The organism is Streptomyces sp. NEAU-174, assembly GCF_052665095.1.
The window spans coordinates 103,206-218,548 of the sequence record NZ_JBQTCE010000013.1; the positions used below are offsets into that span (position 1 = coordinate 103,206).

A 115,343-nucleotide genomic window follows, 5' to 3' on the forward strand; every position below is an offset into this window, starting at 1 on the left:
AAGGCGCTCCCCCCCCTTGCCCTCCCCCGGGCAGGGGGCTGGGCCGCTCCCATCACCAGGAGGTAGCTCCGATGACCGCTCCGCCCCCACGCATGCCGGCTCACTGGCACTGCTACCGCTGGACCGGAGAGCGCCGCACATACGACGACGAGTCTCCCCGGCGACCACCACACCTCGTCGTACAGGACGCCTCACCCCAGGAGTGGAAACAGATCGCGGCGGCCAGCCCCGCCTTCATGACGAGCGACGTGCCCCCGCTGGAGGTACCGCACTGGCTGCTCCGCCCGGCCAGAATGATCAAAGCGACGTTCGAGGCGCCAGCGGAAGCACTCGGCTGGTACATGGGCCAGGTGGATGAGTTAGCCCCTTCGTTCATGTCGGACTTCGACAGGGAACTCGAACGTCAGGCAGCGTGGTCCGCGGCAGCGGAAGGCCGCCTTTTCTGGGGTGGGGATGTCGTAGGCGGCTGGTACCTGCGCGGTACTCGATTCGCCTCGGTCCAGGTCGTCGCGTGCAGCGCGAACCGCATCCGCCCGACGATCCCGTGCCCCGATGCGTTGACCCCGTTCCTGCCCTTCCGCTCAGAGATCACCCCGAAGGGTCATCGAAACCCTCAAGTAGATGTCCTTTTTGTGGTGGGGCGCGTCGGGTGGGTACGTACGTTCATATGACGGCTGACCCCGGCACACCCACCGCCACCTATCGCCTCCAGCTCCAGCCCGCCTTCCCCTTCGCGGCGGCGGAGCGAGCGGTGCCGTATCTGGCCTCGCTCGGCGTCTCCCATCTGCATCTGTCCCCCGTGCTGGAGGCGGTGCCCGGCTCCAGCCACGGCTATGACGTGGTGGACCACTCCGCCGTCCGGGCCGAACTGGGCGGCGAGGAGGGGCTGCGCGCACTCGCCCGTACGGCGCGGGCGCACGGTCTCGGGCTGATCGTCGACATGGTGCCGAACCATATGGCCGCCCCCGCCCCCGAGTGGCTCAACGCCCCGCTGTGGGAGGTGCTGCGGGAGGGGCCGGAGTCGCCGTACGCGCGGTGGTTCGACATCGACTGGCGGGCCCACGGCGGCAAGGTGCTGCTGCCGGTGCTCGGCGGTCCGCTCGGCGAGGAGTGGAACCGGCTGCGGGTCGAGGACGGGACGCTGCGCTACTACGACCACGCCTTCCCGCTGCGCCCCGGCACCGAGGGGCTGCCGCTCGCCGAGCTGCTGGACGCCCAGTGGTACCGGCTCGGCTGGTGGCGGCTGGCCCGCACCGAGCTCAACTACCGGCGGTTCTTCACCATCTCCGAGCTGATCGCGGTGCGGGTGGAGGACCCGGAGGTCTTCGCCGCCACCCATGCCACGCTGCTGGAGCTGGTGCGGGACGGGGTCGTGGACGGGCTGCGGATCGACCACCCGGACGGGCTCGCCGATCCGGAGGGCTATCTGCGGCGGCTGGACGAAGCGGTGCGGGCGGCGGCGGGAGACGGGGAGCGCGGGGGCGGGGGCTGGCAGCGGGCCGCGTCAGAGGGCGAGGACGACCGGGGTGTCACACCAGAGGGCGGTGGCGGGCGGCGCATCACACCAGAAGGTGGCGGGCGGCGGACAGCGTCAGAAGACGGCGAGCAGCGGATCGCGCCAGGAGGCGGTGGCGGGCGGCGGATCGCGCCGGAAGGCGGCGGCCGCTGGACCGTCGTCGAGAAGATCCTCGCCCGGGACGAGCGGCTCCCCGCCACCTGGCCGGTCGCCGGGACCACCGGATATGACGCGCTGCACCACATCGACGGGCTCTTTGTCGACCCGGACGGTCTGGAGAAGCTGACCGCCCTCTACCGCGCCTTCGCCGCTCCCCCGGCCGACCTGGGCGGCGACTGGGCCGCCACGGTCCGCCGTGCCGCCCATGAGGTGGTCACGCATGAGCTGGCCGCCGAGGTGGAGCGGCTGACCCTCACCGCCACCCGCATCTGCGCGGCCGACCCCCGGCTGCGCGACCACGCGCCCTGGGCGCTGCGCACGGCGATCCGGGAGCTGCTGGTGCGGCTGCCGGTCTACCGTCCGTACGCCTCCGTGGGCGGCCCGCCCGCGACGGACGCCGACGCGGTGATGCTGCGCTCGGCGGCGGCGGACGCCCGGGAGGCGTTCACGGTGGCGCAGGAGGCCCAGGTGGTGCGGGTGGTGCGGGACGCGGCGCTGGGCGGGCTCGGGGACGGCCCGGATCACCGCGACTTCTGCGCCCGCTTCGCCCAGACGGCGGCCGCGCTGCGCGCCAAGTCGGTCGAGGACACCGCGTTCTACCGCTACGCCCCGCTGCTGTCGGCCGCCGAAGTGGGCGGCGATCCGGGGCGGCCGGCCGTGACCCCCGAGGAGTTCCACGCCTTCGCGGCCCGGCGCCTGCGGGACTGGCCCGCCACCGGCACGGTGCTCTCCACGCATGACACCAAGCGCAGCGCGGACGCCCGGGCCCGGCTCGCGGCGCTCAGCGAATGCCCGGGCTGGTGGGGCCGGACGGTCGAGGAGCTGACCCGCTCGGCCACCGCCCCCGCCCCCGATCCCCATCTGGCCTGGACGGCCTGGCAGACCGCGCTCGCACTGGGCCACGGGGACGCCGAACGGCTGGTCCCGGCCGTGCTCAAGGCGGTGCGCGAGGCGGGGTTGCGGACGACGTGGACGGAGCAGAACGCGGCGTACGAGGCGGAGGTGACCGCCTTCCTCGAGGCCGGGCCCTGCACGGCGGACCCGTCGGTGTGGGCCGCGATCGGCGCCGAACTGGACGGTCCGGCGCGGGCCAACGCGCTCGGCGCCGCCCTGCTCCACCTCACCATGCCGGGCGTCCCCGACCTCTATATGGGCACCGAGTGCGTCTATATGGCCCTCGTCGACCCGGACAACCGCCGCCCGCCCGAGCTGGGCGGCGGCGAACCGGCGGACGGCCCGTCGGCCGAGAAGCTGCTGCTCACCCGGGCGGCACTGAAGCTGCGCCGGGAGCATCCGGGGTGGTTCGGGCCCGGGAGTACGTATACGCCGCTGCCCGCCTCCGGTCCGTCCGCCGGGCACTGCGTGGCCTTCTTACGGACGGACGGCACGGGCGGCACGGACGGCACGGGCGGCACGGGCGGCACGGAGGACGGCGCCGTCACCGTGGTCACCCGGCTGTCGCGCCGGCTGGCGGAGGCGGGCGGCTGGGGCGCCACCCGGCTGCCGCTGCCGCCGGGCCGCTGGCGCGACCTACTGACCGGGCGGACCGCCGAGGGCTCGGCGGCGCTGGCAGAGCTGCTGTCCCGGCTTCCGGTGGCGCTGCTGGTCCGGATCTGACGGGCCCATCGCAACGGTCCGTTCGCCACCCTCCCTGACGGCCCACCAGAAAGCCTGCGGCCTTCATGACCTGAAGCATTTACAGCTGCCCGGGGGCGCGCTACGTTCACCAAGAAATTGGGAGCGCTCCCACGCCGACGGTTCCTGACCCGTTCACGTCGAAGGGAAAGCACGCGCAATGCCTCGACGATCACTGGCACTCGCCTCATCCGCACGCCCGCCGGGCGGCTCCCGCGCGCGCAGGTCCGTACTGCTGGTCCTGCTCTCGGTTCTGCCCGTCCTGGGCCTTGTCTTCTTCTCCGGCGGCAGCGCCTCCGCACACGGCGCACCGATGGCGCCGGGCAGCCGCACCTATCTCTGCTGGAAGTACAGCCTGTCCTCGACCGGTGAGGTCAAGCCGACCAACCCGGCGTGCAAGGCCGCGTACGACAAGAGCGGCGCGACGCCCTTCTACAACTGGTTCGCGGTGCTCCGCTCGGACGGCGCGGGCCGCACCAAGGGGTTCATCCCGGACGGCAAGCTGTGCAGCGGCGCGGCCACCGTCTATGACTTCTCCGGCTTCGACCTGGGCAGCAAGGACTGGCCGGTGACCCATCTGACGTCCGGCAAGTCCATGCAGTTCTCGTACAACGCCTGGGCCGCGCACCCGGGGTCGTTCCGCAGCTATGTCACCAAGAGCCCCATCGATCCGACCAAGCCGCTCACCTGGAACGACCTGGAGGACCAGCCGTTCAACACGGTGACGAACCCGCCGCTGTCCGGTCAGGTCGGCACGGTGGACGGCAAGTACACCTGGACGGCCAATCTGCCCTCCGGCAAGAGCGGACGCCACATCATCTACACCGTGTGGACGCGCTCGGACAGCCAGGAGACCTTCTACAGCTGCTCCGACGTGGTCTTCGACGGCGGCAACGGCGAGGTGACGGTCCCGGGTGCCACCAGCGGCGGCGGTGGCAGCGACCCCACGGACCCGCCGGGCAACCCGCCGACGGCCTCCTGCTCCGCCACCCAGAAGGTGACCAGCACCTGGAACGGCGGCTACCAGGCCGAGGTGACGGTCTCCAACTCCGGTGCCACGCCCATCTCCTCATGGATGGTCGACTGGCCGGTGCCGTCCGGGCAGCGGATCGACAGCGTCTGGAACGGCAAGCTGTCCGCCACCGGTTCCTCGGCCTCGGTCACCAACGCCGACTGGAACGGTTCACTGGCCACCGGGGCGTCGACGACCTTCGGCTATACGGCCGGCGGCGGCTCTCCTGACACAACGGCCGCGCCGATCTGCATGGTGCACTAGTCTGCGTCTCACACCGGTCCACGCAGGTGCTCCGACCCGCTCATTGATCTGTCAGGTGCACCTCATCCTGCGCGCCGGTCTGCCGCTCCTTCCCCCTCGCGGGCGGCAGACCGGCCCCGCACGGAAGCCGTTGGACCCGAAAAGCCTGTGGACACGGAGACATCGGCGCCCATAGAGTGCGGGCACGCCCTTGATCGAGGAAGGAGGCGAGAGCAATGGACATCACGACGTTTCCGCGCTCCCGCCCCCTGTCCACCGGGCGTACCCGCGTCTGATCACACCTCGTTCGATCAGGCATCTGCCGCTATGGCATCCGACCGGGAGCGCATCACTCTCCTGGAAGGAATTCCATGACCGATCTGGTCATCCGTCCCCTCACCGAGGGCGACGCCCAGCTGTTCCACGATCTGCATGTGCCCGCGCTCGTCGGCCGGGGCATCCTCGGCCACACCTACGCCACCGTCGGCCAGGGCGGTGAGTACCGCCCCGACTGGACCTGGGTGGCGCTGCGCGAGGGGCGGGTCGTGGCCCGCGCCGCGTGGTGGGCCGGGCCGGAGGACTCCGAGCCCGTCGCCCTTGACTGGTTCGACTTCGCCGAGGGCGAGGCCGACGCCGCCGCCGAACTGCTGCGCACCGCACCGCTGCGCACCGAGTACAGCCTGCTGGCCCCGCCCGGCTGGCGCGACCGGCCCGAGGTGCGGGCCGCCGCCCAGGCCCGTGTCGACGCCGCCATAGCGGGCGGGCTCAAGCCCCTGGTCGAGCGCTACCGCTATGAGTGGACGCCGGAGTGCGGACTGCCCGCCCGCCCGGGGCGTCTTGAGTTCCGGCCGGAGCCCGATGACGCGGTGATCGAGGACGTGCTGCGCCGCATCATGCCGGGCTCGCTCGACGCCCATGACCGGCGCGCCATCGAACGAGGAGGGGCCGACGCCGCGGTGCGGGAGCTCATGGACTTCTTCTCCTGGTGTCCGTCGCCGCGCGAGTGGCGGCGGCTGGCCTGGACGCCCGAGGGCGAGTTGGTCGGCATCCAGGTGCCCGCGCACAATCCGTCGGGCCCCTGCGTGAGCTTCATAGGGGTCGTCGCCGAGCAGCGCGGCCACGGCTACGCGTACGACCTGCTCGTGGAGTGCACCCACGATCTGGTGGAACGGGGGGCCACGAAGATCGCGGCGGCGACGGACCAGCCCAACCTGCCCATGGCCGCGCACTTCGCCAGGGCGGGGTATCCCATCACCCAGGAGCGCATCGACCTCGTCTGAGACTGGGTCTGGGTCTGGGTCTGGGTCTGGGTCTGCCTGATGTCGTCCTGCTGCGCCGCCGGCACCGCGTCCCGCAGCATGGTCGAGGACCGGAGTCAGGTCGAGGTGAGGAGACGCCAGTGCTGTTCGAGGTGTGGGCGCCGCACGCCGAGCGGGTCGGGCTCCATGTGGACGGGCGGGACCGCCCCATGGAGCCCGACCCGGGCCGCGCCGGATGGTGGCGGGCCGAGGCCGAGGCCGGGCCCGGTACGCGGTACGGCTTCGCGCTCGACGACGGCCCGCCGCTCCCCGATCCGCGCTCCCGCCGCCAGCCGGACGGCCCCGAGGGGCTGAGCGCGGTGGTCGACCACTCCCGCTTCCGCTGGGAGCGGGAGTGGTTCGGGCGGCCGCTGCCCGGCGCGGTCCTCTACGAGCTGCACATCGGCACCTTCACCCATGAGGGCACCTTCGACGCGGCGGCCGAACAGCTGCCGCACCTGGCCGAGTTGGGCATCACCCATGTGCAGCTGATGCCGGTCTGCCCGTTCCCCGGGACCCATGGCTGGGGGTACGACGGGGTGGCGCCCTGGGCGGTGCACGAGCCGTACGGCGGGCCGGAGGGGCTGGCGCGCTTCGTGGACGCCGCGCACGGGCACGGCCTCGGCGTGGTCCTCGATGTGGTCCACAACCATCTGGGCCCCTCCGGGAACCACCTCCCGGCCTTCGGCCCGTACTTCACCGACACCCACCACACGCCCTGGGGCGCGGCGGTCAACCTCGACGCGCCCGGCTCCGACGAGGTGCGCGCGTACTTCATCGGCAGCGCGCTCGCCTGGCTGCGCGACTTCCGCCTCGACGGGCTGCGGCTGGACGCGGTGCACGCCCTGCGCGACACCCGGGCCCGGCACTTCCTGGCCGAGCTGTCGGCCGCCGTGGACGCGCTGGCCGCCCGCACCGGCCGTCCGCTGTTCCTCATCGGCGAGTCCGATCTCAACGATCCGCGCACCACCGCCCCGCGCGAGGCGGGCGGCCACGGTCTGCACGCACAGTGGAACGACGACTTCCACCACGCCCTGCACACCTTCCTCACCGGTGAGCGGCAGGGCTACTACGCCGACTTCGCAGCCGAGGGGCCCGGGGCGCTGGTCAAGACGCTGATGGGCGGCTTCTTCCACGACGGCACCCATTCGGCGTTCCGGGGCCGCCGCCACGGCAGTCCGCTGAACACCCACACCACCCCCGCGCACCGGCTGCTCGGCTACGCCCAGACCCATGACCAGGTGGGCAACCGCGCGATCGGCGACCGGCTCTCGGCCCAGCTCTCGCCGGGGCTGCTGGCCTGTGCGGCGGCCGTGGTGCTGTGCGCGCCCTTCACCCCCATGCTCTTCATGGGCGAGGAGTGGGGCGCCCGTACGCCCTGGCAGTACTTCACCGACCACCAGGATCCGCAGCTGGCCGAGGCGGTGCGGTCCGGCCGCCGCCGGGAGTTCGCCGCCCACGGCTGGGCGGCGGGGGACGTGCCCGACCCCCAGGACCCGGCCACCCGGCTGCGGTCCTGCCTCGACTGGCGGGAGCCGGAGCGGGAGCCGCACCGGGCGCTGCTCGACTGGTACCGACGGCTGATCGCGCTGCGCCGCGCCGAACCGGCCCTGACCGACCCCACCTGGTCGTACACCGGCCTGTCCTCCGGCTCGGACGGCTGCTTCAGCTTTCAGCGCGGCCCGCTGCGGGTCCTGCTCAACCCGGGCGACCGGCCGGTCAAGACCTGGCTCGGCCCCCGGACCGGCGAGGTCACCGAGGTGGTGGCCGCCTGGCGGCGGATCGAGCTGCCGGGCCCGGACGGCATGCTGAGACTGCCGCCCGAGACCGCCGCCGTGCTGCGCTGCGGCTCATGACAGTGAGCCGGAGGCTCAGCTCTCCGCGGGGCTCAGCCGCAGCGAGATGGAGTTGATGCAGTACCGCTGGTCGGTCGGGGTGGGGTAGCCCTCGCCCGAGAAGACATGGCCCAGGTGGGAACCGCAGCGGGTGCACCGCACCTCGGTGCGGACCATGCCGTGCGAGCGGTCCTCGATCAGTTCGACGGCCGAGCTGTCCGCCGGGTCGTAGAACGACGGCCAGCCGCAGTGGCTCTCGAACTTCGTCTCCGAGCGGAAGAGCTCCGCCCCGCACGCCCGGCAGGCGTAGACGCCGACCGTCTTGGAATCGGTGTACTCACCGGTGAAGGCACGCTCGGTACCGGCCTCCCGCAGCACGTGGTACTCCTGCGGAGTCAGCTCCGCACGCCACTGCTCCTCCGGCTTGTCGATCTCGTACGCCATGGGGACGGACCTCCTCAGTTCTCCGGGCTCTGTAGACGGGCGAGGATTTCCGGACCGAGGTCCGTCACATCGCCGGCGCCCATGGTGAGAACAAGGTCACCGGGCTTCGCCATTCCGGCGATCAGCTCGGGCACCGCGTTCCGGTCGTGCTCGGCGGTCACATCGGCCCCGTGACGGGCCGCGGCGTCGATGATCAGGGCGCTGGTGACGCCGGGGACCGGGTCCTCGCGGGCGGGGTAGATGTCCAGGACCACGGAGGCGTCGGCGAGCGCGAGCGCCTGGCCCATCTCGGTGCCCAGCTCCTGGGTGCGGCTGAACAGATGCGGCTGGAAGACCACCAGCACCCGGCCCTCCCCGGCGCCGCCGCGGATCGCCTCGAGGTCCGCGGCGATCTCGGTGGGGTGGTGGGCGTAGGAGTCGATCACCTGCACCCCGGCCGCGACGCCCTTGAGCTGGAGCCGCCGCTTTACGCCCGTGTACGAGGCGAGGGCGGGGGCCAGCTCGGCGGCCGGGACGTCGAGGGCGGCGCCCGCGGTGAGGGCGGCCACGGCGTTGAGCGCGTAGTGGCGGCCGGGGACGGAGACGGTGAAGGTGAGCTCGGCGCCGCCCAGGGACTCCGCGAGCCGGCTGCCCGGCGACTCCGCGAGCCGTACGGTGACCTCGCTGGTCAGCCCGTGCGGCTCGATGGCCAGGACCCGCACGTCCGCGCCCGCGTCCTCGCCGTAGGTGAGCACCCGCAGCCCGTCGCGCCCGCCGACCCGGGCGGTCAGCTCACGGGCGCCGGGGTGGTCGGCGGAGATCACCAGCGCGCCGCCGGGCCGGACCCGGCCGACGAACGTCTGATACGACTCGTAGATCTCGTCCATCGAGGCGTAGTTGGCGTGGTGGTCGAGCTCCACATTGAGGATGATCGCCACCTCGGGCGCGTACTTGTGGAAGCTGCGGTCGCTCTCGTCGGCCTCGGCGACGAAGATCTCGCCCTCGCCGTGGAGGGCGCTGGAGCCGGGGGCGTCCAGATCGCCGCCGATGACGTAGGACGGGTCCAGGCCGAGGGTGCGCAGCGAGACGGCCAGCATCGAGGTCGTGGTCGTCTTGCCGTGGGTGCCCGCGACCGCGATCGGCCGGGAGCCGTCCATCAGCGCGGCGAGCGCGTCGGAGCGGTGCACCACCGGGATGCCGCGCTCCCGGGCCGTGACCAGCTCGAGGTTGTCGTCGCGGATGGCGCTGGAGACGACGACGCTGGTGGCGTCGGCGGCGAGGTTCTCGGCGGAGTGGCCGATGTGCACCGTGGCGCCGAGCTCACGCAGCGCCCCGACGATCGGCGAGTCCTTGGTGTCGCTGCCCGAGACCCGCGCGCCGCGCATGGCGAGGACCTTCGCCACGCCCGACATCCCGGCGCCGCCGATGCCGATGAAGTGCGGTCGATCCAGCGTGTCGGAGGCGGTGCCGGCCGGTGCCATGTACGGGTCTCCCCTGGTTCGCGGTGTGTGCTGTCGGCCCGATTCTCGCACCCCCGGCGGCCCGGCCCCGCCGATGGCCGCGGGGGCCGGGGCGGGGGTCGGTGCCGGGCTCAGCCGATGACCGGCGGTGCCTGCTCCGGGGCTCAGCCGCCGGCCGAGGGCTGGTCCTCGTCCACCGCGTGCGAGAAGAGCTTCAGCACCGGCACCCCCACCTTGTGGCGCGCCCGCGAGGCCCAGTCCCGGTGGAAGAACTCCTCCACGAAGTGCGGGGCGGTGAGCACGATCACCTCATCGGCCCGGGTCTCCTCCACCACCCCGCGCAGCACCTCCAGCGGATGGCGCTGGACGACATGGCCCCGGGCCCGGCTCCCGGCCGCCTCGAGCGCCGCCACCGAGTGGGCCAGCGCCCGCTCGGCGGGCTCCAGCGCCTCCTTGCCCTCCGGCTCCTCCCCCTCCTGGGCGGCCTGCTCCAGCTCGCCGAGGGCGATGTCGTCGATCGCGCGCAGCAGCCGGTCCTTGCTGCCCCGGGGCTGCATCAGGACGACGAAGGAGATCGGGTCATCGCCGTGCAGGGTGGTGACGAATTCCACGTCGGCGGGGGTCAGGGGCTTCTCAATCATCAATACGCTCGTGAACACGGCGGATGCCCTTCTCCTTCGCGATCCCATTCGCGGGTTTACAGACGTTTTTATGAGTTATTGGTAAATCCGACGGTAGCGGGTGAAAAGGAACCCGGCTTCCTCCAGAACGGAAGCGAGAGTGAAGCGTTCCGGTTCCCCCAGGACGGGTCCGTTCATGATCCGCTTCGCGTCCCCCGCGGTGACCAGGGGGGCCACCGCGAGACACAGCTCGTCCAGCACCCCGGCCGCCGCGAACTCCGCCAGCAGCGTGGGGCCGCCCTCGGTGAGCAGCCGGGTGTGGCCGAGCTCCGCGAGCGCGCTCACGATCGCCGCCGCGTCCACCCGCCCGGAGGGCCCCGCCCCGGCGAAGACCACCTCGGCCCCCGCCGCGCGGGCCGCTTCGAGCCGCGCCTCCGCGGCCGTCGCGCCCGTGATCACGATCGTCGGCACCAGCGGCTCGGTGAACAGCGGCCGCGAGAAGTCCAGGTCCAGGCTCGCGCTCACGACGGCGATCGCGGGCGCGGGCGACTGGCCGAGCGCCGCCCGCCGCTCGGCGAACGCCTCCCGGGCGCGCGCCGGGCGGTAGCCCTCGCGGCGTACGGTCTCCGCGCCCACGACCACGGCGTCGGCGAGCCCGCGCAGCACCCCGAAGATCCGCATGTCGGCGTCGGAGGACAGGGGCTTCGACCGGCCGTCGTGATGGGCCGCCCCGTCCAGCGAGGACACCATGTTGGCCCGCAGATAGGCGCCGGAGGGGCCGTGCGGCGGCTCCGGGTAGGCATAGGCGTCGGCCAGTTCGCCAAGGGTCCATTCGCGGTCCTCGGCGGGCGTCTCGGCGGAAATGCCAGCAGGCGTCGCGTCGGACGTTCCGAGAGGTGTTCCGGCAGGCGTTCCGGCAGCTGTTTCGGCAGGTGTTTCGGCAGGTGCGGGGACAGGCACGGGGAACAGGCGTCGCATAGGCCGCAGTGTGACATGCCTCCCTCTCGGACAGTGGTCGGGTGAAGAGCGACTACCCTGGACATCCGTGTCTGCACCAACCACCGCATCCGGCTCGGCAGGCCGCATAGCCGCCGAAGCTACCGAAGCCGCCGAAGCCACCGAGGCCCCAGCAGCCCTCACCGCCCGTGCGCCGCAGGTACCGGCGGAGCGCCTGGTCGCCGAGATGGTGCCGCCGCCCCGCTTCGCCACCGTGAGCTTCGACAACTACCTCACCGACCCCGGCCAGCCCAGCCAGGCCGAGGCGGTCGAGGCGCTGAGGGCCTTCGCCGCGCGGCTCGGCGGCGACGCGGACGCGAAGGGCGGGCGCCGTAGGCACTGGTTCCGCCGGGCGGCCAAGCCCGCCGCGAGCGGCGGCCCGCGTGGGATGTACCTCGACGGCGGCTACGGCGTCGGCAAGACCCATCTGCTGGCCTCCCTGTGGCACGCCACCCCGGCCGCCCCCGAGCTGAAGGCGTTCGGCACCTTCGTGGAGCTGACGAACCTGGTGGGCGCGCTCGGCTTCCAGCAGACCGTGAAGACCCTGAGCGGGCACCGGCTGCTGTGCATCGACGAGTTCGAGCTGGACGACCCGGGCGACACCGTCCTGGTCTCCACGCTGCTGGGCAAGCTGGTCGAGGCGGGCGTGGCGCTCGCCGCGACGTCCAACACGCTGCCCGGCAAGCTGGGCGAGGGCCGGTTCGCCGCGGCCGACTTCCTGCGCGAGATACAGGGGCTGTCCGCCCACTTCCGCACGCTGCGCATCGACGGCGAGGACTACCGCCACCGCGGTCTGCCCGCGGCCCCGCCCCCGCACTCCGACGAGACGGTCACCCGGGCCGCGCACCACGTCCCCGGCGCCTCCCTGGACGACTTCCCCGCCCTGCTGGACCACCTCTCCCAGGTGCACCCGAGCCGCTACGGCGCGATGTGCGACGGCATCCAAGCCGTCTGCCTCACCGGGGTCGCGCCGGTGCCCGACCAGTCCACCGCGCTGCGGCTGGTGGTGCTGGCGGACCGGCTCTACGACCGCGAGGTGCCGGTGCTGGCCTCCGGGGTGCCGTTCGACCAGCTCTTCAGCGAGGAGATGCTGAGCGGCGGCTACCGAAAGAAGTACTTCCGGGCGATATCCCGGCTCACCGCCCTGGCCCGCGACGCGAAGGGATTGGCTGACGCGTCGTACGAGCGCTGATCGGACGGTTCCCGCGCATCGCTGATCGAATGGTTCCCGCGCGCCCGCGCGCGTGATACACACGTCCGGTCATCTTCTCTGTCCGCCAGCAGGGAGTTACCGCATGTCAGCGACACGACGTCAGCTTCTCGGCCGCACCGGCGCGCTGGGGGCCACCATCGCCTCCATCGCCTTCACCGGCAGCGTCTCCGAGCTCTTCGCCGGGACGGCCGCGGCCGCCGAACCGGATTCCCCACCACTCGGCCGGGACGGCTACGGCCCCCTGGTCCCCGACCCCGACGGGCTGCTCGACCTCCCGGAGGGATTCCGCTACCGGGTGCTCTCGCGCGAGGGCGACGAACTCCGCTCCGGCGAGGGCAAGGTCCCCAGCCACTGCGACGGCATGGCCGCGTTCCCGGGCCGCGCCGGCGGCCACCGCGGCCGTACGCACCTGGTCCGCAACCACGAGAACCGTCCGGACGCCGCGATCCGCGTCCCGGCCGTGAACGGCCTCACCTACGACCCCATGGGCCTGGGCGGCTGTACCGCCCTGGAGCTCGACTCCGGCAACCACGTGCTGTCCGAGCGGGTGGCCATCGCGGGCACCGCGGTCAACTGCGCGGGCGGCCCCACCCCCTGGCACACCTGGCTGACCTGCGAGGAGACCGAGGACCGGGCCGGTACGAACGGCTACACCAAGGACCACGGCTTCATCTTCGAGGTCGACCCCTACGATCCGCGCCGCACCGGCGCCGTCCCGCTCACCGCCATGGGCCGCTTCCAGCACGAGGCCATCGCGGTCGATCCGCGCAGCGGCGTCGTCTACGAGACCGAGGACGCCTTCGAGAAGCCCTTCGGGCTCTTCTACCGCTTCCGGCCGGAGAAGCCGCTCGGCGGCATCGGCTCGCTGCGCGCGGGCGGGCGGCTTCAGGCGCTGCGGGTGCCGGGGGTGCCCGATCTGTCCACCATCCAGGAGCCGGGGACCGCCTTCGACCGCGTCGAGTGGGTGGACGTCCCCGACCCGCTCGCCCGCCAAACCCCCATCCGCTTCCAGGACTTCGGGCCCGGAGGCATCACCCACGCCCAGAAGCTGGAGGGGTGCTACTGGGGCGGTACGTCGGTCTACTTCGTCTCCAGCTTCGCCAAGAGCGCGGACGGCTCGGCGGCCGACCACTTCGGCCAGATCTGGCGCTACGACCCCGACCGGAGACGCCTCACGCTGGTGATCGTCTTCGGCCCGGAGACGGATGTCCAGCTCCCCGGCGAGTCCCCCGACAACATCACGCTCGCGCCCAGCGGCGGCCTGATGGTCTGCGAGGACGGCAACGGCGCTCAGCATGTCTTCGGGGTCACCCGGCGCGGCGAGGTCTACGCGATGGCCCGGGGGCGGCAGAACATTGGCACGCCGGAGGAGCCGGAGTGGGGTGAGTTCGCGGGCGTCACCTTCGCGCCGGACCGCCGCACGATGTACGTGAACTGCTACACCCCGGGCACGACGTTCGCCGTGACGGGGCCCTGGCGCCGCTGAGCGCTCCGCTGGAAGTGTCGCGATGCGTCACCAGTCGACTGCGGCGCCGTCGTGGCTGGTCGCCCACGCGGCGGAGCCGCATATCGACACAGCCCCGCGCCCCTTCGGGGCGCTGCCCGAACCGTAGCGGACTTCCTCCAACCTGCTTAGCCGGAGCAGGCGGTGCGCTGAGCCTCCTGCCATTCGCAGACGGGGCACAGCGTCGCACCGGGGCGCGCTGCGGGGTACTCGGTGGGCTCGCCGCACTGCACGCAGTCGGCGTACGGCGGGCCCTCGGGAAGGTCCGTACGGTCGTCCATGACCCGAACCCTACGACCGGCGGGAGCTCAGCGCGCAGGCCAGCGCGGTCGCCCCGGCGGCGGCCGCGCCGGTCAGGGCCAGGGGCAGCAGGGGCATCGGCACGGTGCCGCTGTGCGAGCCGTCGACCAGCCCCGACACGGCGGCGTTCGCGGGCGAGGCACCGGCCACCGACACCAGCAGCGCGGCGAGCAGCGTGGCCGGGATCGCCCAGCCGGGGCGGCGCAGCAGCGGCCGGTTGCACAGCGCGCCGACGGCCGTGCCGAGCAGGGCGCACGCGACCGCGGTGAGCAGCCCGGAGACGGTCGCCTCGGGTACGGGGATCTCGTGCAGGTGATCCGCGGTGTACGGATCGCTGACCGCCGCGACGAAGAGCGTCCCGGCGGTGCCGAGCACCAGCGCCGCGCCCAGCGCGGTCAGCACCGAGGCGAGGTGCACCCGGCCCGGCCCCACCGCCGCCGAGGCGCAGTCGCGGGCCGCGGCGGGCTCCTGGGTGACGCACACCCGCACCAGCCAGGCGGCGACGGGCAGCAGCGCGGCGGCGGCGTAGCCGAGCGAGTCGAGGATCGGCTGCCCCGTCTGCACCCCGATCCCCAGGAACGCGCCGTAGAGCAGCAACGGCGGTAGCCAGCGGTGCGAGCGGGCCAGCAGGGCCGCCTGATAGCGCAGCAGCGCGGTCATGGCTTCTCCTTCGCGCCTTGGGCGGGCTCCTGGGGGTCGTTGTCGTCGATGGCCGTCACCGCGCGGATGTGCCAGGGCGGGTCGGCGGTCAGGAGGGTGCGGAGCAGGCCGTCGGAGTCGGCCACGCCCACCTCGACCGTCAGCCGTACGCCCCGTCCCCGTCCCCGTCCCCGTCCCGCCGGACCGTCGTCCCCGCCCCCGTGCACGGGCGTGGGCGTGGGGCCGTACTCACGCACCACCGCGCCCGCCAGCTCACCGGGCGGCCCGGCCCCGGGCCGTCCCTCGGCCTCCACCCGCACCCGTGGCCCGGCACCGGTCCCGTCCCGCGTCACCGACGGCCGGATCGTGCCGTCCACCGGCTCCAGCCGGGTCTCGGTGACGCGCAGGACGCGGTCCGGGGCTCCGGCCAAGCGGCGTGGGTCGTGGTCGACGAAGACGACCGCGCCGCCGTCGGCGACGCGCTCGGCGACCGCCGTGTCCAGCACCCCGCGTGCGGCCTGGTCGAGGCCGGTCCACGCCTCGTCCAGGACCAGGAGGCCGGGGGCGGCCAGCAGCGCCTGTGCCACGGCGATCTTCTGGCTGGTGCCCTTGGACAGCTCGGCGAGCGGGGTGCCGGCGTAGCCGTCCGCGCCGAACCGCTCCAGCCACTCCCCCGCCCCGCGCGCCGCGGCGGCGCGGGACAGCCCGTGGATCCGGCCCAGGTGGGTGAGGTAGCCGAGGGCGGAGAAGGGCAGCTCGGCCGGGAACCGCTCGGGGACGTAGGCGGTGGACGGGCGGCCGGTGATCCGGCCCGCGCTGGGGGCGTCGATCCCGGCGAGCAGCCGCAGCAGCGTGGACTTGCCGCTGCCGTTGCGCCCCTGGACACGGGTCAGCGAACCCGGCGGCACTTCGAGATCGACACCCCGCAGCACCCACGGCCCGCCCAGGCCGTAGCGGCGGCCGACTCCTCGCAGTCTCATGCCGGTTGAGCATAGGCGCGCCGCTCGGCGAGGGGAGGCCCTCGGCGCGCGGAGGCCCTGGGCCTGTCCGGCGGAGATCTGGACCGGGCCTGGCGGCGGTCCTGGCACACTTGGCGCGTGACCAGCACCGACGCCGACACCCAGACCGGCCCCCAGACCGGCACCCAGACCACCGCTCACCAGGGCACCGGATCCGGCGCCCGCAGCAGCCCCTTCCGGCACGCCGAGACCGACCGGGACGCCGCGCCACAGTTCGTCCTGCCCCTGGTGGTCCGGATCGAGAAGGCCGCGCCCCCGGCGCGTACGGACGCCCTGGAGACGGCGGCGCGCGCGGTGCTCGTGCTGCTGTCGGACGAGCGGGCGACGGCCGCCGACGGCGAGTGGGCCCAGGCCGTCCGGGACTGGCAGGACGCCCGGATCCGCAAGGTCGTACGGCGGGCGCGCGGCGCGGAGTGGCGGCGCGCGTCCGAGCTGCCGGGCATCACGGTCACGGGCGGGGCGCCCGCCCCGGCCACGGCCGAGGACGTAACCGGGCACGAGGGCGGGGACGGGGACGTGGGCGGGGACGTGGCTTCGTCGGCGGCGGCCGCCGAGGTGCGGGTGTTCCCGCCGGTGCCGCTGGACGGCTGGCCCAAGGAGCTGGCCAAGCTCCAGGTCTCGGGCACCGACCTGGACGACCCCGAGCCGCCGGCCGCCCCCGACCCCACCGGTCCGGTGCTGTGGCTGAGCCCCCAGGTGGAGATGTCGGCGGGCAAGGCGATGGCCCAGGCCGGGCACGGCGCCCAGCTGGCCTGGTGGGAGCTGGACGACGCGGCGCGGGCGGCCTGGCGCGAGGCGGGGTTCCCGCTGGCGGTACGTACGGCGTCGGCCGAGCGGTGGGACGCGCTCACCGCGAGCGGGCTGCCGGTGGTGCGCGACGCGGGGTTCACCGAGATCGCGCCGGGGTCCTGCACGGTCGTGGCGGACCACCCGGCGCTGCGGCGACGCTAAGGCCGTCCGCGAACGCCGGGGTCCAGGGGCCCAAGGGACGCCGGGTCTGGCGAGCCCAAGGGACGCCGGGGTCTGAGGAGCTCAAGGGACGCGGGTCTGGGGAGCCCGGGCCCCCCGGGCTCCCCTCCAGGCCCGGGGGAGCTATCCCCTGCGGCGGCGGATCGCGCGGGTGACGACCGGCGGCAGCACATCGGCGGCGAACCGCCGGACCGCGGTGGGGCGGCGCGCCGCGGGCGCGGACGCCGGTGCGGTGGACGCGGAGCGCGGCTCGGGGGCCGGATCGCGCGGCTCATGGGCGAAGCGGGAGGTGGGCGGGGTCGGGTTCGCGGGCTTCCCCGAGAACCGCAGCACCCTGCGGCCCGCGATCTCCTGCACGCTGGTGTGCATCCCCTTGCGCCACTCCTCGTCCGCGAGCATCTCGTCCTGGATCGGCTCCGGGTCGTCCCAGGTGCCGTAGAGCTTCTGCGTGGTCAGGCAGATGGGCCGCAGGCCGCGGGTGAACACCGCCTCCCAGGTGGCGGCGGCCACGCCGGGGGTGTGTTCGGAGCGGAAGTCGTCGAGGACGACGATGCCGTCGGGCACCAGCGTGTTGTGCGCGGTGTCGATGTCGCCCGCCACGTGCTCGTACAGATGCGAGGCGTCCACGTGGATGAAGCGGCAGGTGTTCGCGCCGACGTGGTCGGGCACGACCGAGGTGGGGCCCTGGATGACGTCCGGCAGGTCGTCCCAGAAGGCCAGGTAGTTCTGCTCGAAAGCGGTGCGGGTCAGGGTGGAATACGACTTGCGCGCCTCCGCCGCGTTCTTCTCGTCCGGCGCCTCGGCGTCGAAGAGGTCACAGATCGTGAACCGCTCGTTCGCCCGCAGATAGGCGGCGGTGAAGATGGCGCTCTTGCCCATGTAGGCACCCATCTCCATCAGGTCCCCGAGCTGTCCGAGGCGCTCCTGACGGCTCAGGAAGCGGTCGAACAGCACTTGGTCAAGGCTGGGGAACCATCCCTTGACGTCATTGAGGCAGCGGGGACGCTGGGCCGCGGGGGCGGTGGTGACCGTCATGTGGCTCTCTGTTCGTCGATGGCGGCGGTCTTGAGAGACGTGTCCGGTTGAACTATCCGTTTGAAACGTGTCCGGGAACCCCAGGAGGACAGACCTCGGGGACGGGGCCCCAGGGGACGCGAGTGGGCGCCACGGTCGCAGTGAAAGGCAACGCGGGGCAGTCACCCTTGTGACCATTCTGTGACCGCGTCTCCTCCGGAAGGTCTTACGGAGCGGTGACGGAACGGCGCGGGGGCGGGCCCGGGCGCCCGCTCGGGCCTAGCGTCGCCCCCATGCGCGTACTGGTCACCGGAGGTGCGGGCTTCATCGGCTCGCACATCGTCACCGCCCTCGTCGAGCACGGCCATGAGCCGGTCGTCCTCGACGCCCTGCTTCCCGCGGCTCACCCGATCGCCGCCCATCCGGCTCCGCCATCCGTGGACGGGGAGTGGCTCCACGCCGATGTGCGGGACCGGGAGGCGGTCCTCGCGGCGCTGCGCGGGGTGGACGCCGTATGCCACCAGGCGGCGATGGTCGGTCTCGGCAAGGACTTCGCGGACGCCCCGGCCTATGTGGGCTGCAATGGCCTGGGCACGGCGGTGCTGCTGGCGGCGATGGCCGAGCGCGGGGTGCGCGCACTGGTCCTGGCCGGGTCGATGGTCGTCTACGGCGAGGGGCGCTACGACTGCCCCCGCCACGGTCGGGTCCGTCCCGGCCCGCGCGCCGAGACGGATCTCGCGGCGGGCCGCTTCGACCCCCGCTGCCCCGAGTGCGGCACCCCGCTGCGGCCCGGCCTGGTGGACGAGGACGCACCGGCCGATCCCCGCAATGTGTACGCGACGACGAAGCTGGCCCAGGAACACCTGGCGGCGGCCTGGGCCCGGTCGGTGGGCGGCCGCGCGGTGTCGCTGCGCTACCACAATGTCTACGGGCCGGGGATGCCGCGCGACACCCCCTACGCGGGCGTCGCCTCCTTCTTCCGCTCGGCCCTGGCACGCGGCGAGGCCCCCACGGTCTTCGAGGACGGGGGCCAGCGCCGGGACTTCATCCATGTCCGTGATGTGGCCGCCGCCAATGTCGCCGCTCTGGAGGCGGCGCCGGACGTGGTGGCCCCGTCCGCGCTGACCGCGTACAACACCGGCAGCGACGACCCTCACACGGTGGGCGAGATGGCCACGGCCCTGGCCACGGCGTTCGGCGGCCCCGCGCCCGTGGTGACGGGCGGCTACCGGCTGGAGGACGTACGCCACATCACCGCGTCGTCCCGCCGGATCCGTGACCAGCTGGGCTGGCGCCCGGCGGTCTCGTTCCACGAGGGCATGACCGAATTCGCCCACGCCCCGCAACGGGCCGGGGTGTGAGGGCGGCGGGGGTGTGAGGGGAGGGAGCGGGGTCGCTCAGGACGACGTGACGGCGGCGGGGAGGCGGACCTCGAAGCGGCAGCCGCCGTCGACGTTGCGGACCGCCGCCTGGCCGTCGTGGGCCTCGACAATGCCACGGACGATGGCCAGGCCCAGACCGGCGCCCGCCGGAGGTGTGCGGGCGTCGCTGCCGCGCCAGCCGGTGTCGAAGACGCGCGGGAGGTCCTCCTCGGGGATCCCGCCGCAGCCGTCGGTGACCGACAGCACGACCGTGTCCGCCTCGCGCTCGGCGGACACCGCGACCGTGCCGTCCGCCGGGGTGCGGCGCACCGCGTTGACGAGGAGGTTCCCGAGCACACGGGTCATCTCCTTGCCGTCGACCTCCACCGGGATGGGGTCCACCCGGTCGCCGATCAGCTGGACGCCCAGCTCGCGGGCGAGCGGATCGACCCCGGCGAGGGCGTCGCCGACCAGGTCGTAGACGGAGATCCGGGTGGGGGCGAGGGAGAGCGCCCCGGCGTGGATGCGGGAGAGCTCGAAGAGGTCGCCGACCATCGTGTTCAGCCGCTCCACCTCGGTGCGTATCCGGCGGAGATAGCGGTCCGGGTCGGGGGCCACCCCGTCCTCCAGCGCCTCGGACATCGCGCGCAGCCCCGCCAGCGGGGTGCGCAGATCGTGGGAGATCCAGGCGACCAGCTCCCGGCGGGAGGACTCCAGGGCGCGCTCACGCTCGCGGGAGGCGGCCAGCTTGGCGCTGGTGGCGGCCAGTTCCCGGCCGAGCGCGGCGAGTTCGGCGGTGGCCTGGCCGTCGGGGGCGGCGAAGCTCCCGCCGTCCCCGAAGGAGCGGGCGGCGAGGGCCAGCGCGTTGCTGCGCGCCACCACCCAGCGGCCCAGCAGCAGCGCGGTGGCCAGGGACACCACGGCGGCCATGGCGCAGACGGTCGTGACCACCGTCAGGTCGTGCGGGGACAGGAACATCGCCCAGGCGACGGCCAGCGTCCCGGTGAGCATCGCCGTGACCGCGACCGCGGCGACGACCGCGAGGGACACCGCGACCGAACGGCCGCGCACCAGCCGCAGCGCCAGCGCGCCCAGCAGACCGGCCGCCGCCGCGCCGAGGAAGGCGAACACCGCCATGAGGAACACATCACGCATCGGAGCCCGACCCCCGTCCCTCGTCCCGTCGCTCCTCGCCGTGGGCTTTGTCGTGGGCCTGGTCGTCGGTCTCGGGCGGGGCGTCGAAGCGGTAGCCGATGCCCCATACGGTCTGGATGAGCCGGGGCGCGGCGGGATCGTCCTCGACCTTTCCGCGCAGCCGCCGCACATGGACGGTGACGGTGGACAGATCGCCGAAGTCCCAGCCCCACACCTCGCGCATCAGCTCCTCGCGGGTGAAGGCCACCCCGGGGTGGCGCAGCAGAAAGGCCAGCAGGTCGAACTCGCGCACGGTCAGGGCGAGCTCCCGGCCGTCCCGGGCGGCCCGCCTGGCCAGGGGGTCGAGGGTGATCCCGGCCCGGTGCGTCACCTCGTCCGAGCCGAGACCCGACCCGGGGTGGCCGGGGCCGGGGCCGGAAGGGCCGGGGACCCGCGGACCGGTGCGGCCGCGCCGCAGCACCGACTCCACGCGCAGCACCAGCTCCCGCGGGCTGAACGGCTTGGTGACGTAGTCGTCCGCGCCGATCTCCAGGCCGAGGATCCGGTCCTCCTCGTCGCCGCGCGCGGTGAGCATGATGACCGGCACCGGGCCCTTGTCCCGCAGCGCGCGGCACACCTCCAGCCCGTCCATGCCGGGGAGCATCAGGTCGAGCACGACCAGGTCCGGCCGGCGGGCGGCGGCGCGGGCGAGCGCCCCGGGGCCGTCGGCGGCCCGGTCCACGGCGAAGCCCGCCCGGCCGAGGTACCCGGCGACGACCTCGGCCACGGTCGGGTCGTCGTCGACGACGAGCACGCGGGTGGGAGTGGGGTTCTGCTGCATGCCCCACAGCGTGACACCGGGGGCGGCACCAGGGGGCTCCGGGGAGCCCGCCGCCCGGCCGACGTCCGTGTTTCGTAAGAACCTGAAGCCCGAAATGTCGCTTTCTCCTTCGTAGTGTGGTGCGGGTGACGAACTCGACCACCCCCTGTGCGGATGTCGTCCTGCCGTGTCTGGACGAGGCCGCCGCCCTGCCCTGGGTGCTGGCCCGCATCCCCGACGGCTGGCGCGCCATCGTCGTGGACAACGGCTCCACGGACGGCTCGGCCACGATCGCCCGCGCCCACGGCGCCACCGTCGTCCATGAACCCCGCCGTGGCTTCGGCGCCGCCTGCCACGCCGGGCTCCTCGCTGCCGAGGCCGACATCGTGTGCTTCTGCGACTGCGACGCCTCGCTCGACCCCGGGCTGCTGACCGCCTTCGTGCGGACCGTGGCGGCGGGCGACGCCGACCTCGTGCTGGGTCGGCGGCGACCCCAGGAGCGTGGGGCCTGGCCGGTGCACGCCCGGCTCGGCAACCTCGCGCTGACCCGCATGCTGCGGCGGCGCACCGGCCTCACGCTGGGCGACCTGGGACCGCTGCGGGCCGCCCGGCGCGAACCGCTGCTCGCCCTCGGCCTCACCGACCGCCGCAGCGGCTACCCGCTCCAGATGGTCGTGCGAGCCGCCGACGCCGGATGGCGGATCGAGGAGCGCGAGGTGCCGTATCGGCCGCGCACCGGGAAGTCGAAGGTCACCGGCACCTGGCGGGGCACCTGGCACGCGGTGCGCGATATGCGCGCCGTGCTGCGCCAGCCGCCGGAGGCCCGCGCCCTGGCCACCCGCGCGGGGGCCGCGCGGTGAGCGGCGCGCCACACGAGGGTGCCCATGCGGCGGAGGCCCCCTCGGCTCCGGACCGCCTCGGCTCCGGCCCCGGCACCACCGACGGGCGTCCGGTCGGCGGTGCGGACGTCCGCACGGACACCGGCTTCCGGGCGGCCCACCGGGACGGGACGACGCTGCTCATCATCGCCAAGGAGCCCGTGCCCGGACGGGTGAAGACCAGGCTCACTCCCCCGTACACCCCCGCCGAGGCCGCCGCACTCGCCGAGGCGTCCCTCGCCGACACACTGCACGCCGCGCTCGCCATGCCCGCCCGTCGCCGGGTGCTGGTGCTCGACGGCCGGCCCGGGCCGTGGTTGCCGCCGGGATTCGAGGTGGTGGGGCAGTGCGAAGGCGGTCTGGACGAGCGGCTCGCCGCGGCCTTCGCCGCCTGCCGAGGCGCCACCCTGCTGATCGGCATGGACACTCCGCAGGTCACCCCCGCGCTCCTCGCCCCCGCGCTCAGCCCGGGGAGATGGCACGACTGCGACGCCTGGTTCGGCCCGGCCGTCGACGGTGGCTTCTGGGCCCTCGGCCTGGCCGAACCGGACCCCGAACTGCTGCGGGGCGTGCCGATGTCCACCGCCACCACCGGTGCCGCCCAGCGGCGTCGGCTGACGGACGCGGGGCTGCGGGTGCGCGACCTGCCGATGCTCCGCGACGTGGACACGGCCGAGGACGCCGTATTGGTGGCGTCCGACGCCCCGGGCGGGCGGTTCGCCCGGACCCTCGCCCGTCTGTCGTCCCGGGCCACCGCCCGATGAGCACGGCCGAGACGGTGCGCGACGGAGCGGTGCGCGAGGGATTCGCACATGACGGGCCCGTACACGACGGCGCGGTGCGCGAGGGATTCGTCCATGACGGGTCCGCGCACGACGGATCGGTGCGCGAGCGGACGCCCGCTCGTCGCGCGGCCGCACCCTGGCACGCCGACCCCTATGTCCGAGCGCTCCACGCGGGCCGGGGGCCGCTGTTCCTGCGCCGGGCCGACGGGTGGATGCTGCCCCTGGACGTCGAACGCTGGTGCGCGGACGCCGACGCGGCCGACCGGACCGTGCTGCGGCGCTGCCAGGGCCCGATACTCGACATCGGCTGCGGACCCGGCCGGCTGGTGGCCGCCCTGGCCCTGCACGGCCGCCCCTGTCTGGGCATCGACGTCAGCCAGGCGGCGGTCGCCCGTACGGTGAGCGCGGGTGGGCCCGCGCTGTGCCGCTCGGTCTTCGAACCGCTGCCCGGCGAAGGACGCTGGGGCACGGCGCTGCTGATCGACGGCAATATCGGCATCGGCGGCGATCCGCGCGCCCTGCTGGCGCGCGTCGCCCAACTCATGGCCCCCGACGGGCTGCTGATCGTGGAGGCCGCCGCGGCGGATGTGGACGAGCGGGTGCGGGTGCGCGTGGACGACGGCCGGGGCGATGTGGGAACGGCCTTCCCCTGGGCCCGCGTCGGCCTCCGGGCGCTGCTGCGTCACGCACACGCGGCGGGCTGGAGCCCGGTCGAGCAGTGGACCGCGCGGGACCGGGGCTTCGTATCGCTGCGCCGCACACCGCCCCTGCCCCGGTCCGCCACGGAGCGCTGAGCCGTGCCCGTATCGCCGCGCCGCCTGCCGCGGCCCGGGCGACTCGCCCGGTGGGCCGGCCGGGTGCCCGATCAGGCGCCCCCGCCACATTCCGTCCCGGCCCCTCGGCCACCGGCCCGCGACCGCCCCGCACCACCGCCCGACGGCGCGGACGAACCCCGTCCACCTGAGCGCCCTGCCGCTCCCGCGCGGGAGCGGACCGCCTCGCCCGCGCGGGAGCGGACGGCCCGCCGCTGGATCGCCCCGCTCGCTCTGGCCACACTGCTCGGCTCGCTGGTCGCCGTCCTCGCCCTCACCTTCCGCGGGGACGACTTCCACACCGCGCCCGGCGCCCTGTCCCGCTGGTACGCCATCGCCTGGGCGCTGTTCGCCGCGGCCGCCTGGACCGTCCGCCGCCTGGGCGCCCGCCAAGCCGCGGTGTTCGTACTCGCGGGCAGCGCGGCGGTCGCCGCCACGGGGCTGCTCGCACCCCCACGCACCAGCACCGACGCCTACCGCTACGCCTGGGACGGGCGCGTGCAGGCCGCGGGCATATCCCCCTATGACCACGCGCCCAAGGACCCCGCGCTCGCCCCGCTGCGCGACCGCTGGCTCTTCCCGCGGGGCTCCGCCTGCCATGGCCCCGACCGCGCCCCGGTCCGCCCCGCACCCGGACGTCCTACGCCCGAACGTCCCGCGCCAGAACGCCCTACGTCCGTCCACCCCACGCCCGAACGCCCCACGCCCGGCGCCGACTCGCGCGCCGACCCGGAGCCCGATCACCCGCCAAGTGGCCCCGCCGAGCCGCAGTGCACGCGCCTGAACCGCCCCTCGGTCCATACGATTTATCCTCCCGCCGCAGAGGGCTATTTCTTGCTTGTACACCGCTCGGCGCCGTCAGGTTCCACCCTCCTCCCCCTCCAGACCGGCGGCGCGCTGCTGTCCGTCGCCACCACCGCCGTGCTGCTCGCCGCCGCACGGCGCCGCCGCGACCCGCGCCTCGCGACCGCCCGCGCCGCGCTCTGGGCCTGGTGCCCGGCCGTGCCGGTGGAGGCGGTGAACAACGCCCATGTCGACGCGCTGGGCGTGCTGTTGACCGTCGCGGGCCTCGTCGCAGTCCCCCGCCGCCGCGTCCTGGGCGGTGCGCTGCTCGGCGCGGCGACCGCGGCCAAACTGCTGCCCGCCGTGACCCTGCCGGGCGCCCTCTCCGGCCTCCTCGCCACGGCCGCCCCCACCCCCCTCACCGCACTCAAGAGGTCCGCGCCCGCCGGATGCCCCGCCCCGCCGACCGGGCCGATCCGCCGCGCCGCGGCCATCGTGCTGCCCGCCACCGCCGTCGTCGCCCTCGGCTACCTCCCGTACGTCCTGCTCTCGCACTCCTCCGTCCTCGGCTATCTCACCGGCTATGTGGCCGAGGAGGGCTACGAGACGGGCTCCACCGCCGCCGACGACAAGAACCGCTACGCGCTGCTGCGCCTGCTCCACCCCGACCCGGAGACCTGGGCCCTCCCCGTGATCGCCGTCGTCCTGCTCGTGGTCGTGGCCCGGGTGCTGCTGCGCGGCGACCCCCAACGGCCCTGGCGCGGCGCGCTGGTGGTGACCGGCGCCGCGTTCCTGCTGATGACGCCCGGCTACCCCTGGTACGCGCTGCTGGTGGTGGCGCTGGTGGCCCTCGACGGGCGCTGGGAGTGGCTCGGCCTGCCGCTCGCCGGAGTCGCCCAGTATGTGACGGCCCGTGCGGTCGACGACGGCGCGTGGGTCGGGACGCTGGGCTACGCGGTCGCCGGCGCGGCGGTCATGGTTGGCTGGGCCCTGCGGGCCCGGAAGGCCCGGAAGGCCCCGTAGGCCCGGCAGGCCCCGTAGGCCCGGCGGGCCCCGTAGGCGGCTTCCGCTCCCCGTCCGAGATGCCCGAGGTGCCCGAGGCGTCCGAGGCGTCCGAAGCGGCCGACCCGTCAGACCCGTCCGCCCCGCCCTCCGCAGCCCCGCCCCGAGCCCCCGGGCGACGCCGCCATCCCCGGATCACCACCCGGATCACCAGCCACAGGGCCGAGGCACCGAAGAGCGCGGCGGTGATCAGCAGCCAGCGCGGCCAGAAGACATCGGCGCTCAGCCCGGTCGCGTTCTCGTAGCGGCGCTCCCGCCGGCCGAGGATCAGCGGATACCACACCAGCAGCAGCACACCGGAGACAAAGGCGGGCACCCGCACATGGTTGATCCACCGGGCCGGGGCCGGGGTCGGGAGCACGGCCGCCACGGCGCGGTCGGCGAGCGCGTACAGCGGCAGCAGCACCAGGTCATGGAGGACGGCGGCTCCGGCGAACCACAGCACGATCCCGAACCAGTCGCCGCTCAGCAGCCTCACCCCGGCATAGCCGGTCAGCGCGAAGGAGCACAGCAACAGCACCAGCCGCAGCGGCGACTCGCCGTCCAGCCGCCGCAGCCCGACACGGCTCCGCCCGAGAAACCCCACACCGTCCCCCCGGAGTCCGAGAAGCCTCACGCCGTCCCCCCGAACGTCAGCCGCCCGACCCACTTGGTGTTGTGCACACCCGGGGCCCCGGGCACGATCACCCGCGCCGGATAGCCGTGGTCCGGCGACAGATCCGCCCCGTTGACCCTCAGCGCCAGCAGCGAGCGCGGATCGCGGACCTGGTGCTCGCTCAGCACCACGCTGCGGAAGGAGCCGTGCCGCTGCACCGACTCCACCAGGACCCTCGGCGGCCGGTCGGCATGCCCCACCAGCGCGGCGAGGTCGGCCAGCCGCACCCCCTCCCACCGCTGGTCGGCCGTGGACCACCCCTCCACACAGGCGATGGGCAGCGCCGCGCCATGGTGCTCGAGCCGCAGCAGCCGCTCCCGGGTGAGGACGGTCTCGTGGCCCGCCGCGCCCCACACCACCAGCCGCCAGTCGGGCCCGATGTCGCGGGCGCGGATGCCGACGGCCGCCACGGTCTTGTTGATCTGGAAGCCGTTCGGCCCTCGGCCCGGCTCACGCCCGTGCGGGGCGAGCAGCGCGCTCGTGCGCAGCGGCCCGCCGATGCTCTGACCGGCCGTCACCACCAGCAGCGCGAAGGAGCCGGTGCCGACCATGGCGAGCGCGCCGCGCCGCGACATGGTCGGCGCGGCGGGCCGCGGACTGACCAGGCCGGTCTCGTCCGGCGGCTCCGGCCGGGTGTCGGAGGTACGGGTGCGCAGTTCGGCCCGCAGCTCGCGGCTGCGCAGCGTCCGCACCATGAGCGGGAGCCGCAGCGCCACATGGACCACGAGGGCGGCCATGAAGATCCACGCCCCGTAGAAGTGCAGCGGGTAGAAGGAGCCGGGGAAGATGTAGTCCAGCTGGACGTTGAGCACGCCGGTGGCGAACTCGAACAGCCCCCCGCCGACCAGCAGGAGCAGCGAGAGCCGCTCCAGCGCGTGCCCCAGGGACCGCACCGGCGGCCAGGCGAACAGCTTGGGGATGACCGACCACAGCTTGGCCAGCAGCACGGGGACGAGCACGACCCCGAGCGTGACATGCACCCCCTGGGTGACGCGGTAGAGCCAGGAGGGGTCTGTCGGCCAGGAGAACAGGTAGAAGCCCAGCAGCCCCTTGTCCGGTGTCTTGTCGTTGACCGGGGACAGATCGGGGTTGTAGGCGGCGTACGACAGCAGTCCGGTCACGAAGAGCACGGGGATGCCGAAGAGCAGGACCAGGCCGAAGACGGACGTCAGCCAGGGGCCGCGCAGCGGGCTGCGCCACAGGGCTCGGCGCTCACGGTCGCGGCGCTCACGGTCGGTACGGGGAGGGTGGCTCATGGCATGACCGTAGGACCGCCGCACCGCCTCCAGGCGTCTTGAGCCCATGACAAAACGGTGACGTCACGGGCCCTGACCGGGAAGATCTGACGGTCCGATGACAGCGCGCGGCGCGGCGGCCCGGCGGCGTGATCGGCGACGTAGCGTGACGTCGTGAAGCTCCCTCTCCGCACCGGTGCCGACATCCGGCCCGCCCAGGACGACAAGCGGACCGGCCGTCGCAGGGACGTGCTCGCCGCCGCTGCCGCCGCCCTGCTCTTCGCCGTCGCCGCCGTCGTCGGCACCCTGATCCAGCGGGCCGATCACTCCCTGTACGTCGACTGGGCGCCGCTGTACGCCGATTGGCTGCCCCATGTGGGCCCCGGTACGCCCCTCGCCCTGGCCGTCGCCGCGGCGGTCGTCCTCCACGGCCACCGGCTGGCGGCTCGGCTGCCGTGGCGGGGGCTGCTGGGGGCCGTCTGGGCGGCGGCCATGGCCTGGATCTGGTCGCTGGCGCTGGTCGACGGATGGCGGCGCGGGGTGGCGGAGCGGCTGACGGCGCGCCATGAGTATCTGCGCGGCATCGACCGGTTCCAGGACATCGGCGCGGCCCTGCGCGGCTTCACCGGCCATATCCTGCTCACCCAGCCCGACCACTGGCCCGCCCATATCGCGGGCCATCCGCCGGGTGCCGTGCTCACCTTCGTGGGCCTGGACCGGCTGGGTCTGGGCGGCGGTGGCTGGGCGGGGACCTTCTGCGTCACCGTGGGCGGCTCGGCGGCGGTCGCGGTCCTGGTCACGCTGCGCGCCCTGGGGCAGGAGCGGGCGGCGCGCACGGCCGCCCCGTTCCTGGTCCTGGCGCCCGGGGCGGTATGGGCGGGCGCCTCGGCCGACGGCTACTTCGCGGCCGTCGCGGCCTGGGGGCTCGCACTGCTGGCGCTCGCGGCGACGCGTACGGTACGGGCGCCCGGGGCGGTCGCGCTGGGCTCCGGGCTGCTGCTGGGGCTGACGGCGTATCTCTCGTACGGGCTGACGCTGCTGGCGCTGCCCGCCGTCGCCGTACTGCTGCTGGCCCGCACCGCGCGGCCGCTGCCCTTCGTTCTGACCGGGGTGGCGGTGGTGGCCGGGGCGTTCACGCTGGCCGGGTTCCGGTGGTGGGAGGGGTACTCCCTGCTGGTCGAGCGCTACTACCAGGGCGTGGCCTCCGATCGCCCGTACGCGTACTGGGTCTGGGCCAATCTGGCCGTCGCGTCGGTGGTCGCCGGTCCCGCGTGTGTCGCGGGCGCGCGGCGGATGCTGTCGGCGGTGCCCGACGCCGCCCGGCGGCTGCGCCCGGGCGGGCCTGGCGGGCTTGGCCGCCCTGCCGGGCTGGACCGCCCGGGCGGACCTGGCGCCCCGGACGGGCTCGTCGTGCTGACCTTCGCCGCGCTGCTCGCGCTCGTCGTGGCCGATCTGTCCGGGATGAGCAAGGCCGAGACGGAGCGGATCTGGCTTCCGTTCCTCGTCTGGCTGCTGCCGACCACCGCGCTGCTGCCCGCCCGTGATCGCCGCCGATGGCTCCTGGTCCAGTCCTGTCTCTCACTGCTCGTCAACCACCTGCTTCTGACCGGTTGGTGAGGTGACCGATGTGAAGGGCACGTGATACTTCTGTGATACTGAGGGGGACGTACATCTGTACTGTTGCCAGGGGGCGGGACCCGTGAAGGCGCTGAAGATCGTGCAAGCGTTGAAGGCTTTAAACGCCAGGAACGCCTATGGCGTGGCCGCGCCCATAGGCGCGCTGACGGCCGTGGCCGTCGTGGTGGCGCTGCTGATAGCCCTGACCTCGCCGGGGGACGCGGGGGGCGCGCAGGACGGGGACCTCCCCGCGGCCGCGGCGTCCCCCAAGTCGGACCGGGTCCCCAGGGAGCCCAAGAAGGAAGACAAGTACGCCCATTGGGACGGCAAGACCAAGGTGCTCGGGGACGGCTCCACGTCGTACACCGGACCGCAGCCGCACCAGCTCAAGCCCGAGAAGCTCAAACCGGGCGAGAAGCCGCCGCAGTTCGTGGTCTTCTCCTGGGACGGCGCGCTGGAGAACGACGACCATCTCTTCTCCCGCTTCCGCGAGGTGGCCAAGGAGACCAACGCCACCATGACGTTCTTCCTGAGCGGCATGTATCTGCTGCCCAAGTCGAAGAGCGACCTCTATCGGCCGCCCCAGCACAAGCCGGGCTCGGCCGCCATATCCTTCCCCACCGACGAGCACATCAGGGAGACCCTGGAGCAGCTGCGCGGGGCCTGGCTGGACGGCAATGAGATCGGCTCCCACTTCAACGGCCATTTCTGCGGCGCCAAGGGCGGGCAGGACTGGTCCACCCAGGAGTGGAAGAGCGAGACCGAGCAGGCGTATTCGTTTGTGAAGCAGTGGAAGACGAACACCGGCTTCACCGACATCAAGCCGCTGCCGTTCGACTACGACGTGGAGCTGGTGGGCGGGCGCGCGCCGTGCCTGGAGGGCCAGAAGACGCTGATTCCGGCGATCAAATCCCTCGGCTGGCGCTATGACGCGAGTTCCCCGGGCGACTTCCAGCTCTGGCCGTCCAAGATCGATGGAATATGGAACTTCCCGCTTCAGCTGGTGCCGTACCCGGAGAGCGAGAAGCAGGTCCTCTCGATGGACTTCAACTTCCTCTTCAACCAGTCCGGTGACAGCACCGAGGGCGACCCGGCGAAATACGCGGAGTGGGAGCGGCTGACCCGCCAGGGATATCTGAACGGATTCGAGCGGGTCTACAACGGCAGCCGGGCACCGCTGTTCATCGGCAATCACTTCGAGACCTGGAACGGCGGCATTTATATGCAGGCCATCGAGGACGTGATGCGGAGTGTCTGCCGCCGCGACGGAGTGCGGTGCGTGTCGTTCAAGCAGCTCGCCGACTGGCTGGACGCCCAGGACCCGAAGGTCCTGGCGAAGCTGCGGATGCTGGACCCGGCGGAATCGCCGGACTGGTCCACGTACACCAAGAGCAAGTAAGCGGTCCCGTTGCGGGGCCCCTTCCGCCGGTGCGGCTCATTCCGCCGCCCCGTCCGCCATATAGCTCTTCCAGATGTCCATGGGGTAGGTGTCGCCCGAGGTGCCGGCGCCTCCCCCGCCCATTCCCTTGAGCGGCATCAGCTCCTGCGACTTCGGGTCCACCCGGGACAGCGAGACCGCCGTCGAGAGCTTCTTGGTGTAGCCGACGAACCAGGCGGAGGTGCCGTCCTGCGCCGTGCCGCCCTTACCGGCCACCTCGCCACCGCCCACGGCGGCCTCGCGCGCCGAACCCTCCGGGCTCTGGACCGCGCCGCGCAGCGCGTCGTCCACCTGCGCCGCGACGGCCGTGCTGAAGGCCCGCTTGGCGGGGTCCTTGCGCAGCTCGAGCTTCTGCCCACCGTGGGTGAGCCCGCTCACCGAGTACGGCGCGTAGTGGGTGCCCTCGGCGGCGAACGTCCCGTAGGCGCTGGCCATACGGATGGAGCTGGGCGTCGCGGTGCCCAGCGAGAACGCGGGCACCCGTGCGCCGAAGCTGCTGGGCAGCAGCCCCGCGTCGATGGACGCCTGCCGGACCCGGTCCAGGCCGACGTCCATGCCCAGCTGGATCATCGGGGTGTTGATGGACCGCACGATCGCCTGGCGCAGCGAGACCTGCCCATAGGAGGCGCCGTCGTCATTGGTGGCCCGCACGATCTTGCCGGCGCGGTCCCAGTACGGACCCTCGGGCGTATGCACCGCGATCTTGTTGTCGCCGTCGTAGAGCGTCGAGGGCGTCACGGGCGTCCGCGCGCCGTTGCGCTCCAGCAGGACGCCGTCGCGCAGCGCCGCGGCGTAGACGAAGGGGGTGAAGGAGGTGCCGGCCGGGACGGTGGAGGCGTTCGCGTCGTTGAATCCCTGCTCCAGATAGCCGGGGCCGCCGTACAGCGCGCGTATGGCGCCTCCCGGGGCCACGGACGCGGCGCCTATGCGCACATGGCGGTCCTCGGGGCGCTTCTCGGGGTCGAGGTTGTCCCGGGTCTCCTTGACCGCCTTGGCGAGCGCCTGGACCTTCGGCTTCTCGAAGGTGGTGTGGATCTGATAGCCGCCCAGGTCGAAATCGGCGTCGGATATGTCGGTGTGGGAGCTGACATACGCCTTGGCCGTCTCCACCAGATAACCGACCTGACCGGTGAGCCCCACCGGCTTGGGCTGCGCCTTGGGCTCGGGGAATGTCGTATAGCGCGCCCGCTCGGACTTGGAGAGCTTTCCGATGTCGACCATCCGGTCCAGCACCCACTTCCAGCGGTCGACGGCCCGCTTGTGGTTCTTGGCGCTGAGCGTGGGATCGAAGGTTCCGGCGCCCTTGAGCAGCGAGGCGAGCAACGCGCCCTCGCTCGCGTTGAGTTCCGATACGTCCTTGCCGTAGTACGCGTACGCCGCCCGCTGAATGCCGTAACTACCGCGTCCGAACCAGCTGGTGTTCAGATAGCGCTGGAGGATCTCCCGCTTGGTCATCCGGTCGTCCAGCTTGATGGCCATGAACATCTCGGTGAGCTTGCGGGAGAAGGTCTGGCGCTGATTCAGATAGGCGTTCTTCACATATTGCTGGGTGATGGTGGAACCGCCCTGTGTCTCACCGCCCGTCACCATCCGCGTGACGGCGCGCATCAGTCCGCTCGGGGACACTCCACTGTCGGTGTAGAAACTGGCGTTCTCGGCGGCGAGGACCGCCCACTGGACATCTTCCGGCACCTTGTCCAGCGGCACTTCCTGCCGGTTGACCGGGCCGGTGCGGGCCATCTCGGTGCCGTCGGCCCAGTAGTAGACGTTGTCCTGCTGGGTGGCGAAGTCGTTGAGGTTCTTGGGAATGTCGGTCTGAAGGTACAGAAAGCTCAGCAGACCGGTCAGACTGCCGAGGGAGAACAGGAAGAGCAGGGCGATCTGACGCCACGACGGCAGCCATCGCGTCACACCACGCCGCCCCGCCCGGGGGTAGTCCAGCCGGATCCGCGCGGCCGCCCAGCGGCGCAGCCGCATCCCCCGGCTCCTCGAGGACGGCTTACGGCGGTGCTTGCGGTGCTTCCCCATGGCGTTGTCACTGCTGCCCAGCACGTGTTTCCCCCACGCTCGCTCCGCGCGCGGGCGCGGCACAAAGGTGTGATCTTCCATCCCCCCAGACAGACCGATCCTATTTTCCCCTCTGAACGTCTGTCGCCACAGGGCCCTAAATTTTTGTAACAGTGACCATATTCAGGGACTCCACCCACCCGGTGACCTTTCGCACCGGCCGACGGTCCGGCGCATGCCCCGGGGGCACGGCGCATGCCCCCGGGGGCATCCCCTCCGTGACATGGGGGCATCCCCTCCGTGACACCCCGAAGCTCAAATGAACCTCTGAACCATGCGGCCGGGGGATTCGTCCTCCCTGTATGGGGTCATCACCCCGGCACGCGAGAACACACCGCGGGGGACGCGGTACGGAACGAGGAGGGGGAGCAGGAGCCATGGTGCGCCTCGGTACCGGAATCGGCTGGCGACCGGAGATCGCCGACGACATCGCGCGGCTGCCCGGCATCGACTGGGTGGAGGTGGTGGCGGAGAACATCTGCCCCGACCATGTGCCGGACGCGCTCCGGCGGCTGCGCGAGCGCGGGACCACGGTGGTCCCGCATGGAGTGTCGCTCGGCCTCGGGGGAGCCGAGCGGCCCGACCCCGGCCGCCTCCGGGCGCTGGCCGAACGGGCCGAGGCGCTGGGCTCGCCGCTGGTCACCGAGCACATCGCGTTCGTCAGGGCCGGGGGGCCGCTGACCGCGTCACCGGCCATGGAGGCCGGGCATCTGCTGCCGGTGCCGCGGACCCGTGACGCGCTGGACGTGCTGTGCGAGAACGTGCGCATCGCGCAGGACGCGCTGCCGGTGCCGCTCGCGGTGGAGAACATCGCGGCGCTGATCTCCTGGCCCGGCGAGGAGATGACCGAGGGCCAGTTCCTGGCCGAGCTCGTGGAGCGCACGGGGGTGCGGCTGCTCATCGACGTGGCCAATCTGCACACCAACCACGTCAACCGGGGCGAGGACCCGGCCAAGGCGCTGGACGAGCTGCCCACGTCGGCGATCGCCTACGTCCATGTGGCGGGCGGGGTGGAGCGGGACGGGGTGTGGCACGACAGCCACGCCCATCCGGTGACCCAGCCGGTGCTGGACGTGCTCGCCGAGCTGTGCGCCCGTACGACGCCGCCCGGGGTGCTGTTGGAGCGCGACGAGGACTTTCCGGCGGTCGAGGAGCTCGCGGGCGAGCTGGACGCGATCCGGGCGGTGACGGCGGCGGGGGCCGGGGCCGGGGCCGGGGCCGGGGCCTCCGAGGCTTCGGTGAGCGCGTCCACCGCGTCCGCCACGCCCGACGCGCCCGTGCCGGACGCCGTACGGGAACGGCTGGCGCTCGCCCAGGCCGCGCTGCTGTCCGCGCTGGTCGGCGGCACCCCGCCGCCCGAGGGCTTCGACCGGCGGCGGCTGCGGGTGCAGAGCGCGGCGCTGACCGCCAAGCGGGCGTCCGTCGTCGCCAAGGTGGCGCCGGAGCTGCCCGAGATCCTGGGCACCGGCTACCGCCCGGCGTTCACGCGGTACGCCGACGGCCGCCCGATGACCGGCGGCTACCGCCGCGACGCGATGTCGTTCGCCGAGCATCTGCTGGCGGACGGCCGGCCCGACGACGCGGCCGCCCGGCGCCGGTTGACGCTGTGGTGGCAGGAGCGGTCCGGCCCCGCGCCCCTGCCGTCCCACCCGGCGGCACGGCTGGCCCGCCGGGTCCGGCTCGCGCTGAGCGGGGGGCGGTGAGCGCCATGGGCACGATCGTGACCCTGATCTACCTGCTGGTCGCCGTGTCATCGGTGGTGCTCATCTCCGGAACGGTCCGGGCCCGGCGCAGGGAGGTCTCCGGGCCGGTGTACGCCCAGACGCACGACCTGCTGGAGGCCGCGTTCCTGGCGGGCGGGCCGGGGCGGGTGGCGGACACCGTGATCAGCGCGATGTACGCGGACGGGCGGCTGGCGATCGGCGACCCGGGCGTGGTCTCGGTACGGCAGCCGGTCGCGCGCGGTCCGGTCGAGGAGGAGCTGCTGCGGCTGTGCGCCATCTCCCCGCACGGCGGCCTGAAGTGGCTGCGCCGGGAGCTGATGCGCAGTCCGGTGGTGCAGATGATCGGCGACCAGTTGGCGGGGCGCGGGCTGATGGTGCGGCCGGACGCGCTCCGGTTCTGGCGGGGTGTGGCACGGACACAGGTCGGGCTGTGCGCGATGGGGGTGTTTCTGGCCGGCCTGATCAGCATCGCCTCCGTCGCCGACGACGGGCCTCCGCTGATCCTGATGATCGCCCCCGCGCTGTTCACCGGCTTCCTCATCGGCGGAATCTGCGCCGGCGCGGGCAAGCGAAGGCTGACCGCCGCCGGGCAGCGGGCGCTGGCGACGTTCCGGAGGGAGTCCGGGGTCGGCGTACGGCGCGCCCGGTCCGTCGGCCAACCGGCGGTGATCCCCGTGGCGGTCGTCGTCGCCCTGACCGGTGCGGCCGCCCTGGCGGACGACCCACTGCTGCGCGCCCAACTACTGGACGCACAAAAGGTTCCCGCCACCGCAGGTTCGCCGGGATCCTCGGGGTCCTCGGACTCCGGCGGCGGATCGTGGTGCGGAGGTGGAAGCGGCGGTTCCGGCTGCGGAGGCTCCTCCTGCGGCGGCTCATCCTGCGGCGGAGGCGGAGGCGGTTCGGGCTGCGGCGGAGGCGGCGGCTGCGGTGGTGGTGGCGGGGGCGGCGGCTGCGGAGGCGGCGGCTGAGCCGCCACGAGAAAGGCCGCGCCGCGGCCGGAAGGCCCGGCGGAGCCGCCGGGCACGGGTGGCCCGCCGGGCACGGGTGGCCCGCCGGGCACGGGTGGGTAGCGGGGGGGGCACGGGTGGGCACCACCGGGCACCGCTAGGCATCGCCGGACACCGGTGGGCCCCCCGGGGGGACCGTCGGACACCAGGGGGCGTCGCCGGGCATCCGGGTGGACACCGGGGGACCGCCGGACACCGAGGGGTCGCCGAGCACGGATGGGCACCGCCGGGCATCCGGTGGGCAGCGGTGGACACCACTGCCCACCGGGGGGGCCGCCGGACAGCGGTGAGCACCGCCGGACAGCGGTGAGGCCCGCCGAGTGCGGGCAGCCGACCGCGGCCCGACCGAGCCGAGCAACGGCGGATCAAGCCACCGGGCCCCGGGGTCTGGAGCGGACCCCCTTCCAGGGCCTAAGCGCTCCGCGGAAAGTGCCACGAGATGCCGTCGTGCGTCTGCGGCCGCATCGTGGCTGGTCGCGCCCACGCGGCGGAGCCGCACATCGACACAGCCCCGCGCCCCTTCGGAGCGCTGCCCGAACCGTAGTGGACTTCCTCCGACCGGCTTAGGGCGAGCCCCGGTCCTGAGTCTGGGGCGAACCCCGGTCCGGGGTCTGGGGCGGAGCCCCGGCCGGAGCCTGGACCGGAGCCCCGATCCAGGGCCTGGAGCAGACCCCCGGTCCGGAGCCTGGGGCGAACCCCGTCCTGGAGCCTGGGGCGAACCCCGGTCCGGGGTCTGGGGCGGAGCCCCGGTCGGGGTCTGGGGCGGAGCCTCAGTTTCGGGGAGGGGCGGGGAGGGGAACGGGCCGCCGCAGGCGTCACAACCGCCCGACACCCCGTCGCGGGCTTGCGCGGAGCGATCCGCATTCGCGCGAGTCGTTCATATCGTGAAAACTGTGGCGCGGCGGTGGCCGAGTCGAGTAGAACTCGGCCATGTTGTGGGTCCTCTTCCTGCTCGTCGCGTGGGGCGCGGCAGTCGTCAGTTGCACTCGGCTGTGCCTGGCGGCGGTGGCCGCCGCTCAGCCGATGGAGCCCGATCCGGGGGCAGACGGGAAGGGGCTGAGCCTGTACGAGGCGGCGTTCCTGTCCGGCGGGCCGCGGCGGGTGGGGGATCTGGCACTCGTCACGATGTATCGGGAGCGGCGGCTGCTGCTCGCGCACACCGGCTGGGTCACCGTGGTGGATCCGGACGCGCGGGACGAGCTGGAGCGGGCGGTGATCGGCGCGATAGGGCCGGAGGGCCAGGCCCCCGTGCGGCCGGTGCGGGTCGCGCTCGCCACCGCCGCCCCGGTGCGGGCGCTGGGCGACCGGCTGGTGGTGGCGGGGCTCGCGGTGCCCGCCTCGGCCCGTACGAATGTGGCGGTCGCGGTGCGCCATGTGCGGGCGGCCTGCCTGCTGGTGCTGGCGACGGCCGCCGCCGCGCTGCTGCTGGTGCCGCCCGCGGACGGGCGCGGTCCGGTGGCCGCGTGGTTCGTGCTGCCGCTGCTGCTCACGGCGAGCTGTCTGCTGATCGCCCGGGTCGAGGCGCATCCGTACTCGCGGTGGGCCTCCCCCGCCGGTCAGCGGCTGCTGGGCCGGATCGACGTGCCCCCGCGGCGGACCCTCGCCCAGCGCTCCGGCGGCGACGCGGATGGCGGTGACGACGACGGCGACCTGCTCACCGCGCTCGCCGTGCACGGCACCGCCGCCCTTCCCGACCCGGCGCTGCGCGCGGCTCTGAAGACGCATTGGGGTCATTGACCCCGACACCGCGGCCCGGTGCTTTACATGGTCATCCGGCGCGCCAAATATCCCTTTCATCGCGCGATGCACGAAGGGATGGCCAGTGAGAGCAGCAGCGCTGTACGGCATCCTCGGGCCGCTGTCCCTGTCGCTGGCCATGAGCGCGCTGCTCGCGACGCCCGCCACCGGCCGCCCGCTCGCCGCGGCCACCGCCCCCGCTGCCGCCACGGATCCCGCGACGCCCACCGCGTTCACCAGGTCCACCAGGTCCGCCGCGGCCCCGGCCGGTACCGCGGGCGCGCCCTCTGCGACCCGTTCGGCCCCCGCCGCCCCCGTCGCCCCCGCCGCGCCCGCCTGGACCACCTGGTCCGCCCCACCCGCCTCGGTCGCCCCGGCCGCCGCCCCGCCCGGCGACGCGGCCGCGACCCGCGGCGTGGCGTTCGCCGCCCGGCGCGCGGCGCAGCGCGGTGTCGCCTTCCACCGCTGCCCCCGCGCCGAGGCGCTGGCCGCCCCCATCACCTGCGGAAAGGTCTCCGTACCGCTCGACTACGCCCGTCCCCACGGCAAGCACATCTCCCTCACCGTCAGCCGGATCCGGGCCACCGGCCCGAAGGCGCGGCGTCAGGGCGCACTGGTCTACAACCCCGGCGGACCGGGCGCCTCCAGCATGGCGTTCCCCGAGTACGCGGCCGAGGACGCCTTCCGCCGGGTGGCCGCCGCCTACGACTTCGTCGGCTACGCCCCACGGGGTGTGGGCCGCTCCGCCCCGCTGTCCTGCCAGCGGCCGTCGGCCTACGCCAAGGCGCCGACCAGTTCCCCGCCGCACCCCACGGCCGCCTTCAAACGGCGGCTGGTGGCGCGGGCGCGCGCCTACGCCCGGGGCTGTGTGCGCCGCTCGGGCCGCGCGCTCGCGCACTACACCACGCTGAACAACGCCCGTGACCTGGAGGTGCTGCGCGCCGCGCTGGGCCAGCGGCGGCTCACCTTCGTGGGCGCCTCGTACGGCACGTACTACGGGGCCGTGTACGCCACGCTCTTCCCGGGGCGGGTGCGCCGGATGGTCTTCGACAGCGTGGTCAACCCCGCCCCCGGGTGGATCTGGTACCGCGACAACCTCGACCAGTCGCTGGCCTTCGAGCGGCGCTGGCGGGACTGGCGCCGCTGGGTCGCCCGGCACCACACCGCCTACCACCTGGGCGCCACCGCGGACCGGGTGCTCGCCTCGTACGACACGGCGCGGCGGCGGCTGGCGCGTAAACCGGCGGGCGGGGTCGTCGGCACCGCCCAGCTCCAGAACGCGTTCCTGCGGACCGGCTACAACGATGCCTACTGGGACCCGGCCGCCCGGGCGCTGGCCGCGTATCTGCGTGGCGACCCCGAGCCGCTGATCGAGCTCGCGGCGCCCGATCCGGCGGAGGCGGCCGACGACGAGAACGGCAACGCCGTCTACACCGCCGTGGAGTGCAACGACGCGCCCTGGCCGCGCGCCTGGGCCACCTGGGACCGCGACAACACCGCCCTCGCCCGCCGCGCGCCCTTCGAGACCTGGGACAACGTGGCGATGAACCTGCCGTGCGCCTTCTGGCCGCTGAAGCCCGGCCGCCCCCTCGACGTGGGGAACCTGGAGGCCGTGGGCCCCCGGAGGGCGGACCGGGTCAGGGTGCCGCCGGTGCTGCTGCTGTCAGCGGAGCGGGACGCGGCCACGCCGTACGCGGGGGCGAAGGAGCTGTGGCACCGGCTGCCAGGCTCCTCGCTGGTGACCGAGCGGGAGGCGGGGACGCATGGGCTGTGGGGCGGTCCGAACGACTGCGTCAACCGCCATGTGGACGCCTATCTGCTGACCGGGAAGACCCCGGGGCGGTCCGCCTTCTGCGCTCCGCGCCCGGAGCCCACGCCGCTGCCGGAGCCGGCTCCGCTGCCTGAGTCGGGGAAGCAGCCTGCGGCGATCCCGGGCACGCCGTAGGAGGGCGCCAGTGACGCCTGCGGGCGGCTTTCCCCTCCCCGCCCCTTCCCGAAACTGGGGCTCCCGCCCCAGCCCCCGGCCGCGCACCGCCCGCCGCGAACAGCGCACGGCCACCGGCTCGCGGCGCGGCTGCCGTGGCGGGGTTGCTGGGGCCACCCGGCGGCCGCCATGGCCTGGATCCGGTCGCTGGCGCTGGTCGACGGCTGGCAGCGCGGGGTGCCGCACCGCTCATACCCAGGCCCCGCTGACCAGCCAGCCGCTCGACCACCGCGTCACCCAGGTGGCGCGGTCGGCGGCCCGGCCGGTGAGCTGATCTGGCGACCGCCGGTTCCTCGCCCCCGGGGTCTGGGGTGGAGCCCCCGCCACGCGGCGGAGCCGCATAGCGATGCTGTGGGAAGGGGCGGGGAGGGGAAGCACCCGCCGGACAACCCGTCAGCGCGTCAGGCCAGACCGGCGACGAGCTCGGAGAGCGCCTTGCGGCGGCCGGTGTAGAACGGGACCTCCTCGCGCACGTGCCGACGCGCCTCGGAGCCGCGCAGGTGGCGCATCAGGTCGACGATGCGGTGCAGTTCGTCCGCCTCGAAGGCCAGGATCCACTCGTAGTCGCCGAGCGAGAAGGACGCCACCGTGTTGGCGCGCACATCGGGGTAGCCGCGGGCCATCTTGCCGTGGTCCGCGAGCATCTTGCGGCGGTCCTCGTCGGGCAGCAGGTACCAGTCGTAGGAGCGGACGAAGGGGTACACGCTGACGTACTCGCGCGCGTTCTCGTCCGCGAGGAACGCCGGGATGTGGGACTTGTTGAACTCGGCCGGGCGGTGCAGCGCCATGTTGGACCACACCGGCTCCAGGTGGCGCCCGAGCCGGGTGCGGCGGAAGAGGTTGTACGCCTCCTGGAGGGCGTCGGAGGTCTCCGAGTGCCACCAGATCATGACGTCCGCGTCGGCGCGCAGCCCGGACACGTCGTAGGTGCCGCGCACGGTGACGTCCTTGGCGGCGAGCTGGGAGAAGAGCTCCTCGACCTCGTCGGCGAAGCCGGTCCGGTCCTCCGGCAGCACATCGCGCAGCCGGAACACCGACCACAGGGTGTAGCGGATGACCTCGTTGAGGTCCTTGGCCTTCTTACCGGCGTTGGGAGTCTTCTCAGGTGCAGCAGTCATGGCCCTATTCTCGCTCTCCGGCTCCGGCGCCCGGCTCCCGGGTGGCCGTCAGGGAGCCCAGCAGCTCATCGGCCGCCTTACGGGCGCTGCCGACGCACGCCGGGATGCCGACCCCGTCGTAGAGGGCGCCGCATACCGCCAGCCCGGGCACCTTGGCGGCCTCGGCGCGGATGCGGGCGACCCGGTCGAGATGGCCCACCGGGTACTGGGGCAGTCCGCCGTCCCAACGGTCCACCCGGCTCGCGACGGGCTTCGCCGCCAGGCCGACGGCCTCGCCGAGATCGGTGAGCGACATCCTTACCAGATCGGCGTCGTCCCGCTTCAGATCCGCCTCGTCGTCAAACCGCCCGATCGAGGTACGCAGCACGAAGAGCTCGGGACCGGCGTCGCGCAGCCAGCCCCACTTACGGCTGGAGAACGTCGCCGCCTTGATCGTCCGGCCGTCGACCGGCGGCACCAGGAAGCCGCTGCCCTCGGCGAGCGAGGCCACATCGGTTCGCCGGAAGGCCATGGTGACCAGCGCCATCGAGGCGTAGTCCACGGTGGCCAGCTCGGCGGAGGCGGCCGGGGCCGCGGCGGCCAGCAGCCGGGCGGCGGCGGGCGCGGGGACCGCCAGCACCACGGCGTCCGCCACCACCACCGGCGGGCTGTCCGTACTGCCCGTACCGTCCCCGCCGCCCGTGCCGTACCCGCCGCCCACGGCCCCCGTGCCGCTCGTACCGCCCGCGTCGTCCACCACGACGGTCCAGCCGTCCGCGGTGCGCCGCAGCTCCCGTACGGGCGCCCCGGTGCGGATCTCGCCGCCCGCGGCCCGTACGGCGTCGGCGACCGCGAGCGGCAGCCGCCCGATTCCGCCGTCGATGCCCATGAACACCGGGCCGTCCTGCCGTCGCGCCGAGCGCTCGGCCAGCTCCCGGACGCCCTCGGTCAGCGGGCGCCCGGACTGGGCCACCTCGAACAGGGTGGGGACCGACGCGCGCATCGAGGTGCGGTACACATCGCCCGCGTACACCCCGCCCAGCAGCGGTTCCACCAGCCGGTCCACGACCTCGCGGCCGAGCCGCTCCGCCAGATATCCGCCGAGCGCCACGTCCTCGCCGACCGGCGTCGGCGGCAGCTCGCGGTCGCGGGCGATCCGGGCCAGCCCCTCCTCCGAGATCACCCCGGACGCGGCCAGCGGCTCCAGATCGCCGGGGACGCCCATCACATGCCCCTTGGGCATCGGGCGCAGCCCCCCGCGCGTCCAGAGCGAGGCGGTCGCGGTCGCGGGCGGCTGAAGCCGGTCGCCGAGGCCCACGGCGCGCGCCAGCTCGACCGCCTCCGGGCGGCGGGCGAGCATCGACTCGGCGCCCAGGTCCACCGGTACGCCCTCGATCTCCCCCGAGCGCAGCTTGCCGCCGAGCCGCCCCGACGCCTCCAGGACCGTCACCCGCGCCCCGCCGTCCAGCAGCCGGTGGGCCGCCGCGAGGCCCGCGATTCCGCCGCCGATGACCACGACATGACCGGTTCGCCCCGCCCCCGGGGTGTTCGCCGCTCTCATGCCCCCACTCTCTCACCCGCCCCCAGGGCGTGATGCGCCGAGGCCGTGGCCAGATCGGCCTCGATACGGGCCGCGGTGGCGCGCAGCGCCGGGAGGAGTTCGCCGCGGGCGCTCTCGGCGGTGCCGCGGCCGGCGTGGGTGGCCACGTTGAGCGCGGCCACCACGCGTCCGCGCGCGTCCCTCACGGGCACGGCGAGCGACCGCAGCCCCTCCTCCAGCTCCTGGTCGACCAGGGCGTACCCCTCCTCCGCCGCGCGCTCCACGACGCGCGCCAGCTCGGCCACGTCGGTCACGGTGTGCCGGGTCAGCGGCTCCGGCCGCACCCCGGCGAGGTGGGCGGCGCGGGCGTCGGCGTCCAAGCCCGCGAGCAGCACCCGGCCCATTGAGGTGGCGTAGGCGGGGAAGCGGGTGCCGATGGTGATGTTGACGCTCATGATGCGGACGGTGGGGACGCGCGCGATGTAGCGGATGTCGCCGTCGTCGAGTACGGCCAGGGACGCCGACTCATGGACGGTGCGGACCAGTTCGCGCATATGCGGCTGGGCGATGTCGGTGAAGCCGAGCTCCGCGAGGGGGGCGTAGCCGAGCTCCAGCACGCGTGGCAGCGGCCGGAAGGCGCGGCCGTCGGCCTCCGCGTACCCCAGCTCGACCAGGGTGAGCAGCGAGCGCCGGGCGGTGGCCCGGGCCAGCCCGGTGGCCTCCGCGACGGCGCTGAGCGTCATCCCCCCGCCCCGGCCGCCGCCCGGCCCCGCGCCGACGAGGCCGGGCGCCATGCCACCGCCCAGGGCCCGCAGCACGGCCAGTCCGCGCGCGAGGGACTGGAGGAACCCCGCTCCCAGCTCCCGCTTGGCCATCCGCGCGGGATCCTCGCCCACGGCCGTACCGGAGTCCCCGGCAACCGAAGCAACCGAAGCAACCGAAGCAACCGAGACGCCCGAAGCGACCGAAACACCCGAGACACCTGAGGCAGCCGAGACACCCGAGGCAGCCGAAGCGCCCCAAGCAGCCGGCCTGGGCCGCCGCGCCGTCAAAGCCGCCTCCATCGCCGGGAGTTCCGCCCCCAACGGCCCCAGCACCGCCGCCCGCAGCGAGTCCACGTCATGGCGGCTGGTGTGGCTGACCACGTTGACCGCGCAGACGATACGGCCCGAGGCGTCCCGCACCGGAACGGACACCGCCACCAGGCCCGGTTCGATCAGTTGGTCGTCGACGGCCCAGCCGTCGCGGGCGGCCTCCTTGACGCGGGCCTCGAAGTCCTCGCCGAAGGCGGGCCGATGGCGGGGCGGGACGGCCGGGAACGCGGTGTCCAGGGGGTCTTCGGCGCGGCGGGCGCGCCAGGCGGCCCAGTCGGCCCCGGACCACTCGGCGGCGAAGAGCGCACCGGGCGAGCAGCGCTCGGCGGGGAGCAGATCGCCGATCCGGAAGGCGAGGGACATGGTGCGGCGGCGGGTGACCTGGACGACGAAGCGCACCCCGCCGCCGTCGGGGACGGCGACCGAGACCGACTCGTCGAGCCCGTCCGCGAGCCGCTCGGCGAACGGACCGAGCGCGGCGGGCAGTCCGCTCGCGGCCAGATAGGCGTTGCCCAGCTCCATCAGGCGGACGGCCAGGCCGATGTCGCGGCCGTCGAGCGTGACGTAACCGAGCTGTTCGAGCGTGGCCACGACGCGGTCGACCACGGACCGGGCGAGCCCCGTGCCGCGCACGAGATCGCCGGGCCGGACCGTCGTCCGCCCCTCGTGCGCGGCCAGCCGGGTCAGCTCGCGCAGCACGGCGAGGCCGCGCTCGAGAGGCCCGACGGGGCCATTGACAGGTGGTGGCACCGGGCTGAAACTCATCACCAGCCGATTATGAACGAAGTTTCACTCAGCGAACAAGTGGCGAAGGCGAAGCGGGCCGCATGGATCACCACAGCGACATGGACCACCACACCAGGGGGACGATGTGATGCGCACGACCGTCGGCATCATCGGCGGCGGGCCCGCCGGGCTGCTGCTCGCCCGGCTGCTGCACCGCGCCGGGATCGACTGCGTGGTGCTGGAGAGCCGGGACCGGGCCTATGTCGAGCGGCGCCAGCGGGCCGGGATCCTGGAGCAGGGCACCGTGGATGTGCTGCGGGAGTGCGGCGCCGGCGGGCGGCTGGACCGCGAGGGGCTGCCGCACCAGGGCATCGAGCTGCGCTTCGAGGGCCGCGGCCACCGCGTGGACTTCCCCTCCGCCACCGGCGGCAAGTCGGTGATGGTCTACGCCCAGACCGAGATCGTCAAGGATCTGATCGCGCTTCAGCTCGAGGAGCCGGGCGGTCCCCCGCTGCTGTTCGAGGCCGAGGCACTGGCCATCGAGAAGCCGGACTCCGCCGCGCCCGTCGTCCGCTTCCGCCACGAGGGCCGCGAACAGACCCTGAGCTGCGACTACGTGGCGGGCTGCGACGGCTTCCACGGCATCGCACGGCGCACGATCCCCGCCGACCGGGTGCGCGCCTTCGAACACGCCTACCCCTACTCCTGGCTCGGAGTGCTGGCCGATGTGGCGCCGTCCTGCGAGGAGCTGATCTACGCCCGCCATCGGCGCGGCTTCGCCCTGCACAGCATGCGCTCCCCCCATGTCTCCCGGCTCTATCTCCAAGTGCCCAACGGCACCGACCCGGACGGCTGGTCCCATGAGCGGATCTGGGACGAGCTGTCGGCCCGGTTCGCGCTCGACGGGGGCCGGACGCTGGAGCGCGGCCCGATCACCGCCACCTCCGTCACCCCGATGCGCAGCTTCGTCCAGGAGCCGATGCGCCACGGCCGGCTCTTCCTGGCGGGCGACGCGGCGCACATCGTGCCGCCCACCGGCGCCAAGGGGCTCAATCTGGCCGTCACCGATGTGATCACGCTGGCCAAGGCGCTGATCCAGCACCAGGAGACCGGTTCGCCCGAGCTGCTGGACGGCTATTCGCGGACCTGTCTGCGCCGGGTGTGGCAGGCCGAGCGGTTCTCGTACTTCATGACGGACACGCTCCACCGGCGCCCGGACGAGACCCCGTTCGAGGACCGGGAGCGGATCGCGCGGCTGGAGCGGATCGCCTCCTCCCCCACCGCCTCCGCCGAGCTCGCCGAGAACTACGTCGGCCTCCCGCTGTCATGACCGCCTCCGGCCCCCTCATCCCCGTCAGCCCACCGGGCACCCGCGCCACCGGCGGCCGGGAGGACGGCGGCCGCTCGGTCGCGGGCCGGGTGCTGGCGGTCCTCGACGCGTTCGACGCCTCGCACCGCTCGCTGTCCCTCACCTCCCTCGCCCGGCGCGCCGGGCTGCCGCTGGCCACCGCGCACCGGCTGGTCGCCTCGCTCACCCGCTGGGGCGCCCTGGAGCGCGACGCCACCGGGGCGTACCACATCGGGCTGCGGCTGTGGGAGGTGGCGACGCTCTCCCCGCGCGGGGTCGGGGTGCGCGAGGCGGCCCTGCCGTTCATGGAGGACCTGTACGAGGCCACCCACGAGAACGTCCAGCTCGCCGTGCGGGACGGCCTGGAGGTGGTCTATGTCGAGCTGATCTCGGGACACTCGGCGGTCCAGGTGCGCACCCGGGTCGGCAGCCGCTGGCCGCTGCACGCGACCGGCGTCGGTCTTGTGCTGCTCGCGTACGGGCCGCCACGGCTGTACGAGCGGGTGTGCGCCCGCCCGCTGCGCCGCTACACCGAGCTGACGATCCAGGACCCGCACCGGCTGCGGGCCGCCCTGGCCGAGGTGCGGCGGACCGGGATCGCGGTCAGCGACCGGCAGATCACCATGGACGGCCTTTCCATCGCCGCCCCGGTGCGCGGACCGGGCGGGGAGGTGGTGGCCTCGCTGTCGGTGGTGGTGCCGGCCGCCGAGGGGCGGGCCCCGGGGCTGATCCCGGCCGTACGGGTCGCCGCGCACGGCATCTCCCGTACCCTCGCCGCCGCCCTGGGGCAAGACCCCGTGGCGGAGGCTTCCGGTCGATGAAAGACCCGGGAACGCGCCTTGCCGCGCCCGGTGCCCGGCCACATTCTGTGTGGCACCAACCGAGCCGCCGAGCCGACACGCCCAGGCCCGAGAGGGGACATGGAGACATGCCCGAAGTGACCGCAGAGCCCGCCGCGCAGGGCCGGGAGGCGCCCCGCGGCGGCTGGCAGCCGTATCACACCCTGTGGGCCATGCTGCTGGGCGGCTGGCTCTTCAGCTACGCCGACCGCACCATCACCGGCCCCGTCGTCACCTGGCTGATCGAACACGACCACGGCATGCTGGGCTCCGCCAGCCATCCGCACGCGCTCGGCGGTCTGATCGGCAGTCTCTTCTTCGCGGGCTACATGCTCACCCAGTTCCCCGGCGGCTATCTCGGCGACCGCTTCGGACACCGCACCATGCTCGCGGTCTCGCTGCTGTGGGCGGGGGTCGCGACGCTGGCCAGCGGCCTGATGAGCGGGCTGATCGCCTTCGTGGTGCTGCGGGTGCTGACCGGGCTCGGCGAGGGCGTCTTCTACTCCAACGACCGCTCGCTGATCGCCCAGCGCACCCCGCCCGCCAAGGCCGGTCTCGGCATGGGCGTCGCCATCACCGGACTGTCCATCGGGCTGACGATCGCGACCATCAGCGCGCCGTACCTGATCGACTGGGGCGGGGAGGTGTTCGGCGAGGAGGACGCCTGGCGGATGCCGTTCCTGGTGCTGGGCGCCGCGACGCTCGCGTTCGGCTGGGCCACGGCGGTCTATATGCGCCGCATCGGCGGGCCGCTCAAGGCCACCGGCTCCACGCTGCGGCTGCTGGGGATCTCGGCGGTGCTGTGCGCCGCGGTCATGGCGGTCTATCTGATCGCCGACGGGGCCGGGATGCCGAGCTGGGGTGTGGCGGTCCTCGAGTGTGTGCTGGCGTTCGTGCTCATCGGGGCGATCTTCGCCCGGCGCAGCGGCCGGCTGGGCGCGGTCTCGCGGAACCGCAATGTGCTGCTGCTCAGCTTCGCCTTCATCGCGGTCATGTGGAATCTGTGGTTCTTCAGCTTCTGGTCGGTGTCGATCGTCGCGGACGCCGCCCACAGCTCGTTCCAGAACGCCGCGCTGGTGGCCACCTTCAACGCGGGCGCGGGCATCCTCGGCTTCCCGGCCGGGGGCATGCTCTCGGACCGGGCGAAGGCCCGGGGGTGGGGGCGGCGGCCGCTGCTGATCGCGTTCACCGTGGTGCAGGGGGTGCTGGTGCTGGTGTTCGCCGCGTATCTACAGACCCATGAGAAGCCCTCCCTCTGGGTGATGTCCGTGCTGCTCTTCGTCTCCAGCCTGTTCTTCAACGCGCTCCAGCCGATGGCGCACGCGCTGCTGAACGACGTGGTGGACGCGGCCGAACGCGGCGCGGCCTTCGGGCTGTTCAACCTGGTCGGGGAGATCGGCGCGGTGGTCAGCCCGGCGCTCAGCGGCACCCTCTTCGACCACTACGGCAGCTGGACGAACGCGGTCTACATCGACGGCGCGCTGATGCTCGTCAGCGCGCTGCTCTACACCCTGATCCGGGAGCAGACCTCGCACGCTTAACTTGGTGGCCTAAAGCCGGACATCAATGGCGGAGGGGCATACATGACGGCGGCACGGCGCATGGTGGTCATCGGAGGCGACGCGGCGGGCATGTCCGCCGCGTCGCGGGCGCGCAGGCTCAAGAGCCGGAGCGAGCTGGAGATCCTCGCCTTCGAGCGCTCCCCGTTCACCTCGTACTCGGCCTGCGGCATCCCGTACTGGGTCGGCGGGCTGGTGAACGGCCCCGACGAGCTGGTCGCGCGGACGCCCGAGACCCACCGGGGCCGCGGGATCGACGTACGGACCCACACCGAGGTCGTCGAGATCGACCTCGCCGGGCAGCGGGTCCTGGCGCGGGACCTCGATCCGCGCGGCGAGGGCGAGCAGTGGTACGGCTTCGACGACCTGGTCATCGCGACCGGCGCCCGGCCGCGCCGCCCCGGGATGCCCGGGATCGACGCCCCCGGCGTGCACGGGGTGCAGACCCTGGAGGACGGGCGGGCGCTGCTGGAGTCCCTGGAGGCCACCCCGGTCGAGCGGGCGGTGGTGATCGGCGCCGGGTACATCGGGGTGGAGATGGCCGAGGCGCTCATGCGGCGCGGCTCCCGGGTGACCGTCCTGGAACGCGGTGAGCAGCCGATGTCCACGCTCGACCCCGACATGGGACGGCTGGTGCGCGACGCGATGTCGGGGCTCGGCATCGACACCGTGACCGGCGCGGAGGTCACCGAGGTGGTCACGGGCGAGGACGGCCGGGTGCGGGCGGTGGCCACCAAGGTGAGCGAATACCCCGCCGACCTGGTGGTCCTGGGCCTGGGAGTGGCCCCGGAGACCGGGCTCGCCCAGGAGGCGGGGCTTCCGGTGGGCGAGTACGGCGGGCTGCTGACCGATCAGGCCATGCGGGTGCGCGGTTACGACAACATCTGGGCGGGCGGTGACTGTGTCGAGGTCCTCGACCTGGTGTCCGGCCGCACCCGGCACATTCCGCTGGGCACCCACGCCAATAAGCACGGGCAGGTCATCGGCTCCAATGTGGGCGGCGACTACGCGACCTTCCCCGGTGTCGTCGGCACGGCCGTCAGCAAGGTCTGCGACCTGGAGATCGCCCGCACCGGGCTGCTGGAGGCCGAAGCGGCCGCCGTGGGGCTCCAGTTCGAGGCGGTCACGATCGAGGCGACCAGCCGCGCCGGGTACTACCCGGAGACCCGGCCGATGACGGTGAAGATGCTCGCCGAGCGGCGCACGGGACGGCTGCTCGGCACGCAGATCGTCGGCCGCGAGGGGGCGGGCAAGCGGGTGGACGTCGCGGCGGTCGCGCTGACCGCCGGGATGACGGTGGAGCAGATGACGGCGCTCGACCTGGGCTATGCCCCGCCGTTCTCGCCGGTGTGGGATCCGGTACTGGTGGCGGCGCGCAAGGCGGCGACGACGGTGAGGGCGACGGAGCGCCGCTGAGCGGCGCCGTGCGCTCTTTCCGGGGTGTCCGGCGGATCGTGACGCCTGCGGCGGGCCTTTCCCCTACCCGCCCCTTCCCACAACCGGGGCTCCGCCCCGGACCCCGCTCCTCAATCGCCGGAGGGGCTGAAATCAGCCCGTCCGGGGTCCAGGGGGCGGAGCCCCATGGTTCGGGAAGGGGCGGGTAGGGGAAAGCCCGCCGCAGGCGCGCCCGCGGCGCGGATCAGCGCGCGCCGTCGATGATCCGCAGCGCCTCCCGGACCCGCCCGGCCACATGCCGGGGACAGCCCCACACCTCGGCGCCAAAGGACGGCTCAGGCGCGTCGTACTCCCCCGGCGCGTACAGATGGTTGAGATGGGCACCGTAAGGGTCCTCGTGGAAGCCGAAGTGACGGCGGCCCGCCAGCTCGGCCAGCACCTCCCACGGATGCGCGTCCCCATGCGCGCAGGCCCCGACCGCCAGGTCGGCCCGCACCGCGCCGAGGATCGCCCGCAGATCCCGGTGGACGGCCTCGGGCGGGGCCTCCTCGCCCGAGGTCACCGACCAGCAGGCCACCAGCAGCAGCACCAGCCGCTCGCGCGAATCAGCCGGGCCCGCCGCGAACCGCCGGGCGGCCCACAGCCCGGCGTCCTCCGCGGCCTGCCCGTCCCGGCAGCGGAAGCGCACGGCGTGGGTGAGCCGTTCGACGTCGAGCCGGCCGTCGGGGCGCAGCAGCGCCTCGTCCAGGTGGGCGGTGTCCCGGAGGCCGAAGAGCCGCTCACGGCCGGTGCGCAGATGGTCAAGCGCCTCGCGGGCGATCGCGGCGAGGAAGGCGGGGCACAGCCACGCCTCCAGGGGCGCCGTCTCCAGCTCCTCGCGGTGCCAGTGGCGGTAGACGCCCCGGCCGCCGGGGCTGAGCAGGTGGATGCCCACGGTGGCCTGCTCCGCGGTGTCCCGGCCGACCTCGGGGTGCTCGCCCTCGCCGTGCGCGCAGGAGGCGCCGCCGAGGCCGGGCAGCACCGCCTCCAGGGCGTCCACCATGGTGTCCAGGACCCGCCGGTCGCGGATCCGGCCGCTGGCGGCGTACCAGCAGGCGGAGTGCAGCACGACCACGAGCCCGGCGCGGTGGTAGCCCAGGGGGTTGGCGACCAGGTTCCTGGCGTAGGCGGACAGCTCCTGGGCGGGGTCCACCGCGGCGCTCGGGTAGTCCCAGACGATCGAGCGCAGATCCTCGGCGCGGCGCGCGTCGCGGACCGGGAGCCGGGGCGGGATGCCGCCCACGCTGCCGGGGGCGATGATGTCGATGGCGACCCGCGCGTACCCGGCGATGTCGCGCGGGCACAGCCACTGCTCCTTGGTGGCGTCGTCCTCCCAGTCGGGGTCCCGGTCCTCGGCCAACCCGTTGGTGAGCAGCGGCAGATCGTCCACGAAGTGGTCGATCCGGTCGTCCAGGTCGCCCTCGTACGGATGCGTCCGGTGGGCGCAGGGGGCCTCGCGCAGCCGCCGGTCGGTGGCGTGGAGCGCCTCCAGGGCCGCCGCCGCGACGTCCTTACGGGAGAACCGGCCGATGTGCGCGGCCATCATGACCAGCCCGAGCGTCCAGGCGTACGCCCCCTCGCCCGCGGGATCGGCCGCCAGCCGCCTGGCACAGTCCAGGACGACCCGGTCCGAGTCGCCGCCATAGGTCTCGTGGAGGATGCCGTGCCAGTCGTCGACGAAGTGGACACACTCCGGCGACTCCTGCGGGTCTGACAGCGCGGTGGCGGGCATGTCGGTCATGCCCCTCACGACGCCACGGGAGGCACGCGGGTTCCCGCTTGGTTCAGACCTTCACAGAAGGTGCGCGCTATGCGCTCTGGGTGTGCACATACTCGACGAGCCGGGTGAGCGCGTCCGGATCGGTGCTGGGCAGCACGCCGTGGCCGAGGTTGAAGACATGCCCCTCCAGCCCCCGGGCCGCCTCCAGCACCTCGTCCGCCTTGGCCTCGACGGCCGTACGCGGGGCGAAGAGCACCGCGGGGTCGAGATTGCCCTGGAGCGCCTTGCCGGGGCCGACCCGCCGGGCGGCCTCGTCCAGCGGCACCCGCCAGTCGACGCCCACGACGTCCGCGCCCGCCTCGCCGAGCAGCCCGAGCAACTCACCGGTGCCCACGCCGAAGTGGATGCGCGGCACACCGTATCCGGCGACGGCGGCGAAGACCTTCGAGGAGGCGGGCAGCACGCTGCGGCGGTAGTCGGCGGGGCCCAGGGCGCCCACCCAGGAGTCGAAGAGCTGGACGGCCGAGGCGCCCGCCTCGATCTGCACCTGGAGGAAGGCGGTGGTGATGTCGGCGAGCCGGTCCAGCAGCGCGGCCCAGAGCGCCGGGTCGCCGTACATGAGCGCCTTGGTGTGCTCGTGGTTGCGCGAGGGGCCGCCCTCCACCAGATAGCTGGCGAGCGTGAAGGGGGCGCCCGCGAAGCCGATGAGCGGGGTCGCGCCGAGCTCGCCGACGAGCGCCCCGATGGCCTCGGTGACGTACTTCACATCGTCCGGGTCGAGCGGACGCAGCCGCTCCAGATCGGCGCGGGTGCGGATCGGCCGCTCGATGACCGGCCCGACTCCGGGCTTGATGTCGAGGTCGATGCCGATGGCCATGAGCGGCACGACGATGTCGCTGTAGTAGACGGCCGCGTCCACCCGGTGGCGGCGCACCGGCTGGAGCGTGATCTCGGTGACCAGGTCGGGCCGCATGCAGGACTCCAGCATCGCGATGCCCTCGCGCAACTTGCGGTACTCCGGAAGCGAGCGCCCCGCCTGCCGCATGAACCACACAGGTGTATGGGGCACCGGCTCCCGGCGGCAGGCCCGCATAAAGGCCGAATCGGCTGTGGCACTGGCCGCGGCACGGCCGGTCTGCTGCTGGCCCGAGGGCCGCTCGTTGGCGCTCATGCCCCAGATTTTCGCACGGGCCGAACGAGTGACCCGCCAACCCGGGTGTTCCTCCCCGGTTAGGGCCCTCAGTGCGCCTAGTCTTCCGGGCATGGCAGCGGTTCAAGGACACCTCTCGAACGGTGCTGACGGCCCTGACGGCACGGACGCGGGCGGTGAGGACACTCCTCCCGCCTTCCGGCATGCCGTCACCGCGCTGCGCGGTGTGCGGGTGCGGCCGGAGGTGGAGCTCGATCCGACCCCACCCCCGCGTCGGCTCGCACCCTACTCGTACGCGCTGGAGGCGGTGGTCACCGGCGCGGCGGGCGATGACGAGGAGCTGGCCGAGGGGCGGCTGATCCTGCTGCACGACCCGGCCGGGCACGACTCCTGGCGCGGCACCTTCCGCCTGGTGACGCTGGTCCACGCGGACCTGGAGCCGGAGATCGCGGCGGATCCGTTGCTGCCCGAGGTGTGCTGGTCGTGGCTCACCGGCGCACTGGAGGCACGCGGGCTGCCCTACGGGGAGCCCAGCGGCACGGTCACCCGGGCGAGCTCGCACTACTTCGGCGCGATGGGCGAGCGGGAGCCGTCCACCCGGATCGAGATCCGGGCCTCCTGGACCCCGTCCGAGCACCCGCCCCCCGAACCGGCCCACCCCGGCCCGCGTCGCCCGGAGCCGACGGGAGAGGGCGGCGCCGAACGGCTGGGCGTGCCGGACACCGCGGGACACCTGGCCGCGTGGTGCGACCTCCTGTGCCAGATCGCAGGCCTGCCCCCGGCCGGCGCCACGGAGGCGGGGGTCGTCTCGCTGCCACAGCGGAGGGGACCCCAGGCGCGCTGAGCTTCGGGATGTCCTGAAAAAGATGCCGAACCCTCGGATGTCCCGAAAAAGACCAGCTGCGATCGATCAGTCGTCCTAATTGCCCGAATTGTTACTCACCAAATCGTGATCATTCTCTAAAGCCCGGCCGTATCGGTGCCGAAGGACGTGGTGACCCGTCCCACCACTTCCCCAGGAGGACCTGGTGTCTGTTCTCCTCGAGCAACCGTCCAGCCTGGTCGCCTACCGCCCGAACAAGCCGACGGCCATGGTGGTCGTTGCCGACCCCCGCGTTCGTTCCACCGTCACCCGCCACCTCTGGGCCCTCGGGGTGCGCGACGTCATCGAGGCGTCGTCCATCGCGGAGGCTCGTCCCCGCATCGGGAATCCGCGCGACATCTGCGTGGCCGATGTCCACCTCCCCGACGGCTCCGGCCTCACCCTGCTGTCCGAGACCCGCGCCGCGGGCTGGCCCAACGGGCTGGCCCTGTCCGCCGCCGATGACATCGGCGCCGTACGGAACGCACTGGCCGGCGGCGTCAAGGGCTATGTCGTCACCGGCACCCGCACCAACCTCGGCATCCCGGGCCGCCCCGGCGCCGCCCCGCTCGGCGCCGCCGCCCGGATGCACCGCCGCCCGCCGGGCGCCCCCGGCCACCCGGGCGGCTACCGGGAGCTGTCGGGCCGCGAGGTCGAGGTGCTGAGGCTGGTTGCGGAGGGCCAGTCCAACAAGGCCATCGGCGTCTCGATGGGCCTGTCCGCGCTCACCGTCAAGAGTCACCTCGCCCGGATCGCCCGCAAGCTGGGTACCGGGGACCGGGCGGGAATGGTCGCGGTCGCGCTGCGGACCGGAATCATCCACTGAGCCGTACCGCCCGCGCGGCCGCCACGCCGCCGCCCACCACCCCCCGCGCCCGTCGACGGAACGTTCCGTCGACGGGCGCCCTGTGTACTCCCCGCACACAGCTACCCTTGACAGGTGACCGACGCCCAAGAGACCGCAGCAGAGACGACACTGCGAACCACCGGGGGCGCTCCTCCGGACGACCTCCCCCCGGCGCCGGTCCCCTTGCTGGAGCCGCGCGAGGGCATCCCGCCCGTCACCGCGGACGCGGACACGCTGGCCGAGGTCATCGCGACCTTCGCCGCCGGCCACGGCCCGGTGGCCGTCGATGCCGAGCGCGCCTCCGGCTACCGCTACGGACAGCGGGCCTATCTGGTCCAGCTGCGCCGGGCCGGAGCGGGGACCGCACTGATCGACCCCGTCGGCTGCCCCGACCTCTCGGGTCTGGGCGCCGCGATCGCCGACGCCGAATGGGTCCTGCACGCCGCGACCCAGGATCTGCCCTGCCTGCGGGACATAGGCATGGTCCCGGCCCGGATCTTCGACACCGAACTCGCCGGTCGGCTGGCCGGGTTCGCCCGGGTGGGGCTCGGCGCCATGGTCGAGAACATCCTCGGATACGCCCTGGAGAAGGGCCACTCCGCCGTGGACTGGTCCACCCGCCCGCTGCCCGAGCCCTGGCTGCACTACGCCGCGCTCGACGTCGAGCTGCTGGTGGACCTGCGCGACGCGCTGGAGGAGGAGCTGGAGCGGCAGGACAAGCTGGAGTGGGCGCACCAGGAGTTCGCGGCGATCGCCGCGGCCCCGCCCGCCCCGCCGCGCAAGGACCCCTGGCGGCGGACGTCGGGGATGCACAAGGTCCGGCGGCGCCGGCAGATGGCCGTGGTGCGCGAGCTGTGGACGGCCCGGGACCGGATCGCCCAGCGCCGCGATGTCTCACCGGGCAAGGTGCTGGGCGACGCGGCCATCGTGGAGGCCGCGCTGGCCCTGCCGGCAGACGTCCGGGCACTGGCCGCGCTGAACGGTTTCGGCCATCGGATGAACCGGCGCCAGCTGGAGCAGTGGCAGGCCGCGGTGGACCGGGCGCGGGCGCTGCCGGAGGCGGACCTGCCCCAGCCGGGCCAGCCGGTGGCCGGTCCGCCCCCGCCCCGGGCGTGGGCCGACAAGGACCCGGTGGCCGCGGCGCGGCTCTCCGCGGCGCGTGCGGCCGTCACCCAACTGGCCGAACAGCTGAATCTTCCGCAGGAGAACCTGATCGCCCCGGACACCGTCCGGCGGCTGTGCTGGGAGCCGCCCGCCGAGCCGACCACGGATGCGATCGCCTCCGTTCTCGCAGGTCACGGCGCCCGCCCCTGGCAGATCGACCAGGTGACCCCGGTCCTGACGGCCGCCTTGCTGACGCCCCCGGCGTGATGTGACGCGCGTGGACCGGCGGCCCCGCCGCCGGTCCGCGGCTGTGACCTTCAACCCTCCGGTGGTGGGGACTGGGCAGCCTGGTTACTCATAAGTAGCATGAGGGTGTGACGGCGCGCCCCCGGCGTGCCCGCAGCAGTGCCATCCCGCACCTGGAGGAGAGCCAACGTGCCTCGTACCGCTAGGGACGTCGTCTTCGTCGACGGCGTCCGGACCCCATTCGGCAAGGCGGGCCCGAAGGGCATCTACCACGAGACCCGCGCCGACGACCTGGTCGTCAAGTGCATCCGGGAGCTGCTGCGCCGCAACCCGGATCTGCCGCCGGAGCGCATCGACGAGGTGGCCATCGCCGCGACGACGCAGATCGGCGACCAGGGCCTGACCATCGGCCGCACCGCGGGCATCCTGGCCGGGCTGCCCCAGTCGGTCCCCGGCTACGCCATCGACCGGATGTGTGCCGGTGCGATGACGGCCGTGACCACCACCGCCGGATCCATCTCCTTCGGTGCCTACGACGCCGTGGTCGCGGGCGGTGTCGAGCACATGGGCCGCCACCCCATGGGCGAGTCCGTCGACCCCAACCCGCGCTTCGTCTCGGAGAAGCTGGTCGACGAGTCGGCCCTGTTCATGGGCATGACGGCGGAGAACCTCCACGACCGGCTGCCGCACATCTCCAAGCAGCGCGCCGACGAGTTCGCGGTGCGCAGCCAGGAGAAGGCCGCCAAGGCGTACGCCAACGGCAAGATCCAGCAGGACCTGGTGCCGATCTCGGTGCGCCGCACCTCGCCCGAGGGCGGCGAGACCGGCTGGGGCCTGGCGACCGCCGACGAGCCGATGCGCCCGGGCACCACGCTGGAGGGCCTGGCGGCGCTGAAGACCCCGTTCCGCCCGCACGGCCGGGTCACGGCCGGTAACTCCGCGGGGCTCAACGACGGCGCCACCGCCTCGCTGATCGCCTCCGAGGACTTCGCCCGGGAGCTGGGCCTGCCGGTCAGGATGCGCCTGGTCTCGTTCGCCTTCGCGGGCGTCGAGCCCGAGGTGATGGGCTACGGCCCGGTCCCGGCCACCAAGAAGGCCCTGGCGAAGGCCGGTCTGTCCATCGAGGACATCGGCCTGTTCGAGATCAACGAGGCGTTCGCCGTCCAGGTCCTGTCGTTCCTGGACCACTACGGCATCGCGGACGACGACGAGCGCGTCAACCAGTACGGCGGCGCGATCGCCTTCGGCCATCCGCTGGCCTCCTCCGGTGTCCGCCTGATGACGCAGCTCGCACGGCAGTTCGAGGAGCGCCCCGAGGTCCGCTACGGCATCACGACGATGTGCATCGGCTTCGGCATGGGTGGCACCGTGATCTGGGAGAACCCGCACTTCGAGGGGAACAAGTGACCAACACCGCAGAGCTTCTCAAGGGAGCGGCAGAGCTCTTCCCGGGCGAGGTCGTGACGCAGGCGCATGTCCGCCACCTCGATCTCCCCCAGGGCGCGGGCCGCTTCGCGCTCATCACGCTGGACAACGGCCTGGACCACACCAAGCCCACCACCTTCGGCCCGGCCTCGCTCGCCAACCTCAACACGGCGATCGACCAGGTCGAGAAGGAGGCCGCGGACGGCGAGATCACCGGTGTCGGCATCACCGGCAAGCCGTTCATCTTCGCCGTGGGCGCCGACCTCAAGGGCGTGGAGCTGCTGAAGCGCCATGAGGACGCGCTGGCCATCGGCAAGGGCGGCCATGACGTCTTCAAGCGGCTGTCGGCGCTCGCCGTGCCCACCTTCGCGTACTACAACGGCGCGGCCATGGGCGGCGGGGTCGAGGTCGGGCTGCACTGCTCCTACCGCACCGTCTCCGCGGCGCTGCCCGCTTTCTCGCTGCCCGAGGTGTTCCTCGGCCTGGTGCCCGGCTGGGGCGGCTGCACCCTGCTGCCGAACCTGATCGGCGCCGACCGCGCGGTCTCGGTCATCATCGAGAACTCGCTCAACCAGAACAAGCAGCTCAAGGGCGAGCAGGTCTACGAGCTCGGGATCGCCGACGCGATCTTCGAGGGCGCGGACTTCCTGGAGCAGTCGCTGATCTGGACCGCCGCCGTCCTCAAGGGCGAGATCGAGGTCGTACGGCCCGAGATCGACCGCGGCGACGCCTGGCACGAGGCCGTGGTGCGCGGCCGCGCCATCGCCGACGGCAAGGTGCACGGGGCGGCCCCGGCCGCCTACCGCGCGCTGGAGATCATCGACGCGGCGCGCAACGGCGACCTCGCCCGCGGCTACGAGGCCGAGGAGAAGGCGCTCGCCGACCTGATCATGGGCAGCGAGCTGCGCAGCGGCATCTACGCCTTCAACCTGGTGCAGAAGCGCGGCAAGCGCCCCGCCGGCGCCCCGGACAAGTCGCTGGCGCGCCCGGTCTCCAAGGTGGGCGTCGTGGGCGCCGGTCTGATGGCCTCGCAGCTGGCGCTGCTGTTCGCGCGGCGTCTCGAGGTGCCGGTCGTACTGACCGACATCGACCAGGAGCGGGTCGACAAGGGCGTGGGCTATGTCCACGGCGAGATCGACAAGCTGCTACTCAAGGGCCGGATCAACCAGGACAAGGCCAACCGCCTCAAGGCCGCGGTGACCGGTTCGCTGGACAAGGCCGCCGCGTTCTCCGACGCCGACTTCGTCATCGAGGCCGTCTTCGAGGAGATGGGCGTCAAGCAGAAGGTGTTCGCCGAGGTCGAGGCGGTCGTGCCGGAGCACGCCATCCTCGCCACCAACACCTCCTCGCTGTCGGTCTCCGAGATGGCGTCCCAGCTCAAGCACCCCGAGCGGGTCGTGGGCTTCCACTTCTTCAACCCGGTCGCGATCCTGCCGCTGCTGGAGATCGTCCGCGGTGAGAAGACCGATGACGCGTCGCTGGCCACGGCCTTCGGCGTGGCCAAGAAGCTGAAGAAGACCGCCGTCCTGGTCAAGGACGCCCCGGCGTTCGTGGTCAACCGGATCCTGACCCGCTTCATGGGCGAGATCCAGAACGTGATCGACGAGGGCACCCCGGTGGACGTCGCCGAGCGCGCCATCGAGCCGCTGGGCCTGCCGATGTCCCCGCTGGTGCTGCTGGAGCTGGTCGGCCCGGCGATCGGCCTGCACGTCTCGGAGACCCTGCACGGCGCGTTCCCGGACCGCTTCACGGTCTCGGAGAACCTCAGGCGCGTGGTCGAGGCGGGCAAGCGCGGCTTCTACGTCCACGACTCCGGGGAGCCGAAGCTGGACCCGGAGGTCGCCGAGCTGCTCCAGCAGGGCGACACCGTCCTCACCGAGGAGCAGGTGCGCGCCCGGGTGCTGGACGCGGTCGCGCAGGAGATCGGGCTGATGCTCGAGGAGGGCGTCGTCGCCGAGGCGCAGGACATCGACCTGTGCCTGATCACCGGCGCGGGCTGGCCCTTCCACCTGGGCGGCATCACGCCGTACCTGGACCGCGAGGGCGTCTCGGAGCGGGTGAACGGGAAGACGTTCCTGGCGCAGGGCGTGGCGAGCGTTCCCGCGTAGCGTCGGCGGCGCGTGACATACCCGGGTGCCGGGGGGGGGAAAGCCCCCCCCCGGCACTTGGGCGTTCGGGGTCCTGCCCGCCCGTTCGGGGGCCTGCCCATCCGTTCTGGGGCTTGCCCGCCCGTTCCGGGGCCCCACCGGCGGCGCCTTCCCCGGGCGTGGGGCCGCGACGTCGAACGGGCCCTCAGCCGGGCTGTGGCGCCGCTCAGCCGCTTCCCACGCGGGTCCAGGCCCCAAGTGCCAGCCCGCGCTCGTCGGTCTTCTGACGGGCCACCAGGAGCTTTCCGTCCAGCGCCAGCGCGGCCAGTACGACTCGGCCCTGGCCGTCCAGCGCCAGGGCCGGGGTGTGGGCGCCCTGCTCGCCCGAGGGCGTCCACCACACCCCCGCCGCCTCGTCCTCGCAGGGGTGGGCGGCGACGGCCAGCCCGCCGGCCGCGCGGTCCTGGTGGGCCAGGACGGTGCAGTCGTGACCGTCCACCGTGGCGCGCACCACGGCGACCGGGCCGGTGCCCGTGGCCCCGCCCAGCGGCGCGGGGGCCGGGGAGTCCGGCCGCCAGGCCATGACCTCACCGCTGCCGGCGTCCCGCCAGTAGTGGGTGAGGGTGCCGGGGCTGCTCTCCACCATGGACGCCGAATCCGGCCGGGCGTCGGCGGGGACGTCCTCGCCCCGCTTGGGGGCGGCGCCCGGCTTGGGCTGGTACCAGCGCAGCGCGGTGCCCTTCCCGGCCGGGGCCAGCAGTTCGAGACGGCCGTCGGCGGTCGCGGCCGCCGACATGCCGCCCAGTACGTGCGTGCCCTTCCAGTCGGTCCAGCGCTCCCAGGTGCCCTTGGGGTCCTGTCGCCGCGCGCTCACCCCGCCCCCGGCGTTGCGCACGAAGACGCGGAGCGCGCCGGTGGAGTCCACCGCCGCGGCCGGCGGGCCGGTCCGCTCGGCCTTGCGGGCGTCCTTGGGATGCGGGGTGCCCAGCGAGTGCCACGCCGTCAGCGGGCGGCCGGACTGGAACTGGGTGGCGTGGACGATGTCCACGCGCGCCGGTTCCCCGGCGCCGCCCGGCCGGTGCCGAAGTCCCACCAGATGGGCATAGCCCTCGGGACTCTGAACGACGGTCAGCCCGGCCAGGCGGCCGGACACCTCGATCAACCACGGCCCCGACCACTCCGCCCCTCCGGGGCGGTCCTCGGTCCAGCGGGCGACACCGCCCGTCACCGGTGCGTAGGCCGTGAGCCTGCCGTCCTTGCCGCGGAGCAACCGCAACGCCATGGCCCGCTGCCAACCCTTCCCCGAGCCGGTCCACCTAATCGAACGATGTCCATAGTAATTTGCCTTGACTATGGATGGGGTTGTGGTCGTGGACGCCGCCAATGTGGTCGGCTCGGTTCCGGACGGCTGGTGGCGCGACCGGCGCGGCGCCGCCGAGCGACTCCGCGACCGGCTGGCCGTCCTCGCCGGGACCGGGCTCCCCGACCGGCCGGGCGTGCCCGGCTGGGCCACCGTCCCTCCGGTGGACATCGTGATGGTGGTCGAGGGCCCGGCGCGGGGCGTCGAGCCGGTGGCGGGCGTACGGGTGGAGTCCGCGCCGGGCAGCGGCGACGACCACATCGTGGCGGTGGTGGCGGCGGCCCGCGAGGAGGGCCGCCCCTGCCTGGTGGTGACGGCGGACCAGGAACTGCGGGCCCGGGTCACGGCGCTGGGCGCGCAGACGACGGGCCCCCGCTCGGTCCGCCCGAACGGCTCGCCCTGAGCAGGTCGGAGGAAGTCCACTACGGTTCGGGCAGCGCCCCGAAGGGGCGCGGGGCTGTGTCGATATGCGGCTCCGCCGCGTGGGGGACCAGCCACGGCGGCGCCGCAGTCGGCCGACGACGTATCGCGGCACTTCCCGCGGAGCGCTTGGAGCCGGTCAGGCGGTGGCCAGGCATCCGCCGGACCGTGCCGCCTGCGGCGAGCCATTCCCCTCCCCGCCCCTTCCCACAACTGGAGCTCCACCCCAGCCCCGGCCCCACCCCAGGTGGCCCGGCCGACGAGCTGACCCCGGCGACCATCGGCTCGTCGTCGCCTCCCGGGGGCCAGGGGCGGAGCGAACCCGGGGCTCCGCCCCGCACTTCAGCCGGGCGACTCGGATGTGCGCGGGGGTCCACCCGGTCATCCGCCGCCCCGGCGCTGACCGCCGGGGTCCAGGGGCGGAGCCCCTGGTAGCGGGAACAATCCGCGGGCACCTACCCCGTGCGCGTTCCCGCCTCGCTCACCCGGCTGTGGCGGCGCCCGTAGAGGAAGTAGACGAGGAAGCCGATGACCATCCACACCCCGAACCGCACCCAGGTCTCCGCGGGCAGGTTGAGCATCAGCCACAGCGACGCGGCCACCGACAGGATCGGCAGCACCGGCACCCAGGGGGTGCGGAAGGCGCGGGGCAGGTCGGGGCGGGTGCGGCGGAGGATGATGACGCCCAGCGCGACCACGACGAAGGCGAAGAGCGTGCCGATGTTCACCAGAGCCGCCAGCTCGGAGATGGAGGTGAACCCGGCCACCACGGCGATGACCACGCCCAGCAGGATCGTCGAGCGGTACGGCGTGCCGAAGCGCGGATGCACCCGGGAGAAGACCCTGGGCAGCAGCCCGTCGCGGCTCATCGCGAAGAACACCCGGCTCTGGCCGAGCAGCAGGATCATGGACACGGTGGTGAGCCCGACGGCGGCGCCGAAGCTGATGAGGCCCGCGTAGAACGGATGGCCGGTCGCCTTGAAGGCGTCGGCGAGCGGGGCATCCACCGACAGCTTGGTGTACTTCTGCATGCCGGTGACCACGATGGACACCGCGACGTACAGCACCGTGCAGATGAACAGCGAGCCCAGGATGCCGCGGGGCATGTCCCGCTGCGGATTCCGGGTCTCCTCCGCCGCGGTCGCCACGATGTCGAAGCCGATGAAGGCGAAGAAGACCACGGCGGCGCCGGTGAAGATGCCCTGGACGCCGAAGGTCGTCGGTTCGTAACCGAACATCAGCTGGATCAGCGGCGCCTTCAGCCCCGAGCCGGAGACCGTGCCCTGGGCCTCGGGGACGAAGGGGTGGTAGTTCTCCGGGTGGATGAAGAAGGCGCCCGCGATGATGACGAGCAGCACCACGGCCACCTTGATCGCGACCACCGCGGCGGTGACCCGCGCGGAGAGCTTCATGCCGAAGACCAGGATCGCGGTGATCACCAGGACCAGCAGGAAGGCCAGCAGGTCGAAGGAGAAGCCGTGCGCCGCCTCGGGCCCGGACAGGGCGTCGGGCAGATGCCATCCGGCGTTGTCCAGCAGTGAGCGGATGTACCCCGACCAGCCCACCGAGACCACGGCACAGGCCAGCGCGAACTCCAGCACCAGGTCCCAGCCGATGATCCAGGCGGGCAGCTCGCCGAGCGAGGCGTACGAGAAGGTGTACGCGGACCCCGCGACCGGGACCGTCGAGGCGAACTCGGCGTAGCACAGCGCGGCCAGGGCGCAGGCCACCCCGGCGGCCACGAAGGACAGCGCGGTGGCGGGCCCCGCCTGCTCCTTGGCGACCGAGCCGGTGAGCACGAAGATGCCGGTGCCGATGATGACACCGACGCCGAAGACCGTGAGGTCCAGGACGGACAGGGACCGGGTGAGGGTGTGCTCGGGCTCCTCGGTGTCCTGGATGGACTGCTCGATGCTCTTCGTCCGCAGGTAGCGCGGCCGGACTCTGCCTCCGGTGCCTCCGCCTGGTTCGTCAACGCTCACCGGTGCCACCTCCACGCCTGCCGTGCGGTTCATGGTTCTGGTTACCGATCGGCGGCGAGGTATGCACGCTCAGGGCCGTCCCCGATTCACCCGATGGGGGCGGGCGGTGCGACGCACGCTGGGCCGGTCGGAGCAGGAAGCGCTCCGGCCGACCCAGACGGAAAGGGGCGGTGGCTCAGCCGCGGTCGCTCAGCCGCAGTGACTCAGTCGCGCACCGGCTCGGCCGTCGTCGGCCGGGTCACATCGGCGCCCTGGGAGTCCGCGGCCGCGGACTCGTGTCCGTAGCGGCCGCCGATCCTGGCGACCAGCCCGGTGACCTGCCGGGCGATGTCCGGCGCGGTCAGCCCGATCTCGGCCATGACCTCCTTACGGGAGGCATGGTCGAGGAAGCGGGGCGGGATGCCGAAGTCGCGCACCGGCATGTCGACGCCCGAGTCGCGCAGCGCCTGGGCGACGGCGGAGCCCACACCGCCGACCCGGCTGTTGTCCTCGACGGTGACGACGACGCGGTGGCGCTCGGCGAGGGCGGGCAGCTCCTCGTCCACCGGCTTGACCCAGCGGGGGTCCACGACCGTTGTGGAAATGCCCTGTTTGTCGAGAAGGTCGGCGACCTCCAGGCACATCGGGGCCAGCGCGCCCACCGAGACCAGCAGCACATCGGGCCGCTCGCGGTCGGCGGCCGCGGGCTCCCGCAGTACGTCCATGCCGCCGATCCTGCCGACGGCCGCGACCGCCGGGCCCACCGCGCCCTTGGAGTAGCGCACCACGGTCGGCGCGTCCTCCACCGCCACGGCCTCGCGCAGCTGGGCGCGGACCTGGTCGGCGTCGCGCGGGGCGGCGATCCGCAGGCCGGGGACGACCTGGAGCAGCGACATGTCCCACATGCCGTTGTGCGAGGCCCCGTCGGTCCCGGTGATACCGGCGCGGTCCAGGACGAAGGTGACCCCGCACTTGTGCAGGGCCACGTCCATCAGGACCTGGTCGAAGGCGCGGTTGAGGAAGGTGGCGTAGACCGCGAAGACCGGGTGCACACCGCCGGTGGCCAGGCCCGCCGCCGAGACGGCCGCGTGCTGCTCGGCGATGCCCACGTCGTAGACCCGGTCCGGGAAGCGCTTGGCGAACTCGGTGAGCCCCACCGGGTGCAGCATGGCCGCCGTGATCGCGACGATGTCCTCGCGCTCCTCGCCGAGCTTGACCATCTCCTCGCCGAAGACCGAGGTCCAGTCGGCGCCGGAGGCCGAGATCGGCAGCCCGGTGTCCGGGTGGATCTTGCCGACGGCGTGGAAGCGGTCCGCCTCGTCCTGGAGGGCGGGCTGGTAGCCGCGGCCCTTCTCGGTGAGGCAGTGCACGATGACCGGGCCGCCGAAACGCTTCGCCCGCTGAAGCGCCGACTCCAGCGCCTCGATGTCATGGCCGTCGATCGGGCCGACGTACTTGAGCCCCAGGTCCTCGAACATGCCCTGCGGGGTGATGAAGTCCTTCAGCCCCTTCTTGGCCCCGTGCAGCGTCTCGTACAGCGGCCTGCCGACGACCGGGGTGCGCTCCAGCAGGTCCTTGCCGCGGGCCAGGAAGCGCTCGTAGCCGTCGGTGGTGCGCAGGGTGGCGAGGTGGTTGGCCAGGCCGCCGATGGTCGGGCCGTAGGAGCGCTCGTTGTCGTTGACGACGATGACCAGCGGGCGGTTCTTGGCGGCGGCGATGTTGTTGAGCGCCTCCCAGGCCATACCGCCGGTGAGCGCCCCGTCGCCGATCACGGCGACCACATGGTCCTGCTTGCCGAGCAGCTCATTGGCCTTGGCGAGGCCCTCGGCCCAGCCGAGGACGGTCGAGGCGTGGCTGTTCTCGATGACGTCGTGCTCGGACTCGGCGCGCGAGGGATAACCGGACAAACCACCCTTGCTCTTGAGCTTGGAGAAGTCCTGGCGGCCGGTGAGCAGCTTGTGCACATAGGACTGGTGGCCGGTGTCCAGCAGCACCTTGTCCCGGGGCGAGTCGAAGACCCGGTGCAGGGCGATGGTCAGCTCCACCACGCCGAGGTTGGGGCCGAGATGGCCACCGGTCTTGGAGACGGCGTCGACGAGGAAGGAGCGGATCTCCGCGGCCAGCTGGTCCAGCTCCTCCGGAGTGAGCCGGTCCAGATCGCGCGGTCCCGTGATGCGGGTCAGCAGCACCCGTGCCTCCTTGCTTCGAGCGTCTCCATGGAGCTTGCCGTCCGCCCGAGTCTAATGTTCCGCCCTCGGGCGCAGACCTCCCCCCATGCGATCTCCGTCACGCGTGTTCTTTTCGGACAGCTGCCCGGCGCCTTCCAGGAAGGCGCCGGGCAGCCGGGTGAGCGGATGGGGCGTCCGGGGTCAGCCGCGACCCGCGGACCGCTGAGTCCTGCGCGACACCGAGTCGATGACGACGGCGGCCAGCAGCACCCCACCGGTGATCATGTACTGGACGGAGTTCGCGACGCCCAGCAGGTTCATCCCGGACGAGATCGAGCCGATGACCAGCATGCCGAGCAGCGCCGACCAGACCGAGCCCCGGCCGCCGAAGAGGCTGGTGCCGCCGATGACGGCGGCCGCGATGGCCTCCATCAGCAGGTTGCCGGTGCCGGCCTGCTGGCTGGCGGAGCCGATCCGGGAGGCGATCATGATGCCGCCGCACGCGGCCATCAGCCCGGCCAGCGAGTAGACCGAGATCCGGATGGCGACGACGTTGATGCCCGCGCGGCGGGCGGCCTCGACGCTGCCGCCCAGGGCGATCACCTTGCGCCCGTAGGAGGTGCGGCGGACCACGAAGTCCAGGATCACCAGGACCGCCACGAAGATCACCAGGGCGAGCGGCAGACCCTTGTACTCGTTGAGCCGCCAGGCCGCGGCGTAGACGATCACCGCGAGCACGCCCGTACGGACCAGGATCTCGCTCAGCGGCCGCGAGGGTATGCCGACCGCCTTACGGCGCCTGCTGTCCAGGAACTGGGCGAGGAAGAAGCCCGCCGTCGCCACCGTGGCCGCCCCGTACGCGGCGATCAGCTGGCTGAAGTAGTGCGCGGTCAGATCGCGCACGAAGCTGTCGTCCGCGATGCTGATGGTGCCGGTGGTACCGAGCACCTGGAGCATCAGACCGTTCCAGGCCAGCAGACCGGCCAGGGTCACCACGAAGGCCGGTACGCCGATCTTGGCGAAGAAGAAGCCGTGCACCGCGCCGAGGACCGCGCCGCTGGCGAGCGCCGCGAGCACCGCGATCCCCTCGGGCACCCCGTGGTTGACGTTGAGCACCGCCAGGGTCGCCGCGGCCAGACCGCTGAGCGAGCCGACGGACAGGTCGATCTCGCCGAGCAGCAGCACGAAGACGATCCCGACCGAGATCATGCCGGTGCCGCCGAGCAGGATGGAGAGGTCGGAGAGGTTCTTGGGCGAGAGGAAGGCGCTGTCCTTCGCCTGGAAGACCGCCCAGATGATGGCGATGCCGACGATGACCGGGACCGCGCCCAGGTCACCGCTGCGCATCTTGCGGCCGAACTCCGTCAGATAGCCCTTGAAGCCCTCCTGACGGACCAGCAGCCGGGGGTCGACGACGGTGACCGCGTCCTTGGCGACGGGGTTGGCGTCGGCCGGGCCGCTCGCCTTGTTGGCGCCGTTCGACGGGCCGCCGTTGGTCTTGTCCACGTTCGTGGTCACTTCGCGACCTCCCCGCTACGCGCCTTGCGGCGGGTCACGGCGTTGTCCGTGGCGCCGGTGATGGCGGAAATGATCTCTTCCTGAGAGGTGGTCTTCACATCGAAGATGCCGTTGTTGCGGCCCAGCCGCAGCACCGCGACCCGGTCCGCGACGGCCTTCACGTCGGCCATGTTGTGGCTGATGAGGATGACGGCGAGGCCCCGGTCACGCAGCCGCTCGACCAGGTCCAGGACCTGTGCGGTCTGCTCGACGCCGAGGGCGGCGGTCGGCTCGTCCAGGATCACCAGCTTGGGCTCGCCGAGCATCGAACGGGCGATGGCGACGGTCTGCCGCTGGCCACCCGAGAGCGAGGCGATCGGGATCCGCACACTGGGGATGCGGATCGACAGGGTCTGGAGCAACTCACGGGAGCGCCGCTCCATTTCGACCTCGTCCAGCACCCCGGCGCGCAGGATCTCGCGGCCGAGGAAGAGGTTGCCGACGACGTCGATGTTGTCGCAGAGGGCGAGGTCCTGGTAGACGGTCGCGATGCCCAGCTCCTGGGCGTCGTGCGGCCGGCTGACCTGGACGGGCTTGCCCTGCCACTCGACGACGCCCTCATCGGCGGGGCCGACTCCGGCAATGCTCTTGACGAGGGTCGACTTGCCGGCGCCGTTGTCGCCCACCAGGGCGACGACTTCACCGGCGTGGACCTCCAGATGGATGTCGGTGAGCGCCTGGACGGCGCCGAACCGCTTGGAGATCCCGCGCAACGCCAACACGGGTCCGTTCGGCACGATGGCCATCTCCGTTCCGGGCAGGGTGGTCCCTGCTGTGTGACGGAGGGGAGAGCGCGCTCTCCCCTCGGATGGGGGGTGAGTCAGGGGGCGGGCGGGCCGTCCGCGAGGTTCGGACGGCCCTGCTCCACCCTTTGCCGGAGACCGGCCGTTACTTCAGACCGATCTCCGCGCACGCCGCCTTGATCTTGGCGGTGCAGATCTGGTCGACCTTGTAGATGCCGTCCTTGATGACGGTGTCCTTGATGTTCTTCTTGGTCAGCGAGACCGGCGTGATCAGCGTCGCCGGGATGTCCTTGGTGGTCGGGCTGTCGACCGTGTTGGACTCGTTGACCTTCTCGCCGCGGCCGAGCGCGATGGCCATCTCGGCGGCGGCGGTGGCCTCGTCCAGGTAGGACTTGTAGACGCTCATGTACTGCTCACCGGTGACGACCCGGCGCACACCCTCGATCTCGGCGTCCTGTCCGGTGACCGGGGGCAGCGGGTTGAGGCCGCCGCTCTTGAGCGCGGTGATCGCGCCGCCGGCCATGCTGTCGTTGGCCGAGTAGACACCGACGATGTTGTCCTTGCCGAGCGAGGAGATGGCGCCCGTCATGGCCTCGTTGGCCTTGTCCGCCAGCCAGCGGTCGATGTCGTACGACTTGCCGACGTCCACCTTGCCCTTGAGGACGGACATCGCGCCCTTCTTGAACATGGCGGCGTTGGGGTCGGCCTCCCAGCCGTTGAGCATGACGATCTTGCCGCTCTTGGCCTTGTCGCCCAGCGCCTCGAGCAGGGCCTTGCCCTGGACCTTGCCGACCGTCTCGTTGTCGAACGAGGTGTACGCGGAGACCGGGCCCTCGGCGAGCCGGTCGTAGGCGATGACCGGGATGCCGTCCTCGTCGGCCTTCTTGACCGAGCTGGCGATGGACTTGGAGTCCACCGAGTCGAGGATGATCGCGTCGACCTTCTTGGTGATCATCGAGTCGACCTGCTGCTGCTGGACCGAGGGGTCCGACTTGGCGTTGACGTACAGAACCTTGCAGTCGGCGCAGAGTGCCTTGATCTTCTTGGTGACGAAGGGCCGGTCGAAGTTCTCGTATCTGGCCGTCTGATCCTCGGGCAGCAGTAGCCCGATCGTGAGCGGACCAGTCTTCTTCTTGTCGTCCTTCTTGTCGTTGTCGGCTTCCTTCGCCGAGCCACAGGCGGCGAGGGCTACCGTCATCGACATGACAGAAGCGGCAAGAGCGACGCGACGCATCGTTGCGTTCATTTAGGGGTGACCTCCCTGACGAGGCCGCGTCATTGCGGCCGAGGTGGCTGGAAGTCAACTCGGCCGCCCGCATGGCGTCAAGAAGTAAATCCTTAACGAGATGGCAACGGTGCCATTCGTTATCTGAGTGAACGCAGTCGGACAGGCCGGATAGACGGAGCGTGACCGGACAAAGCCTCTCAGGGAAGCCCACGGCCCAACAGCCCCCGGCCGGCCGGGGATACGGCACGGACTCTCAGGTGAGGGCCGGGGCCCCCGCCGAGAGCGCGCCGTCCAGCAGCGTCGAGTCGCCCATCTCGCTGAGCACCAGCGCGAGCGCGCCCAGCACCTCGGCCCGGCCGCCGAGCGCCCCCGGCATCACCGACAGCTGATGGGCCGCGCTCGGGATCGCGTACCGCGCGACCGACTCCCGGATCGGCCCCAGCACCAGCTCCCCCGCCTCGGCGAGCTGGCCGCCCAGCACCATCCGGCTCGGGTTGATCAGATTGCAGAGGTTGGCCACCCCGCTGCCGATGTGCCGGCCGACGTCCCCGATCACCCGTCGGCAGCCCGGATCGCCCTCGCGGGCGAGCTGCACCATGCGCTCCACGGTGAGGTCCGCCCCATGGCTGGAACGCAGCAGCGGCAGCACATAGCGGGCCGCGGTGAAGGTCTCCAGACAGCCGCGATTGCCGCAGCGGCACACCGGGCCCGACTCGTCCAGGGTGATGTGGCCGATTTCGCCCGCCGTACCGCCGGGGCCGCGGTAGATCTTCCCGCTGATCACCAGCCCCGCGCCGACACCGTCGGCCACCTTGATGTACGCGAGGTCGCCGACCCCGCGGCCGGAGCCCCAGACCAGCTCGCCGAGCGCGCCGAGGTTGGCGTCGTTGTCCACGTGCACCGGCACCCCGAGCCGCTGGGCCAGGTCGTCGCGCGGATTGGTGCCCGCCCAGCCCGGCAGGATCGCGGTCGAGCCCAGCGTGCCGGTCTCCACGTCGATCGGCGCGGGCACGCCGAGCCCGACGCCGACCACCTTGTCCTGGCTCAGCCCGCTGGCCGTGATCAGCCTGCTGACCAGCTGCTCGGCCCGGTCCAGGCCCTGGGAGGAGGAGGCGTCCACATCCAGCGGCTCGGCCTCCTCGGCCAGCACCTGATGGGCGAGGTTGCCGATGGCGACACGCAGATGGGTATGGCCGAAATCCACCCCTACGACAATGCCTGCGTCACCGCTGAGCGAGACGCTGCGCGCCCGGCGGCCGCCCGCCGAGGTGGGCGTGACCTCGACCGTTCCGCCGTCCTTGAGCTCGCGCACGATGTTGGAGACGGTGGCGGCGGACAGCCCGGTGGACCGGGCGATCTCCGCCTGGGTCAGCGAGCCCGCCATGCGCACCGCACGGACCACCCGCTCGAGATTGGCCCGGTGCAGCGACGACTGCGATCCCGGAGTCTCCACGCCCATCCACTCCCGCCTTCGCGGGCGGCACGACGGCCGCTCCGCCCGACCGGACCGCAGCAATGAGGCCCGGCTGTGTCTCCAACATGTGAACTCTAAGCTGAGCCGCCACGGTTGTCCCACGTCAAGCCCCCGACGGCGGTGGGACCGCTCGCGGTACCCTCCGCCGCCCACAGCGGCACGGCTCCGTCCTTTCCGGTGACCGGAAAGGACGGAGCCGTGAAAAGCCCTCTGTGATATGCCTCTGCGATGCGTCTCTGTGATGTGCCCCTATTTGAGCGCGCCCGCGGTCAGACCCGCCTGGACCTGCCGCTGGAAGAGGATATAGACGGCGAGTACGGGAAGCATCGCCAGCACCAGACCGGCGAAAAGCGCTGACCAGTCGCCCTTGTACTGCTGGCTGGCCGCGAGCTGCACAAGGCCCTGGGTGAGCACCCGCTTGTCCTCATCGGTGTTGAGCACCGTGGGCAGCATGTACTGATTCCACTGCCCGAGGAAGTTGAAGATCCCCACGCTGATCAGCCCGGGCTTCGCCATCGGCAGCATGACCTGGAAGAACGTCCTGGTATGGGACGCCCCGTCGATCAGGGCCGCCTCCGCGACCGAGGACGGCAGCGTCTTGAAGAACGAGGTGAGGAAGAAGACCGTGAACGGCAGCGAATAGGCGATATAGACCAGAATGAGTCCATGGAAGGTGTTGAGCAGGCTCATGTTCTTCATCACGAAGAACAGCGGCACCAGCGCCAGGATGATCGGAAAACTCATCCCGCCGACGAACATGAAATAGATGAACCGCTTTCCCGGGAATTCGAAGCGGGCCAGGATGTACGCCGCCATCGAGCCCAGCAGCATCGTCCCGATCAGGGAGCAGCCCACCACCAGGATCGTATTGAGGAAGAAGTCGCCGATGTTCGACTTGCTCCAGGCCCTGGTCCAGTTGTCGAAGTGCAGGGCGGAGGGCAGCCCCCAGGGCGAGGTGAAGATCTGCTTGTCGGTCTTGAGGGAGCTCATCACCGCCCACAGCAGCGGCAGCGTGACCAGGAGCCCCCAGACCGCCAGGATGCCGTGCGAGAAGACGTTGAGGACCTTGCCCTCGCTGCCGATCCGGCCCTCGGGGGTGAAGCCCGGCGGCGGCTGCTTGGCGACGGGCCCGGTGGCCGGTGCCTCGTCCTCCTTGGTGACGCCCGGGAGCTCCGAGGGCTCTGCGTGCGAGGTCACTGTGGTACCCCCAGATCGACGGTCGGGCGGCGGTGGCCGGGTGCGGTCGGTGGGATCGGCATCAGTACTCCAGCCGTTCGCGCCGGCCGAGCCTGGTCACGATGACCGCGAAGATCATGGTGACGATGAGCATCGCGACGCCGATCGTGGTGGCCCGTCCGGCCTGCCCGTCGTGGAAGGTCTTGGTGTAGACGTAGTAGCCCATGACCTGGGTGGAGTCGGCGGGGCCGCCCGGCCCCACGGTCATGATCTGCACCACGGCGAACGCGTCGAGAGCGATGATGCCCATGTAGATCCAGCCGGTCTGGACCGTGTCCCACAGCAGCGGCAGGGTGATCCTGAAGAAGGTCTTGATCCGGTTGGCCCCGTCGAGCAGCGCCGCCTCGTAGAAGTCCCTCGGGATGGAGCTCATCCCGGCGGAGAAGAGGACGACGTAGAAGCCGACGTTGCTCCAGACCATCACCGCCATCAGGCACCACAGCGCCAGCTTCGGATCGGCCAGCCACTGCTGCTGGAGCGAGTCCAGGCCGACTCCGTCGAGGAAGGAGTTGATCGCGCCGTTGCGCGGGTTGTAGGTGAACTGGAACAGCAGGGCGACGATCGCGATCGACAGCACCTGCGGGAAGAAATAGATCACCTTGTACAGGCCCGACCCGCGCACCCCGGAGACCGCCGCGTTCTTACGGCCCCGGCCGCCCACATTGAGCATGAAGGCGAAGAACAGCCCGAGGCCGAGCGTCACCAGCGGCACCACCAGCAGCAGCAGGACATTGTGCCCGACCGCTTTCCAGAAGAGGTCGTCGTGCAGCAGCCAGTCGTAGTTCTTGAACCCGACCATTTTGAAGTCGGAGCTCAGACCCGTCCAGTCCGTGAAGGAGTAGTAGATGGCCTGGACGAACGGCGAGATCACGAAGACCGCGTAAAGGATCACCGGCAGGGCCAGGAACCCCGCGATGAACCGGTACTTCCCATGCTGCATTTCTACCGACCTCGGTCTTCCCCTGCGGATAATGCCGCCGGCGACGCGTGGAGCCTCATCAGACGTGCTTGTACTTCTTGACGGCGTCGTCCTTCGCCGTGTCATCGGCGAACTTCTGGCACTTCTTGATCGCCTCGGCGGGGGTCATCCGGCCGGCCATCATCTCGCCGAGCGCGCCGACGCCGATCTGCTGCTTCTGGAGCGTCACGTACCAGTCCTGGAGCCGCGGGTTGACCACGTTCTTGCCCGCCTTGGTCAGCGCCTCCTGCGCCGACGCCAGACCCGGCGGCAGGCTGAGCCCCTCGGTGCCGCCGTTGAGGGAGGAGAGCGAGGAGACCTGCTTGATGAAGTTCTTGGTGGACTTCTCACCGAGCATGATCCGCAGCAGCTCCATGCCGCCCTCGGGGTTCTTCGCCGACTTCGGGACGATGAAGGGCTCACCGCCGGAGGCCCACAGGGTGCCGAACGGCAGCTTGTCGCTCTTGTCCAGGCTGGAGGGCGCGGACACCGCCATCTGGAAGTCCTTCGGGGTGGTCTTCTTCGCCTCGTTCTCCACCCAGGAGCCGTTCGGGATGAACAGCGCCTTGCCCTGGTTCCACGCGGTCTGGGACTCGATGTGGGTCAGGCCCGGGGTGCCCTTGAGGATGTAGCCCTTCTTGTAGAGCTCGTAGTACGCCTCGAAGGCGGCCTTGACGGCCGGGTGCTTCCAGGCGTTCGCCTCCAGGTTGTCGATCGAGTCCAGGACCTCCCGGCCGCCGATCTTGGCGATGAAGGGGTAGAGGCTGAACGGCAGGTAGTAGGGGTACTTGCCGGGGTAGGTCCAGCCCGCGATGCCCTTCTTCTTGGCCTTCTCGCAGACCTTGAGCATGTCGTCCCAGGTCTCGGGGTACTCCGCGTCGAGCTTGGCGAGGTTGGACTTGGAGTACCAGACGCCGTAGACGGTGTAGGCGTAGTAGAGGATCCACACCGGCTTGCCGTCGAACTGGCCCATCTCCACGACACCGGGGCGCAGTGTCTCGCGCACCGTCTTGTTCGGGTCGTCGAGGGAGGGCGCGTCCAGCAGCGGGGTGAGGTCGGTCAGCTGGTTCTTGGCGACCAGGGTGCCCATGTCCATCTGCTCGGCGCCGGAGTTGTCGACGAGGTCCGGCGGGGTGCCGCCGTTGAACCGCGGCTGGAGCACGGTCTGGATCTTCTGGGTGGCGGCGTGCTTGACCTTGCCCTTGGTCTTCGGGAACGCCTTGGCGTACTCCGCCTCGGCGTCCTTGGCGTACTGCTGGCCGAAGCCGCCGTCGAAGATGACGACGTCGAGCGCGGCGCTCTCATTGACCGCCAGCGGGTTCTTGGCGCTCTTCTTGCCCTTGTCGACCTTCTTGGAGTCGTCGTCACCGCCGCTGGCACAGGCGGACAGCGCGCTCATCGCCGGCACGGTGATCAATCCGAGCGCCGCCGAGCGCTTGATCAGATCGCGACGGCCGACATCTGAGGTGGATCCCATGCTCAAGTCCTCGCCTTCGTCAGGACTCAGGCGGTGTAACGGTCTCCCGTACATACTCGCCTCCGGCGAGGGGCCCGACACCGCGGGTCAGTTGAAGCGTCAAGCGGAGTATTGCTGGGTGTACGCCGGGGAGTGCGGATGACCCGCCGAGGCCCTCCGATATGGGCCGCGGTGCGGCCTTCCCCCTGGGGCGACAGGTATAGTCCACTGGGCCTCATATGGGCAAGATCGAGAGGTCATCGGGTACCAGTCTTTCCCGAGTTGAGACCTGTCCGACATACCGTAAGGGGAGACAAGCCGCGCGGCACGCCGCCGTGCGCGCTCCCCGAAAGGCGGTTCCCGTGTCCCGGAAGCAGCTCACCCTCGCCACCAGCATTGTCGTGACCGCGACACTCGCGGCCACCGCGGGGTGCGGCTCCGGCAGAGGGGGCTCGTCCGCCGGGGACAGCAAGGGCGGCGCGGCGATCGGCAAGGGCATGGCCCAGCTGCCGGTGGAGCCCACCCAGGCGCCGACCGAGGAGCCCACCGACGACCCGTACGACGATCCGTATGACGAGCCGTCGGACTCCCCCACCGGCGGCTCCGGCCTGGTCACCCCGGACGCAAAGATGGGCACCTGCGGCTGGGGTTCGAACGGCAAGCCCTACGCCAATGTGAAGATCAGCAACTCCGGCTCCGGCACGGCCTACTACTCGCTGCTGGTCGGCTTCGTCGACAGCTCCGAGGAGGTCGTGACCACCGGGGTGGAGTCCGACGCGGCCGTGGCGGGCGGCTCGGAGAAGACCATCAAGGTCACCGGGATCAAGGCGGACAGCTCCCACACCGCGAAGAAGTGCCGGCTGTCGCTGGCCACCAAGTCCGACAGCGCGGGCTGACGACACACCAGGAGCAACCCCGAGGGGCGCGCGGATTCGCCCCCATGGACCCGGACCGTACCACCGATGGCGGTACGGCCCGTGGCGTACCAGCCGCCGCACGGACGCCTATTGAGCGCTGTCCGCATCCTTGACACCACCCTCCCCCTGCCTCCCTACTTATCTCTGCCCGAACCAGTGGACAACGTTGTCAGACTCGTTGAGAGGCTGAGTATGCGACAGAGACGACCCCAGAGACGATGGCGTGGGATCGGACGGTCGGCCGCCCTGGTGGCGGCCGTCCTGCTGGCGGTGACGGCCCAGGGCGGTGCGGTCGCCGCCCCCGCCGGCCCGGACTCCGCGCACCACGCCGACCGCACCTTCGCCTCGTCCTTCGAGTCGGGCGATCCCCAGCCCGACTGGCGGAACACGGTCGAGACCGGCGCCGACGGTAAGAAGAAGGCGTCGGGAGTCGACGGAGGCTATTCCTCCGGCATCCCCGGCAATGTCACCGACAAGGTCACCGAGGTCCGTGCGAGCGACGAGAACACCGACGGCGGGGAGATCAAGGAGAACCTCGTCGACGGCGAGGTCACCAGCAAGTGGCTGTCCTTCGATACCACCGCCTGGCTCGAGTTCGACCTGAGCGAGCCGGTGGAGGCCGTCCGCTACGCCCTCACCTCCGCGAACGACGCCCCCGGCCGGGACCCGAAGGACTGGACCCTCAAGGGCTCGGCCAACGGCTCCGACTGGACGACGCTGGACACCCGTAAGGACGAGACGTTCTCCTCGCGCCAGCAGACGCGGGAGTTCTCTTATAGCAACTCCACGGCCTTCAAACACTTCCGGCTGGAGATCACCCGCAACGCCGGGGACGACATCGTCCAGCTCGCGGAGGTGCAGTTCGCAACGGCCGACACCACTCCGCCCGCGGCCTCCGACATGCAGACCCAGATCGACCGCGGCCCGACCGGCTCCCCCACCGCCAAGGCCAACGCGGGCTTCACCGGCACCCGCGCCCTGCGCTACGCGGGCACCCACAAGCCGGACGGCCGGGCGTACTCGTACAACAAGGTCTTCGACGTCGACACGGCCGTCACCCGGGACACCCAGCTGTCCTACCGGATCTTCCCGTCGATGACCGAGACGGACCTCAACTACCCGGCCACCCATGTCTCCGTCGACCTCGCCTTCACCGACGGCACCTACCTCAGCGAGCTGCCCGGCGCGGTCGACCAGCACGGCGCCCGGATGAGCCCGCAGGGCCAGGCCGCCTCCAAGACGCTCTACGTCAACCAGTGGAACCACAAGGAGTCGCGGATCGGCGCGGTCGCCGCGGGCAAGACGGTCGACCGGATCCTCGTGGCCTACGACTCCCCCAAGGGCCCCGCGCAGTTCCGCGGCTGGGTGGACGACATCTCCATCGCCCCCAAGGCGCCCGAGAAGCCGCTGGCGCACCTGTCGGACTACGCCCTGACCACCCGCGGCACCAACTCCAGCGGCAGCTTCTCGCGCGGCAACAACTTCCCCGCCACCGCCGTCCCCAACGGCTTCAACTTCTGGACGCCGGTGACCAACGCGGGCTCCACCGACTGGCTCTACCAGTACGCCCGCGCCAACAACGCCGACAACCTCCCCACCATCCAGGCGTTCAGCGCCAGCCATGAGCCCAGCCCCTGGATGGGCGACCGGCAGACCTTCCAGGTGATGCCGTCCGGCGCGGCCGGCACTCCGGACGCCGGGCGCACCGCCCGCGCGCTCCCCTTCCGCCATGAGAAGGAGACCGCCCGTCCCTACTACTACGGGGTGACCTTCGAGAACGGCCTCAGGGCCGAGATGGCGCCCACCGACCACGCCGCGGCCATGCGCTTCACCTATCCGGGCGAGGGCGCGAGCGTCATCTTCGACAACGTCAACAACAACGGCGGGCTGACCCTGGACGCCGAGCACGGCGTCGTCTCCGGCTACTCCGACGTCAAGAGCGGACTGTCCACCGGCGCCAGCCGGATGTTCGTCTACGGCGTCTTCGACTCCCCGGTGAGCGCGAGCGGCAAGCTGGACGGAGGCGGCGGCAAGGACGTCACGGGCTACTTCCGCTTCAAGCCGGGGAAGGACCGTACGGTCACCCTCCGGCTCGCCACCTCGCTGATCGGTGTCGACCAGGCGAAGGCCAACCTCGACCGGGAGCTGCCCGCGTCGCGGTCGTTCGATCAGGTCAAGCGGGCCGCCCAGGCGGAGTGGGACGACATCCTGGGCCGGGTCGAGGTCGAGGGCGCGGACCGCGGCCAGCTCACCTCGCTCTACTCCAGCCTCTACCGGCTGTACCTCTATCCCAATTCCGCTTTCGAGAACACGGGCACGGCGGCGAAACCCCGCAACCAGTACGCGAGCGCCTTCTCGCCGGCCACCGGGGAGAACACCCCGACCCACACCGGCGCGAAGATCGTCGACGGCGAGGTGTACGTCAACAACGGCTTCTGGGACACCTACCGCACCACCTGGCCCGCCTACTCCCTGCTCACCCCGAAGCGGGCGGGCACGATGGTCGACGGCTTCGTGCAGCAGTACAAGGACGGCGGCTGGATATCCCGCTGGTCCTCCCCGGGCTACGCCGATCTGATGACCGGCACCAGCTCGGACGTGGCCTTCGCGGACGCGTATCTGAAGGGCGTGCGGTTCGACGCCGAGGCCGCGTACGAGGCGGCGCTGAAGAACGCCACCGCCGTGCCGCCCACATCGGGGGTCGGCCGGAAGGGCATGTCCACCTCGCCCTTCCTGGGCTACACCAGCACCGAGACCCATGAGGGTCTTTCCTGGGCGCTGGAGGGCTACCTCAACGACTTCGGCCTCGCCAACATGGGCAAGGCGCTCTACGCGAAGACGAAGAAGGCCCGCTACAAGGAGGAGTCCGAGTACTTCCTGCACCGCGCGCAGGGCTATGTCTCGCTCTTCGACGACAAGGCGGGCTTCTTCCAGGGCAAGGACGCCAATGGAAAGTGGCGCGTGCCCTCCGACACGTACGACCCCCGGATCTGGGGCTACGACTACACCGAGACCAACGGCTGGGGCTACGCCTTCACCGCGCCCCAGGACAGCCGGGGCCTGGCCAACCTCTACGGCGGCCGGGCGGGCCTGGCGAAGAAGCTGGACACCTACTTCTCCACCCCGGAGACCGCCTCGCCGGAGTTCGCCGGTTCCTACGGCGGCGTCATCCACGAGATGACCGAGGCACGGGACGTCCGCATGGGCATGTACGGCCACAGCAACCAGGTCGCCCACCATGTGGCGTACATGTACGACGCGGCGGGCCGGCCGTGGAAGACCCAGGAGAAGGTGCGCGAGGTGCTCTCCCGCCTCTACACCGGCAGCGAGATCGGCCAGGGCTACCACGGCGACGAGGACAACGGCGAGCAGTCCGCCTGGTACCTCTTCAGCTCGCTGGGCTTCTATCCGCTGGTGATGGGCGGCTCGGAGTACGCGGTCGGCTCGCCGCAGTTCACCAAGGTCACGGTGCATCTGGAGAACGGCCGCGACCTGGTGGTCAAGGCCCCGCGCAACAGCCGGGCGAACGTGTACGTCCAGGGCCTGAAGGTCAACGGCAAGGCGTGGAACTCCACCGCGCTGCCGCACTCGCTGATCGCCAAGGGCGGCACCCTGGAGTTCGCGATGGGCCCCAAGCCGTCGGCCTGGGGCACGGGGAAGAACGCCGCGCCGTCCTCCATCACCGAGGACGCCAAGGTGCCCACCCCGCGCCACGACCTGACGGTGCCGAGCGGCGGTACGGCGCTGCTGGACAACACCTCGGGGACGGAGGCCACCTTCGAGTCGGTGAACCTGCCGGTCACGGAGCCGGGCCGCGCGGTGCAGTACACCCTGACCTCGTCGGACCGCGGCAAGGCCCCGACGGGCTGGGTGCTCCAGGGCTCGTCGGACGGCGAGAGCTGGAAGGACCTGGACCGGAGATCGGGAGAGTCCTTCGCCTGGGACAAGCAGACCCGCGTCTTCTCGGTGCGCACGCCCGGTAGTTACGCGCACTACCGGCTGGTCCCGGACGACAAGTCGACACTGGCGGAGGTGGAGCTGCTCGGCTGAACCGTTTCGGGTGGGCCGGGTCCGTACGCACGGGCCCGGCCCGCCCGCAAGACCGGCGCGGACAGCTTCCTCAGGACGGATCTCGACAGGCTCGGCGGGCGTGGGACGCGAGGCGATCGGCGAGCGCGATGACGAGGTCGCGCAGTTCATCGGGGCGCTCGATGACGAACGGCCGGTCGAGCGAGGCGAGCACCGGAGGCAGCCAATCGAGCCGCTCCGCCCGCAGCTCGACGCGCAGCCAGCGCTCGGTCGCCCGGTCCTGGCCCGCCGCGGGCTCGTGCTCCTCCAGGCTCGCGACGCTGACGGGAAGGTGGGCGCGGATCTGATCGACCGTCCCGTGAATCCGCAAGGTCACCTCATGCCGGTACTCGGCCGTGGCGAAGCCCGACAGCACGCGCTGTGCCGGATCGGGGTCCGCGGGTGCTTCGAATGAGCCGGGCAGGGTCCGCGCGTCCGCGATGCGATCGAGGCGGAAGGTTCGGTCCTCGCCGATCCGGGCGTCCTGGCCCGTGACGTACCAGCGGCCCGCATGGGCGACGATCCCGTACGCGTGCAGTGTGCGGTCGCTGCGCCGTCCGTCGCGGTCGGTGTAGCGGATCGAGACCGGCCGGCGGTGGCGCACCGCATCGGCGATGGTGAGCAGGACCCCGGCGTCCGGGGTGTCGAACGCGCCGGGCCGGTCCGTGACGGCGAGAGCCTCCAGAAGGGTGTCGAGCCGACGGGCGATGTGCTGGGGCAGCACCCGCCGGATCTTCGCCGACGCCGTCTCGCTCGCCGTGTGCTGCGCCGTCGTCAGCCCCGCTCGGCCGCCGGCGACCAGGCCGAGCAGCACGGCCAGCGCCTCGTCGTCGCTGAGCATGAGCGGCGGCAAGCGGTACCCGGGGGCGAGCCGGTACCCGCCGTAGCGGCCGCGCACCGATTCCACGGGCACGTCCAGGTCGATCAGCTGGTCCACATACCGCCGCACGGTGCGCCCTTCGACGCCGAGCCGGTCGGCCAGCTCGGCCACTGTCCGGGTGCCGCCCGACTGAAGCAGCTCCAGGAGTGTCAGCACGCGGGCAGTGGGTCGAGGCATGTGCGCAGCCTAAGGCGAATACAGGACCGATTCTGTCCACTATCTCTCCTAGCCTGCGCAGTGCACGCCTTCAGCACAGCCAAGGAGATCCCCATGGACTTCGTCTCGATCCGCATCATCACCAGCGACGTAGCGCGCCTCGTCGAGTTCTACGAGCGAGCCACGGGGGCGCGGGCGACGTGGGCCACCGAAGACTTCGCCGAACTCAGGACCGCGGGCGCCACCCTCGCGATCGCCGGCACCCGCACCGTCCCGCTGTTCGCCCCGGGCTCCGCCCGCCCGGCGGACAACCACAGCGTGATCACCGAGTTCCTCGTCGACGACGTGGACCGTGTGCACCAGAACCTGACCGGCTTCGTCACCGACTTCGTCACCGAGCCCACGACGATGCCCTGGGGCAACCGGTCGCTGCTGTTCCGTGACCCCGACGGCAACCTCGTCAACTTCTTCACCCCCGTCACCCCGGCGGCCATCGAGAAGTTCGCACGCTGACGCCATGCACAGCCGCGCACGCGGGAGCCCTGAGATCCCAGGGCTCCCGATGAACGCGACCGCCGAGCCCGGGAGCGCCACCAGCAGGGGACATCGGAACGCATCACTGGCCCCCGAAGGACGTCCGCGCTTCAGCATGGCCCCATCCCGCTCGGGCGGATCCGCCGTATCGCGGCCCTCGAATCCACGTCGATGCCAGGATGGGCGAATGGCTACCGTCCTGGCGTTTCACGCGCACCCCGACGACGAGGCCCTGCTGACCGGCGGCACGCTCGCCCGGCTGGCCGACGAAGGGCATCGGGTCGTGCTCGTGGTCGCCACGGACGGCCATATGGACGCGGCCCCGGCGCACGGCGAACCGCCCCGCCTGCGCGAACTGCGGACGAGCGCGGCCATCCTCGGCGTCGACCGCGTCGTCCACCTCGGCTACGCGGACAGCGGCCACGGCCCGCTCTTCTACCCCGACCCGCCGGACCGCACCCGCTTCGCGCGGGCGGACACGGAGGAGGCGGCGGAACGGCTGGCCGCGGTCCTGCGCGAGGAGGACGCGGCGATGCTGCTCACGTACGACGCCAACGGCGGCTACGGCCACCGCGACCACATCAAGGTCCACGAGGTCGGCCACCGAGCCGCCGAACTGGCCCGGACGCCAAGGGTCCTCGAGGCGACGATCCCCCGCGACACCGTCGAACGCCTGCTACGCCTCGTACGACTCCTGCGCATCCCCCTGCGCCACGACCCCGCCGAGCTGACCACCCGCTTCAGCCCCCGCTCGGCCATCACCCACCGCTACGACGTCCGCCGCTACGCCCGCCAGAAGCAGGCGGCCGCGGCCGCCCACCACTCCCAGGTGGACGGCGCGGGTCGCATGAACCCCGTCATGCGGAGAATGCTCCGGCTGCCCGCCCCGCTCTTCGGCCTGCTGCTGGGCCGGGAGTGGTACATCGACACCTCCCCCTCCCGGCCCCCGCGGCGCTGACTCTTCGGGGCCACCCCTTGGGAGGGCGGCCCGGCGAACCGTGCGGGATGGGTCCGGACTCAGCCGCGGGCGATCGCGAAGACGTGGAGGTCCGCGTTGTCGGGCAGGGTGACGGTCTTGACCGTCTTGCCCTCGGGGGCACGGAACGCCTTCGTGGCGAAGATGTAGGCGTCCACCACATCCTTGTCGCCGCCGCTGATGTTGCGGTACGGGGTCCTGGCGACGGTCACGTTGCCGTACTGGACCGTTCCGCCGCCGCCTCCCACCGTCCAGTCGGTGAAGGACAGGTCCGCCTCGTCCGAGCTGCCATCGGTGTAGGTGACCTTGGCGGTGGCCTTCTGGTTGCCGTTGACGGCGCTGCCGATGAAGGAGAGGCCGGTGGACGGGGGCAGGGCGATGGTCTGGCCGGTGGCGGAGGCGTTGTCGGGGCGGCCGGACGGGGAGGCGGGCCAGGTGTAGTCCAGGCCCTGGGTGGTCCCCTTGGCGCCCGGCTCGAGGCCGGCCGCGGCGAGGGCCTGGCGGGAGTAGCTCCAGCCGCCGCCGTCGTAGTCGCCCTCGTCGTGCTCACCGGCGTCCTCGGTCGCGCCGACGTTGTTGTACGCGGCGAGCAGGGAGCCGGGGGCGGCGACGGTGAGGGTGATCGGCTGGACGACCTCGGTGCCCTCGCTGGTCACCGTCACCTTCGCGTCGTAGAAGCCCTCGGCCGTGTCCTTGCCCGCGCGCAGGGAGATCTCCGCCGTGCCGTCCGGGCCCACCGTCCCGGAGGCCGGCGAGGCGGTGATCCCGTCGGGGGCGTCGGTGGTGAAGCGCACCTCGGGGCGGTCGCCCTCGCTGACCGGGACGGCGGCCACCTTCACGGTCAGGCCGTCGCCCGGGGCGAGCGTGCCCGTGGTGGGCCCGACCCCGATCTGGTACGGCTGCTCGCCCTCGCGGAAGGAGGGCGGGGCGTCGGACGGGGCCGAGCCCCAGGCGCGGTCGGGGGTGTCGGACAGGGTGTAGTCCAGCGTTCCGCCGTGCGTCACGAAGGACTCCGGCAGCCAGGGGCGGTCGCTCGCCCGCCCGTTCACCTTCAGCGCCTGGACGTACGGCGCGCCGGGCGCGGCCTGCGGGGCGCGGACGGAGATGTCCCGGCCGCCGCGGTCGATCTCGATCCGCGGGAAGAGGGGCGAGGCCAGGACCAGTTCGGCGCGGGAGGGCACCTGCGGATACATGCCGAGCGCCGAGAAGACGTACCACGACGACATCTCGCCGAGGTCGTCGTTGCCGGGGATGCCGTTGGACTTCGTGGTCCACAGCTGCCGCATCGCGGCGCGCACGGTCTCCTGTGTCTTGTACGGCTGTCCGGCGTAGGCGTACAGATAGGGGACGTTGATCGACGGCTCGTTGTCCAGCTCGGACTTCTCGCCGCCCTTGCCGGTGAGCGCCCAGCCCCCGTCCGCGTCGTGGAAGAAGGCGTCCAGACGCTTCACCGCGGCGTCCTTACCGCCCATGGCGGCGAAGAGACCGGCTGGGTTGTGCGGGACCATCCAGGTGTACTGGGCGCTGGTGCCCTCGACGAAGCCGTTGCCGGTGGCCGGGGTGAAGCCGGTGACCCAGCTGCCGTCGGCCTTACGGTTGGCGGCGTAGCCGCCGGTCTCCGGGTCGGCGGCGGCGTTGAAGTTGTTCTGCCACCACTGGGCGCGGCGCGCGAAGGTCTCGGCGGTGTCCTTACGGCCGGCGGCCCGCGCCAGCTGGGAGAGGGCGAAGTCCGCGCCGGACATCTCGAGGGTTTCGGCCGCGCCGCCCCAGGCGTTGGAGACGGACGGCATGTAGTGCAGCTTCAGGTACTTGTCGAGGGAGGGCCGCTGGCCGACCGACATGATGGGCTTGCCCGCCGGGCTGAGGTCCTTCCCGGTCGGCTCGGTGGCCGCCTTGACGAGCGAGTCGAGGGCGGCGTCGAGGTCGAAGTCGTCGCCGCCGAAGGCCCGGATCCCGGCGAGGGCGGCGGCCGACGGGTCGCCGTTCATCACATGCGTCCCCGAGGCGCCCTGGAGCCAGCGGTCCCAGACGCCGCCGTTCTGCTGGGCGAGGTTCAGCAGGGACTGGGCGATGTCGGAGCCCTTGTCCGGCTCCAGCAGGGTGAGCAGCTGGACTTGGGAGCGGTAGACGTCCCAGCCGGAGAAGGTGCCGTACTGGGCCCGGTGGCCCCGGCTCACTCGGTGCACCTCGCCGTCGCTGCCCCGGTAGCGGCCGTCGGTGTCGCTGACGACGTTGGGGTGCAGCAGCGAGTGGTAGAGCGCGGTGTAGAAGGTGGTGCGGTCCGCGTCCGCGCCGCCGCCGACCCGGATGGCCGACAACTGCCGCCGCCAGGCGTCGTACGCGGCGCTCCGCACCTGGTCGAAGCCGCGCCGCGGCGGGTTCTCGGCGGCGAGGTTGGCCCGGGCGCCCTGGTCGCCGACGTAGCTGATGCCGACCTTGACGCCCACCTTGCGGGTGCCCGGGGCGAATTGGAGATAGCCGCCGGAGCCCTTTCCGGCCACCGGGCGGCCGTCGCCGCCATAGCCGCCGGAGCCGCCCTCGGCGCTGGTGGTGCCGGGCCGCAGGGTGCCGTCCCGCCAGGTGCCCTGGGCGGCGAACGGGGTGTCGAAGGTGGCGGTGAAGTGCAGCGTGTAGTAGCTGCGGCGCCCCTCGGGGTCGAGATAGCCGCAGAAGTTGCCGCTGGTGACCGAGCCGGAGACAGTGCGGTGCGCCGGGTCGATGGTGAGGTCGGCGTCCGAGCTGCCGACCTCGGAGGAGGAGGTGCGGATCAGCAGGGAGGCGGTCTTGCCCTCGGGGTAGGTGAAGCGGGCCGAGCCGGTGCGGGCGGTGGCGGTCAGCTCCGCACCGGCGCCGGAAGCGAGGGAGACCTTGTAGCGGCCTGGCTCGGCGGTCTCGTCGGAGTGGCTGAAGTCGGAGGCGTAGACCTGGTCCTTGGTGTCGGCGGCGGGTGACGAGGTGACCTCGCCGACGTGGGGGAAGAAGGGGATGTCGCCCGCGCCGCCCGCACAGCCGGTGCCGGACATATGGGTGAGGCTGAAGCCGCGGACGCGGGTGGCGTCGTAGTGGTAGCCGCCGGGCGCGGCGGTCCGGGTGGCGTCGCCACGGGTGTTCTCCGGGCTCCACGACAGCATGCCGAAGGGCACGACGGCACCGGGGAAGGTGTTGCCGCCGGCCGAGCTGCCGATGAGCGGATCGACGTACGCCGCCGGGTCCTTGACCAGCGTCGGCGGCGGGGCGGCCGACGCGGGCGCGGTGGCCGCGGTGGCGAGGAGCCCCGCGGTCAGGGCCGCGGCCGCCAGGGCGGCCAGGGGTCTTGAGGGCATTGCGGTCCCACCTTGTCCGGAAGGGCCGCGATCGCCGGGTCGAGCAAGCCGTGGGGACCGTACCGCACGGGGGCCATCGGCCGTAAGGGTGCGGAGACGGTCTTGACAGGGACGCCTGGTTGGCGGCGTACTGATCGTTACAGTCAGCCTGACAACGTTGTCGCGTTCGCCGGTCGAGCAAGCCGCCACCGCGTACCGGCAATCGTTCACCGGACGCGCCATCATGGGCGCATGATCCTCCGCCAGCTACGTGACACCGACGAGGACGCAGAGGCGGCATGGGAGGTGGTGGCCGCCGCCTTCGGGGACCCCGCCGCCCTCCGGGGCTCGGCCGCCCACCGGGGCTCCGCCGCCCTCGCGGGCGAGGACGGATGGCCGCCGGGGTACGTGGCCGAGGTCCATGAGCGGCACCGCCATCTCGCCCGCACCGACCCGGGCGGCTGCTGGCTCGCCCTGGACGAGGACGGGATGCCGCTCGGCGTGGCGCTGTCGGCCCGCCGCGAGGGCACCTGGGGGCTGTCGATGTTCGCGGTGCTGCCACGGGCCCAGCGGCAGGGCGTCGGCCGGGAGTTGCTGGCCGCGGCGCTGCTGTACGGACGCGGGTGTCTGCGCGGCATCATCTGCGGATCGGAGGACGCGCGCGCGGCGAGCACCTACCGGCGCGCGGGGTTCGCGCTGCATCCGGCGATGCGGCTGCGCGGCACGGTCGGACCGGAGACCAAGGAGCGGCTGTCCCCGCCGGACGGCGCGGTGCACGAGGGCGTGGCCCGCCACCGGGACCTGCTGGACTCGGTGGACCGCCGCACCCGGGGCGGCGCGCACGGCGCCGACCACGAACTGCTGCTCACCCAACGGCGGTTGCTGGTGGTGGACGACCTCGCGGGCAGCGGCTACTGCTACGTCGGCGAGGACGGCAAGGTCGAAATGCTGGCCGCGACCTCGCGGCGGCTGGCGAAACGGCTGCTGACGGCGGCCCTGTTGTGCCTACCGGAGGGCGCCGACGCCCGGGTGCCGGCGCTGACGGCCGAGCAGCAGTGGGCGGTGGACGTGGGGATCGAGGCCGGGCTCGAGCTGTCCACCGGCGGCTATGTGTGTCTGCGGGGCATGCCGCCGCCGATGCCGTACATCCCTTCGGGGACCTTTCTCTGACCGCGAGGCATCGGGGACCGTACGCGGACGGGCCGCACCCCCGCCCGGGGGTGCGGCCCGCCATCGCTGCCGTGAGCCGCTGAGCCGTGCTTACTTGCGGATCAGCGAGCGCAGCACGTACTGCATGATGCCGCCGTTGCGGTAGTAGTCCGCCTCGCCGGGGGTGTCGATGCGCACCTTGGCGTCGAACTCGACCTCGCCGGCCTTGACCTTCACCGTCTCCGGGATGCCGCCCTCGTTGAGCGCGGTCACGCCGGTGATGTCGAAGGTCTCCTCGCCGGTCAGGCCCAGCGACTGCGCCGAGGCGCCCTCGGGGAACTGGAGCGGCAGGACGCCCATGCCGATGAGGTTCGAGCGGTGGATGCGCTCGTACGACTCGGCGATGACGGCCTTGACGCCCAGCAGCGCGGTGCCCTTGGCCGCCCAGTCGCGGGACGAGCCGGAGCCGTACTCCTTGCCCGCCAGGATGACCAGCGGGGTGCCGGCCGCCTGGTAGTTCTGCGAGGCGTCGTAGATGAAGGAGACCGGCCCGCCGTCCTGGGTGAAGTCGCGGGTGAAGCCGCCCTCGGTGCCGGGCGCGATCTGGTTGCGCAGCCGGATGTTGGCGAAGGTGCCGCGGATCATGACCTCGTGGTTGCCTCGGCGGGAGCCGTAGGAGTTGAAGTCACGCCGCTCGACACCGTGCTCGGTGAGGTACTTGCCCGCCGGGGTGTCGGCCTTGATCGCACCGGCCGGGGAGATGTGGTCGGTGGTGACCGAGTCGCCCAGCTTGGCCAGGACGCGGGCGCCGGTGACGTCCTCGACCGGGCTCGTCTCCATGGTCATGCCCTCGAAGTACGGGGGCTTGCGGACGTAGGTGGACTGCGGGTCCCACTCGAAGGTGTTGCCGGTCGGGATCGGCAGCGCCTGCCACTGGGCGTCACCGGCGAAGACGTCCTGGTAGGACTTGTTGAACATGTCCTCGCCGATGGCGTTGGCCACGACGTCGTTGACCTCGGCCTCGGTCGGCCAGATGTCCGCGAGGTAGACCGGCTTGCCCTCCTGGTCGGTGCCCAGCGCGTCCGTGGTGATGTTCACCTTCATCGAACCGGCGATGGCGTACGCGACGACCAGCGGCGGGGACGCCAGGTAGTTCATCTTGACGTCCGGGTTGATCCGGCCCTCGAAGTTCCGGTTGCCGGAGAGGACGGAGGTGACGGCGAGGTCGGCCTCGTTGACGGCCTTGGAGACCTCGTCCGGCAGCGGGCCGGAGTTGCCGATGCAGGTGGTGCAACCGTAGCCGACGAGGTTGAAGCCGACCTTGTCGAGGTAGGGGGTCAGGCCCGCCTTGTCGAAGTAGTCGGTGACGACCTTCGAGCCCGGGGCCAGGGTGGTCTTGACCCACGGCTTGCGGGTCAGGCCCTTCTCGACCGCCTTCTTGGCCACCAGGGCGGCGGCGACCATGACGTACGGGTTCGAGGTGTTGGTGCAGGAGGTGATCGCGGCGACGGTGACGGCGCCGTGGTCGATCTCGTAGGTCGAACCGTCGGGGGCGGTGACCTGAGTCGGCTTGCTCGGCACGCCGTTGGAGACGGCCGGGGCGTCGGAGGCCGGGAAGGACTCCTTGCCCGCCTCGTCCTCCTCCGCCTCGGCGACGTAGTTACGAACGTCCTGGGCGAACTGCTGCGCCGCCTCGGCGAGCACGATGCGGTCCTGGGGGCGCTTGGGGCCCGCGATCGACGGGACGACCGTGGAGAGGTCGAGCTCCAGCTTCTCGGAGAAGTCGGGCTCGGCGGCCGGGTCGAGCCAGAGGCCCTGCTCCTTGGCGTACGCCTCGACGAGCGCGAGCTGCTGCTCGCTGCGGCCGGTGAGCTTCAGGTACTTGATCGTCTCGTCGTCGATCGGGAAGATCGCGGCGGTGGAGCCGAACTCCGGCGACATGTTGCCGATGGTGGCGCGGTTGGCGAGGCTCGTGGCCGCCACACCCTCGCCGTAGAACTCGACGAACTTGCCGACGACACCGTGCTTGCGCAGCATCTCGGTGATGGTCAGCACGAGGTCGGTGGCGGTGGTGCCGGGCTTCAGCTCACCCGTCAGCTTGAAGCCGACGACGCGCGGGATGAGCATCGAGACCGGCTGGCCGAGCATCGCGGCCTCGGCCTCGATGCCGCCGACGCCCCAGCCGAGCACACCGAGGCCGTTGACCATGGTGGTGTGGGAGTCGGTGCCGACCAGGGTGTCCGGGTACGCCTGGCCGTTGCGGACCATGACGGTGCGGGCCAGGTGCTCGATGTTGACCTGGTGGACGATGCCGGTGCCGGGCGGGACGACCTTGAACTCGTCGAACGCGGTCTGGCCCCAGCGCAGGAACTGGTAGCGCTCCTTGTTGCGGCCGTACTCCAGCTCCACGTTCTGGGTGAAGGCGTCGTTGGTGCCGAACTTGTCGGCGATCACGGAGTGGTCGATGACCAGCTCGGCCGGGGCCAGCGGGTTGATCTTCGCCGGGTCGCCGCCGAGCTCCTTGACGGCCTCACGCATGGTGGCGAGGTCGACCACGCAGGGCACACCCGTGAAGTCCTGCATGATCACGCGGGCCGGCGTGAACTGGATCTCCTGGCTGGGCTGGGCCTGCGAGTCCCAGCCGCCCAGCGCGCGGATGTGGTCGGCGGTGATGTTCGCGCCGTCCTCGGTGCGGAGCAGGTTCTCCAGCAGCACCTTGAGGCTGTAAGGGAGCCGGGCCGACCCCTCGACCTTGTCCAGCCTGAAGATCTCGTACGATTCGTCGCCCACTTGCAGGGTGCTGCGGGCGTCGAAGCTGTTCGCCGACACGACAGTCTCCTTCATGCATGATTTCGCGCGTACCACCGCAATGCTGCCGTCACATGCCCGCGCCGATCCGCTAAGGTATGGCTAAGTTAGGTAAGCCTTACCGACGCGGGCGGCAGTGCGCCTTCCAGCAGATATCTCGATGTCGAGATAACTCTAGTACATCGCCCCCGCGCGGTCATGCCCTGCCCGGGTGACCGCTCTCGCCCAGGTGACCGTCCCCGCCTGGTCGGACAGGCGCGCAGCGATGGTGTACGTCCCGGGGGCCACGTCGGAGGGGAGCGGGAAGGAGAGGGTCAACGGGCCGCCGAAGGTCAGTTGCACCGCGGACGGGGTGAAGTCCCTCGGGGTGAGCGGACTGCAACAGCGCGATCACTCATCTGTTCGACTTCGCCCGGGTTCCCCGGCTTCACCGGTAAGGGGCGGCTTCACCGGTAAGGGTGATCGCCGACTGAGCGGCCCGCGCCACCGCGATACTGCTGCCATGGACCCGCATCTGCTCCGCACGTTCATCTCCGTGGCCCGCTGCGGATCCTTCTCCGACGCCGCCCATGAGCTGGGCTTCACCCCCGCGGCGGTCTCCGAGCACATCGCGTCCCTGGAAGCGGATCTGCGGACGTCGCTGCTGACCCGGCGGCCGGTCATGCTCACCAGCGCGGGCGCCCGGCTGCTGGAACACGCCGGTCCGCTGCTGCTCCGTCTGGACGCGGCGCGGGCCGACGTCGAGCGGCTGTCGGGGGCGGGCGCCGCCCGGCTGGTGGTGGGTGCCTCGCCGCTGGCGATGACCCCGAGAATCGCCGCGGCCCTGGACCGGGTGCGCCAGGCGCATCCGGCCACCAAAGCCTCCCTGCGGATCCTCGGCCGCCGGGAGATCCCGGCCGCGGTGGCGTCCGGGACCCTGGACCTGGGGCTGATCGACGGCCCGGCCACCCCCGCCGACGCACTGCCGCTGCCCGAGGTGGGCCCGCTCACCACGGTCACGGTCGCGGAGGCCCCGCTGGTGGTGGCCCTGCCCACCGGCCACCCCCTGGCCCGCCGCCTCGGCCTGCGGCTGGCCGACCTCGCCGACGCCCAGTGGCTGGACGCCCCGGACGCCGCCATGCCGCTTGAGCAACTGCGCGCGGTCAGCCGGACCGACGGCTTCCGTACCTCGCTGACGTACGAGGGCACCGATGTCCGCGGCCTCCTCACGCTCACCGCCGCCGGCCACGGCCTGGCCCTCCTCCCCCACCCCGCCACCAAGGGCACCCACGGCATCGTCACATCCCCCTTGATCGCCCCCCGCCTCCTCCACCGCACCGAACTCCTCCACGGCCCGGCGGTCGACGGCCCGGCGCGGACGCTGGCGGCGGTGGTGACGGGGGATCGTCACCGGTATGGGTGATCCCCGGGCCGGAACCCCGCACGCCGCGTACCGGCCGCGATAGACCTCGCGTTCCGACACCCGGTGGAGGACCGATGAGCACACGACCACCCGCATACCCGGCCGACGACCCCGAGACCGCCCTCAAGTACGCGGTCCAGCGCATCCGGGGCTTCGACCGCGTTCAGGTCATCGAGGGATTCATCGAACCGCTGTCGCCGGCTTGGGATCACGAGGGCACGATCGCGAAGCTCCGGGAGCGCATCGCGCCCAAGGTGAACGCCCTGGGCTGCATGTCGGGATCAGGCGACCTGGACCTCCCCGGCACCCCCAACTGGTTTGTGCCGGACCTCGCCGTCGTCCCCAGGGAGCTCGCCAAGGGCGCCGGAGCCCTGCTCCCCGACCAGACCCTCCTGGTCGGGGAGGTGACCTCCGACTCGAACGGAGACACCGACCGGTTCGTCAAGCGGCGCCGCTACGCCGAGTATGGCGCCCCGCTGTACCTCCTGGTCGACCGGCAGCAGCGCACCTGCACGCTCTATTCGGTGCCCGGGAACCTCGGCTACACCAAGGTGGACGGCCCTCACCCCTTCGGCACCCCGCTCCCGCTCCCGGAGCCGTTCGACCTGGAGTTGGACACCTCCAAATTCTGAATTCTGATGGGCCTCAGCCGCCCGCGAGGCGGGTTCTGACCAGGGTCAGGACCTCCTCGTCGGAGAGGCCCAGGGCGCGGGCCTGGTCCACCAGGCCCTGGACGCCCTCCAGGAGCCCGGCGCGGGCCCTGGGCTGGTCGCCGGTGACGACCGCGCCGCGGCCTCGGCGGAGTTCGATCAGGCCCTCCTCGCGGAGCCGCTGGTAGCCGCGCAGGACCGTGTGGACGTTGACGCCGAGGGATTCGCCGAGCGCGCGGGCGGCGGGGAGGCGTTCGCCGGGGCGTACGGTGCCGTCGGCGATCGCGCCGCGTACCGATGCGGCGATCTGGTCGGCCAGCGGGACCGCGGAGCCGGGGTCGACGCGGAAGAGCATCTCAGCCGCGCTCCCCCGCCGTCGGGCGGTCCCGCTCGATCAGGGTGTTGAGCAGGGCGGCGGCGGTGGCGGCGTCGTCCACCGTCACCGCGAACTCCCGGCCCGTGGTGAGCGTCAGGAACAGCGCGTCGCCGGAGCGGAACACCAGCGCGCTGCCGCCGCCGCGGACCCGGTAGCCCCAGCCGCCGAGGCTCAGCGCGGCGGCCTCGCGGCTGGTGGCGCGTTCGATCCGCTCCAGCGCTATCCGCATCCGGGGCCGCGGGGCGAACCATGAGGCGACGGCGAGGCCCCGGCGGTCGACGGTCACCCGGCAGCGGGCCAGTGCCGCGCAGACCAGCCCGACGAAGATCAGCAACGCCCCCGTCCCCGAGCCCACGGCGACCAGCACGGCGCCCGGCAGCGCGGTCCCCGCCCCCACGGTGACCAGCACGGGCGAGCCGACGGAGCGCGTCCAGGTGGCCACCTCCCCCTCGGCCAGCGGGAGCCGGGGCGCGGCGGGCCCCTTCCCGGGCCCGGTCGCGGACGCCGCGTCCCGGCTCGCGAGCAGCACGCCCAGCGCGCCCATCACGGCCGCGACCGCGAGGGCGATGCCCAGGTGCCACAGGGGCAGGGACACCCGGGAGACGCGGGTGGCGTCGGCGTCGGCATTGGCGTCGGCATTGGTGTCAGCGTTGGCGAAGAGCAGGGACGCGAAGGCGTAGCCCAGCAGGCCGGACAAGCCGTAGCCGAGGGCGACCGCGAACCGCTGGGCGCCGAGGCCCTTGGTCAGGCGGAGGGTGGGGACGAGGGTGAGGAGGCCGGAGCCGAGGAGGACGGCGGTGACCACCGAGAGGAACGCACCCGTATCGGTGAATCCGTCGGCCCTACCGTCCGCGCCGAAATGCGTGGCGAGCGGATCCGGCAGCCGGTCGCGCAGCCCGGCGAAAGTCGCCACGACCACGGCCCACGCCAGCACAAAGGGCAGAACGACGATGACCGCGCGCCGTCGGACAGGACGCATATCGACCCCTCGCTTCACCACACATTTCCCCGGTTGTTTGCATACTAATAGAACAATGCGGAGTGGTGAGATGTCACCCCTTCCACCTCCCGCGTCGCGTGCGCATCTCATATGTGAGATAGCCTCTTCTCCATGACTGACGACTACCTCTCGCGCATCGGCAAGCTCATCCGTGACGCCCGTCAACACCGGGGCTGGACCCAGTCCCAGCTCGCGGAGGCACTCGGCACAAGCCAGAGTGCGGTCAACCGCATTGAGCGGGGAAACCAGAACATCAGTCTTGAGATGATCGCCAGGATCGGCGAGGCCCTGGACAGCGAGATCGTCTCCCTCGGCTACGCGGGCCCGATGCACCTCCGGGTGGTCGGCGGCCGCCGGCTGTCCGGAGCCATCGACGTCAAGACGAGCAAGAACGCGTGTGTGGCGCTGCTGTGCGCCACGCTCCTCAACGCGGGCCGCACGACGCTGCGGAGGGTCGCCAGGATCGAGGAGGTCTACCGCATCCTCGAGGTCCTGGGCAGCATCGGCGTCCGCACCCGCTGGATCAACGACGGCGCCGATCTGGAGATCGTGCCGCCCGCCGAGCTGGACCTCGAGGCCATGGACACCGAGGCCGCGCGCCGGACGCGCAGCGTCATCATGTTCCTCGGCCCGCTGCTGCACCGGATGGACCGCTTCCGGATCCCCTACGCGGGCGGCTGCGACCTCGGCACCCGCACCGTGCAGCCGCATATGACCGCCCTGCGCCACTTCGGCCTCGAAGTGACCGCCACCGACGGGATGTACCACTCCCACGTCGACCGCTCGGTCGCCCCCACCCGCGCCATCGTGCTGACCGAACGCGGCGACACCGTCACCGAGAACGCGCTGCTGGCGGCCGCCCGGCACGACGGCGTCACGGTGATCCGCAACGCCTCGTCCAACTACATGGTCCAGGACCTCTGCTTCTTCCTGGAGGAGTTGGGCGTCAAGGTCGAGGGCGTGGGCACCACGACGCTGACCGTCCATGGCGTGGCCCACATCGACCGCGATGTCGACTACTCGCCCTCTGAGGACCCGGTCGAGGCGATGAGCCTGCTGGCCGCCGCCGTCATCACCGAGTCGGAGCTGACGATCCGCCGGGTGCCGGTGGAGTTCCTGGAGATCGAGCTGGCCGTCCTGGAGGAGATGGGGCTGGACCACGAGCGCGGCCGGGAGTACGCGGCGGACAACGGCCGCACCCGGCTGGTCGACCTCACGGTGCGCCCGTCCAAGTTGCAGGCGCCCATCGACAAGATCCACCCGATGCCGTTCCCCGGCGTCAACATCGACAACGTCCCCTTCTTCGCGGCGATCGCGGCCGTCGCCCAGGGCTCGACGCTGATCCACGACTGGGTCTACGACAACCGCGCGATCTACCTCACCGAGCTCAACCGCCTCGGCGCCCACGTCAAACTCCTCGACCCGCACCGCGTCCTGGTCGAGGGCCCCACCCGCTGGCGCTCCGCCGAGATGATGTGCCCGCCCGCCCTGCGCCCCGCCGTGGTCGTCCTGCTGGCGATGATGGCCGCGCCGGGCACCTCCGTACTGCGCAACGTGTACGTCATCAACCGCGGCTACGAGGACCTCGCGGAGCGGCTGAACTCGATCGGCGCCCAGATCGAGACCTTCCGCGACATCTGATCCGCGAAGGCCGCTGATATTCGGAGTGCCCCAGCCTCCCAGCGGACCAATGGACTCATCACCGAGAACCGCGACTACGGGTCCACTGACGGTGACGGCCACGGCCGTCACCGTCGTGTCGGCAAGTTTTGCTCGACATCGGCGGACGACGACGAGCCGCCCGCCAGCTCCTGCGCCCTCGCCGGGCAGGGCGCCGCACCCCCAGTGCGGCGGAGGGGTGTTTAAATAAATTAGGAATAATTCTTGACAGGGTTTCGGCCGCGGGCCACAGTCTTCGCCGTGACGCCGACGACGCCCTGTCCGAGGGCGGCCGCGTCATGTCTCCTTCCTGCTTCCCAACCCTCGGGAGAGGCACGTGACTTCACCCCCGCCCGCCGGCCCGCCCGCACGGAGACCCCGCCACCGCACCCTCACCCGCGGCGCCGTCGCGACCGCGATCGCCGTGGTCCTGGCGACGGCCGCGGGCCCCACCGCCACGGCCGCGCCCGCCGTGGACCAGAAAGCGCCCGCCGTGGACCAGAAGACCGCCGCGGCCCCGAAGTCACCCACCGTGGACCAGGGCGCGCCCGACTACTACGACAGCGGGCTCGCCCCGACGCCCTACATGGGCTGGAACACCTACTACGGCCTGGGAGCGCCCACCGAGAAGGAGGTGCGCGCGGTCGCCGACAGGCTCGTCAGCAGCGGGTTGCGCGACAGCGGGTACGACATCGTGTGGCTGGACGGCGGCTGGCAGGCCGACGACCCGCGGGACGCGCGGGGGCGGCTGGCGGCCCACCCGGACCGCTTCCCCTCCGGGATCCCGGCCCTCGTCTCCTATCTGCACCAGCGCGGTCTGCGGGCCGGTATCTACACCGACGCCGGCACCTACGACGGCGGCAAGAGCTGTGGCCTCGGCAGCCGTGGCCACTACACCGAGGACGCACGGCAGTTCGCGGACTGGAAGATCGACGCGATCAAGGTCGACTTCCTGTGCGGTATCGGCGAGAAGCTCGATCCGGGCCCGGCCTTCAAGGAGTTCGGCGACGCGGTCGCAAGGTCCGGACGCCCGATGCTGCTGAACCTGTGCAATCCGCTCACCGACGATTGGGGCCTGCCGCACACGCCCGAGCAGGACGCGCACAACGCCTATGCCTACGCCCCGACGATCGCGGACTCCTGGCGCACCGGCACCGACATCGCCTGGGGCACCCCGAGCCCCGGACAGTGGCCCAATGTGCTGCGCACCATGGACGCCAACGCCTGGCATCCCGAGGCGCAGGGGCCCGGTCACTACAACGACCCCGACTACCTCATCCCCATGCGCCGCATGGCCGACGGCTCGCTGGAGCTGACGGAGGAGGAGTCCACCACGCAGCTGGTGATGTGGGCCGAGATGGGCTCCCCGCTCGTCATCGGCTCCGACCCCCGCACCCTGTCCGACGCGATGCTCCGGACGCTGCGCAACCCGGAGATCATCGCCGTCGACCAGGACCCCCTGGCCGTCCAGGGCGTGCGGGTGGCCACCGACTCCGTCGGCGACGTCTACAGCAAGGTCCTCTCGGGCCACGGCCGGCGCGCCGTCGTCCTGCTCAACCGCTCGGACCGGCCCGCCGAGCGGACGGTGGACTTCTCCGACGTGGCGCTGGGCGGCCCGGTCGCGGTCCGCGACCTGCGCGCGCGGGCCGGCCGCGGGACGCACACCGGGTCGTACACCGTCGAGGTTCCCGCGCACGGCACCGCGTTCCTCACGCTCACCGGCGCGGACGCCCTCCCCGGCGCGGACCTGGGCGGGAAGACCTCGGCGAGCCCGGCCGTCGTACGCGACGGCGACACGCTGACCACCTTCTTCCGGGGGCAGGGCGGCGCCCTCGTCCAGCACACGGACGACGGCGGCGACGGCGGGCCGCGGACGAGGGACCTCGGCGGCCCGGCGCACGGAAAGATACTCGGCCAGCCCTCCGCCCACGCCTCGGCGGGCGGGCGGATCGACGTCTTCGTGCGGGGCGCCGACTCCCGGGCGTACCGGCGGGTCTTCGCGCACGGGCGCTGGGGCGGCTGGCAGGACCTCGGCGGGAGGCTGACCGACGCCCCCTCGGTGGCGTTCACCGACGCGACGCACTGGACGCTGACCGCGCGCGGCGCCGACGGGCGGATCGCCCAGCGGGGGCCGTCGTCCGGCTGGTCGTCGCTCGGCGCGCCGGGCGACCGGCCCACGTACGGCAGGCCGTCGGCGGTCGTGGACGCGCGGGGGCGGGTCCATGTGGCCGTCCGGACCTCCGCGGACGAGGTGTGGACGCGGTCGCGCGACACCTCCGGGCAGTGGTCGGAGTGGAGTTCGCTCGGCGGGACGGTGAGCGGCAGCCCGACGCTGGTCGCCGTGGGCGACGCGGTGGTGCTGTACGCGCGGGCCGGTGACTACACCCTCTGGCAGCGGCGGTACGAGACCGGCGGCTGGCAGGGATGGACCAAGCGGCAGGAGTTCCCCGGCGCCGCGTTCGACGGTGCGCTCGGGGCGGTCGCGGGTCCGGACGGCGCGGTCGACGCCGTGTACCGCGGGGTCGACGGCTCCGTACGCCGAACCCAGTTCAAATAAATTAGGAATTATTATTGACGTGGTGCGAGCGCCACGCGAACCTGGATCCGCCACGAGCGCGCCCCGGTCCCCGTCAGCGGGGCCGGGCCCCGCCGAGTGGATCCACAAGGAGCACTTCATGACGAACGCACTCCCCGGCCGACGGCTGTTCCTCGCCGGCCTCGGCGCCGCCGGGACCACCGCGCTGCTCAGCGGCTGTGTCACGTCCGCTTCCTCCGGCAAGAGCTCCTCCGGGGGCGGAGCGGTGACCTTCCAGTCCAATCTGTCCGCGCCGCAGGCGAAGGCGGCGATGGAGGACCTCGTCGCCGCCTACGCCAAGCGGGGCTCCGGGCGCGCCACCCTCAACACGGTCGCCGCCGAGACCTTCCGCACCCAGCTGCCCACCTATCTGACCTCGGCGAACCCGCCCGATGTGTACACCTGGTACCCGGGCTCGGTGGCGGACGCGTACGCGCGCAAGAACCTGCTGCTCGACCTCGGCGAGGTGTGGACCTCCTCGCCCGACCTCAAGCGCTACTCCAAGGCGCTGACCGCCCAGTGCACCTCGACCGCCGGGAGGAAGGTCTTCGTGCCCAGCACCTACTACTGGTGGGGCATGTTCTACCGGAAGTCCCACTTCGCCAAGTGGGGCGTCGAGGAGCCCAAGAGCTGGGACGACTTCCTCGACCTGTGCGACAAGCTGAAGGCCAAGGGCGTGACGCCGATCGGCCTCGGCGCGGGCAGCAACACCCCCTGGGTGGCGTCCGCCTGGTTCGACTACCTCAACATCCGCGTCAACGGCGCCGACTACCACCGCCGCCTCCTCGCCGGAAAGCAGCGCTTCGACGACCCCGAGGTGCGCAAGGTCTTCGACCGCTGGCAGGACGCGCTCCCCTACTTCGACCCCGACGGCACCGCCCTCGCCTTCCAGGACGCCACGACCGCCCTGCTCGCCGGCCGGACCGGGATGATGCTCATCGGCACCTTCTTCGCCGACGCCGCGCCCAAGGGCGCCCTCGACGACATCGACTTCTTCCGCTTCCCGGTCATCGACCCCAAGGTCCCGCTCGCCGAGGAAGCGCCCACGGACGGCTACTTCGCCAGCGCCCGCACCGGACGCCGCGACGGGGTGTTCGAGCTGCTGCGCTACCTCGCCACCGCCGAGGCCCAGGAGATCTACATCAAGGGCTCGTCGGGCACCGTCCTGCCCTGCCACCCGGACGCCGAGGACGCCGGGACCGCGCTCGTGAGGAAGGGCCGCAAGCATGTCGAGGAGGCCGCCGAGATAACCCAGTTCTTCAACCGCGACTCGAGCGACGCCCTCCAGCCCACCGCGGACACCGCGCTGACCAAGTTCCTCGCCAAGCCGAAGAGCATCGGTTCGATCCTCACCGACTGGCAGCGCGACGCCGAGAAGATCTGGAAGGCGTGACGTGGCCGTCCTCACCGCGCCCGAGCGCACCTCCCCGGCCCCGCCCCGGCCCCGCGGCAGGCGGGCCCGGGGCATCCGGCGCACGCCCCCGCTGGTGCTCGCCTTCCTCCTCCTCCCGCTGCTCGCCGAGTCGCTGTGGGTGTTCTGGCCCGCGCTCCAGGGCTTCTACCTCGCCCTGACCAACTGGGACGGCGTGTCGGCGCCCGAGTTCGTCGGCCTGGGCAACTTCGCGGAGATGGCCCACGACGAGGTCTTCCGCACCGCGGCCGTCGACACCGTGCTGTGGCTGGTGCTGTTCGGCGGCCTGTCCGCGCTCCTCGGCCTCGGCGCCGCGCTGCTCCTCCAGCAGGAGCGCCGGGGCGTGGGCTTCTACCGCGCCGCCCTCTTCCTGCCCGTGGTGTTCTCCCTGGTGGCCACCGCCCTCGTCTGGCAGGCCATCTACCAGCCCGACGGCGTCCTCAACCGGCTCCTGGAGTCGGCCGGCCTGGACAGTCTGCGCCACGCCTGGCTCGCCGACCAGGACACCGCCCTCTACGCGGTCATCGTGCCCGCGCTGTGGCGCCAGGTCGGCTATGTGATGGTGCTCTACCTGGCCGGGCTCAAGGGCATCGACCCGGCGCTGTACGAGGCGGCCAAGGGGGACGGCGCCGGGCGGTGGCAGCGCTTCCGGCATGTGACGCTGCCCCAGCTGCGCGGCGTCAACGCCGTCGTCCTGTCGGTGATCATCATCGACTCGCTGCGCTCCTTCGACGTCGTCTGGTCCCTGACCCGGGGCGGCCCCTACCACTCGTCCGAACTGCTGAGCACCTACATGTACTCCACCGCCTTCCAGTCCCTGCGGCTGGGATACGGCTCCGCCCTGGCCGTCGTGATCTTCGTACTGGCCTTCGGCGTCATCGCCTCCTACCTCGTCCGCGCCTTCCGGGAGGCCGACTGATGACGGCACTTGACAGCTCCGCGGCCCTGCGCCGGCGCCGCGCGGCCACCGCCGGCTTCCACCTCGGCGCCGGGGCGCTCGCCGCTCTGTGGCTGCTGCCCATCGCCCTGGTCGTGGTGACGAGCCTGCGCTCCTTCGACGACATCTCCGCCCATGGCCTGGGCAGTTGGCCCCGCTCCTTCACCCTCGGCAACTTCCAGCAGGCGTGGAGCGACGGCGGCCAGCAGCGCGCCCTGATCAACAGCCTGATCGTGACCGTGCCGTGCGTGCTGGTGACCCTGGCCCTGGCCGCCATGGCCGCGTTCGCCCTCAGCCGCTACGAGGTGCCCTTCCGCCGCTCCCTGCTGCTGCTGATGCTCGGCGGCAATCTGCTTCCGCCGCAGATCCTGCTCATCCCGGTGTCCAAGCTGAGCGAGCTGATGGGCGTCTACGACACGCTGCCCGCCCTCATCGGCGTGCAGATCGGCTTCGGCGTCGGCTTCTACGTCTTCGTCCTGTACGGCTTCATGCGGTCCATCCCGGTCGAGATCCAGCAGGCCGCCGTCGTGGACGGCGCCGGTCCCTGGCAGATCTTCTGGCGGATCATCCTGCCGCTCAGCCGCCCGGCGCTCGCCGCGCTCGGCGCCCTGTCCTTCACCTGGATCTTCAACGATCTGCTGTGGGCCATCACCGTGCTGCGCAGCGACACCAAGATGCCCATCACCGCCGCCCTCATCGGGCTCCAGGGCCAGTTCGTGTCGATGTGGAACGTGATCGCCGCCGGGTCCGTCATCGCGGCGGCGCCCACCGTGGCCGTCTTCCTCCGGTTCCAGCGCCACTTCGTGGCCGGTCTCAACCTGGGAGCGGTGAAGTGACGCCGGGCCGGCGCTGGACGCTGCGCACCGACCACACCGGCTATACGGTGCGGCTGTCCCCGGACGGCCCCTGGGCCGAGCTCGACGCCTGGGGTCCGCTCGGCGTCGAGACCGGCCCGTCCGCGCTGGACTGGTCGCACCGCACCCACTTCATCACCCCCGCCGACGCGGCGCCCGCCGAGTATCTGCCGTACGGGCTGCGGCCGTTCACCGGCGCCGACCTGGTGGCCGCGCGACCGGGCGCGGAGCGCGGCGTGTGGTGGGCCTTCGCGGGGGCCGCGGAGGAGCCGGGGAGCCTGCGGCTCACCTTCACCGACGATGTGCTCGGCCTGCGCACGGCCCTGTGCTACGCCACGGTGCCGGGCACCGATGTCATCCACCGCTGGACCGAGCTCACCTGCACGGGCGACGAGGAGCTGTGGCTCGAGCGCTTCGACTCGGCCGCCGTGAACGTCCCCGTCACCGCCGGAGCCCGGCTGACCTACCTGGCCGGCCAGTGGTCGCAGGAGTTCCAGCGCACCCAACTCACCCTGACCAGGGGCACGTTCACCATGGGCAGCCGCCAGGGCGTGCCCGGACACGCCTACGCGCCCTGGCTCGCGGTCCAGGACGCCGCCGACCCGGACGGCGCCCCCGCCTATGGCATGGCCCTGGAGTGGCCCGGCAACTGGCATCTCACCGCGGAGGCCGAACCCGGCGGCGCCGTGCGCATACGCGCCGGCCGCGTACCCCACGAGGGCCGGGTGCCCCTCGCGCCCGGCGACATCCTCACCACACCACGGCTCGCCTGCGCCTTCAGCGCCGAGGGTCTGGACGGGCTGTCCCGCGTCTGGCACCGCTACGAACGCCGGCTGACCGGCGAGCGGCTGCACCGCCCCCGCAAGGTCCTCTACAACTCCTGGGAGGCCACCTCCTTCGACGTCGACGCGGCGGGGCAGCTGGAGCTGGCGAAGGCGGCGGCGGACATCGGGGCCGAGCTCTTCGTCGTCGACGACGGATGGTTCACCGGCCGCGCCGACGACACCGGCGGGCTGGGCGACTGGTACCCCGACCCGGTGGCGTTTCCGGAGGGCTTCGGCCGGTTCGTGGCGGAAGTCCGCGCCCTGGGGCTCGACTTCGGCCTGTGGATCGAGCCGGAGGCCGTCAGCCCCGGCAGCGCGCTGTACGCCGAACACCCGGACTGGGTGTACCGGATCGAGGGCCGTCCGGCCCGGCTGGTGCGCCACCAGCTCCTGCTGGACCTGGGCCGGACCGATGTCCAGGACTTCGTCATCGCCACTCTGGACCGGCTGCTGACCGGCCATGACATCAGCTACCTCAAGTGGGACATGAACCGGCCGCCGACCGAGCGCGGCCGCCCCGGCGCCGGTCCCGCCGACCGCCTCGACCTGGACGCCCAGCACGTCGCGGGCTATCTGCGGGTCCTTGACCGGCTGCGCACCGCCCACCCCGGGATCACCGTCGAGGGGTGCGCGGGCGGCGGCGCGCGCGTCGACCACGCGACGATCGCCCGCACCGACGTCGTCTGGCCCAGCGACAACACCGCTCCGCTGGACCGGCTGGCCGTCCAGTACGGCTTCCTGCACGCCCACGCCCCGCATGTGATGAGCTCCTGGGTCACCGACGCCCCCGGTGTCTTCGACCCCCGGCCGCGCAGCCTCGCCTTCCGCTTCGTCACCGCCATGTGCGGAGTTCTGGGCATCGGCGCCGACCTGCGCCGCTGGGACGCCGGGCAGCGCGCCGAGGCCGCCCGCTGGATCGCCCGCTACAAGGAGGTGCGCGATGTCATCCACCTCGGCGAGGCCCGGCTCCTGGGCAGCCCGCTGGACGCCACCTGCGGGGTGCAGTACGACGGTCCCGACGGACGCACCGTCGTCGCCGCGCTCGGCACCGGCCGCCTGGACGGCGCCCCGCTCGTCCCGGGGCGTCCGGCCCGGCTCCGGCTGCGCGGCCTCGACCCGGCCGCCCGCTACCGGGACGCCGCGGCGGCGACCACCTACAGCGGCGCCCATCTGCTGCACTACGGGCTGCCGTTCGCCTGGAGCGCCGGGCACGACGCGGAACTGGTGGTCCTGACCCGGCAGTAGAGCCCTTGCCCCCGCACCCGCACCCGCGCCCGCACCCGCACCCGCCCGAAGCCCAGCGAAGGAGCCCGACCCCCGATGGAACAGCCCCGCCGCCACGGTGACCGCTTCACCGACCGCACGGCCGTGGTCACCGGAGCCGCCTCCGGCATCGGCGCCGCCACCGCCGAACGCCTCGCCCAGGAGGGCGCCGCCGTCGTGCTCGCCGACATCGCCGAGGAGCGCGGCGCGGCGGTCGCCGAGCGGATCGCCGAGGACGGCGGCCGCGCCCGCTTCGTGACCGCCGACGTCTCCACGGAGGAGGGCTGGGGGCGGATCGCGGCGGCCGCCCGCGACTTCGGGCCCGTCGACGTGCTCGTCAGCAACGCCTACACCGTCGACGTCACCCCCGCCCACGAAACGTCCCTGGACTCCTGGCAGCGGCAGCTCGCCGTCAACCTCACCGGCGCCTTCCTCGGCTTCCGGGCCGTCCTGGACGATCTGCGCGCCCGCCGCGGAGCCGTCGTCCTGACCTCGTCCGTCCACGCCCACAAGGGCATCCCCGGCCACCCGGCCTACGCGGCCTCGAAGGGGGCGCTGCTGTCGCTGTGCGGGCAGCTCGCCGTCGAGTACGGCCCCGAGGTGCGGGTCAACGCGGTGCTGCCCGGCCCGATCCTGACGGCGGCCTGGGACCGGGTCTCCCCCGAGGACCGCGCGCGCAGCGTCGCCGAGACCGCGGCGGGCCGGTTCGGCACCCCGGAGGAGGTGGCCGCTGCCATCGCCTTCCTCGCCTCCCACGAGTCCTCGTACATCACCGGTGCGAGTCTTCTCGTGGACGGCGGCTGGAGCGTCGTCAAGTCCTCCGCATGACCACCGCGATCAGCTCGCATCAGAAAGGCAGTACGACATGACGCCCTACGCCCGCCGCGGCGTGCACGGCCAGACGGTGGAGGCACTCGCCCGCCGCGTCCTGAGCGGCGACCTCCCCGAGGGATCCACCCTGGACCTGGTCGCCCTCCAGAGCGAACTGGATGTCAGCCTCACCGCGCTTCGCGAGTCGCTGAAGGTGCTGGCCGCCAAGGGGATGGTCGACGCCCGGCAGAAGCGCGGCACCTTCGTGCGGAGCCGTTCGGACTGGAACCTGCTCGACGCCGACGTGCTGCGCTGGCAGTTCGAGAGCGACCGCACCACCGACGCCGACAGCGCGCTGCTGCGCAACCTCGCCGAGGTGCGCGGCATCATCGAGCCGGCGGCCGTACGGCTGGCCGCCGAGCGGCGCACCGAGGCCGACCTCGCCGCCCTGGACGCCGCCGTGGACGCGATGGGGCAGGGCGGCTCCGACGCCGCCCACGCCGTCGAGGCCGATCTCGCCTTCCACCGCGCGCTGCTCGCCGCCACCCACAACGAACTCCTCGAACGCATGGAGATGGTGATCGAGTCGGGCCTCGCCTACCGCGATCGCATCGTGCACAGCTCCCCGCACAGCGAGGATCCGGTCCCCGCCCACCGCGCCGTCCTGGACGCCGTGCGCGACCGGGACCCGCGGGCCGCCGAGGCCGCCATGCGGGCCCTACTCGACCAGGCCGGCCGCGACCTGGACCGGATCGGCGGCTCCCCCGACATCAGCTCCCCCGACCTCGGTGGCTCCCCCGACATCGGCTCCCACAACGACACGGAAGGGCCCACCGGCCAGTGAAGATCACCCGTATCGAGACCTTCCTCGTACCGCCGCGCTGGCTGTTCTGCCGCGTCGAGACCGACGACGGCGTGGTCGGCTGGGGCGAGCCCGTGGTCGAGGGGCGCGCCGAGGTGGTGCGCGCGGCCGTCGACGTCCTCGCCGACTACCTGGTCGGCCAGGACCCGCTGCGCATCCAGGACCACTGGCAGGTGCTCACCAAGGGCGGCTTCTACCGTGGCGGACCCGTCCTGTCCAGCGCCGTCGCCGGTCTCGACCAGGCCCTGTGGGACATCGCGGGCAAGACCTACGGCGCCCCCGTGCACGCCCTGCTGGGCGGCCCCGTGCGCGACCGCGTCCGGGTGTACGCCTGGGTCGGCGGCGACGAGCCCGCGGAGCTGTCCGAGCAGATAGCCGCGCAGGTCGAGGCGGGGTTCACGGCGGTGAAGATGAACGGCGCCGGGGCGACCTCCCCGATGCCCACCGCGGCCGAGACCGCCGCGGTCGTGGACCGCCTGGCCGCCGCCCGCGAGGCGCTCGGCCCGGACCGCGACGTGGCCGTCGACTTCCACGGCCGCTTCACCGCCGCCGGGGCCCGCCGCGTCCTGCCCGAACTGGCCGCCCTCCACCCGCTGTTCGTGGAGGAGCCGGTCGTGCCCGAGCAGGGCCATCTGCTCCCCGGCCTGGTGGCCGCGAGCCCGGTACCCCTCGCCACCGGTGAACGGCTCTACGGCCGTACGGAGTTCCTGCCGGTCCTCGCCGCGGGCATCGCCGTCGCACAGCCCGACCTGTCCCACGCGGGCGGCATCTCCGAGGTCCATCGCATCGCCTCGCTCGCCGAGACCTACGGCGCCCAGCTCGCCCCGCACTGCCCGCTCGGTCCCATCGCGCTGGCGGCCAGCCTCCAAGTCGCGTTCGCCACGCCGAACTTCCTGATCCAGGAGCAGAGCCGCGGCATCCACTACAACAAGGACGCCGATCTGCTGTCCTACCTCGTCGACCCCGAGCCGTTCCGCTTCGTGGCGGGCCATGCGCCGCGCGGCGACGCCCCGGGTCTCGGCATCACCATCGACGAGGCGGCCGTACGCGCGGCCGACCGCACCGGGCACGCCTGGCGCAACCCGGTCTGGCGGCACCCCGACGGCTCGTTCGCGGAGTGGTGACGGCGTGCTGGAGATCGTCACCGACCCCGCGCACGGCGGCCGCTGGACCTCGCTCCGCGCGGACGGACACGAATGGCTGTGGCACCGCCCGGATCCGGAGCGGGAGCGGGTGTCGCCCGGGGACCCCTTCGTGGACGCGGGCGGCCTGGAAGAGTGCGTCCCCACCGTCCGCGGCGCCCCCGACCACGGCGACGCCTGGGCACGTCCGTGGCGGCGCGAGGGGGACGCGAACACCGTGCGCTGCGGCCGGTTCGCGCTGACGCGCACGATCCGCGGCACGGCCGAAGGGGCCGAGGCCGACTACGTCCTCCGCGCCGAGCCGGGCTTCCGCTTCATCTGGGCCGCCCACGCCCTGCTCGACCTGACCCCGCGCGCGGCCCTGCGGCTGCGCGAGGGGGCGCGCACCCGGGTCTTCCCGGAGGCCGCGCCGCTGCTGGACCGGGCCTGGCCGGCCGGGGCGCCGTGGGTCGAGGGCGACTGGCCCGCGCCCCTGGGCCTGGCCCTCGACCGGTTCGGACCGGACGACGGCACCGCGGTCGGCGCGGTCGTGGACACCCCGCGCGCCTGCGTCCACGACGGCGCGCGGTGCCTGGCCCTCGCGCTCGAGGCCGACGGCCAGCCGCTGTCCGTCGCCGTATGGCGCAACCTCGGCGGCTTCCCCGCCGTAAACCCCTACCGCAGCACGGGAGTCGAGCCGATGCTCGGCCGCGCCTTCGACCTCGCCGACGCGGGACCCGACGACGCCGCGCGGGTCCCCGCCTCGGGCGAGGTCCGCTGGCGGCTCACGCTCACCGCGACCTGCCGCTGCCCCTGAACCCGCCCCACCGCTGACGAGGAGTTCCGCCCGTGGACCTGCGAGCCGCCCTGGCCGCCCACCGGCTGGTCGCCATCGTGCGCGGCAGCGACCCCGAGGCCGCGCTGCGCACCGTACTGACCCTGGCCGACGAAGGCATCCAACTGATCGAGGTGTCGCTGACCTGCGAGGACGCCCTGACCGTCATCGAGCGGGCCCGCACGGCCCTCGGCCCCGGCCGCCCCCTCGGCGCGGGCACCGTGCTCACCGCCGACGACGCCCGCGCCGCCCACCGGGCGGGCGCCGACTTCGCCGTCACCCCCGGTCTGGGCGAGGGGATGTCCACCGCGCGCGAACTGGGCCTCCCGGTGCTGGCCGGGGTCATGACCCCGACCGAGGTGATCGGCGCACGTGCGCTCGGCGCCGAGGCGTTGAAGATCTTCCCGGCCGCCCAGGCGGGTGGGCCCGGCTATCTCAAGGCGCTGCGGGGGCCGTTCCCGGACGAGGTGTTCGTACCGGTCGGCGGCGTCGACGAGGCCGCGGCCCGCGCCTATCTGGCCGCCGGGGCGACCGCGGTCGGCATCGGCTCGCCCCTCATCGGCGACGCCGCCGACGGCGGCGGTCAGGACGCCCTGCGCGCCCGCGCCCGCGCCTTCCACGCCGCGGTCCGGGAGGCCGCCGCATGACCAAGGACCCGCGCCCCACCCGCCCCGACCGCCTCGGCCTGGCGGCACCGGGCCCGTACGACGGCGCCCTGTTCTCGGTCCGGGTGGCGGTGCCGGGGCCTCCGGCGGCGGAGTACCGCCCGGCGGCCGGGCCGATCGGGGGCCGGGTGTGAGCGGGTCGCGTGCCGCGGGCGATACGGGAGCACATCCGACCCCGCCGGGCGCGGTGGCCGGTGGCGGTGGGGCGGCACGGACGGGGGGCGAGTGGCCGGTCCGTGGCGGCGAGGTATCGCGGGCCGCCGCGCCCTGGCCTCCCGCCGACAGCACCGTGGTCTGCGTCGGCGAGACGATGGCCGCGCTCGCCCCCGAACCGCCCGAGTCGCTGGACACCAGTGAGAGCCTGCGGCTCGCCGTGGCGGGCGCGGAGTCCAATGTGGCGATGTACCTCGCGGACCTGGGCGTCTCCGCCGTATGGCTCTCCGCCCTCGGCGACGACCCGTTCGGGCGGCGGGTGCGTGCCGCCGTCGCCGCGGCGCACGTCGACGTCTCGGGCGTACGGTCCGACCCGCACCGGCCGACCGGCCTGCTGGTGAAGGACCCCGGCCCCGCGGGCACCCGCGTCCACTACTACCGGCGCGGTTCGGCGGCCTCGGCGCTGGGCCCCGACATCCTTGACGATCCGCGGCTCAAGTCGGCGGCGCTCGTCCACCTCACGGGCGTGACGCCCGCGCTCTCGCCGTCCTGCGGCGCCCTGGTGGAACGGGCGCTCGCGACCTCTCCGGCCGAACGCGCCCACGCCATCAGCTTCGACGTCAACCACCGCCCCGCGCTGTGGCCGCACGGCACGGCCGCCACGGTCCTGCGCGACCTGGCCGACCGCGCCGACATCGTCTTCGTCGGCCTCGACGAGGCGCAGCACCTGTGGGGAGCGGACCTCGACGCGGGCGGGGTACGCGAGCTGCTGCCCCACCCGCGTCTGCTCGTCGTCAAGGACGGCGGACGGGAGGCGACCGCCTTTGACGGCGACGGACGGGTGGTCACGGTGCCGGCCCCGCGCACGGAGGTGGTGGAGCCGGTCGGCGCGGGTGACGCCTTCGCCGCCGGTTTCCTGGCGGGGCTGGTGCGCGGCGGGGCCCTGACCTCGGCGCTGCGGCTCGGCCACATCACGGCCGCGTCCGCGCTCGGGGTGACCGGGGATCACGGCCCGCTGCCGGACGCCGCCACGGTCGAGCGGCTGCTCGGGCTCACGGAACAGGCGTGGGCGGCGCGCGCCTGAAGCCGTCGCCGGAGCCGTGACGCGCCGCGCGCTGAGCCTCCCTGAGCCTCCCGCCGAACAACCGGCGCCGCCCATTTGCCTCGTATGGCGTGAATGCGCCTTTCAGTCCCTAGGTCCTGCCAAGAGTGGCCCACAGCCCCTTCCGGAACTATCGTCCGCTTCATACCGTCAAGGGCTGCGGTACTCCGCCTCACGCCGACCGACTGGACGCCTTCGTGCCCGATCCCCCCCACGCCGCCACCTGGCGCTTCGCCCTGCCGCACACGACGGCCGCCGTACCGCTGGCGCGCGCTCTGATCCGGAACACCCTGGCCGACATCGGGGCCCCCGTGGACGGCGACACGGCGGAGCTGCTGACGGCCGAGCTGGTGGCCAACGCGGTGCGGCACACGACCGGCGACGAGCCGATAGAGCTGGTGGTGGAGCTGGTGCCGACCGGGGGCTGGCAGGTCGAGGTGCACGACCAGGACCCGAATCCGCCCGGCGGGCTGGACTCGCTGGGGCGCCCCGAGGGGCCCAGGAAACCCGAGGGCCTGGCCGAGGGCGGACGCGGTCTGCTGCTGATCCGGACCCTCAGCGCCGACGCGGGCTACCGGCCGACCCCCTACGGCAAGGCCGTCTGGTTCGTCCTCCCGCCCACGGAGGACTGAGGGCGCCCCGGCTGACGGCCGCCCGTCGAGTGCTACCGGGCGCCGAGCGTCGCGACCAGCACCGCCTTGATCGTGTGCATCCGGTTCTCCGCCTCGTCGAAGACGACGGAGTGCTCGGACTCGAAGACCTCGTCGGTGACCTCGAGCTCGGTCAGCCCGTGCCGCTCGTGGATCTCCCGGCCGACGTCGGTGCCCAGGTCGTGGAAGGCCGGCAGGCAGTGCAGGAACTTCACCGCGTCGTTGCCCGTGGCGCGCAGCACATCCATCGTCACCGCGTACGGCCCGAGCAGCGCTATCCGCTCGTCCCAGACCTCCTTGGGCTCGCCCATGGACACCCACACATCGGTGGCGACGAAGTCCGCGCCGCGCACGCCCTCCTCGACGCTCTCGGTGAGCGAGATCCGGGCGCCGGAGACGGTGGCGAGCTGCCGGGCCAGCTCCACGATGGTCTTGTCGGGCCACAGCAGGCTGGGCGCGACGATACGGACGTCCATGCCCAGCAGGGCGCCGGTGACGAGGTAGGAGTTGCCCATGTTGTACCGGGCGTCGCCGAGGTAGGCGTAGGCGACCTGATCCAACGGCTTGTCGCTGTGCTCGGTCATGGTCAGCACGTCGGCGAGCATCTGGGTGGGGTGCCACTCGTCGGTGAGGCCGTTGTAGACGGGCACCCCGGCGTGGGCGGCGAGCTCCTCGACGACGCCCTGGCCATGGCCCCGGTACTCGATCGCGTCGTACATCCGGCCGAGCACCCGCGCGGTGTCCCGCACCGACTCCTTGTGACCGATCTGGGAGCCGACCGGATCGAGATAGGTCGTCGAGGCACCCTGGTCGGCGGCGGCGACCTCGAAGGCGCAGCGGGTGCGGGTGGAGGTCTTCTCGAAGATCAGGGCGATGTTCCGGCCCCGCAGCCGCCGCTCCTCGGTCCCCGCGCGCTTGGCCGCCTTCAGCTCGGCGGCCAGGTCGATCAGGCGGCGGAACTCGTCGGCGGTGAAGTCCAGCTCCTTGAGGAAGTGGCGGCCGGTGAGGTCAATCGCCATAAGGGTGGCTCCTAGGTCACGGCGAACACGTGGCGGATCAGCGGCTACGGCAGGGTGCCGCGGCCCGGAACCATGGAAGCATATACGACGCTCTGCATATATGCGGAGACGGGTAGGTGAATCCTGGCCTTCTACGGCTCGAGGGTGGATCCCGGCCCCGCGGTTCGAGGGCGAGACTCCGGCGCCACGGCTCGCGAGACTCCGGCGCTACGGCTCCACCGGGTCCCGCTCGACCGGACAGCTCATGCACCGCGGCCCGCCCCGGCCCCGGCCCAGCTCACTGCCCGGAATGTCGATGACCTCGATCCCGCGCTTGCGCAGAAAGGTGTTGGTCGTCGCGTTCCGCTCGTAGGCGACCACCACGCCCGGCTCGACCGCGAGCACATTGCAGCCGTCGTCCCACTGCTCGCGCTCGGCCGCGTGGACGTCCTGGGTGGCGGTGAGCACGCGGATGGAGTCCAGGCCGAGGGCCGCGGCTATCGCGCGGTGCATATGCTCCGGCGGATGGTCGGTGACCTTGAGGTCCTCGCTGCCCGCGCCCGGCTCGATGGTGTACGAGCGGAGCATCCCCAGCCCCGCGTACTGGGTGAAGGTGTCCCCGTCCACCATGGTCATCACGGTGTCCAGGTGCATGAAGGCCCGCCCCTTGGGCATGTCGAGCGCCACGATCGTCCGGGCCGAACCGGCCTCGAAGAGCCGGTGGGCGATCATCTCCACCGCCTGCGGGGTGGTCCGCTCGCTCATCCCGATCAGCACCGCGCCCTTGCCGAGCACCAGCACATCGCCGCCCTCGATGGTCGAGGGGTAGGCGGCCTGGCCCTCCGACCAGACGTGGAAGTCCTCCTTCGCGAAGAGCGGGTGATGGCGGTAGACGGCCTCGTAGTGCACCGTCTCGTGCCAGCGGGCGGGCCAGCGCATCGCGTTGATCGACACCCCGTCGTACACCCACGCGGAGGCGTCCCGGGTGAAGAGGTGGTTCGGCAGCGGATTGACCAGGAAGTCATCGGGCTCCATGGCGTGGAAGCGGACGGAGACCGGCTCCGGGTACCGCTCCAGGTACTCCCGCTTGGTCATGCCGCCGATCAGCGCCTCGGTCAGCTCCGGAGCGGTCAGCTCGTCGAAGGCGGCGCGCAGATGGTCGGTGGCCAGCGGCCCGTACTCCTTCTCGTCGAAGACCCGGTCCAGCACCAGCGCCCGCGCGTCCGGCAGGGTCAGGCTCTCGGTCAGCAGATCCCCGAAGAGATGCACCTCGACCCCGCGGTCCCGCAGCACATCGGCGAAGCCGTCGTGCTCCTGGCGGGCACGGCGCACCCACAGGACGTCGTCGAAGAGCAGGGCGTCCTTGTTGGTGGGGGTGAGCCGCTTGAGCTCCAGGTCGGGGCGGTGCAGTATGACGCGGCGCAGCCGCCCGGCCTCGGAGTCGACATGGAATCCCATGCCCCCATCTTCGCCGCTCGCGGCCCATTGTGAACGCTCCACGACACGGATCTCTGGATCTCCCGCGCTGGCGCCTCCGGCAGAGGTGGGGGATTCGCGCGCCGTGTGGGCCCCGGCGGGGGCGGGGCCCGGGTCCGGGTCCCGCGCCGGGCGGCTGAGCGCTCCGTGGGAAGTGGCGCGAGGTGCGGTCGTTCATCCGCGGCCGCGTCGTGGCCGGTCGCCCGCGCGGCGGAGCCGCATCTCGACACAGCCGCGGCGGAGCCGCACATCGACACAGCCCCGCGCCCCTTCGGGGCGCAACCGAACCGCACCGGACCTCAGCGAGGCCGCTCAGCCGGCAGCGATCACCACGATCAGTACCAGCGCCACCGCGATGAACCCCAGCAGGGCGGAGACCCACAGCTGGCCGGGCTTCAGATCGATACGGCTGCCGTCCTCGGCGCCCCCGCGCCGCCATCGCCGCCGCGCCGCGCGCCGGGCGGCGCGGGCCGCCGCCTCCTGGTGCTCCCCGCACTCCTCGGCCACGCCGCCGAACAGCGCCTTCCAGCCCTTCTCGCCGAACCCCGTGCTCTGCCGGGTACCGACGATCCGGCGCACCACCTCGCGGCCCATGCCGTCCCCGGCCGTCCACAGGCCGGGCAAGACGCAGGCCATCAGCTCCGGCGCCGCGCCGCGCCGCGCGTACGGGCGGACCAGCCCCTCGTACAGCATCAGCGCGTTGCGCACCCGCAGCCTGCGGTCGGGGTCCGGGGCCGGTCCGGCCGCGCCGCCCGGGGCGCGGTGCGGCGGGTCGAGATAGAGCTGGGCGAGCAGCACCTTCTCGCAGACCGCGTCCGCCAGTTCCGGTCCGCGCTCGGGCGCGCGGCGCACCAGCTCGACCACGACGCGGGTGGCCCGCTCGGCGGGCAGCCCCTCGTCGAGCGCGCTCAGCAGCAGGCCGTCGTCGGCCTCCCGCAGCGCCGCGGACAGGGCGTCCCCGCCGTGGCGCAGCGCCTCGCGCAGCATCCGCGCCCCGGTGACCGAGATCCGGCGCGCCCCCGCGCTCGCCGGCCTCTCGTGGGCATGGCCATGGGCATGGCCGTGGGTGGTCTCGTGGGCGATCTCCGCGCCTGTCGGGTCCTCTGTCTCTTTCACCATCGACGTTCTCCTCACAGTGCCTCCAGCACCTCCCGTATCCGCGTGGCCGCCCCGGCGTCGAGCGGCTCGTCGCCGTCCTGCGCCAGCCGGGGCAGGAAGTCGCACAACACGGCCAGCTGCCGCGCGTCCCCCGCCGCCCGCCGGATCCAGCCGACCAGCGCGTCCTCCGCCGCCCCCGCCGATCTGGCCCAGGTCAGCGCGGCCCGCAGCAGCTCGGCCAGCCGTGGCCCGCACTCCGGACGAGCCGCGAGCAGCGCCGTGGCCAGCGGCCAGGCGGCGTACGGCTCGAGCTCCGGCACCTCGCCAAGACCCCACAGCTGCGAGGTGCGGGTGGTGACCGCGCGCAGCGTCGCGAGCAACGCCAGGTCCCGGCGGGCCCGCCGGGTGTCGCGCAGCCAGTGGGTGAGCGCGGCCAGTACGGTCTCCGGCTCGGCCCCGGCCAGCAGCCGCACCACGCTGTGGGAGGTGGTGCGGCCGTCGTCGGCGCGGGCGAGCCGGCCGAGTTCCTCCAGGGACGCCGCGACCGAGCCCGCCGCCAGGCCGTAGCCGTGGGCGAGCGCGGCGGTCTCGCGCTCCCGTTCGTCGTCGCCGCGCGCCCATGCGTGCAGCAGCCCGTGCACGGCGGGGCGCACCTGCGGGGCGCGGGACGCCTCGGCGAGCGCGGTGGCGGCGGCCATCCGCTGCACCGGGCTGTCGGTGCGGGCCAGCGGCAGCGCCAGCTCGACCAGGCCGTAGAGGTAGTCGCGGGCGCACAGCACGCCCGCGGCGACCGCCGCGCGCACCCACACCTGGGGGCGCGGGTCGTCGCACAGCGCGCGCAGCCAACGGGCCATCGGGCCGCGGAGGTTGTGGTGGCCGTCCCAGGACTCGTGGAGCACGGCGGGCGCCAGCCGACGCCCCTCGAACCACACCGCGCGCACGGGCACCGAGGCGTCCCCGAGGTCCTCCACCCCCTCGCCGTGGACCGCGCGCGCCGTGGCGAGGCAGGCCCCGGGGCGGGCGGAGAACAGCGGGCGGCCGGGCGCGTACTGCGGATCGAGCGTGACGGCCAGTTCCCAGGCCAGCAGCTCGGCGGCCTCCGCCATGACGCTGTGCGCCGAACCGTCGAAGACGGCGAGCGCGATCCGCAGCGCGGCGGCGCGCAGCGCGGGGAGCGCGGCGGGCAGGGTGCCGGGGTGCCCGGCCTCGAGGAACCACTCCCGGGCCTGGCGCGGGGCGAACGACCGGCAGTGCTCCAGCAGCCGCTCGTCGGTCAGCCGGCCCTCGGCGTGCGCGGCCAGCTGACCGGCCAGCCGGGCGGCCTCGCCGGGCCGCGGCTCGTCCAGGCCGAGCGCCTCGGTCAGCTCGGGGCGCCGGGCGGTGGCCCGCGCCGTCTCCAGCAGTCCGGCGGGGCGGTCGGCGAGCAGCTCGGTGAGGTGGCGGTCGAGGACGTCGGCGGCGGCCGGGGGCCGGTACGCCATGGCGTGGCGGCGGCCGCGCAGCAGCCGGTCGGCGGCCGGGCCGCCCGCGACCAGCACCACGCAGAACGCCTCGTGTTCGGCGAAGTGGGCGCGCAGCCGGTCCAGCAGGGGCTCGGCCGTGGCTTCGGCCTGGTCGGCGGGGAGTTCGAGGAGATAGCCGTGGCCGCGCTCGGTCTTCTCCACGCCCTTCTCCACGCCGGGCGCCCCGTCCGGGCCGGTGTATCCGAGCCGGGAGACCCCGCCGCCGGTCAGCTCGGCCAGCTCGGCGAGGAGGGCGAGCCCGGTCCAGGCGCGGCCGGTGCCGGGTTCGCCGCACAGCGCCAGCAGGTGGGTGCGGCGCAGCTGGTCGCGCATCGCGGCATGCTCGGGGACGGCCCGGTGGAGCCGACGCAGCCGGGCCAACTCCTCGCGCGGCACCGGGCCTTCGGGCAGCGGGTGCGGCGCCGGGTCGGCGCACATCCGGGCGGGGCCGTAGGCGATGTGCAGATGGGCACGCGCCTCGCGCGCCGCACGGGCGCCGCCCGGCTGGCCCGCCCCGTCCAGCGGGTCCCCCTGGGGGATGTCCAGCCGTCGTCCCCGCGACGGTGCCGGGGCGCTCACGTCGTCCGGCGCGGTTATGTCTTCCGGTGCGCTCATCGCCCGCCGTCCTTCATGCCGTGGCCCCCGTCTCGCGATGTGGTGGTGACGGGGTGCCGGTGATTGCCGGAAGCGGGCGGCGGGGCTCGTCCCCCGGCCCACCCCGCCGCCCTTCTCCGGTGCGGGGCGCTCGTGCCGTGTCCGGCAGGCCGTCACCGGACTGCGGCCGGGCCGTGCGCACCCCCGTCGCCCACGGTCCCGCGCCCTGTGCCGACTCCAGGGTCGCCGGGGGACGGCGGGACGGCTGTAGCCGTTTACACAGTCGCGCCAAAACGCGGGGGCGCGCGCGCCCGCGCTCAATCGCGGGGGCGCGCTCGTCGCGAGGGCGCGCTCAATCGCGAGGGCGCGCTCAATCCCGGGGGCGCGCCGGGATCTGCTCCCCCGTCGCGCGGCCCTCGGCCAGCAGCCGCAGCAGTCCGATGTCCATCACCTCGAAGCGGCGCGAGGCGGTCCTGACCACGCCCTGGCCGCGCAGCAGCCGCAGCGCCTTGGCGACCGCCTCCCGGGTCGAGCCCACGGCGGCCGCGATGTCGTGCTGGGGCATCTGGAGATCGATGGTGATGGTGCCGTCGGCACCGGAGTGGCCGGTGCGCTCGGCGAGTTCCACGAGCCGGGCCGCCAGCCGCTGGAGCACCTTCTCCGAGGCGAGTGACCGCCGCTCCCCGTCGGAGCTGCGCAGCCGGGAGCTGAACTGACGCATGATCAGTACGGTCGCGACGGGACGCGCGGCCAGATACGCCCGGAACCGGTCACCGGAGACCACCACCGCCTCCATCCGGCCGAGCGCGGTGACGGTGGCGCTGCGCGAGCCGTGGTCCACCGCGGCCTGATCGCCCACGACCTCGCCCGCCCCGCGCAGCGCCAGGATCAGCCGCACCCCGCGCTCGGTCTCCACCGAGACGGTGGCCCAGCCGGAGGTGATCGCCACGACGAAGGTCGTACGGTCGTGTTCACGCAGCACGACCTCGCCGGGGGCGTAGGCGCGGGGGGTGCCGAGGGCGAGCAGCGCGCGGCGGTCCTCGGCGGGGAGCGCGTGCAGGAACGGCCGTCCGTCCTCGAAGAGACTCATCCGCCCTCCCCGCTCAGCTCGTCGTCGTCATTGCCTGCGGAGAATCCAGGGGCCGCTCAGCTCAGCACGCTAGGCAGGTGGCACGGGCACGTCAATGGTGCCGTATCGGGTCCGTGCCGGATCCACGGCGCCCGCCGTCGTCGGTACGAACGCGCGTGCGCAAGGCGGCGCCCGCGACGGCCGCGAGTGCGGCGGTCACCGCCGTGCAGACCCACCCGGCGCGCAGCGCGTCAAGACCCGGCCGGGCGGCGCCGCCGGTGATCACGACCAGCGCCGCGACGCCCAGGGCCGAGCCGCCCTGCCGGGACATCATCAGCACCCCTGAGCCGAGGGAGAGCTGACGGGCCGGAAGCAGTCCGGCGGCCGCGAACATCACCGGCTGGTAGAGCCCCGCGCCGAGCCCGGTGAGCACCAGCCCGGGCATGAACTCCACGGCGTAGTGCGCACCGTCGCCGCCCGCGAGGAGCAGCCACCACAGCGGCCCCGCGGCGAAGCACAGCCCGCCGACGATGGCCGCGGTCCGCTCCCCCAGCGCCCGTACGATCCGCCCCGACAGCATCGACACCACCAGGACGGTGAGCGGCCAGGGCGTGACGGCGAGGCCCGCACCGGCCGGGGACCAGCCCCACACCCCGGTGAACAGCAGGGTCGCGGCGAGGAGCGCGGAGCCGTAGGCGAGGAAGTAGCTGAGCAGCCCGAGCGCGGCGGCGGTGAAGGCATGGGTCCGGAACAGCGCGGGGTCCACCACCGGATCCGGATGGCGGCGTACGTGCGCCACGGCCAGCGCCCCCACGACCAGGCCCGCGGCGAGGAAGCCGAGGGTGGCCGGGGCGCCGTAGCCCCAGTCGGCGGCCTCGACGCAGGCGGTGGTGAGGGCCCCGGTGCCGAGGAGGACCAGCAGCGTGCCCAGCGGATCGAGGCGGCGACGCTCACCGTGTACGGGCCCGGTGCGCGGCAGCAGCCGCAGCCCGGCCACCCAGGCCAGCAGCACCACGGGCGGGTTGATGAGGAAGATCCAGCGCCAGTCGGTGGCGGCCAGCAGTCCGCCCGCCACCGGCCCCGAACTCGCCGCGACCGCGCTCACCGCCGTCCAGACGCCGACCGCCGTGGCCCGTTCGCGCGGCGGGAAGGCGGGCAGGGCGAGCGAGAGGGAGGTGGGCACCAGAACGGCCGCCGCCACGCCCTGCACCACGCGCGCCACGATCAGCGTGCCGAGCCCGGGGGCGGCCCCGCAGGCGAGGGAGGCGAGCCCGAACAGCGCGATACCGGTCAGGAACGAGCGCCGCCCGCCGATCGCGTCGGCCAGCCGCCCGGCCGGGACCAGCAGCGCCGCGAGCACGATGGTGTAGGCGTTGAGCACCCAGGACAGGTCGGCGGTGGAGGCCGAGCGGAAGTCCGCGCCGATCGCGGGGAAGGCGATATTGACCGCGATCATGTCGAGCACGGCGAGGAACTGGGCCGCCGACGCGACGGCGAGGATCAGCCAGCGGCGGCGGCCGGGGACCGCGTCGGAGGTGGCGTCCGAACCGGGGGCCGCATCGGGGGCAGGGGCCGTATCGGGAGCGGGCACACCGCTCCCCTGGGCCTTCGAGGAAGGGGTCGTCATGCCCGTCCAGCATCAACCCCGGGGCACGGCGGAACGAATGGCAGGAGTGACAGCATGCGCTACATTTCTGCCATGCGGTCCATCGCCCTCGCCGTCACCCCGGGCATGCCGATCTTCGATCTGGCGGTGCCCTGCCATGTCTTCGGCTCCGATCGCCCCGGACTCCCCGACCCCTGGTACGAGCTGCGGGTCTGTGCGATCGGGCCCGGCGGCGAGGGGGCCGGTGCGCCGGTCGCCGCCCGCTCGTGGTTCGCCACCCACACCCCGTACGGCACCGAGGAGCTGATCGCGGCGGACACCGTGATCGTCCCGGCCTCGGCCGATGTGCGCGGCGATCCACCCGAGGAGCTGATCGACGCGCTGCGCGAGGCCCATCGGCGCGGCGCCCGCATCGTGTCGCTGTGCTCGGGCGCGTTCACCCTCGCCGCGACCGGACTGCTCGACGGC

General features: G+C 72.6%; 90 protein-coding genes and 1 pseudogene (1 of these 91 only partly in view). 51 read left to right on the top strand and 40 right to left on the bottom strand.

The features are described 5' to 3' along the window. Positions 1-71: 71 nt before the first annotated feature. From ACT2CW_RS33045 to treZ, 5 genes are all read left to right on the top strand, one after another. Entirely contained in the window at positions 72-671 is a 600-nt protein-coding gene (locus tag ACT2CW_RS33045; protein WP_445519260.1) for a hypothetical protein, read from the top strand. Continuing rightward, on the top strand, positions 668-3,292 hold the full coding sequence (gene treY, locus ACT2CW_RS33050; protein WP_445519261.1) for a malto-oligosyltrehalose synthase: 2,625 nt from the start codon (positions 668-670) through the stop codon (positions 3,290-3,292). Before ACT2CW_RS33045 ends, treY begins: the two co-directional genes overlap by 4 nt. Positions 3,293-3,470: 178 nt before the next feature. Continuing rightward, a complete protein-coding gene (locus ACT2CW_RS33055; protein ID WP_445519262.1) occupies positions 3,471-4,586 on the top strand; it encodes a lytic polysaccharide monooxygenase in 1,116 nt (371 codons plus the stop codon). A gap of 350 nt (positions 4,587-4,936) precedes the next feature. Then, positions 4,937-5,845, top strand: a complete 909-nt coding sequence (locus tag ACT2CW_RS33060) for a GNAT family N-acetyltransferase (protein ID WP_445519263.1) — start codon at positions 4,937-4,939, stop codon at positions 5,843-5,845. A gap of 119 nt (positions 5,846-5,964) precedes the next feature. After that, a complete protein-coding gene (gene treZ / locus ACT2CW_RS33065; protein WP_164427710.1) occupies positions 5,965-7,719 on the top strand; it encodes a malto-oligosyltrehalose trehalohydrolase in 1,755 nt (584 codons plus the stop codon). Positions 7,720-7,734: 15 nt separating this feature from the next. On the opposite strand, the gene msrB is transcribed toward treZ, so the two are convergent. The 4 genes from msrB to ACT2CW_RS33085 all read right to left on the bottom strand — a co-directional run bounded on the left by msrB (position 7,735) and on the right by ACT2CW_RS33085 (position 11,179). Further along, complete coding sequence (msrB, locus tag ACT2CW_RS33070; RefSeq protein ID WP_164427708.1) at positions 7,735-8,142, bottom strand: peptide-methionine (R)-S-oxide reductase MsrB; 408 nt, start codon at positions 8,140-8,142, stop codon at positions 7,735-7,737. A 14-nt stretch (positions 8,143-8,156) separates the two neighbouring features. Continuing rightward, positions 8,157-9,602 carry a UDP-N-acetylmuramate--L-alanine ligase gene (gene murC / locus ACT2CW_RS33075; protein WP_445519264.1) on the bottom strand — a complete coding sequence of 482 codons (1,446 nt, stop codon included), beginning with the start codon at positions 9,600-9,602 and terminating at the stop codon, positions 8,157-8,159. Positions 9,603-9,745: 143 nt separating this feature from the next. Continuing rightward, positions 9,746-10,222, bottom strand: a complete 477-nt coding sequence (locus ACT2CW_RS33080) for an indole-3-glycerol phosphate synthase (RefSeq protein WP_164427704.1) — start codon at positions 10,220-10,222, stop codon at positions 9,746-9,748. A 75-nt stretch (positions 10,223-10,297) separates the two neighbouring features. Continuing rightward, positions 10,298-11,179, bottom strand: coding sequence for a pyrimidine reductase family protein (locus ACT2CW_RS33085; protein ID WP_445519265.1), 882 nt, complete (start codon positions 11,177-11,179; stop codon positions 10,298-10,300). A 106-nt stretch (positions 11,180-11,285) separates the two neighbouring features. Here ACT2CW_RS33085 and zapE point away from each other — a divergent pair, with 106 nt between their 5' ends. Continuing rightward, positions 11,286-12,389, top strand: a complete 1,104-nt coding sequence (gene zapE, locus ACT2CW_RS33090; protein ID WP_445519381.1) for a cell division protein ZapE — start codon at positions 11,286-11,288, stop codon at positions 12,387-12,389. A gap of 103 nt (positions 12,390-12,492) precedes the next feature. Further along, the gene (locus tag ACT2CW_RS33095; RefSeq protein WP_414082756.1) at positions 12,493-13,896 is read left to right on the top strand and encodes a PhoX family protein; all 1,404 of its coding nucleotides are present in this window, start codon (positions 12,493-12,495) and stop codon (positions 13,894-13,896) included. A gap of 146 nt (positions 13,897-14,042) precedes the next feature. Here ACT2CW_RS33095 and ACT2CW_RS33100 read toward each other — a convergent pair whose 3' ends face one another. The 3 genes from ACT2CW_RS33100 to ACT2CW_RS33110 are packed head-to-tail and all read right to left on the bottom strand — an operon-like array spanning position 14,043 to position 15,833. Further along, on the bottom strand, positions 14,043-14,195 hold the full coding sequence (locus ACT2CW_RS33100) for a hypothetical protein (protein ID WP_167442760.1): 153 nt from the start codon (positions 14,193-14,195) through the stop codon (positions 14,043-14,045). Positions 14,196-14,205: 10 nt separating this feature from the next. Next, the gene (locus tag ACT2CW_RS33105) at positions 14,206-14,874 is read right to left on the bottom strand and encodes an ABC transporter (protein WP_086885620.1); all 669 of its coding nucleotides are present in this window, start codon (positions 14,872-14,874) and stop codon (positions 14,206-14,208) included. Beyond that, positions 14,871-15,833, bottom strand: a complete 963-nt coding sequence (locus tag ACT2CW_RS33110; protein ID WP_445519266.1) for an ABC transporter ATP-binding protein — start codon at positions 15,831-15,833, stop codon at positions 14,871-14,873. Before ACT2CW_RS33110 ends, ACT2CW_RS33105 begins: the two co-directional genes overlap by 4 nt. A 117-nt stretch (positions 15,834-15,950) precedes the next feature. Between ACT2CW_RS33110 and ACT2CW_RS33115 the strand changes: the two genes are divergently transcribed. Next, positions 15,951-16,823, top strand: a complete 873-nt coding sequence (locus ACT2CW_RS33115) for a peptidyl-tRNA hydrolase (RefSeq protein WP_445519267.1) — start codon at positions 15,951-15,953, stop codon at positions 16,821-16,823. Between the two features lie 141 nt (positions 16,824-16,964). On the opposite strand, the gene ACT2CW_RS33120 is transcribed toward ACT2CW_RS33115, so the two are convergent. Beyond that, positions 16,965-17,876 (bottom strand): class I SAM-dependent methyltransferase, encoded by a 912-nt coding sequence (locus tag ACT2CW_RS33120; RefSeq protein ID WP_138917063.1) that lies wholly within the window; start codon positions 17,874-17,876, stop codon positions 16,965-16,967. Between the two features lie 272 nt (positions 17,877-18,148). On the opposite strand from ACT2CW_RS33120, the gene ACT2CW_RS33125 reads away from it, so the two are divergent. After that, positions 18,149-19,216, top strand: coding sequence for an NAD-dependent epimerase/dehydratase family protein (locus ACT2CW_RS33125; RefSeq protein ID WP_445519268.1), 1,068 nt, complete (start codon positions 18,149-18,151; stop codon positions 19,214-19,216). Positions 19,217-19,252: 36 nt separating this feature from the next. Here the strand turns inward: ACT2CW_RS33125 and ACT2CW_RS33130 are convergent, their stop codons facing one another. Continuing rightward, positions 19,253-20,371, bottom strand: coding sequence for a sensor histidine kinase (locus tag ACT2CW_RS33130; RefSeq protein ID WP_138917065.1), 1,119 nt, complete (start codon positions 20,369-20,371; stop codon positions 19,253-19,255). Then, positions 20,364-21,191 carry a response regulator transcription factor gene (locus tag ACT2CW_RS33135; RefSeq protein ID WP_164427696.1) on the bottom strand — a complete coding sequence of 276 codons (828 nt, stop codon included), beginning with the start codon at positions 21,189-21,191 and terminating at the stop codon, positions 20,364-20,366. Before ACT2CW_RS33135 ends, ACT2CW_RS33130 begins: the two co-directional genes overlap by 8 nt. A gap of 116 nt (positions 21,192-21,307) precedes the next feature. Here ACT2CW_RS33135 and ACT2CW_RS33140 point away from each other — a divergent pair, with 116 nt between their 5' ends. The 4 genes from ACT2CW_RS33140 to ACT2CW_RS33155 all read left to right on the top strand — a co-directional run bounded on the left by ACT2CW_RS33140 (position 21,308) and on the right by ACT2CW_RS33155 (position 25,451). Next, positions 21,308-22,030 (top strand): glycosyltransferase family 2 protein, encoded by a 723-nt coding sequence (locus ACT2CW_RS33140; RefSeq protein WP_164427695.1) that lies wholly within the window; start codon positions 21,308-21,310, stop codon positions 22,028-22,030. Positions 22,031-22,185: 155 nt separating this feature from the next. Next, positions 22,186-22,812 (top strand): TIGR04282 family arsenosugar biosynthesis glycosyltransferase, encoded by a 627-nt coding sequence (locus ACT2CW_RS33145; RefSeq protein ID WP_445519382.1) that lies wholly within the window; start codon positions 22,186-22,188, stop codon positions 22,810-22,812. After that, positions 22,809-23,627, top strand: a complete 819-nt coding sequence (locus ACT2CW_RS33150) for a methyltransferase domain-containing protein (RefSeq protein ID WP_445519269.1) — start codon at positions 22,809-22,811, stop codon at positions 23,625-23,627. The genes ACT2CW_RS33145 and ACT2CW_RS33150 overlap by 4 nt, the downstream gene beginning before the upstream one ends. Before the next feature lie 273 nt (positions 23,628-23,900). After that, a complete protein-coding gene (locus tag ACT2CW_RS33155; RefSeq protein WP_445519383.1) occupies positions 23,901-25,451 on the top strand; it encodes a glycosyltransferase 87 family protein in 1,551 nt (516 codons plus the stop codon). 142 nt (positions 25,452-25,593) lie between these two features. Here the strand turns inward: ACT2CW_RS33155 and ACT2CW_RS33160 are convergent. After that, positions 25,594-26,076, bottom strand: a pseudogene (locus ACT2CW_RS33160) (hypothetical protein); the annotation flags it as partial. Between the two features lie 26 nt (positions 26,077-26,102). After that, on the bottom strand, positions 26,103-27,401 hold the full coding sequence (locus ACT2CW_RS33165; protein WP_445519270.1) for a molybdopterin-dependent oxidoreductase: 1,299 nt from the start codon (positions 27,399-27,401) through the stop codon (positions 26,103-26,105). A gap of 153 nt (positions 27,402-27,554) precedes the next feature. On the opposite strand from ACT2CW_RS33165, the gene ACT2CW_RS33170 reads away from it, so the two are divergent. Next, positions 27,555-28,997 carry a hypothetical protein gene (locus ACT2CW_RS33170; RefSeq protein ID WP_445519271.1) on the top strand — a complete coding sequence of 481 codons (1,443 nt, stop codon included), beginning with the start codon at positions 27,555-27,557 and terminating at the stop codon, positions 28,995-28,997. Between the two features lie 142 nt (positions 28,998-29,139). Continuing rightward, on the top strand, positions 29,140-30,396 hold the full coding sequence (locus tag ACT2CW_RS33175; RefSeq protein WP_445519272.1) for a hypothetical protein: 1,257 nt from the start codon (positions 29,140-29,142) through the stop codon (positions 30,394-30,396). Between the two features lie 36 nt (positions 30,397-30,432). Here ACT2CW_RS33175 and ACT2CW_RS33180 read toward each other — a convergent pair whose 3' ends face one another. Further along, positions 30,433-32,412 (bottom strand): transglycosylase domain-containing protein, encoded by a 1,980-nt coding sequence (locus ACT2CW_RS33180; RefSeq protein WP_445519384.1) that lies wholly within the window; start codon positions 32,410-32,412, stop codon positions 30,433-30,435. A 467-nt stretch (positions 32,413-32,879) separates the two neighbouring features. Between ACT2CW_RS33180 and ACT2CW_RS33185 the strand changes: the two genes are divergently transcribed. From ACT2CW_RS33185 to ACT2CW_RS33200, 4 genes are all read left to right on the top strand, one after another. After that, a complete protein-coding gene (locus ACT2CW_RS33185; protein ID WP_445519273.1) occupies positions 32,880-34,205 on the top strand; it encodes a DUF692 domain-containing protein in 1,326 nt (441 codons plus the stop codon). Between the two features lie 5 nt (positions 34,206-34,210). Further along, positions 34,211-35,194 carry a TIGR04222 domain-containing membrane protein gene (locus ACT2CW_RS33190; protein ID WP_445519274.1) on the top strand — a complete coding sequence of 328 codons (984 nt, stop codon included), beginning with the start codon at positions 34,211-34,213 and terminating at the stop codon, positions 35,192-35,194. A 969-nt stretch (positions 35,195-36,163) separates the two neighbouring features. Further along, entirely contained in the window at positions 36,164-36,970 is an 807-nt protein-coding gene (locus tag ACT2CW_RS33195) for a TIGR04222 domain-containing membrane protein (RefSeq protein WP_445519275.1), read from the top strand. A gap of 85 nt (positions 36,971-37,055) precedes the next feature. Further along, positions 37,056-38,915, top strand: a complete 1,860-nt coding sequence (locus ACT2CW_RS33200) for an alpha/beta hydrolase (protein ID WP_445519276.1) — start codon at positions 37,056-37,058, stop codon at positions 38,913-38,915. 440 nt (positions 38,916-39,355) lie between these two features. Here the strand turns inward: ACT2CW_RS33200 and hemQ are convergent, their stop codons facing one another. Genes hemQ through ACT2CW_RS33215 form a run of 3 tightly spaced genes read right to left on the bottom strand, consistent with a single transcriptional unit; the run spans position 39,356 to position 43,450 of the window. Further along, the gene (gene hemQ / locus ACT2CW_RS33205; RefSeq protein ID WP_182471485.1) at positions 39,356-40,072 is read right to left on the bottom strand and encodes a hydrogen peroxide-dependent heme synthase; all 717 of its coding nucleotides are present in this window, start codon (positions 40,070-40,072) and stop codon (positions 39,356-39,358) included. A 4-nt stretch (positions 40,073-40,076) separates the two neighbouring features. Then, on the bottom strand, positions 40,077-41,612 hold the full coding sequence (gene hemG / locus ACT2CW_RS33210) for a protoporphyrinogen oxidase (protein WP_445519277.1): 1,536 nt from the start codon (positions 41,610-41,612) through the stop codon (positions 40,077-40,079). Further along, a complete protein-coding gene (locus ACT2CW_RS33215) occupies positions 41,609-43,450 on the bottom strand; it encodes an IclR family transcriptional regulator domain-containing protein (protein ID WP_445519278.1) in 1,842 nt (613 codons plus the stop codon). Before ACT2CW_RS33215 ends, hemG begins: the two co-directional genes overlap by 4 nt. 109 nt (positions 43,451-43,559) lie before the next feature. Between ACT2CW_RS33215 and ACT2CW_RS33220 the strand changes: the two genes are divergently transcribed. The 4 genes from ACT2CW_RS33220 to ACT2CW_RS33235 all read left to right on the top strand — a co-directional run bounded on the left by ACT2CW_RS33220 (position 43,560) and on the right by ACT2CW_RS33235 (position 48,573). After that, positions 43,560-44,741 carry a 4-hydroxybenzoate 3-monooxygenase gene (locus tag ACT2CW_RS33220; protein ID WP_445519279.1) on the top strand — a complete coding sequence of 394 codons (1,182 nt, stop codon included), beginning with the start codon at positions 43,560-43,562 and terminating at the stop codon, positions 44,739-44,741. Then, positions 44,738-45,580, top strand: a complete 843-nt coding sequence (locus ACT2CW_RS33225; protein ID WP_233361851.1) for an IclR family transcriptional regulator — start codon at positions 44,738-44,740, stop codon at positions 45,578-45,580. Before ACT2CW_RS33220 ends, ACT2CW_RS33225 begins: the two co-directional genes overlap by 4 nt. Positions 45,581-45,687: 107 nt before the next feature. Then, positions 45,688-47,139 (top strand): MFS transporter, encoded by a 1,452-nt coding sequence (locus ACT2CW_RS33230; RefSeq protein ID WP_445519280.1) that lies wholly within the window; start codon positions 45,688-45,690, stop codon positions 47,137-47,139. 42 nt (positions 47,140-47,181) lie between these two features. After that, positions 47,182-48,573 (top strand): FAD-dependent oxidoreductase, encoded by a 1,392-nt coding sequence (locus tag ACT2CW_RS33235; protein WP_445519281.1) that lies wholly within the window; start codon positions 47,182-47,184, stop codon positions 48,571-48,573. Positions 48,574-48,796: 223 nt separating this feature from the next. Here ACT2CW_RS33235 and ACT2CW_RS33240 read toward each other — a convergent pair whose 3' ends face one another. Both ACT2CW_RS33240 and hemE read right to left on the bottom strand, forming a co-directional pair. Continuing rightward, complete coding sequence (locus ACT2CW_RS33240; protein ID WP_445519282.1) at positions 48,797-50,332, bottom strand: hypothetical protein; 1,536 nt, start codon at positions 50,330-50,332, stop codon at positions 48,797-48,799. Positions 50,333-50,399: 67 nt separating this feature from the next. Beyond that, positions 50,400-51,482, bottom strand: coding sequence for a uroporphyrinogen decarboxylase (hemE, locus tag ACT2CW_RS33245; protein WP_445519283.1), 1,083 nt, complete (start codon positions 51,480-51,482; stop codon positions 50,400-50,402). Between the two features lie 91 nt (positions 51,483-51,573). On the opposite strand from hemE, the gene ACT2CW_RS33250 reads away from it, so the two are divergent. From ACT2CW_RS33250 to ACT2CW_RS33270, 5 genes are all read left to right on the top strand, one after another. Then, positions 51,574-52,305 (top strand): DUF3000 domain-containing protein, encoded by a 732-nt coding sequence (locus tag ACT2CW_RS33250; RefSeq protein ID WP_164430060.1) that lies wholly within the window; start codon positions 51,574-51,576, stop codon positions 52,303-52,305. Between the two features lie 184 nt (positions 52,306-52,489). Continuing rightward, positions 52,490-53,149, top strand: coding sequence for a response regulator transcription factor (locus ACT2CW_RS33255; protein ID WP_014175686.1), 660 nt, complete (start codon positions 52,490-52,492; stop codon positions 53,147-53,149). A gap of 114 nt (positions 53,150-53,263) precedes the next feature. After that, the gene (locus ACT2CW_RS33260) at positions 53,264-54,541 is read left to right on the top strand and encodes a ribonuclease D (RefSeq protein WP_164430058.1); all 1,278 of its coding nucleotides are present in this window, start codon (positions 53,264-53,266) and stop codon (positions 54,539-54,541) included. A 168-nt stretch (positions 54,542-54,709) separates the two neighbouring features. Next, complete coding sequence (locus ACT2CW_RS33265; protein WP_445519284.1) at positions 54,710-55,927, top strand: thiolase family protein; 1,218 nt, start codon at positions 54,710-54,712, stop codon at positions 55,925-55,927. Further along, positions 55,924-58,053, top strand: coding sequence for a 3-hydroxyacyl-CoA dehydrogenase NAD-binding domain-containing protein (locus tag ACT2CW_RS33270; protein ID WP_445519285.1), 2,130 nt, complete (start codon positions 55,924-55,926; stop codon positions 58,051-58,053). The genes ACT2CW_RS33265 and ACT2CW_RS33270 overlap by 4 nt, the downstream gene beginning before the upstream one ends. Positions 58,054-58,258: 205 nt before the next feature. Here ACT2CW_RS33270 and ACT2CW_RS33275 read toward each other — a convergent pair whose 3' ends face one another. After that, complete coding sequence (locus ACT2CW_RS33275) at positions 58,259-59,314, bottom strand: hypothetical protein (protein WP_445519286.1); 1,056 nt, start codon at positions 59,312-59,314, stop codon at positions 58,259-58,261. 70 nt (positions 59,315-59,384) lie between these two features. On the opposite strand from ACT2CW_RS33275, the gene ACT2CW_RS33280 reads away from it, so the two are divergent. Continuing rightward, positions 59,385-59,795, top strand: coding sequence for an NTP pyrophosphohydrolase (locus tag ACT2CW_RS33280; protein ID WP_445519385.1), 411 nt, complete (start codon positions 59,385-59,387; stop codon positions 59,793-59,795). Between the two features lie 472 nt (positions 59,796-60,267). On the opposite strand, the gene ACT2CW_RS33285 is transcribed toward ACT2CW_RS33280, so the two are convergent. The 9 genes from ACT2CW_RS33285 to ngcE form a co-directional block, all read right to left on the bottom strand. Next, positions 60,268-61,740, bottom strand: a complete 1,473-nt coding sequence (locus tag ACT2CW_RS33285) for an amino acid permease (RefSeq protein WP_445519386.1) — start codon at positions 61,738-61,740, stop codon at positions 60,268-60,270. A gap of 257 nt (positions 61,741-61,997) precedes the next feature. Beyond that, positions 61,998-63,962 (bottom strand): 1-deoxy-D-xylulose-5-phosphate synthase, encoded by a 1,965-nt coding sequence (gene dxs, locus ACT2CW_RS33290; protein ID WP_445519287.1) that lies wholly within the window; start codon positions 63,960-63,962, stop codon positions 61,998-62,000. Positions 63,963-64,142: 180 nt separating this feature from the next. Then, on the bottom strand, positions 64,143-65,459 hold the full coding sequence (locus tag ACT2CW_RS33295) for a sugar ABC transporter permease (protein ID WP_086882834.1): 1,317 nt from the start codon (positions 65,457-65,459) through the stop codon (positions 64,143-64,145). Continuing rightward, positions 65,456-66,244, bottom strand: a complete 789-nt coding sequence (locus ACT2CW_RS33300; RefSeq protein WP_044569228.1) for an ATP-binding cassette domain-containing protein — start codon at positions 66,242-66,244, stop codon at positions 65,456-65,458. The genes ACT2CW_RS33295 and ACT2CW_RS33300 overlap by 4 nt, the downstream gene beginning before the upstream one ends. 142 nt (positions 66,245-66,386) lie before the next feature. Further along, positions 66,387-67,487 carry a substrate-binding domain-containing protein gene (locus ACT2CW_RS33305; protein WP_182471472.1) on the bottom strand — a complete coding sequence of 367 codons (1,101 nt, stop codon included), beginning with the start codon at positions 67,485-67,487 and terminating at the stop codon, positions 66,387-66,389. A 235-nt stretch (positions 67,488-67,722) separates the two neighbouring features. Next, on the bottom strand, positions 67,723-68,922 hold the full coding sequence (locus ACT2CW_RS33310) for an ROK family transcriptional regulator (protein WP_164430046.1): 1,200 nt from the start codon (positions 68,920-68,922) through the stop codon (positions 67,723-67,725). 270 nt (positions 68,923-69,192) lie between these two features. Then, on the bottom strand, positions 69,193-70,026 hold the full coding sequence (locus ACT2CW_RS33315; RefSeq protein WP_106969174.1) for a carbohydrate ABC transporter permease: 834 nt from the start codon (positions 70,024-70,026) through the stop codon (positions 69,193-69,195). Between the two features lie 175 nt (positions 70,027-70,201). Continuing rightward, positions 70,202-71,119 (bottom strand): carbohydrate ABC transporter permease, encoded by a 918-nt coding sequence (locus ACT2CW_RS33320; protein WP_164430044.1) that lies wholly within the window; start codon positions 71,117-71,119, stop codon positions 70,202-70,204. A 58-nt stretch (positions 71,120-71,177) separates the two neighbouring features. Then, entirely contained in the window at positions 71,178-72,614 is a 1,437-nt protein-coding gene (ngcE, locus tag ACT2CW_RS33325) for an N-acetylglucosamine/diacetylchitobiose ABC transporter substrate-binding protein (RefSeq protein WP_164430042.1), read from the bottom strand. Between the two features lie 341 nt (positions 72,615-72,955). On the opposite strand from ngcE, the gene ACT2CW_RS33330 reads away from it, so the two are divergent. After that, a complete protein-coding gene (locus tag ACT2CW_RS33330; RefSeq protein ID WP_037958988.1) occupies positions 72,956-73,489 on the top strand; it encodes a hypothetical protein in 534 nt (177 codons plus the stop codon). Between the two features lie 213 nt (positions 73,490-73,702). Next, positions 73,703-77,560 (top strand): GH92 family glycosyl hydrolase, encoded by a 3,858-nt coding sequence (locus tag ACT2CW_RS33335; protein ID WP_445519288.1) that lies wholly within the window; start codon positions 73,703-73,705, stop codon positions 77,558-77,560. A 70-nt stretch (positions 77,561-77,630) separates the two neighbouring features. Here ACT2CW_RS33335 and ACT2CW_RS33340 read toward each other — a convergent pair whose 3' ends face one another. Beyond that, positions 77,631-78,635 (bottom strand): helix-turn-helix transcriptional regulator, encoded by a 1,005-nt coding sequence (locus tag ACT2CW_RS33340; RefSeq protein WP_445519289.1) that lies wholly within the window; start codon positions 78,633-78,635, stop codon positions 77,631-77,633. 93 nt (positions 78,636-78,728) lie between these two features. On the opposite strand from ACT2CW_RS33340, the gene ACT2CW_RS33345 reads away from it, so the two are divergent. Together ACT2CW_RS33345 and ACT2CW_RS33350 are read left to right on the top strand one after the other, a co-directional pair. Beyond that, positions 78,729-79,127, top strand: a complete 399-nt coding sequence (locus ACT2CW_RS33345; RefSeq protein ID WP_207810906.1) for a VOC family protein — start codon at positions 78,729-78,731, stop codon at positions 79,125-79,127. 208 nt (positions 79,128-79,335) lie between these two features. Further along, complete coding sequence (locus ACT2CW_RS33350) at positions 79,336-80,106, top strand: PIG-L deacetylase family protein (protein ID WP_164430035.1); 771 nt, start codon at positions 79,336-79,338, stop codon at positions 80,104-80,106. A 59-nt stretch (positions 80,107-80,165) separates the two neighbouring features. Here ACT2CW_RS33350 and ACT2CW_RS33355 read toward each other — a convergent pair whose 3' ends face one another. Further along, positions 80,166-83,447 carry a GH92 family glycosyl hydrolase gene (locus tag ACT2CW_RS33355; RefSeq protein ID WP_445519290.1) on the bottom strand — a complete coding sequence of 1,094 codons (3,282 nt, stop codon included), beginning with the start codon at positions 83,445-83,447 and terminating at the stop codon, positions 80,166-80,168. Between the two features lie 231 nt (positions 83,448-83,678). On the opposite strand from ACT2CW_RS33355, the gene ACT2CW_RS33360 reads away from it, so the two are divergent. Further along, positions 83,679-84,596 carry a GNAT family N-acetyltransferase gene (locus tag ACT2CW_RS33360; RefSeq protein WP_445519291.1) on the top strand — a complete coding sequence of 306 codons (918 nt, stop codon included), beginning with the start codon at positions 83,679-83,681 and terminating at the stop codon, positions 84,594-84,596. Positions 84,597-84,686: 90 nt separating this feature from the next. Here the strand turns inward: ACT2CW_RS33360 and acnA are convergent, their stop codons facing one another. Continuing rightward, positions 84,687-87,404, bottom strand: a complete 2,718-nt coding sequence (acnA, locus tag ACT2CW_RS33365; RefSeq protein WP_164430029.1) for an aconitate hydratase AcnA — start codon at positions 87,402-87,404, stop codon at positions 84,687-84,689. A gap of 153 nt (positions 87,405-87,557) precedes the next feature. Then, the gene (locus ACT2CW_RS33370; RefSeq protein ID WP_445519292.1) at positions 87,558-87,725 is read right to left on the bottom strand and encodes a hypothetical protein; all 168 of its coding nucleotides are present in this window, start codon (positions 87,723-87,725) and stop codon (positions 87,558-87,560) included. Between the two features lie 160 nt (positions 87,726-87,885). Between ACT2CW_RS33370 and ACT2CW_RS33375 the strand changes: the two genes are divergently transcribed. Together ACT2CW_RS33375 and ACT2CW_RS33380 are read left to right on the top strand one after the other, a co-directional pair. Next, on the top strand, positions 87,886-88,785 hold the full coding sequence (locus ACT2CW_RS33375; RefSeq protein WP_445519293.1) for a LysR family transcriptional regulator: 900 nt from the start codon (positions 87,886-87,888) through the stop codon (positions 88,783-88,785). A gap of 74 nt (positions 88,786-88,859) precedes the next feature. Continuing rightward, entirely contained in the window at positions 88,860-89,417 is a 558-nt protein-coding gene (locus ACT2CW_RS33380; RefSeq protein WP_445519294.1) for a Uma2 family endonuclease, read from the top strand. Positions 89,418-89,430: 13 nt separating this feature from the next. Here the strand turns inward: ACT2CW_RS33380 and ACT2CW_RS33385 are convergent, their stop codons facing one another. Both ACT2CW_RS33385 and ACT2CW_RS33390 read right to left on the bottom strand, forming a co-directional pair. Continuing rightward, positions 89,431-89,790: a GntR family transcriptional regulator gene (locus tag ACT2CW_RS33385; RefSeq protein ID WP_037959014.1), complete on the bottom strand. Its 360-nt coding sequence runs from the start codon at positions 89,788-89,790 to the stop codon at positions 89,431-89,433. 1 nt (position 89,791) lies between these two features. Then, positions 89,792-90,790, bottom strand: a complete 999-nt coding sequence (locus ACT2CW_RS33390) for a hypothetical protein (RefSeq protein WP_445519295.1) — start codon at positions 90,788-90,790, stop codon at positions 89,792-89,794. Between the two features lie 132 nt (positions 90,791-90,922). Here ACT2CW_RS33390 and ACT2CW_RS33395 point away from each other — a divergent pair, with 132 nt between their 5' ends. The 14 genes from ACT2CW_RS33395 to ACT2CW_RS33460 all read left to right on the top strand — a co-directional run bounded on the left by ACT2CW_RS33395 (position 90,923) and on the right by ACT2CW_RS33460 (position 106,514). Continuing rightward, on the top strand, positions 90,923-92,452 hold the full coding sequence (locus ACT2CW_RS33395; protein WP_037959016.1) for a helix-turn-helix domain-containing protein: 1,530 nt from the start codon (positions 90,923-90,925) through the stop codon (positions 92,450-92,452). A gap of 355 nt (positions 92,453-92,807) precedes the next feature. Then, on the top strand, positions 92,808-95,027 hold the full coding sequence (locus ACT2CW_RS33400) for a glycoside hydrolase family 27 protein (protein ID WP_445519296.1): 2,220 nt from the start codon (positions 92,808-92,810) through the stop codon (positions 95,025-95,027). Between the two features lie 118 nt (positions 95,028-95,145). Continuing rightward, positions 95,146-96,438: an ABC transporter substrate-binding protein gene (locus ACT2CW_RS33405; protein ID WP_445519297.1), complete on the top strand. Its 1,293-nt coding sequence runs from the start codon at positions 95,146-95,148 to the stop codon at positions 96,436-96,438. Position 96,439: 1 nt separating this feature from the next. Then, positions 96,440-97,375, top strand: a complete 936-nt coding sequence (locus ACT2CW_RS33410; protein WP_445519298.1) for a carbohydrate ABC transporter permease — start codon at positions 96,440-96,442, stop codon at positions 97,373-97,375. Further along, positions 97,375-98,229: a carbohydrate ABC transporter permease gene (locus ACT2CW_RS33415; protein WP_445519299.1), complete on the top strand. Its 855-nt coding sequence runs from the start codon at positions 97,375-97,377 to the stop codon at positions 98,227-98,229. The genes ACT2CW_RS33410 and ACT2CW_RS33415 overlap by 1 nt, the downstream gene beginning before the upstream one ends. After that, a complete protein-coding gene (locus tag ACT2CW_RS33420; RefSeq protein WP_445519300.1) occupies positions 98,226-100,316 on the top strand; it encodes an alpha-galactosidase in 2,091 nt (696 codons plus the stop codon). The genes ACT2CW_RS33415 and ACT2CW_RS33420 overlap by 4 nt, the downstream gene beginning before the upstream one ends. Positions 100,317-100,391: 75 nt before the next feature. Further along, positions 100,392-101,162 (top strand): SDR family NAD(P)-dependent oxidoreductase, encoded by a 771-nt coding sequence (locus ACT2CW_RS33425; RefSeq protein ID WP_445519301.1) that lies wholly within the window; start codon positions 100,392-100,394, stop codon positions 101,160-101,162. A 37-nt stretch (positions 101,163-101,199) separates the two neighbouring features. Next, positions 101,200-101,988 carry a FadR/GntR family transcriptional regulator gene (locus ACT2CW_RS33430; RefSeq protein WP_445519302.1) on the top strand — a complete coding sequence of 263 codons (789 nt, stop codon included), beginning with the start codon at positions 101,200-101,202 and terminating at the stop codon, positions 101,986-101,988. Then, complete coding sequence (gene dgoD / locus ACT2CW_RS33435) at positions 101,985-103,130, top strand: galactonate dehydratase (RefSeq protein WP_445519303.1); 1,146 nt, start codon at positions 101,985-101,987, stop codon at positions 103,128-103,130. Before ACT2CW_RS33430 ends, dgoD begins: the two co-directional genes overlap by 4 nt. Before the next feature lie 4 nt (positions 103,131-103,134). Then, entirely contained in the window at positions 103,135-103,944 is an 810-nt protein-coding gene (locus ACT2CW_RS33440) for a hypothetical protein (protein WP_445519304.1), read from the top strand. A 32-nt stretch (positions 103,945-103,976) separates the two neighbouring features. Further along, positions 103,977-104,609 carry a bifunctional 4-hydroxy-2-oxoglutarate aldolase/2-dehydro-3-deoxy-phosphogluconate aldolase gene (locus tag ACT2CW_RS33445; protein ID WP_445519305.1) on the top strand — a complete coding sequence of 211 codons (633 nt, stop codon included), beginning with the start codon at positions 103,977-103,979 and terminating at the stop codon, positions 104,607-104,609. After that, positions 104,606-104,761, top strand: a complete 156-nt coding sequence (locus tag ACT2CW_RS33450; protein WP_445519306.1) for a hypothetical protein — start codon at positions 104,606-104,608, stop codon at positions 104,759-104,761. Before ACT2CW_RS33445 ends, ACT2CW_RS33450 begins: the two co-directional genes overlap by 4 nt. A gap of 155 nt (positions 104,762-104,916) precedes the next feature. After that, complete coding sequence (locus ACT2CW_RS33455) at positions 104,917-105,864, top strand: sugar kinase (protein ID WP_445519387.1); 948 nt, start codon at positions 104,917-104,919, stop codon at positions 105,862-105,864. 215 nt (positions 105,865-106,079) lie between these two features. Then, positions 106,080-106,514: an ATP-binding protein gene (locus ACT2CW_RS33460; RefSeq protein WP_164430005.1), complete on the top strand. Its 435-nt coding sequence runs from the start codon at positions 106,080-106,082 to the stop codon at positions 106,512-106,514. Positions 106,515-106,546: 32 nt separating this feature from the next. On the opposite strand, the gene argF is transcribed toward ACT2CW_RS33460, so the two are convergent. The 6 genes from argF to ACT2CW_RS33490 all read right to left on the bottom strand — a co-directional run bounded on the left by argF (position 106,547) and on the right by ACT2CW_RS33490 (position 114,896). After that, a complete protein-coding gene (gene argF, locus ACT2CW_RS33465; protein ID WP_445519307.1) occupies positions 106,547-107,551 on the bottom strand; it encodes an ornithine carbamoyltransferase in 1,005 nt (334 codons plus the stop codon). Between the two features lie 207 nt (positions 107,552-107,758). Beyond that, the gene (locus ACT2CW_RS33470; RefSeq protein WP_164430003.1) at positions 107,759-108,988 is read right to left on the bottom strand and encodes an arginine deiminase; all 1,230 of its coding nucleotides are present in this window, start codon (positions 108,986-108,988) and stop codon (positions 107,759-107,761) included. Positions 108,989-109,318: 330 nt separating this feature from the next. Beyond that, on the bottom strand, positions 109,319-110,125 hold the full coding sequence (locus ACT2CW_RS33475; protein WP_445519308.1) for a hypothetical protein: 807 nt from the start codon (positions 110,123-110,125) through the stop codon (positions 109,319-109,321). Positions 110,126-110,136: 11 nt separating this feature from the next. Beyond that, entirely contained in the window at positions 110,137-112,221 is a 2,085-nt protein-coding gene (locus tag ACT2CW_RS33480; RefSeq protein WP_445519309.1) for a hypothetical protein, read from the bottom strand. A 349-nt stretch (positions 112,222-112,570) separates the two neighbouring features. Next, positions 112,571-113,290 (bottom strand): Crp/Fnr family transcriptional regulator, encoded by a 720-nt coding sequence (locus ACT2CW_RS33485; protein ID WP_182471449.1) that lies wholly within the window; start codon positions 113,288-113,290, stop codon positions 112,571-112,573. 91 nt (positions 113,291-113,381) lie between these two features. Beyond that, positions 113,382-114,896 (bottom strand): MFS transporter, encoded by a 1,515-nt coding sequence (locus ACT2CW_RS33490; RefSeq protein ID WP_445519310.1) that lies wholly within the window; start codon positions 114,894-114,896, stop codon positions 113,382-113,384. A gap of 54 nt (positions 114,897-114,950) precedes the next feature. Here ACT2CW_RS33490 and ACT2CW_RS33495 point away from each other — a divergent pair, with 54 nt between their 5' ends. Continuing rightward, positions 114,951-115,343, top strand: partial view of a GlxA family transcriptional regulator gene (locus ACT2CW_RS33495; protein WP_445519311.1) — the beginning only. The gene runs 615 nt beyond the window's last position; the window shows 393 of its 1,008 coding nt (coding positions 1-393); it begins with the start codon at positions 114,951-114,953; its stop codon lies beyond the right edge, outside the window.

What these genes read in the sequence shown, in the direction of transcription:
- ACT2CW_RS33215 (WP_445519278.1), bottom strand. Translation starts at nt 43,450, where the DNA reads ATGAGTTTCAGCCCGGTGCCACCACCTGTCAATGGCCCCGTCGGGCCT.
- ACT2CW_RS33480 (WP_445519309.1), bottom strand. Translation starts at nt 112,221, where the DNA reads ATGAGCGCACCGGAAGACATAACCGCGCCGGACGACGTGAGCGCCCCG.
- ACT2CW_RS33120 (WP_138917063.1), bottom strand. Translation starts at nt 17,876, where the DNA reads ATGACGGTCACCACCGCCCCCGCGGCCCAGCGTCCCCGCTGCCTCAAT.
- ACT2CW_RS33060 (WP_445519263.1), top strand. Translation starts at nt 4,937, where the DNA reads ATGACCGATCTGGTCATCCGTCCCCTCACCGAGGGCGACGCCCAGCTG.
- ACT2CW_RS33055 (WP_445519262.1), top strand. Translation starts at nt 3,471, where the DNA reads ATGCCTCGACGATCACTGGCACTCGCCTCATCCGCACGCCCGCCGGGC.
- ACT2CW_RS33385 (WP_037959014.1), bottom strand. Translation starts at nt 89,790, where the DNA reads ATGCTCTTCCGCGTCGACCCCGGCTCCGCGGTCCCGCTGGCCGACCAG.
- hemE (WP_445519283.1), bottom strand. Translation starts at nt 51,482, where the DNA reads ATGAGCGCCAACGAGCGGCCCTCGGGCCAGCAGCAGACCGGCCGTGCC.
- ACT2CW_RS33390 (WP_445519295.1), bottom strand. Translation starts at nt 90,790, where the DNA reads ATGCGTCCTGTCCGACGGCGCGCGGTCATCGTCGTTCTGCCCTTTGTG.
- ACT2CW_RS33380 (WP_445519294.1), top strand. Translation starts at nt 88,860, where the DNA reads ATGAGCACACGACCACCCGCATACCCGGCCGACGACCCCGAGACCGCC.
- ACT2CW_RS33085 (WP_445519265.1), bottom strand. Translation starts at nt 11,179, where the DNA reads ATGCGACGCCTGTTCCCCGTGCCTGTCCCCGCACCTGCCGAAACACCT.
- ACT2CW_RS33250 (WP_164430060.1), top strand. Translation starts at nt 51,574, where the DNA reads ATGGCAGCGGTTCAAGGACACCTCTCGAACGGTGCTGACGGCCCTGAC.
- ACT2CW_RS33280 (WP_445519385.1), top strand. Translation starts at nt 59,385, where the DNA reads ATGGATGGGGTTGTGGTCGTGGACGCCGCCAATGTGGTCGGCTCGGTT.
- ACT2CW_RS33340 (WP_445519289.1), bottom strand. Translation starts at nt 78,635, where the DNA reads ATGCCTCGACCCACTGCCCGCGTGCTGACACTCCTGGAGCTGCTTCAG.
- ACT2CW_RS33225 (WP_233361851.1), top strand. Translation starts at nt 44,738, where the DNA reads ATGACCGCCTCCGGCCCCCTCATCCCCGTCAGCCCACCGGGCACCCGC.
- ACT2CW_RS33230 (WP_445519280.1), top strand. Translation starts at nt 45,688, where the DNA reads ATGCCCGAAGTGACCGCAGAGCCCGCCGCGCAGGGCCGGGAGGCGCCC.
- ACT2CW_RS33450 (WP_445519306.1), top strand. Translation starts at nt 104,606, where the DNA reads ATGACCAAGGACCCGCGCCCCACCCGCCCCGACCGCCTCGGCCTGGCG.
- ACT2CW_RS33405 (WP_445519297.1), top strand. Translation starts at nt 95,146, where the DNA reads ATGACGAACGCACTCCCCGGCCGACGGCTGTTCCTCGCCGGCCTCGGC.
- ACT2CW_RS33130 (WP_138917065.1), bottom strand. Translation starts at nt 20,371, where the DNA reads ATGCGTGATGTGTTCCTCATGGCGGTGTTCGCCTTCCTCGGCGCGGCG.
- ACT2CW_RS33195 (WP_445519275.1), top strand. Translation starts at nt 36,164, where the DNA reads ATGTTGTGGGTCCTCTTCCTGCTCGTCGCGTGGGGCGCGGCAGTCGTC.
- ACT2CW_RS33240 (WP_445519282.1), bottom strand. Translation starts at nt 50,332, where the DNA reads ATGACCGACATGCCCGCCACCGCGCTGTCAGACCCGCAGGAGTCGCCG.
- ACT2CW_RS33235 (WP_445519281.1), top strand. Translation starts at nt 47,182, where the DNA reads ATGACGGCGGCACGGCGCATGGTGGTCATCGGAGGCGACGCGGCGGGC.
- hemG (WP_445519277.1), bottom strand. Translation starts at nt 41,612, where the DNA reads ATGAGAGCGGCGAACACCCCGGGGGCGGGGCGAACCGGTCATGTCGTG.
- ACT2CW_RS33415 (WP_445519299.1), top strand. Translation starts at nt 97,375, where the DNA reads ATGACGGCACTTGACAGCTCCGCGGCCCTGCGCCGGCGCCGCGCGGCC.
- ACT2CW_RS33165 (WP_445519270.1), bottom strand. Translation starts at nt 27,401, where the DNA reads ATGAGCCACCCTCCCCGTACCGACCGTGAGCGCCGCGACCGTGAGCGC.
- ACT2CW_RS33345 (WP_207810906.1), top strand. Translation starts at nt 78,729, where the DNA reads ATGGACTTCGTCTCGATCCGCATCATCACCAGCGACGTAGCGCGCCTC.
- ACT2CW_RS33190 (WP_445519274.1), top strand. Translation starts at nt 34,211, where the DNA reads ATGGGCACGATCGTGACCCTGATCTACCTGCTGGTCGCCGTGTCATCG.
- argF (WP_445519307.1), bottom strand. Translation starts at nt 107,551, where the DNA reads ATGGCGATTGACCTCACCGGCCGCCACTTCCTCAAGGAGCTGGACTTC.
- ACT2CW_RS33095 (WP_414082756.1), top strand. Translation starts at nt 12,493, where the DNA reads ATGTCAGCGACACGACGTCAGCTTCTCGGCCGCACCGGCGCGCTGGGG.
- ACT2CW_RS33125 (WP_445519268.1), top strand. Translation starts at nt 18,149, where the DNA reads ATGCGCGTACTGGTCACCGGAGGTGCGGGCTTCATCGGCTCGCACATC.
- ACT2CW_RS33180 (WP_445519384.1), bottom strand. Translation starts at nt 32,412, where the DNA reads ATGCGGCTGCGCCGCTGGGCGGCCGCGCGGATCCGGCTGGACTACCCC.
- ACT2CW_RS33395 (WP_037959016.1), top strand. Translation starts at nt 90,923, where the DNA reads ATGACTGACGACTACCTCTCGCGCATCGGCAAGCTCATCCGTGACGCC.
- ACT2CW_RS33185 (WP_445519273.1), top strand. Translation starts at nt 32,880, where the DNA reads ATGGTGCGCCTCGGTACCGGAATCGGCTGGCGACCGGAGATCGCCGAC.
- ACT2CW_RS33150 (WP_445519269.1), top strand. Translation starts at nt 22,809, where the DNA reads ATGAGCACGGCCGAGACGGTGCGCGACGGAGCGGTGCGCGAGGGATTC.
- ACT2CW_RS33360 (WP_445519291.1), top strand. Translation starts at nt 83,679, where the DNA reads ATGATCCTCCGCCAGCTACGTGACACCGACGAGGACGCAGAGGCGGCA.
- ACT2CW_RS33110 (WP_445519266.1), bottom strand. Translation starts at nt 15,833, where the DNA reads ATGAGACTGCGAGGAGTCGGCCGCCGCTACGGCCTGGGCGGGCCGTGG.
- ACT2CW_RS33350 (WP_164430035.1), top strand. Translation starts at nt 79,336, where the DNA reads ATGGCTACCGTCCTGGCGTTTCACGCGCACCCCGACGACGAGGCCCTG.
- ngcE (WP_164430042.1), bottom strand. Translation starts at nt 72,614, where the DNA reads ATGGGATCCACCTCAGATGTCGGCCGTCGCGATCTGATCAAGCGCTCG.
- ACT2CW_RS33135 (WP_164427696.1), bottom strand. Translation starts at nt 21,191, where the DNA reads ATGCAGCAGAACCCCACTCCCACCCGCGTGCTCGTCGTCGACGACGAC.
- ACT2CW_RS33320 (WP_164430044.1), bottom strand. Translation starts at nt 71,119, where the DNA reads ATGCAGCATGGGAAGTACCGGTTCATCGCGGGGTTCCTGGCCCTGCCG.
- ACT2CW_RS33375 (WP_445519293.1), top strand. Translation starts at nt 87,886, where the DNA reads ATGGACCCGCATCTGCTCCGCACGTTCATCTCCGTGGCCCGCTGCGGA.
- ACT2CW_RS33100 (WP_167442760.1), bottom strand. Translation starts at nt 14,195, where the DNA reads ATGGACGACCGTACGGACCTTCCCGAGGGCCCGCCGTACGCCGACTGC.
- ACT2CW_RS33080 (WP_164427704.1), bottom strand. Translation starts at nt 10,222, where the DNA reads ATGATTGAGAAGCCCCTGACCCCCGCCGACGTGGAATTCGTCACCACC.
- ACT2CW_RS33485 (WP_182471449.1), bottom strand. Translation starts at nt 113,290, where the DNA reads ATGAGTCTCTTCGAGGACGGACGGCCGTTCCTGCACGCGCTCCCCGCC.
- ACT2CW_RS33335 (WP_445519288.1), top strand. Translation starts at nt 73,703, where the DNA reads ATGCGACAGAGACGACCCCAGAGACGATGGCGTGGGATCGGACGGTCG.
- ACT2CW_RS33425 (WP_445519301.1), top strand. Translation starts at nt 100,392, where the DNA reads ATGGAACAGCCCCGCCGCCACGGTGACCGCTTCACCGACCGCACGGCC.
- murC (WP_445519264.1), bottom strand. Translation starts at nt 9,602, where the DNA reads ATGGCACCGGCCGGCACCGCCTCCGACACGCTGGATCGACCGCACTTC.
- treY (WP_445519261.1), top strand. Translation starts at nt 668, where the DNA reads ATGACGGCTGACCCCGGCACACCCACCGCCACCTATCGCCTCCAGCTC.
- ACT2CW_RS33490 (WP_445519310.1), bottom strand. Translation starts at nt 114,896, where the DNA reads ATGACGACCCCTTCCTCGAAGGCCCAGGGGAGCGGTGTGCCCGCTCCC.
- ACT2CW_RS33470 (WP_164430003.1), bottom strand. Translation starts at nt 108,988, where the DNA reads ATGGGATTCCATGTCGACTCCGAGGCCGGGCGGCTGCGCCGCGTCATA.
- msrB (WP_164427708.1), bottom strand. Translation starts at nt 8,142, where the DNA reads ATGGCGTACGAGATCGACAAGCCGGAGGAGCAGTGGCGTGCGGAGCTG.
- hemQ (WP_182471485.1), bottom strand. Translation starts at nt 40,072, where the DNA reads ATGACTGCTGCACCTGAGAAGACTCCCAACGCCGGTAAGAAGGCCAAG.
- ACT2CW_RS33475 (WP_445519308.1), bottom strand. Translation starts at nt 110,125, where the DNA reads ATGGTGAAAGAGACAGAGGACCCGACAGGCGCGGAGATCGCCCACGAG.
- ACT2CW_RS33105 (WP_086885620.1), bottom strand. Translation starts at nt 14,874, where the DNA reads ATGACCGCGCTGCTGCGCTATCAGGCGGCCCTGCTGGCCCGCTCGCAC.
- ACT2CW_RS33355 (WP_445519290.1), bottom strand. Translation starts at nt 83,447, where the DNA reads ATGCCCTCAAGACCCCTGGCCGCCCTGGCGGCCGCGGCCCTGACCGCG.
- ACT2CW_RS33300 (WP_044569228.1), bottom strand. Translation starts at nt 66,244, where the DNA reads ATGGCCATCGTGCCGAACGGACCCGTGTTGGCGTTGCGCGGGATCTCC.
- ACT2CW_RS33045 (WP_445519260.1), top strand. Translation starts at nt 72, where the DNA reads ATGACCGCTCCGCCCCCACGCATGCCGGCTCACTGGCACTGCTACCGC.
- ACT2CW_RS33305 (WP_182471472.1), bottom strand. Translation starts at nt 67,487, where the DNA reads ATGAACGCAACGATGCGTCGCGTCGCTCTTGCCGCTTCTGTCATGTCG.
- ACT2CW_RS33430 (WP_445519302.1), top strand. Translation starts at nt 101,200, where the DNA reads ATGACGCCCTACGCCCGCCGCGGCGTGCACGGCCAGACGGTGGAGGCA.
- ACT2CW_RS33220 (WP_445519279.1), top strand. Translation starts at nt 43,560, where the DNA reads ATGCGCACGACCGTCGGCATCATCGGCGGCGGGCCCGCCGGGCTGCTG.
- ACT2CW_RS33275 (WP_445519286.1), bottom strand. Translation starts at nt 59,314, where the DNA reads ATGGCGTTGCGGTTGCTCCGCGGCAAGGACGGCAGGCTCACGGCCTAC.